Origin of the sequence: Micromonospora sp. NPDC049900 (assembly GCF_044461025.1) — a bacterium.
GTDB lineage: Bacteria > Actinomycetota > Actinomycetes > Mycobacteriales > Micromonosporaceae > Micromonospora.
This window is the reverse complement of the sequence record NZ_JBITKM010000009.1, coordinates 94,247-209,589: the sequence shown is the minus strand read 5'-3', so window position 1 is coordinate 209,589 and position 115,343 is coordinate 94,247. Positions and strand designations below refer to the sequence as shown.

The window sequence follows — 115,343 nt, the reverse complement described above, 5'->3', positions numbered from 1 at the left end:
GTTGAACCCGAGCAGGTACTTCCCGTTCTGCCGGGCCTGCCGCAGGTTGGCGGCGGTGACGCTGTCCGCGCCCCAGATCATCGGCACGAACTCGCCGCCGCGCGGGGTGGTCACGCCCGGGTGCGCGACGCTCCAGGTGTAGTACCAACTCGCCCCGGAGTCGGCGAGCGCCCGGTCGACCCCGTCGAACGTCCAGACACCGACACCCTTCTTCGTCGAGGTGGCGGCGGGCGGCGGCGCGGCCGGGCGTACCGCGGTGGGGGTCGGACGGGACGACGGGCCCGCCGACGGCGACGTGCCGGCGGCCGGGGTGGTCGGTGTCGCCGACGGCGTGGCGGAGGAGTCCGGGGAGGCCGACGGTGAGGTCGCCTCGAACGGCGCTGCCGCCACCGGCGGTGGTGGTGCCGCCGGTGCGGGCGTGGGGCTGGTCCGTTGCGCGACCGCGATGGCCCCGACGGCGAGGACGGCCACCGCGACGGCGGCGGCGGCCGGCCCGACGACCTTCGCCGCGCCGGCCGGCAGGAGACCGGCCAGCCCGCGCGGACGGGCCGCGTGCACACCCCCGGGCGCACCGCCGCCGGTCTGCACGACGGCGGTGCGCCCGAACGCCTCGACCGCCGTGGGATCCGAGGTCGGAGCGTGGGGGTTCACCGCGCCGGCCCGTGGGGTGACCGGCGCGACGTTCGGGGTGAGGGCGGGTGCCAGCGGCAGATGGGCCAGCACGTGCTCGGCGGTGCCGGGCGGGACGGGCAGCAGCGGGAGCCCGGCGAGCAGCCGGTCGACCGGGAACAGCTCGCCGCCGGAGCCACCGCACCGACCGCACTCGCGGACGTGGCGGGCCAGACGCTTGCGCCACAGCGGGTGGGGTCGGCCGTCCCAGCCCCGGGTCAGGTCCTGCATCCCGGGGCATTCGGTGGTCCGCAGCGCGTGCACCACGCTCCGAGCCGACTCCAGGTGCTCCTTCATCCGCTGCACCCGGACCGCCGCGTGGGCCGGAGTGAGACCGAGGGCGGCGGCCAGCTCGGTGCGGTCCAGGTCGCCGGTCGACTCCAACCACCAGAGCGCCAGCAACGTCTGGTCGTCGGGGTCCAGCCAACGGGTCGCCTCGGCGACCTCCCGCCGCTGGTCGGTCAGACCGAGCCGGAGGATCGTCAGCCCGGCGAAGTCCGCCGCCGGGTCCGGGACGCCGTACGCGACGTCGAGGTCCGAGGTGTGCTCCTGCGCGGTCCGGCGGCGTTGTTCGCGATCGCGCACCTGGCGGACCGCGATGGCGATCAGCCACGACCGGTAGGCGGTCGGGTCCCGCAGCTCGGTCAGGTACCGCACGACGCGCAACAGCGTCTCCTGGACCACGTCGTCGACGTCGGCGTGGCCCCGCAACGCCCGGCCGACCACGTTGTAGACCAGCGGCAGGGAGGCCGCGAGCAGGGCGTCGAGCGCCTGTGGTTCGCCCGCACGGGCGGCGATCACCAGACTCGCGTCCGCGCCACCCCGGTCTCCGACCCGCATACCCGCCACTCCTCCACGTGATCGCACCGCCACCGCACTCCGGGCGGACGAGACATCCGGCCGTTGCCTCCCCTCAGGAGACGGCGAGGCCGGGACGAGATAACAGTTTCCGCGAACATCGTCGCCACGGCCACGGCCGGTGAGTCCTACCCGTCGCTGCGCGCCGTCGGTGTCACGTCAGCAGCGGTAGTGCCCGGTGGCGGACGTCGACGTAGCGCTCGTACACCTCGGGGGTGTCGGCGGCGGTGACCTCCTCGGCCTCTACCGGCCACGGCGGCGGCTCGGCGCCGCCGGACAGTGCCCAGGCCGCCTGTCGCGCCGCGCCGAGCGCCACGTACTCGGCAGGGCGCGGCACGCTCACCGGCGCGCCGAACAATCCCGCCGCGACCGCCCGCACCGCGCGGGACTGGGCCGCGCCGCCGATCAGCAAGACCCGGTCGACCGGGACTTGCTGGGCACGGAGCGCGTGGAGGGCGTCGGCGATTCCGCCGAGCATGCCCTCCACCGCGGCCCGCGCCAGGTTCGCCGCCGACGTGTTCGCCCGTGTCAGGCCGGCGAGCAGACCGCGCGCATCGGGCAGGTTGGGGGTACGTTCCCCGTCCAGGTACGGCAGCAGGGTCAATCCGCCCGCGCCAGGTTGCGCCGAGAGCGCCAGCTCGTCCAACTCGGCCAGTGACCGGCCCAGCAGGTCGGCGACCGTGACCAGCACCCGGGCCGCGTTGAGAGTGCACACCAGCGGCAGGAACCGGCCGGTGGCGTCGGCGTACCCGGCCACCAGCCCGCTCGCGTCGGCGGTCGGTACGTCACTGAGCCCGTACACGCACCCCGAGGTGCCCAGCGAGACCACCACGTCACCCGGCCGCAGGCCGACGCCGAGCGCCCCGCCCATCGTGTCACCGGTGCCGGCCGAGAGCAGCGCGCCGGAGGCGGTCTCCCCGACCACCTCGGCCGGCCCGGCGACCCGGGGCAGCGCCACGTCCCGACCGAAGGCGAGCCGCACCAGATCCTGCCGGTACGCGCCCGCGGCCGGCGACCAGTAGCCGGTTCCGGACGCCTCACCCCGGTCGGTCGTCGGCTCCCCGCCGTCCACGCGCAGCCGGTGGGTGAGCCAGTCGTGCGGCAGCAGCACCGTGCTGGTGCGGGCCGCGCGCTCCGGCTCGGCGCGGGAGAACCAGCGCAGCTTGGTGACCGTGAAGCTGGCCACCGGCACCAGCCCGACCGCGTCGGCCCACGCCTTCGGTCCACCGAACTCGCCGGTCAGGTCGACGGCGGCGCGCGCCGAGCGGGTGTCGTTCCAGAGAATGGCGGGCCGCACCACCTCGTCGGCCTCGTCGAGACAGACCATGCCCTGCTGCTGTCCGCCGACGCCGATCGCAGCCACACCGTCCAGCAGACCGGCGCTGGCCTGCTCGTACGCGGTCCACCACAACCGTGGATCGATCTCGGTGCCGTCGGGGTGTGGGGCGCGGCCCGCGCGGAGCACCTCGCCGGTCTCCGCGTCGCAGACCACGACCTTGGTCGACTGGGTTGACGAATCGACGCCGGCGACGAGGGTCCTGGCGCCACTCATGGCGATGCCTCCCGCAGCTCGGTGAGACCCGACTTTACGTCCGACACCCGGATTAGTTCAATGGCCTTACAGAATTCGGCGTCGCGGCGGCGCCTAGCGGATGATCCAGCCGAGGGTGCGGTGCTGTCGGTCCGTGCCGCCGCCCACGCGGCAGCGGCGGGAACCGACAGCACCGCTGGATCGCCGGTGGCGGTCAGCCCGCCAGGGCCGCCTGCACCGGGGTCGACCGGTGGGTGGTGGTGCCGTCGCCGACCTGCCCGAACGAGTTGTCGCCCCAGCACCACAGGCTGTCATCGGTGCGCACCGCGCAGGCGTGGTAGGACACGCCCAGGCTGTCCGCCCAGGTGGTGGCGCTACCGACCCGGGTCGGGGTCGACCGGTGGGTGGTGGTGCCGTCGCCGACCTGCCCGGACGAGTTCTTGCCCCAGCACCACAGGCTGCCGTCGGTGCGCGTCGCGCACGACGAGTCGATGCTCGCCTCGACCCGCACCCAGGTGGTGGTGGTGCCGACCTGGAGTGGGGTGGTCTGGGAGCCGACGCCGCCGCCCACCTGGCCGTACCCGTTCTCGCCCCAACACCACAGCGTCCCGTCGGTGCGGACCGCGCAGGTGTGCACGTACCCGGCCGTCACGCCGGCCCACGTCGTCGCGGTGCCCACCTGCGTGGGCGTCGTCCGATACTCCCGGATGCCGAGACCGAGCTGCCCGTCCGAGCTGCTGCCCCAGCACCACAGGGTCCGGTCGGTGCGCGTGGCGCAGGTGTGCGCGTACCCGGTCGCGACGCTCGCCCAGGTGGTCGCCGTGCCGACCTGCACCGGGGCGGTCGCCAGAAAGGGAGTCGGACCGGTGCCGAGCTGACCGTGGCGGTTCTCGCCCCAGCACCACAGGGTGCCGGTGGTCTGGACGGCGCAGGTGTGATTGGCGGCGGCACTGACTCCGGCCCAGGTGGTCCCGTCGCCGACCCGGACGGGGCTGTTCCGTTTCGTGGTCGTTCCGTCGCCGAGTTGCCCGTTGTGGTTGCTGCCCCAGCACCACAGCGTTCCCTCCGTGCGGACCGCGCAGGTGGTGTTGATGCTGGCGTCGACGCTCACCCAGGTGGTGGCGTCGCCGATACGGACCGGGGTGGTCCGTTCCGTGTTGGTCCCGTCGCCGAGCTGGCCGTAGAAGTTGTTGCCCCAGCACCAGAGCGCTCCTTCGGAGCGGATGGCACAGGTGTGCAGGTCGCCCGCGGCGACCCGGGACACCGTCGCGGCAGCGGCAACTGAGGCGTTCGGTGTGCCCCGGTCGGCGGAGCTGACGCCCGCCGTCGCCGCACCCGCCGTCAACCCGACGGCCAGCACGGTGATCCCGACGGAGGCCGCTGCCGCGACGGCGGCCCCGGCCGCCCGCCGCCAACGCATCCGCAGCCGCCCCTCCCGATGGTCGTTCATGCGCTGTCTCCCTACACATCGTCGGTCTCGTCCGTGGAGGCGGCGCTGCCCCGATGGGTCACCAGCGACCCATCACTTCATATCGACGAAACCCTACATTGACGAGTGTCAGTACCTTGCTCTCGGGTCCACCCCGGCGGGGACCTGTGTCGAAGCCGGTTGCCGCCAACCGTCGAGGGCCGGCACGGTCGAGCGTCACGATCGGCCGACCAATGAGACGGGGAAGGAGAAGCGGCAGCGGTGAAGGGGGCGGCGAACTGCGGCGGGCGACCGAAGGCCGCGCCCCCCGTCCGTCCGTCCGTCCGTCCACACGCCCGTCACCGGACCAGTGGCGACGGCCACTCATCGGCTCTGCGGACCGTACGGCCCATCCCGGGATCGAACGGGGATCAAATGATCAAGGGCTCGTCCACCACTGCTCGGTGAACAAGCCCTTGACCTGCTACTTAAGGGTGGAGCCGAGGGGACTCGAACCCCTGACCCCCACACTGCCAGTAAGGTAACGATCCTGTCACGCCATCCCGGCCAATGTCAGCACATGCGCTGAACAGGCAATATTTAGATCCGCAGATCACGTCTGATGCCATCGAGTATCGGCCGATGATGGCTACTTGATCTTGAGGTGTGAGCATGCGCGTGAGCACAGAAAATGTGGGAGGCCGGATGCCACCCCGTCCGCTCCCGCGTCGCCCACAAGCCAGCCCGCCACAGCCATCGACAACTAGCAGATGAATATCGATCTTGATCACAGGCGTGCTCACAAGGCTTGCCGGCGGGCAGACCGGCGGGCGGGTCAGCCGGTTGCGCGTCCGCCATTCCGGGTCGGTGCCGCGGCCACGGCGTCCGCGCTGGGTGAGGGTGCGGCGTTCGCATGAGCCATCAGCGGGCCTGTCCAAGAAGTCGGGCGAATGGGGTGGCAGGAGTGTTATCCCTGGCCATTACCGCGACGCCGGCTCCTGCAAGGTGGGCAACCGCAGCCGTGACGATGGCAGTCGCCATGCCGTGGTGCATCAGCGGGACGGCCGCAAGCGCGCCCAAGCCCGAAGCGGTGATCTTCAGGCTGGCTCCAGTGGTGAAGATCTGGGTGCGCAGTCGCTGCGGCGCCTCGGCGTGGCGGATGTGAAGCAGCGAAGCCAGCTGCGGGCCGTCACCGGCACCGACAATGACTGCGGCGACCAGTGTCGCAGCGGGGTTGTTGATCAGCAGCATCGCGATCCCGGTTGCGATCGCAGCCGTGCTGGCTGTCAGGACCGCTGCCGGCCGGCCGAGCCCATCCCGGCGGGCGAGGACAGCGTTCGACACCAGAGCGGCACCCGCCAGGACGGACAAGATGAGCGACCCCGCGGCCGGTGACCCGAACCTTGCCGCGCCGATACTCGGGACCATGACCGCGAAGATCCCGAAGCCGAAGAACGCTATGCACGACGACGTGGTCGCCCACCGAAGACGGGGCTGGCGCACGATCGCCAGCATTCCCGACCGCAGGTCACTCAACGGGTGCGGACGACTCGTCCGCGCGTCGACAGCCGCCACCGCGTCGGACGGGGTGGGGCCGGGGTGGGCCCAAGGAGCACACATGCTGCCGATCGCGAGCAGGGCGACGGTGAGGGCCAGCGGTGCAGCCCTGCCGCCAACCGCGTACGCGACACCCGCCAGAGCGGGGCCGACCAGCCCGGCGACGCTGTACGAGCTGGCGTCGAACACGACCAGTCGGCGGGCCTTCTGCGGGTCCGAAGACGTCAGGCTTGCCGACCAACCACCTGCCACGGCGGGCCCGAAGAGTCCGGTCGCTACTGCCAGGACCATCGTCAGGTGGTCCTGGCCCGCGTGCATGCTCGCCCCGATAGCCACCAGGCCGAGGGTGAACGCCACCAGCGACAACGTGAGCGGTGCAGCGGAGCGACCACGGTCGATCCACACCCCCAGCAACGGGCCGCCGACGGCCGCCGCTACGGCGAGCAGGCCGAAGACCGCTGCCCCCTCGCCGCGGGACGATTCCGCGAACGCGAACAACAGAACGGCTGTCCCGGCCATCTCGTTGCCAACCCTGGACGCCAACGCCCCGGTAGAAGGCACCGTCCACACAATGTAACGGTTTGCCACACGTAATACGTTACGATCAACGCATGTCGCGATTCAAGGCAGGTGCCGTGCATGCAGTCCAGCGATGCGCGGACGTGATCAATGCGGCCAGCCGGGACGACGGCGCGCTGACTGAAGCGCTACACGCTTCCGGGGAAGACCTCACGGACCTGACCACCGAACAGGCACGCCACCTTCGCGACTCCGCGACGGCGTTGCGCGCCATCGCCGCGGCCGGTTCCCTCACCGAGGCGTGCGAGTTGCTGAACACCGTGCTCGCGGGATGCCGCGCGCCACGCCTCACCGCACACGAGGACACCACGCCGTGGCACCTACACATCGACAGCGACGACGACGCCGAATGGGGCGAGTGGTTCCTTGCCTCCTCAGCCATGGCCCTCGCCATCACGATCACCGAGACCCAGCAGCCACCACTCGGCATCTGCCAGGGCACCGACTGCGACAACGTCTTCACCACACACAGTCCCGGACGAACGCGACGCTACTGCTCGCCTACCTGCTCCACCCGAGCGCGCGTAGCCGCTCACCGATCCCGTCTCTGACGCGCGCACCCTCAACCAACGTGCCCAGTCAGTACATCTAGACACTCCGATGAGCTGCGAGCTCCCTATATCCGGGCCGCCGTCAGCCGCGAACCCCACTCAACTTCGAAGAGCCGCAAAAGCTCAGCCGATCACCGGTTTAGGGTGGTGCAAATGAGCGGCAGCTACGATCCCGAACCGGCCCAACATAGGGTCCACGAGTTGGCAGCCGTGTCGGATGCCGAGTTAGCCGCCGATATTCGGGCCGCATACGCATCGAGTTCTGTCTCCAGTTCGTGATCACATTGGCGCTCCGGCTGGCCGAGGCGGACTCTCACCTCGCGCCGTCAGCCTGGCTCACGGACCGAAATTGGACACGGCGCGGGCGCGGATGACGAGCCCTTGTCGCTGGAGCGCCGCCGGTTATCCGGTTGTCGTCGGGCGCAGAATGGTTGCATGAGCGTCAAGATCGGGGCGCTGTGGTGGCGGTCAACCGTCCGCCGCAGCATCGGTGTAGAGGAGGCGATGCGGGGATGACCACCGCAGAGCAGAGTCCTCCCTCTCGTTTCCTGCCCGAATCGGCGGCGGCCGTTCGCGACATGGTGAAGAAGGAGCACTACCGCAGCGAGGCCATGCCCGTGACGGTCCCCGACGAACGCGGACGGTTCGCGCCGGCGCTGCTGCCCGAGGTCTTCCCGGTCGTCGTGGATGCGAACGCTCTCCGGGATGACCTGCTGCGAGTCGCTGCCGGTAAGCCCCGCACGTTGATGTTGAACGCCGCCGACGGCGGCGTGCTCCGTCTCTTCTGCGCGCCGCACGTCCTGGACGAGGTCGAACGGCACCTGGTGAAGTGGTCGGCGCAGAGGAGCCTTGATCCCGGTGTCGTCCGAGCGGCGTGGCAGGACAGCATCGCGCCCCTTCTTCGGTGCGTGGAGGTACCTGCCGGGCTGACGACCGTGGCCGAGCAGCAGCGTCTCGACTACCTCAACCAGCCGCCCACCGTCAGCAGGTACTGTGATCCCGACGACGTCCCCACCGCAACCCTGGCGATCCTGTTGAACGCCGCACTGCTGAGTAAGGACCGAGCACCGCTGCGGGCGGTCTACGGGCATCCGTATGACCACGTCGCCCACGCTCAGTGGCAGAGCGAGCTGAGTGCCGTCGGCGATCTCGGCCCGCTCGGACGGTTCGTCCACACACTTGAATCACTTCTCGGCCTGGTCGGCTCCGGCGTCTTCCATGGGATCGCCGCTGCTGCTCGCCGGGTGCCGTGGCCGTGGCTGGTGGTCGGCACGCTGACTACCGCCGGTGCGGTCCTTTACCTCGTCGCCCCCGAGACCAGGACCAAGGTACAGGCCGCGTTAGGTACCGGGCTGTCGTCCGCCGCTGTCACCGTTGCAGAGGTCTTGACGCAACGTGATGCCGCACGGAGGCAGTTCGAGACACTCCAACCAGTTCAGCCCGACAGCGACGAGATCACCAGGCACCGCGGTCCTTCGGCTGCCCTGGCGAGGGCGTGCCTTTACCGTTTGGCACGCAGCCCACACAGTGATCAGAGCGCACGAGGTCTTACCGCACTACTACGGCACACGGACGATGTCACCGCCAGCGAGGCGAAGGTGCGTGCCACGCTGCGTGCCCTCGACGCCTTCGCCGAGCCGTACCGCGGCCGTTTCCAAATCGGGCAGCCGGCTCGGCTGCATCTTGGCTGATGAGGCTCATCAAGGTCGTCGTTCTCAGCATCGGCCAGCTTTTACTCCCCGCCGCCTGGCTCCCGTGCGCCCGTCCGGCGAAGTGGTCCGTGAGCGCCAAGGAAATCGATCATTACCTGCACCGCGTCGCCGGCTTCCCAGTGGCCTGGTGCCGCACCACGATGCGCGGCGTCGTTGCGAAGGTTGTTAAGCCAGCGCAGCCGATCGACCGGGACAGCGAGCTGAAGGCCAGAGTGCTCGGCGATCGAGATGTAGTCGCCGAGAGCTGTCCGCCCGCCGATACGTCCTCGCTGCCTTTCGGGCAGTTCGTCGGCGCGGCTACGGACGAGGCGGCCGAGGGCAATCTCAAGGGCCGTGGCTGCGTCGATGATCGCACGCCGGTTAGCGTGTCGCCTGTGCGCGGCCCGTGAATCACGGCTGAGCACCTCTTCGAGTGGCGGTTCCCTGCCGTCACGGACAAGCCCGAGGATGAAAGCCCACTCCTGCCCGGAAAGGGGACGGACGCGAGGTGTAGTGATCTTGAAGCCTAACGCGTCGTCGTGAGGAGGCTCGATAAAAGTGAGTCCTGTACCAACTAACTCTGCGTCGTAGACACGGTGATTGGGGTCGAGGTCTTGGCCGGTCACGATCTCAGCCCAGGTGCGCAGGTCATCGAACCACGTGTTGATGTATTGGGCGAGCTGATGCTCGGGCGTGAACCACGGCTTGTGGTCGTAGCTTGGGCCTTCGACGTCGGTCACGACCACCCGATGCAAGGCGGTGGCTGGCCGAAGCGACTCGGGTACCTGAGCGGCGTACTCCTGCGTCCACACCACCTGCTCGCCGACCGACTCGGTACGCGACTCGACGCCGAGCACAGGAGGAGGTCCGCCAGAAGGTGGCCGGTCAACGGGCATCACGACGTTGAACCGGAGCTTGTCGTAGCCGGTAGGGTAGGTCGCATCGAGCGCGTCGCACATCACCCAGATGTGCATCGGCAACTCAAAGATCGCTTTTACCTCCATGTTCGCCCCTTCACAACACACCTTCCGTTCGACCTCGTTGGCACGCGATGCCTTACCGTAGATACTCGACTTAGGGTCGGCGAATAGCCGCACATGGGCCCGCCGAGGTATCGGCCGGGCTCCGCAGCCCTCGCCAGGCAACGTCATGGACTTGAATCGTCGCAGGCCAAGTGGCCGGGTTACCGAACGCTGTTCGGACTCGATGCAGTGTTACTTACCTTGCAGCGGACCAGTCACAGTAGATCATGGAATCATCAGGAGGCAGAGCGCTGCGATGGTGCTACCAGCAACGATGTCTCGTTTGGCGATGAGTTGCGGAACGTCAGCTAGGGGCACCCACGCGACCTTCTGACTCTCGTGTTGATCTTTAGGGCAGCCGATGTATTCGGCGTCTTTAGCGGTGTAGATGTGATGTTCGCTGGTCAAGAGGCCGGGCGAGGGTTGCGTGTAGAGCAGTGGGATGATGGGGGCTTGGGCTCGCCAGCCGGTCTCTTCTTCGGCCTCCCGGGCAGCCGCGATGGCCGGGTCTTCGCCGTTGCGGATGCTTCCTTGGGGGATTTCCCAGCCCCAGGTGTCTGTGATGAATCGGTGTCGCCAGATCAGGAGGACTCGGGCGTCAGTGATGATGGCGAGTCCGGCGCCGGGGGCAGCGGTGCGGATGATGCGGTGGTCGAGGTGGCGGCCGTCGGGTAGTTCGACGTCTGCGCTGGCAACGTGGACCCATTGATCGCGGTAGAGGGTTCGTTCGGAGTTGACTTTCCAGCGCATCAGGTTCCTGTCGGGTCGGTGTCGGTATGGTGGTGGGCTCGTTCGAGGAACGCGGCGACGGTGGGTTGGGTTGCGTGGGGTTGGAGTGCGGCGGTGACCTGGCGGATGCGGTCCGCGAGCCGGCCGGATTCCATGCCCGTGAGCCTGTCGAGCATGTGGTGGGCGGTGGTGATGGCATGGTCGAGGTCGCCTCGGGCGGTGAGGATGAGGGCGAGGCCGGCATGGCGGTGCACCTGTCCGCGGAGATGGGTGGTGTCGGCGGTGCGGACGGATTCGGTGGCGTAGGTGTGAGCGGCGGTAAGGTCTCCGAGGCGACGTAGGGCTTCGGCGACCTGGGTTTCGACGAGGCCGGGTTGGACGTAGGACACCTCGGCGGGTCCGGTGCCGGGGTCGAGGCGTGCGGCGAGTGTTTCGGCCTGTCGGAGGTGGGGGTGGCTGCCGGCCTTGTCGCCCATTCGGGCGTATGCCTTGCCGGCGAGTGCGTGGAGGTCGGCGGCCAGGGCGGGGGAGATCACGTGACCGGCGGCGCGCAGGGCTGCTTGGCTGTACTGCACGACGAGGCGGTATTCGTCGAGGTGCAGCATCTGGTTGGCCATGACCGCGATGACGTAGGCGCCGAGTGGACGGTCGCCGGAGGCGTTGGCCAGGCGTAGTGCGGTGAGCAGATGGCGTTGGGCGAGGGGTTGGCGGTTGGCGTCGTAGGCGCAGACTCCAGCGAGAGCGGCCAGCCCTGCGACGGCCTGGAACAGGTCACGGCCCCGACGATTGTCGTATGCGGCGCGCAGCAGTGGGGTGGCGTGGCTGGTCAGGGTGGCCACGATGCGCGCTCTGACGGGGATGCCGCCGACCCGTCGATACATCTCCTGATACTGGACTCGGGAGTGTCTCAGGCGAGCCACATCGGTGGCGTCAACGCGGCGCTGGCTGGGATGATTTTGGTCGTCGTCGAATGGGTGTTCCCAGTCCCACAGCGCCGCTATGGCCTGCGCGCCGGTCAGGACGGTGGTGGGATGCTGGCCTTTCTGATCCCCCCGCCATTGCGCAACGGCACGGTCGATCAGGTGCGGCAGGGTCGAGGTGTACTGGCCAGTTGGTTTACGGGTCATGCCGATGTCGGCCGGTGTAAGGCTCATGCCCAGTCGGTCGCCGAGGATCCGGCAGATCAGCAGCGGCACCGGCTCGCGGGGAATCGCGTGGTCGCGGATCCACCGGGCGACGGACGCGTGGTCGTAGCGCAAGGCACTGTCGAGGCTGGTCAACCGGCGGGCCAGACCGGCGTGAGACAGGCCAGCGCGGTCGAGGAGAGCATCGAGCAGGATGTTCGCCTCTGCCATTCGCTCAGCCTAGAGTCCGGCACCGCCTGAAGCGACGGGGAAGTCGTACTCACACCCTGTGTGAATGTGCCACATCGACGGTCCACAACACACCCTTCCGGGAAATCGACAGCGACCCATACCGTCGATACAACCCGGCGCGGCGGTCGACACGAAGGTTCGCTCGACGGCCGCGCCGGTGCATTCTCCGGAAAGTGAAGAGGCGGTAATGCCGTCGGCATCAGGACCCGCGCCGATGACTCCCCGCGAGAGATCCACGCTGTCCTACAAGCTCCGATTGGAGAGCCATGCCTCAGAGAGAAACAGTGCCGGGGATGGGGGATCTTTCGTTCGTCTGGCTGGAGATCACCGGCAGGTGCCAGTTGAACTGCTGGCATTGCTACGCCGATAGCGGCCCGGCCGGTGGGCACGGCTCGATGACATCCCAGGACTGGCGGCGAGTGATTGACCAGTCGGCAGAGCTGGGTGTCAGAATGGTGCAGTTTATCGGTGGAGAGCCAACGCTGCATCCCCACCTCCCGGATCTACTCGGGCACGCTCTTTCAGTCGGCATGCAAGTGGAAGTGTTCTCCAACCTGGTGCACGTCACGACGGCTTTGTGGGAGCTGTTCGATCAGCCCGGGGTGCGGCTGGCCTGTTCGTATTACTCGGACCAGGTCGGGCAGCATGCTGCGATCACGCGCAGGGCGGGCTCGTACGCCCGCACGAGGGCCAACATCGGTGAGGCGGTACGCCGGTCCATTCCGCTGCGGGTCGGCGTGATCGACATGGGCGGCGGTCAGCGCGCGGACGAGGCGGTGACCGAGTTGCGGGACTTGGGCGTGGCCACGGTAAGTCTGGACCGGCTCCGGCACGTCGGCCGTGGGGTCCGCGGCGGCGCCGAAGGTGTGGAGCAGTTGTGCGGCAACTGCGCCTCGGGGGTGCTGGCGGTCGGAGCCGACGGCGTGGTCTGGCCGTGTGTGTTCTCCCGCTGGCTGCCGGTCGGGAACGTACGTGAGGCTGACCTTGCCGCGATCCTGGCTGGCCGGCGTACGCAGCAGGTGCGGGCCGAGCTGGAGGCGGTTTTCAGCAAGCAGCCGTGCGCGCCGCGTTGTGCGCCAGCGCGGTGTCAGCCAACCTGCGCGCCGTCGTGTAGCCCGTCGTGTAGCCCGTGTGCGCCGTCAAAGCGATGCTGGCCGTACTACCGCTGAGATCCATTCGGATGCGCTGGCTGGTGTGGTGGATTCGCCGTGACCGGTCTGGTGGGGTGATGCTGGCCAGGTGAAGCACACAGGGTGGCTGCCATGCGAGGACCATTGGCCAGACGACGACGCGGATGACCACCGTCTACGGCTCGCGGGAGTGCTGCGCAGGGCCGCCGTCGAGCTGCGGGTTGACCTGATCGGTGAGCCCCGATTCGGGTGGCGTGACCGGTCGGTCGGAACGCGAGTCGATGACGCCGGTCGCGATGGATGGCTACGACTGGTGAGCGAACCCGTTGACGGGGATCTCGGGGTGTTCTGGGACGGCAACGCCACCGCCTCGCAGCAGTTGTCCGGCCTGCGGGTTCCCCGGGTGTGGCGCGACTGGGAAACCGCGGAGCGCGACCTGCGGTTCCGCGCAGAGTTGATGAGTTACCTCAACGAGCCGACGTGCAGTCCGAGCGCAGCGCTGAGCGCCGTACCGACGCTGAGTGAAACGTGGTGGATGCGTCTGGCCGGGGCTCTGTCCTACCTATCCGAGATCAGCACCGACCGGATTGCGGTGGATATCGAGCGGTTCACGTCCCGGATCGAGATCTGGGACGGAGCCATACCCGTGTCGGTGCAGCGGTGGGTGCCTGCGCACGCGGACCTGCACTGGGCACAGGTGACCACCCCTGGCTGTTGGATAATGGACTGGGAGGGGTGGGGTGTGGCCCCGGCTGGATTCGACGCGGCCAGTCTGTACCTTCACAGCCTGGCAGTCCCACCGGTCGCCGAGCTGGTGCGCACCCGTTACGCCCATGAGTTGGGTGCTCATGACGGCATGCTCAGCCAGCTCTACATCGCCAGCCGGATGCTCGACCGTGGGGACCTTGACGACCATCCCGCCGAGATCGCGGTACTCGCGCACGCCGGCACCCTGTTACGAGCTTTGGGTGCCGACCCTGGCTCGTACCAGCATCTAATTCGCCTGGTCAAGCGTGCCAATCGGTGACTGCCAAACCGGTGGCATGGAGGCAGTGGCCGCCCCGCTGCGCACGTGGTCACCGGTCCGCGAGCAGGTGGTGCAGGAAGCGTCCCGGATCGGCTAGGAACGCCCGTGTCAGGGTGACCGGTTCGGCGTGGTCGTAGTCGACCGGTCTGATGGTGCCGTCGCGTTCGATGTGCAGGATCGTCGCGTCGGGGCAGGCGAGCAGGATCGGTGAGTGGGTGGCGATGAGGAACTGACAGCCGTCGGCGACCAGATCGGCGATCCGCAGCAGCAGCGCCAGGCAGCCGTGTACGGACAGGGCCGCCTCCGGCTCGTCGAGCAGGTACAGGCCCTGCGCACCGAACCGGTGGTTGACCAGGTCCAGGAACGACTCGCCGTGCGAGCGGTGGTGTGGGGAGACGCCGCCGTAGGCCCCCAGCAGAGGTGGAGAGTGCGGGTCGGCGTCGAGACGTTCGATCTCGGTGGCGACGTTGTAGTACGACTCGGCGCGCAGGAAGAACCCGGTGCGGGGTGTGCGTCCGGCGACGCGTCGCAGCACCAGATGCTCACCGAGCGGGGACTCGGTGGCGCGGGTGGCGAACCGGAAGGAGGTACTGCCGCCCTCCGGGTTGAATCCGGCGGCGACCGCGACCGCCTCGACCAGAGTCGACTTGCCGGTGCCGTTGTCACCGGTCAGCAGGGTCACCGGGGTGGTGAACTCGACGCCCGGATCGGCAAGCGCGCCCACGGCCGCCATGGTGTACGGCCACCGGCCACGATCCGCCGACGCGAACACCCCGGACGGCACGTAGGCGCCCCGCACGAACACCGCCGCTCCCCTCCCCTGTCGGACCAGCCGTCGGAGCAGCCCACACGCCCGGCACCCTGCGGGAGCAGGTCGCCGGTTTCCACGCGATCAGGCCGTCGCCACGCTACCCGGAACACCGCGGTGATGCCGCCGGCATCACCGGCTGTCTGTGCGGCAGGTCGTCGGGTCGCGGGATGCCGGGTCAGATGATGGAGCTGGGGCGGTCGCGGAGCCGGACGTCTTCTCTGTTCTGTAGGTAACTCTGGTGGGAGACCTCGACGAGGGTCGCGGTCTGGTGGAACTGCGGGAGGGTGGTCGAGCCGCAACTGATCATCGTTGAGGTAATTTTGGTGAGGGTGACGGAGACGTTGTCGTAGAGGCTGCCCGCGTAGGGGACGTATCCGTCGACGCCTTCTTCGAAGACGAGGGCTTTGCCTTGTCCGTAGCGGGCGGCGTTGCGGGCGCGTTGGCTGCCTTCGCCCCAGTACTCCTTGAAGAGTTGGCCGTCGACTTTGACGAGGGGGGCGGGGCTTTCGTCGTATCGGGCGAAGTAGCGTCCGAGCATGAGGAAGTCAGCGCCGAAGGCCAGGGCGATGGCCATGTGGGAGTCGTGGAGGACACCCCCGTCGGAACAGAGGGGGACGTACTGGCCGGTTTCGCGGGCGTAGGCGTCGCGTTCACGGACGACGTCGGCGAGGGCGGATGCCTGTCCGCGGCCGATGCCTTTCTGGTCGCGGGTGATGCAGATCGAGCCGCCGCCGATGCCGACCTTGACGAAGTCGGCGCCGGCCTCGGCGAGGTAGCGGAAGCCGCGCCCGTCGACGACGTTGCCGGCCCCGATGCGGACGGTGTCGCCGTATTGCTCGCGGACGAAGTGGAGCACGTTGCTCTGCCAGGTGGAGTAGCCGTCGCTGGAGTCGAGGCAGAGGATGTCTGCTCCGGCGTCGACCAGGGCGGGGATCCGCTCGCGGTAGTCGTGGGTGTTGACGCCGGTGCCGACCATGAACCGCTTGTTGTTGTCGATGCTTTCCCGGCGGAACTGCTTGTGGAGTTCGTAGTCCCTGCGGAGCACGATCGAGGCGAGGCGTCCGTCCTCGTCGACGATCGGGAGGACGTCTTGGCGGGCGTCCCAGATGAGGGTGTTCGCGTCGGACAGTGAGATGCCGGTGGGTGCGGTGGCGAGTCCTGCCGCCGGACGCATGCGGGATTCGACGGTGTCGTCGAGGTGGTGGCGGTGGACGTTGAAGTCGCTGGTGGAGATCAGACCGAGGAAGACGCCGCTGGGGTTTCCGTCGTCGGTCACGACGGCGACATCTCGTTCTGCGGCAGCGAGGAGGTCACCCACCTCGCCGAGGGTGGCGGAAGGTTTGATGTTGATGTCGCTGTGCCGGAATCCGGCCTTGTGCCTTTTCACTGCGGCCACCATGTCGGCCTGCGCGGCGATCGGCTGGTTCTGGTGGATGAACGCCAGCCCGCCGCACTGGGCCAGGGCGATGGCGAGTCTGGGTGAGGAGACGGCTCCCATGATCGCGCTGACCAGCGGGACGGCGACGCGCAGTGCTGAGGGCTCCCCTACCCGGTGACGCACCAGCGGGGTGGACAGGTCTACCCGGTCCGGGGTGCACCGCTCGTCGGTGAGGTTGGGCAGGAGCAGGTACTCGCCGAAGGTGCGGGAGATCTCGGGCAGGATCCGCACTGTGTTACTCCTTGAAGATCAAATGCTGCGCTGCGTGCGCGATCGGAAAAAGCTATCAGGCCAGAACGGGTGGCTGATAATTCGCATTTCGTGACACGCCTGCGAGCGGGCGGTTGCCGTCACTGGTCACCGGTCGACGGTCTCGTCGTGGGGGTGTTGGTGCAGGAGCGTGGTGATCTGTTCGAGTGCGGGTCCGGTGAGCATGCTTTCGTGGTCGCCTTCGACCGTGGTCACTTGTGTGTCGCGGCTTCGTGCCTGCCAGGTCTGCGTCGCGTTTTCGGTGCCGGCGGTGATGGTGGTCGGGAGGACCAGGCGCAGCCGTGCGGCGTGACCGGCCGGCTGCCAGGCGGACAGGGCGGCGTGGCAGGCGAGTCGGAGGCGCATCTGGTGTAGGAGGGAGTCGTGCTGGCTGCGCCAGGCCGGTGTGTGGGCGGCGTGTGGGGCGAAGATCGCCACGAGGGCGTCGGCCCGGTCCGGGATCGTCAGGGTTTTCGTGGTGTCCAGGGCGTCGGTGATGGCGTGTCGGGGCTGGGGCGGCCAGCCGTGGCTGGTGAGGGCGTACTGCGTGTGGATGACGAGGGCTTCGTCGGCGTCGCGGGGTTGCTCGGCGGGGGGCGGGTCGAGCAGGAGCAGATTCTCGATGCGGTGGTGGTCGCCGTCGTGCTGTGCCTGCTGGGTCATCTCGTAGGCGATGACCGCGCCGAGGCACCATCCGGCCAGGCTGTATGGGCCCTCGGGTGTGACGGCGCGGAGGCGGTCCAGGTAGGTGTGGGCGATGGCGGGCACGGTGTGCGCGTCGGTGGAGCCGTCGTGGGGCAGGCCGTAGCAGTCCCAGCCGGGGCCCAGGGCCGCGGCGATACCCGTGTACCAGTCGATCTTGCCGCCGACGGGGTGGATGAAGAACAGGGTGCGTGCGTCCGGCCGCACGGGGCCGGGGGTGAGGGCGATGAGTCGGGCGGCTGCCTCGATCTCGCTGGTGAAGCGGTCGGCCAGGTTCTCGGCGGCGTCCGGGGTGAGCAGGGTCTGGTCGATGAGGAATCGGCAGGACAGGATGCCGTCCGGGTCGGCGGCCACGGTGAGGTCGATCGGGGTGGGTAGGACGTTGCTCGCGGCGATGGCGGCCCCGGCCGGGCCGAGAGCCGGGCGCAGGATCCGGTCCGCTGCGGCGGGTGGCTGGTGGCCGAGGTAGTTGACGGTGATCTGCGGGGTGGGGATGGCGGCCAGGTGGCGTCCGAGTGGGGACTCGGGGTGCAGGTGGCGGGCGTGGCCGAACCCGGCTCCGCCGTCGGGGACCGCCGCGAGTTGCCGCTGAAAGTCGGCGGCGACCTCGATCAGCCGTCCCGGGCGCGTGTCGGTGGCCGTGAGCAGGGCCGGGTAGAGGGTGGTCAGCCACCCGACGACACCCTCAAAACCGGCGGTTCCGTGGTGGGTGCGGCCGTGGCCTTCGAGCAAGACGTACAGGTCGGGGCTGTCGGTCAAGGGTGCCAGCGCGCGCCGGAGTGCGGCCAGCAGGATGGCCTGAGCGCCGACGCCGTGCAGCCGATGGGCATCGCGGCGCAGGTACCTGCCAGCGTGGCTCGACAGGCGTCGCTGGACCCGGATCCGAGTGCTGATCGGAGTTGGGGGGCCACCCGAGCCGGGACCGGTGAGGACGGGTTTCGCGGCGGCGGCCAACTCCTGCCAGTGGCGGTCCAGTGCCTGGCCGGCAGCGGGCGGGGTCGTGGCGGTGGGCAGGCCGGGTGCGGTGCCCGTGGGCAGGGGGTGGCCGGTACGCAGGAGGCGGTAGGCCCGTTCGATGTCGTCGATGACGATCTGCCAGGACACCGCGTCGATGATCAGGTGGTGGGCGATCAGGTACAGCCACCGTGCGGGGCTGTCGGTGTCCCGCACGATCGTGACCAAAGCCAGGCGCCCGGTGATGCCCAGCCGGTGGTGCAGCCCTTTCAGGGCGGTGTCCAGCCGTGCGGACGTCGGGCGGTCGCCGGCCGGCGGCAGGGTGTGCTCGTGGATGAGGTCGCCGGGTGCGGCGTCGTCCAGGACGGCGCGCCATCCGTTCTCGTCGCGGGTGAAGCGGGTGCGGAAGGCGTCATGCCGGTGCAGGGCCCAGGTCACGGCGGTGTGCAGGGTCGACAGGTCGCAGGTGTCGGTGAGGGTGAACAGTCGTGCCTGGTGGAAGTGGTCTGGGTCATCGAAGTTCTGGGCGAAGAACCACGCCTGGATGGGGGTCAGTGCGAGGGGCGTGCCGCCGGCGCGCCGCGTGGTGGCGGCGGTGTCCTCGTCGGGGGTGGTGAGCGAGCGGTCCAGGGCACGGACGGTCGGCGCGGCCACGAGCTGTGCGACGGTCACCTCGACGCCGAGGTCACGGGCGCGGGCTGCTGCCTGGATCGCCTGCAAGGAGTCGCCGCCGCAGGCGAAGAAGTCGTCGTCGAGGCCGAGTTCGGGTCGTTGGAGCTGCTCACGCCAGACCCGCAGCAGTCGGTGCTGCCGGTCGCTGGCCGCTACGGCGGTCAGCTGCGGCGTCTGGGTCGAGGTCGGGGCGGTGAGTGTGCTCAGGCGTTCCGGCTGGAGTTTCCCGGACGCGGTGCGGGGAAGCGCGTCGACGACGACGTATCCGGCCGGGGTCATGTAGGCGGGCAGGCGCTGCGCGGTCCAGGTGCGCAGCAGGTCCGGCGATGCCGTGTCGGGGTAGTCGGTGGCGACGACGGCGATCAGGTGTCGGGCCTCGTCGCGGCCGTGGATGGTGACGGTGGCGTCGGTGACGGCGGGGTGCTGGCGCAGGCAGGCGGTGATCTCGCCGAGTTCGATGCGGTACCCGCGGATCTTCACCTGGTCGTCGAGGCGTCCGAGGATCTCGTACTGGCCGGCGTGCAGGCGTGCCCGGTCACCGGTGCGGTAGAGCCGCGTCCCGGCCAGCGGGCCTCGGTGCGGGGTCACGAATCTCTGTCCGGTGAGGTCGGGTCGGCGGTGGTAGCCGGCCGCGACACCGGCGCCGCCGATGCACAGCTCGCCGGCGGCCCCCACGGGCAGGACGTCGCCGTCGGCACTGAGCACGAACATGCGGTTGTTGGTCAGCGGCAGGCCCACGCCCACCCGCGTTGCCCCGCCGGGCGAAGGCGGGTGCAGTCGGGCGACGGAGCACCAGACGGTGCCTTCGGTGGGGCCGTATTCGTTGTCCAGGGCGACGTCGGGCAGGAGTCGGGCGTGGTCGCGGACGTCGTCGGGTCCGCATGCCTCCCCGCCGATGGCCACGACCCACAGGGACGGCTGCCACCCGTGGGGCATCGTGGCGCGCAGCGCGCGGTAGAACGACGCGGTGACGTTGACGTGGGTGACCTGGTGCCGGTCGATCAGGGCGCGGATCTGCTCGGGATCCTTCGCCTGCGCGGCGGTTGCCGGCAGGACGATCGTGCCGCCGGTCCACAGCGTCCACATCATCATGTGCGGTGCGACGTCGAAGATCACCGGCAGAGTGATCAGGGTCCGCGCGGGCGCCTCCGGGCCGAGGGCCGCAGCCTCGTGATGACGGGTACGGGCGTGCACGGCGGCGCAGGCGTTGCGGTGGGTGGTCACGACGGCTTTCGGGGTGCCGGTGGACCCCGAGGTGTAGACGAGGTAGGCGCGGTCGTCGGGACCGGCGTGGGTCGCGGCCGGTGTGGTGCTGGCGCTGGTAGGGGTGGGGCCGTGCGGTGGGTCGTCGGCGTAGATCAGGGCCACGCCGGTGGGCGGCCAACCAGGGTCGCCTGCGGCGCGGTGGGTGGTGACGAGCACGCGGGCGTCGGCGTCGGCGAGCATCAGCCTGGTGCGGGCGGCCGGTTGGGTCGGGTCCAGGCAGACGTACGCGGCTCCCCGACGCAGGATGGCCAGGATCGTCGTGATCAGTTCCACGCCCGGCGGGCAGGCCACCGCCACGATGTCACCGGACCGGACTCCGAGGGCGGTGAGGTGGTGCTGGAGCACGTCTGCGCGCCGGTCGAGGTCCCGGTACGTCCAGCGGCTGTCGGCCTGTTCGAGCGCGACGGCGTGCGGGTGGGCGGCGGCGGCCGAGTCGAAGCCCGCGTGCAGCGTGTCGAACGGGACGGCCTCGTGCCGGCCGGTGCCCAGGGCCAGAATTCGGGCGGTCTCCGACTCACCGAGCAGGTCGAGGTCACGGATCGCCCTGTCGGGTGTGCGCGGCAGGGTGTGCAGGATCCGCTGATAGCCGGTCAGGAGTTCCGCGGCGGTGTCCGGGTCGAACAGGTCGGCGTCGAACTCCCACAGGATGCTCATCCCGGGCTGGTGCTCTGCCGTGCCGGGGGTCGGCGGGTCGGGAACGCACACGACGTTGAGGTCTGCCTTCGCGGTTTGGTTGTGCTCGATGACCAGTTCCCCGCGCAGTGGCCCGACCCGGAAGTCTGGTCGGGGGGTGTCGTGGAAGGCGAACATGAGGTGGAACAGGGGGTTTCCGGGGTCGCGGGGCACAGGCAGGTGCGCCAGCAGGTCCAGTAGTGGCAGTTCCTGGTGGTCCTGCGCGCCCAGCAGGGCGGTCATGGTGGTGTGCAGCAGTGCTGCGGTGCTGGTGTCGGGGTCGATGGTCAGGCGCAGTGGCAGCGCGTTGACGAACATGCCCAGCAGGTGCTCGGTGCCGGCCTGCCGCCGGTTGACCAGGGCCGAGCCGATCACCACGTCCTGGGTACGGGTGTGCTGCCACACCTGCACGGCGAACGCGGCCAGGAACACCGCGAACCTGCTCACCCCGTGTGCGGCGGCCAGCACGTCGAGGCGGTGCACAGTCTCGGGTGGGATGTGGGCGACCAGCCGGCCGCCGCGGTAGGTCCGCACGGCCGGACGGGGCCGGTCGGGGGTGAACGTCGCGCCGTCCGGCGGGCACCCGTCGAGCCGGGTGCGCCAGTAGGTGACCTGGTCGGCGTAGTCGGCGCTGCTACGCCATGCCTGGTACCAGGTGGCGTAGTCGCGGTATTGCACGGGCAGCGCGTCGAGTTGCGGGACCTCGCCGTCGAGGATCGCCCGGTAGGCGTCGCGCAGCTCGGTCAGGAACAGTTGCGCGGACCAGCCGTCGTGGGCGAAGTGATGCTCGACCTGGAGCAGTCGCCATGCGTGCGGCCCGAGCCGGAACAGGTGCCAGCGCACCAGCGGCAGCACCGCCACGTCGAACCCGGTGGCGACCGCCGTCTGCATTCGGGCGGCCAGCTCTGCCGCCTGGGCGTCCCCGCCGAGATCGCTGAGGTCGACCAGGTCCACCCGGGCGGCCCACGGCTCGTGTACGACCTGTACCGGCCCGTCGGGACCGTCGTGGAACGTGGTCCGCAGGATCTCGTGGCGGGCGACCACGTGGGACAGGGCTGCCTGGAGGGCATCGAGGTCCACCGGGCCGAACATCCGCAGGGAGAACTGGGTGCTGTACGCCAACGCCTCGGGCGCCATCTGCGTCAGGACCCAGATCTGGCGCTGTTGACCACTGAGCGGCCATCCGCTGCCGTACATCGTCTCGGGCCCACCAGTGTTCGGGCGCAGGGGTGGCCGGCCCGAGGGTGCTCCCTGCCGGATCAGGTCGGCGATCTGGGTAATGGCGGACGCGTCGAACAGGGCGCTGAACGACACGTCCACCCCGTGATCGCGGGTGATCGCGGCGGCCAGCCGGATCAGGGCCAGTGAGCCGGCTCCCAGCGTCGTCAACGGCTGGTCCACCGGCACCGAAGCGACGCCCAGGATGCCGGCCGCCGCCCTGACCAGCGCGTCGTGTAGCGGATCCGTCGGCGCGTCGACCGTGGAGGCAGCGGCGGCGAGGGGCGTGGGGGCGGGCAACCTCGCCTCGTCGATCTTCCCGGCCGCAGTGCGGGGCAGCTCCGGCAGCACCACGTACGCCGACGGGACGAGGTACGCCGGCACCCGATCCCGCAGGTACCGGTCGCAGTCACCCGTCAACTGCTCTTCCCTGTCCGGGCCCGGCACCCCGTCGCGGGGGGACGCCGCGCCGCCGGGCTGCGGTAGCGGCACCAGGTAGGCCACGAGGGTGCTCGACCCACCGTCGGTACCGCGTCGGCCGGTGACGTGGGCCTGCATGATCCGGGGATGGCCCATCAGGACGGTCTCGACGTGGCCCGGCTCGACCCGATGTCCGCCGACCTGGATCTGCCGGTCGGCCCGGCCCAGGAACACGAAGGTCCCGTCAGGGTTGCGTTCGGCGAGGTCTCCGGTCAGGTAGGCCCGCTCCCCCGCCGGCAGGGTAACGAACCGCTGCACGGTCAGTCCGGGATTGTTCAAGTAACCGAGCGCGAGGTTGGCTCCGGTAATGGCCAACTCGCCAGGCCCGGCAGTGGGCTGTCCGTCGGGGTCCAGCAGCAGGTAGGCCGTGTTGCGCCCCGGGAAGCCGATACTCATCGGCGCCGACCGGGCGTCGGGTCCGTCGTAGAGCAGGGCGTAGCTGGAGCAGACGGTGGCCTCGGTGGGGCCGTACTCGTTCACCAGGGACACCGTCGGCAGCACGCGGGCATGCCGGTCGATCAGCACGGGGCTCCAGCGTTCACTGCCGATCCCGACCGCCACCAGGCTGGGCGGCGGCTGGTGGGCGGCGCGGTCCAGGAACACGCCGTACAGCGACGCCGGATAGATCAGGTGCGTGATGTCGTACCGGTGAATCAGGGCCACCGTGGCGGCGACGTCGGCGAGTCCGCGCGAGTCGATGACCAGGGTGCCGCCGGACAGAATCGTCCAGAACAGCACGCCGGTGGTGAGGTCGAACGCCGGAGAGTGCAACAACGGCACCCGTCCCGCCGGCCCGTACCGGTCGACACGAGCGGCCGTGGCGTTCAGCAACGCCTCGTGCGGCACCACCACGCCCTTGGGTCTGCCCGTGGATCCGGAGGTGTAGATCACGTACGCCGGGTCCTGCGCGGCCGGCGCTACGGCAATCGCGGGGTGGACGTCTGACGGGCGATTGGTGATGCCGGCGGCATCACCGTGTGCCGCTGTGGAGGCTTCCAGGGCAGCGAGGGCGGAGCCGGTCAGGTCGGGATAGGTCAGGACCGGGGCCTGAGTCACCCCACGCAGACCGCCGGCACGGTCGCTGCTCGTGACGACCATCGACGGCCCAGACTCGTCGAAGATCTGCCCCAGATAGGTGTCGGGTGCGCCGGGATCGAGCGGCAGATACACCGCACCCGCAGCGACCACACCCAGGACGGTGGCCACGAACTCGGGGGACCGATCGAGCACCACGGCCACGATCGGACGTGCTCCGGCGGTCCGCGTCCCGCTCAAGGAGCGCACCGCCCCGGCGACGGCGTGTGCGTGAGCGGCTACATCGCGGTAGGTCCACGTGCCGGCCGGAGTGATGATCGCCGGGGCGTCCCCGTGGGTCCGGTAAGCCGTCTCCCACGCGGCCGTCAAGGTGGAAGACGTGAGCACTGCCGCAACACGGACGGTCACGACGGGCCTCCTAAGGTCAATGCGCGGACGTCATCGATCCGCGTGCGCAGGCCCGCCAGGGCCTGCGCGTTGAGTCGCGCGCCGACGTGGCGGCCGAACGCCTCCAGACAGGCCAGCCGGTCGGCGGGCGGGGTGTCGGGCTGGTCGAGGAACATCAGGTCGTGAGGGGTGATCGCGCGGACCGCGAACATCGGCACCGGGCACCGCATGACCGGCAGGTCCCGGTTGTGCACGCTGCCGACGGTGCTCGTCGGGTGGAACTCCCCGAGCATCAGCCCGCGCTCGACGCACCACGGCCGCACCATCCGGTGGCCGCCGTCGATGAAACTCGCCGCCTCTCCTGCTGGCAGGTCGGGAAAGAAGCCCAGCAGTGCCGCGGACTGCCGGTGCGCCTCGCCGGCCAGGTCATCGAACAGGTGCGCCAGCAGGCGGGCGGCCTCGACGGCGTGCTCACGCGAGGCGCCGGTGAGGGCGATCGCCACCAGCCACACCGTGTCCCCGCGCATCGCGGGGGCCAACCGGGGACACACCGCGCCAGGTCGCCCCAGGTCGGGATGGGAGCGGATGACGAACTGCTCCAGCCAGTCCAGCCCCTGCCGGTACATCGGGAATCGGTCGACCATCTCGGCGGCACCGGCGGCACTGGTCAGGGAACCAGGCACGACGCGGGCGAAACTACTCGCCATGCTGGGGCGCGGCATCAGCACTGCCCTCACCGGTCGCGGGCCTCAGCAGACTCACCGCTGACCGGCTGGTCCGCGCCCAACGGCGTCCCGGAAACGGCACGCGAGGTGAAACCGTCCGGGCCGACGGGCACGTCACCGATGATCGTCACGCGGTGCAGGACCCGCTCCACGCCGTCGAGGTGGTCGATGTCCGGGGCTGCCAGATGCGCGGTGGACCTGTTGTCCCAGAACGCGACGGATCCCGGCGCCCACCCGAACCGCACCGTGTACTCCGGCCGCGTGACCTGGGCGAACAGCAGGTCCAGCAGCGCGCGACTCTCAGCCGGGGACAACCCGAGAATCCGCGCGGTGCGGGAGGGGTTGACAAACAACGCCCGCTCGCCGGTCTCCGGATGGACTCGGACCACCGGGTGCACCGCGACCGGCGCGTCGGCGCCGATCATGTCCAGGATGCGCCGGTCGATCGGATCCGAGGGGATCATCCGGTAACCGGCGAAGAAGCTGTGCTCGGCCTGAAGGCCGTCGCACAACGTCCGCAGCGGAGCCGACAGTCCCTCGTAGGCCGCCACCAGATTGGTCCACTGGGTATCACCGCCGAACGGTGGAACAGTCTCGGCCCGCAGGATCGACGCCGCGGGCGGGTTCACCACATGCGACATGTCCGTGTGCCAGCCGGTAATACCCGACGCCCACCGCAGGCGATAGTGCGCCTCGTAGTCGACTCCGTGCAACTCCCGGTCGATCTGCGGGGAGATCGTCAGGATCTGCGGATACAAGTCGAGAACACTGCTGCTCTGCGCCCGCGACCGCACGGTCAGCGTCCCGAACCTCTCCCCCAACGCGACGTGCGCGGCATGGTCCAGCTTCTGATCGCGGAAGAACAGCACCTTGTGCGTCAGCAGGGCGTCGCGCAACGCCACGACCAGCGGCTCGTCCAACGCTCCCGCGAGATCGACACCGTCGACCTCCGCGCCGATATGCCCAGCCGTCCGACGCAGGGTCAACAACCCGGCTACGCCCGCCTTCGACATCATCAATTCCCCTGTCCCATAGCTACGCGACGTCCGGATGACAACGCGACGTAGTCCGCGATTGGTGAAGGCGGTCGATGCCGACGGACCTAGTCCGTGCACATCACGCTCGCCCCTCGTCGAGAGCCGGGGCGCCAGGAAGCCACTGTGGTAGCGGCCACGTGTCACAAGCCTCGACCGTCGACGGGCAGCACCGTCGATCCGATAGGTGCTCATCAACTGCTGCGACATCAGCATTGGCCGCCGGCTACCACTGGGGCCAGACATTGAGGTGGGGTGCCAGGTGCGACTGGTGGCGGCACCGAGAAGGTGCCCGACACCTCTTCAGGACAGGACGGCCTGGACAGGACCAGCGCATCTGTGCTACCGAGTCGTCTCTGCCACGATCACTCGACTCGTGGGGCCAGATCGACAAAGCAACCGGACTCTCCGGCGCACGATTCGGCCTCTGACTGTGTCCATTCGGCTCAGCGGGAGAGGCCGTTGCACCGCACCGCCGCGGTCGATGCCTCGGCAACGGGGCCGCTCAGGGTTCATGGGCCGGTAACGGCGATGGCCCTACCTGCTCCCGATCGGGCGTTGTCTCGGGAGGCCACTGATGCTGCGCGGGCACGGAGGTCACGGTCGTGCTGTGACAAACTCCCTGCTGAAATAGCCGTTCCCGAGGAGGCAGCGTGTCATCGTCCCACCAGCCCCCTCAGCCGAGAGTCGACAGCGAACCCTTCGGAGTGCTCAAGCCGCCGATCGCGCTCGACCTCGATGACTGGCCGACCGGTCGCTCGATCAGCGAACGCCTCTATCGCGAAATGCCGGACTTCGGTCAGCTTGTCGATCAGGCACACCTCGCAATGACCGTGGCCAGCCGAAACTTTTACGGCGTTGCGTCAAACAGCGCTTCGCTGGAAGTGTTCAATCAAGCTGTCAACGACTTCAATGACCTGCTCTTTGACCTCTGCGAGGCTCGGGGCCGTCCAGCGACCCGCGCTGCGCGCGCCCTGATCGAACACCTCATAAATCTCAGTGATGTCGTCGCCGACGACAGCCTGGCAGAACGCTATCTCGCGCACGGGGCGCTGACGCCGATGATCGAGGCAGAAGCAGAAGTCGGCATCTGGTTGCTCAAGGGACGGGAGCGCAGGGCTGCGGAGCATCGGCTCAGGTCGCAGGCTCGCCGACACAAGCAGCAGGCCACGGAGGCTGTCGCGAAATACGGCTCCAGCTTTCGCAGATCGTGGGCCGAAAAGAACCTGCGCGACCGGGCACGCCTGCATGGCCATGAAAAGTTCTACCACTACTACCGCCTGTCCTCCCAGATTCTCCACGGAGCATCAGGCGGAGCACGGGAGTCGATGCGGGAGATCGACGGCAGGAACGTGTACCGCTCCGGATTAGCCCTTTCCCTGCTACCGCACGCCTATGTGGAAGGCGTGCGGGCATTCAAACTCATTCTTGAATCCATGGTCGAGGCAACTTTTCCGGTTGAGGCCGAAGAGGCGGTGGAAGCGTGCAACTGCCTGCTCACGGCCTGGCCCCACTACCGGCGGGCAGTTTTAAAGGTTGACAGACAGTTATGGCCCCGAACCGCGCCAGAGGGCCCATTTGCGTTATTGGCGGTCTCTCGATCAGGCAAGCAGCGATGGTACTATCACGATCCGGAACTGAAGATGATTGTCGAGGCCCAGCCACCCGGCTCCGCTGAATTCACAGACGCGCAGCGGAAGGGTGTCGAACGACTGACTGCAAGTATCACCGATGACATGTTTGCGGAAGAAGACCAGTGGATCAGCATCCTCATAGCCGGCGTGACAGTAAATCCACGCCCGGGTGCTCGCCGGATCAAGGAAACAAGCATTCTAATACCCGCCGATTCGGACAGACGCCTTCCCATCCAAATCCCTGTTGACCCGTCTGGACAATTGACGATACTACGTACCTGCGGCGTTCGGTGGCTGCCACCGCAGGCGCCACGCCTTTGACATGCCGCCACGGCTAGCGTACGAGGTTCCAATGGGCTCGCATCAGCCGCCGACAGCTGTGGAGGTAATGCCGAGGCGCATTCGGCCTGGCCGCCCGTGCATGTCCAACCCGCCAGAGGCCGCCTAGCACGGATGCCGGGTGAGCAGCAGTACCGTAGGCCATGACCATGTCCGCCCCGTTGACGGCTTCTCGACCGGACGTGAGGGCGTTCGTAGCAGAGGCCAGCAGCTTTCCCCAGGCCCGAAGCCCTCATCGCAGCGCCGCGCCGGTCGCCACCATTGGTTGTGGGCGAAGCGGTGAACGGACGGATCGACCGGCTTTTGCGCGACTACCCCTTCGGCCCTATCAAGCAGGTCATGACCGACCCCGACTATCCGCCGGAGCAGCCACACTGTGGCCCCGGCGTCTACTTCATGGTGGCGTACCCCGACCGGTTCAGTGACGCGACTCCCGACCGGATCAAGATCGGCAGAGCCACCGACGTTCGTCGCCGCCTCGCTGACCTCCAGGCCGGCAACGCGGGACATCTGCACCTGGCACACGTCATCCACGAACCCGACGCCGACCGACGCCGCGACCTCGAACGTCGCCTGCATGACCGCTTCGCGCACCTACGCGTGAACGGCGAGTGGTTCCACTGGACTGGCGATCTTTACGAGTACGTCAACACCCGTTGCTGCGAGGAGTGCCACCACTAACCAGCCACTCGAACTTCAGGTCAGGTGTACCGCAATAATACCGAAACCATCCTGTCACCGACGCAGCCTCCCACCCTCGCCCTGAGACCAGCTAGGTTCAGATCATCAACGCTCATCGAAGTGAGGGGCACTGCTTGATGCACAGCTTCTTGAGGCGCTTGGGTGTGGTTGCCGCCATGGCGAGCAGCCTGACCGTCGTAATGTCTATCGCCATAGCGCCGCCAGCGTCGGCCATCTACGGCGGCACCACCAGCGGGGTACTCAAGGGACAGGTCAACATCTGGGCCGATTCCGGTGCGCGATACCGATGCACGGGGACCCTGATCGGCCAGCGTTGGATCCTCACCGCCAAGCACTGCCTCGAAGGCGAGGACGTCAACCGGTTTCAGATCTGGACCGGAGATCGCAGACCAAAGCACGGTGAGGGTGTTCCTGTGATCGGCTGGGCGCCGAATGACAAGTATGACGTCGCGGTGATGGAACTGAGGTGGTCCGTCCGTAACGTGCAACTGGTCGCCAGGTACAACGCACGCAGCATCCTGAAGACAGGAGTTAATGTTGCGGTTCGAGGGTGGGGACGCACCCAGCCGACCGACGCCTCGTCAGCGCCCAGTACGTCACTGAAGGTTTGCAGCTTGTCTGTCAAAGCTTCAGCTGTCGATCACATGCAATTGCAGCCCAACGATGGGATTCCGATCAAGGGAGACTCGGGCGCAGGGGTCTGGAGCGGCGATCGCGTTTATGGCATCTATGTGAGCTACGACGGCGACTACTCGCACGGCTACGCCGTTCAGACCTCGGTCGTCGCGAACTGGATCGAGGCAATGACCGACATTCCTGGCCAGAACTGACGCTAACCATCGACGAGCTTCTACCACCTCTTGCGGCCCTGCCTCAGCCACGGTCACCGCACCTGAACGGCCACCGTACGATGTCATGCCCGAGCACGACTGCGGCGGGAGGCCGGTCAGGTGCGGGTCAACTCCGTCGCTTTCATCATCACGTCGCGGGCCTGCGTGTGGCGGCATCGGGTGTCGCGTAGCTGCGTCACGACCTCGTGCAGATACGCCGTTACCCGGGGCGAGTCGACGGTTTTGGTCAGGTCGAGCGCGTGATCCAGTGGCTCGCATGCGGCTACCGGATCTCCCGCGTGGAGCCGGGCGGTCGCCAGGTCGCAGAGAGCGAGTAGTCGGTCCCTCGGGTACGCGCTGGTCGCGGTGGTGGCCCGCTGTGCGAGGTAGGCGGCAGCCTGGTCGGGGTTGCGTAACGCCAACCATGCGCGGCCGGTCGCCCCGTTGACGGCTGCTGGGGTGAGCCACTGCGACCACCACGGCTGATCGCCCAGGCGGGCATTGTCGAGAAGGTCGTGGGCGCGGGCGCTTGCCCGTTGCACGGCATCGACGTCTCCTCGGCGCCCGGCGATGGTGATCTCTCGTTGTGCGATCACCGCCCCCACTCTGCTCGGCAGCGCCCCTGAAGTCCGGGTGGAGGCGATCGCGATCAACGTGGCGGCTTCGGTGTGGTGGCCCAGCCAGGACTCCTGGTAGGCAGTCGAGGCGAGCAGATTCGCCGTGGCGTGCTGCAAGGCCGGATCCGTGCTCGCCTCGCGGGCGACCCGCAGCCCGGTCAGATAGACCCGTTGGGCTCGCGCGTGTTGGGCGGCGTCGAACAGCATCCAGCCGTATGTCTCTGACATCTCGATGTAGAGGCGGTGCAGGTGCCGCCCTTCGGCGTCCCCGTAGGAGCATCGTGTGACGATCTGGCCGAGGAGTCTCCACAGTCCGCCCGCCCACAGCAGCGCCGGCCTGCTGCCCTCGGTGTCGTCCAGCTCGCGGCTGCGCCGCACCGACGCCTCGATGTCGGCCAGCAACGTCGTGGAGACGCGGTCACCGTCGAGCGCCGGCCTGAGGCCGTCCATACCGGGTAGCAGGAGGTCCAGGGCGCACGCCGTCACCGACGATCCGGTCAGCAACACGAACCTGCGGCGTTCCATGTCGTCTCCCTGGCTGGCCAGCAGCAACTCCCCGGCGGACACGGTGTAGGGGTCGTCGAAGGCGTGCGACCGCTGGGCAGGTGTGTCCCAGCCTAGGTCCGCAGGTGTGAGCCGCACACCTCGATGCGCACGCAGAACCGTGACGATGTCGGCAGAGACCGCCGCCGACGGTCGGTGGCCCTGCACCCATTTGTAGGCACTCTTGGGGTGCAAGGCCGCTGTCCCGCGTCGCCGCCGCACCTCGTTGATCCTGGCGATGAGCTGCTCCGGACTCCACCCGAGCGCCGCCAGGTGCACTCGCAGCGGCGATTCCCGCCGTGCGGTCACCACTCTTCCCGACCGCTCGTCCGGCCTGCTCTCGTGCCGTGGCCTACGGCGCTGGCGTCCGCAGAGCCGGCAGCGGAGTGACAGGCCGGGCACGACCGGGCTGCTCCGGTGGGAATGTGGTGGGCCGGGTGGAGCCACATTCGCAGCGCTGCGTTCGCCAGTCGGGCGATAGTGACCACGATCTCGGGCAGGGACCAGCGCACCAGGCCGCAGACAAGAGATGCGTCTATCACGATGACACCGTCCCTGGCCGGCGCGGGGAGATCCGGTGTCACGACACGCAGGGCGATGGCGGTCACCACGTAGGTGACGCCGCCGGAGATCAGCGAGGTCAGCGTGTAGACGAACACGATGACCACGAGCAGAGGCGCTACACGGATCACCCGGACAGCCGCTGATTCCGATCTGGCTGGCTCCGAAACCCCCATCATCGTCAACCGCACTGGCCGGACGGTGCGGTCGGGAATGTCAGGGTGGCGGTGATGAGGCGGTGGTCGGACGGCGGCGGGTCGGTGTGGGGTAGGTGGACGTGGTAGCTGTCGGGGATGACGTGCGGGAGCATGGCGGTGTTGGCGAGGAGCCAGTCGATGAGCAGGCCGCCGCCGACGTGATCCTTGTTGTTGACGGTGGGCAGCAGCTTGGTGTGCGGGTTGGTTTGCCAGGCGAGGTCGGCGAGGGCGTGGAAGCCGCATCCGTCGTCGCGTTGTCGGGTGTGGGGGTTCCAGCGGCCGATGAGGTGGTCGACGGCGTCGGTGTCGGCGGTCCAGGTGCCGTCGGGTAGGCGTCGGCCTTTCTGGGCGCGGGTGCGGTAGTCGGTGGCGGTCCAGTCTCGCTGGGGGAGGTGGTCGCCGCTGGCGGTGGAGTTGAGGTCCCCGCCGATGATGACGGGTCGGCGGGTGGTGCCGTAGCGGTCGAGAAGCGCGGCTTGTTGGCGGCGGCGGATGCCGCAGTGGGGTGTCCAGTGGGTGACGGCCGCGGCGAACTCGACGCGGTCGGTGTCGACGTCGGCGGTGTCGGTGACGGCGAAGACCGCGATGTTGCGTTTGTCGGGGAACAGGTGCGGGTCGCCGGCGGTGGGCCAGCTGCGGAGGGTCAGCACGGTGGGGTCGTAGATGATCGCCGACGGCATGGGGCTGTCGGGGTCGTGTCCGAGCAGACCGACGTAGCGGGTGTGGAACCGGTCGGCGAGCAGCTCGGCCGCCTGGTGCAGGGGTCGGCTGCCGTCCTCGCGCCAGTACTTCGCCTCGTTGAGCAGCAGCAACGCGGGGGCGTGTTCGGCGGTATGGAACGCGTCGACGAGCAGTCGCAGATCTCGCCCCTGACCTTGCCGGCGTAGGCCGCCGGCCTCGAAGTTCAACAGAGCGATCTCCACGCGGGTCATGGCTACTCCGATGACGGAAGTCGGTGCGGTGAGGTGGTACGTGGCCGGTTGAGAGGGGTCGTTCTCATACGGCGGGCGGCCCTAGTGAGGGGGCCGGCTGTCTCCGTGGGGGCGGTGCGGGGTGAGGTTCGGCGGGGTCGCTGTGGTGGGCCGTGTCGCTGTCGCCGTGGGTTCGACCGTTCCGGCTCGCGGTGACCTGCTGTACGCCGGTCCATCCGCTGGGTATCTCCCAGCGCATGCCGATCGCGTCGAGGGCGGCGATCCTGTCCTGCGAGAGTTTGCCGTCGCGTCGCGCGGCGCGTTGGGTGTTGATCCACCGGGAGAGGTCGATGTCGCCTTCGCGGTGGCCTCGGCGTGGGTGCAGGTGCCCTTCGCGCCGGTAGAAGGCGGTGGCGGTGGCCAGGTTGCGTTCCCAGGTGGCGTCTCGGATCGACCACTGCATGCCGAGTGCTTCAAGGCTGCGGATGCGGTCGGTGGTGAGGCGTCCGAGTCGGTAGTCGGTGCGTCGGGCGTCGAGCCAGTCGTAGAGGTTGATGCCGTCGATGAGCTGGCCGTACGGGACTCGGAGATGGCCGTGGGTAGCGTGAAAGTGGTGCAGGGCGGTGAAGCCGTCCCGGTAGGAGGGGCGTTTGACGGTCCAGTCGATCCCGAGGTCGGTGAGGGCGGCGACCCGCTCAGCAGCGAGGGTGCCCTTGCGGTGATAGCCGCGTTGTTGCCCTACCCAGAGGGCGAGGTCGAGTCCATCGACCACGTATCCGGTGGGAACGTCCAGGTGACCGTGTTCGGCGTGGAACGCGGTCGCGGCGGCGATGCCCCTTTCCCAGGCTCGCCGCGCCGGTGTGAAGTCGAAGCCGATCTCGTTCAGGTACTGGACCCGATCTTGTGGAAGCCGGCTTGCCTGGTACTCGACACGCTGCCACGCGACCCAGCGGTCCAGTCGTATGCCGTGGCGTACGTGTCCGGTGGGAACCCTCATGTGTCCGTGGTCCGCGTGGAACGCCGTCAGCGCGGCATAGCCGACGAGCCACTCCGAGGTGGTCTCCTCCAGAACTCGCACGGTGAGTGTCCGCAGCAGATCGTCGGAGGCATAGCCGTCGGGCAGGCGGACGAGCAGACGCGGCGGTAGCTCCGCGGCGACACCGCTCGACATCTTGGTCCGTTGAGTGTCGAGGTCGGTGGCCAGCCCGTTGTCGTGTGCGCGCAGGGCGCGCAGGATCTGAAGGAGGGTGGTCCATCCGGTCAGGTCTGCGGCGAGATCGCGGGCGGCTTCGTCCGGGTCGTCCGGCAGCAGGACCGGCAGGAGGATGGTGGCGATGCCGGATCCGGCCCGGTTACGGCGCAATGCCCGGCCCACGGTTTGGATGACGTCGGGCTCGGACTCCTTCGGGGCGGTGAAGACCACGGCGTCCACGGCGGGCACGTTGACGCCCTCCCCAAGGCACCGGGCGTTGGAGATCACCGTCCAGCCGTCCTCGGGCGGGTCCGCGAGGCTAGCCAGATGCAGCTCCCGCTGGGCCAGCGTCTGGGTGCCATCCACATGCCCGACCGTCAGGCGGCCCTTGGGACGATCCTGTTCCGGCAGGGAGGCCACCGCAGCCGGCAGAGTACGAGAGAACTCTTTGGACTGCGCCACCCGTTGGGTGAACACCAGCACCCGACGAAGGCCGAACTCGGCGGCGGCGCGGACAAGAGCGGTCTGCACCACAGCGGTGCGCAGCGGCGCCGCGCCGGCACGCACGACCGCGCGGGGATCGAGGCGACGCAGGGTCGCCAGCGCCTCTGCGGAGGCGATACCCACCACGACGATGCGGTAGTCGTCGAGCCAGCCGTCAGCGATCGCGTTCGCGAACGGGTAGCTGTAGTGGACCGGCCCGAACACCTTCGCGTCGTCCATCGACAGGACGTCCTCACCGCCGCCGCCCGCGCGACGACGGGTACCGAGGACCCGTGGCGTCGCGGTCATATACAGCCGCCGTGTGGCAGGTAGGTGCTCGTCGCGGTGCACCAGCGCGACATGCTTGCCCGACCATCCGGCAGTGTGGTGCGCCTCATCGATGACCAACAGATCGGCGACGGTGTCGGCTTTGTGAAGTCCTTCGCCCACTACACCGGCAGAGGCATGCGTGACCAGGATCAGCCGCATGCGCGTGCTCGGCGTGCGCCGCACCCAGTCGGCGATCTCCCTCGGCCGGGTGGTGACCGGACACTGAAGGTCCGCCACCCGCACCGCAGCATCGGCGACGGTGTCATCGCTGCACACCGCGAGGACCTGCGCCCCCATACCGGCGGCAGCCCACACCGCCAGGGTCTGCGCCAGCAGCGGCAGCGACGGGCACGCCACCACCACCAGCCCGGCCGGGCACAGCCGCGCAGCGGCGTGCACCGCGACCAGCGATTTTCCGGTGCCGCAGGCGGCCCGGAACTGGCCGCGACCACCGGCGGACTGCCCCCGCACGATCGCCTCGACAGCCTCCCGCTGATAGTCGCGAAGCGCTGGCAGCCGCTCGACCAGCCGTGCGCCCGTCACCTCAGTCCCTTCGTCAGTCGCAGGGCCGCGGTCGCCAGTCGGACGATGATCACCATGATCTCGTGCAGGTACCAGCCCACCAGACCGCAGACGATCAACACCGCAGCCGTGACGACACCGCCGCGTGCCGGCGCGGGAAGATCCGGTGCCACCACATGCAGGGCGGCGGCGGTCCCCACGTAGGTGACCGAGCCTGCGATCAGCGCGATCGGCGTGTGCACGAACACGATGACCACGATCAGATGCGCGACACGAATCACACGGCCAGCCGCCAATTCCGATCTCGCTGGTTCCGGGATCCTCACGGCCGTCACACGCCGTCGCGGGACGGCGCGGTGGACGACGTCAATGTGGCGCCGGCCCGCGTCGTGGTGTCACGGTGCGCGCGGCGGCGCATCGGATACAGGGCCAGGCCGTCGGCGACCGTGATCGCGGTGCCGGGCTCATAACCATTGCGAGCGAGCAGGCGCTGCCCGGCCGCAAGCGTGACGGTCCAGCAGGGCATGGTGACGTGATCGATGCGGCTGTGCACCTCCGCCAGCAGTGCCTGGCCCCGCCCGGTCCCTTGAAACGGTGGGCGGACGGCGAGGTAGGCGAGGTGGTGGTGGGCCTCGTCGGGCGGAGCGGCAGCGAGCAGGTCATGCACCGCCGCGAAGCGGTGGACGTGTGGGCCGGCGGCCTCGGCGAGACGCGCGGCGTAGTCGGCCGGAGGCGGCAGCGGACCGTACCGGCGCAAGCAGACGCTGACGGCGCTCAAGTCGTCCACGAGATGGACCTCGCCGTAGAACATTGCGTGCTCCACCCATATCGCGGCGACGGCGGCCAGGACACGGGCCCGCTGCGCGTCGTCGGGCACCAACCACACGGCGAGCGGGCTGGGACACAGCGCCTCGGCGATCACCTTTGCGGCTTCAGCCCTTTCGGTCCATCTGGCGGCCCGGATCCGGTACCCCACCTCGTTCTCCTTCTCTGTCGTCGGTCCGCCGGGAGACGGCGTGCTGGTGTGGGTGGCCGGCGGCAGCGCAACGGGGGCGGTCCGCTGCCGCCGGCCGGGAGACCAGCCGTCGCCTGCTGCTCGGGTCCAGGTGCGCCGGCTGGCCAGGTCGTCACCCGTCACGTGGCGGTGGGTGGTGTGGCGGTGTCGGTGGTGTGGCCTCGCGTCAGGATGAGCACGTGCGAGAACAGGCCCGGCCGGATGCCGCTGACGCGTTCCTGCGCGGCGAGCAACTCCCCCGTGCCCGGGTCGATGACCAGCACCGTGGTAGACCCCTCGGCGGCGACACGAAACGCCAGACCGGCGCGCCCGGCGAGGTCGGTTGTCGTGCCGCCGTAGGTGATGCCGGGAATCCGTGCGAGCACACGTAGTGCCGTGGCCCGCTGGGCGTGGTCGAGGTGTTGGCTGGTGGCCAGGCCGATGACACCACCGGCGAGCAGTCTCGGGTAGGCGGGCTCGCCGACGAGCTCGGCTGGCACCAACAGCCTGGCCAACCGTGCCGGGTCGGCCGGGACCGGCTCGGAGAGGTACGGGTGCAGACCTCCCGCCCGGTGGCGGTGCGTGGTCGGGGCGGCGTGATCGAACAGGGACCGCTCACCGGGTCGGGGCTGGTGCTCCACACCCGCCAGGTCCGGCGCCCGCCGCATGACCTCACGGCCGGAGCCGTCCGCGTGCCGCCACCGTCGGACGTCGGTGCGGACGATTCTGTTCGTCGCGCGGGCCCACGTATGGAGGTGCAGGTAGGTGTAGGGCAGGCCGATGGTGGCGTCGGCCGGTGTGCCGGCCAGGGTGTCGGCGAGGATCTCCAACCGCTGACCCGCGGTGGGCCCGGCATCGGTCGCGGACCGGGTAGGTGGGCGGTCCAGCGGCGCGGCGGTGGGTGCGGCGATCGTGCCCGGTCGGGGGGCTGCGGTGCTGGGCTGGCACCCGGCCAGGGCGAGGACACCGCCGCCGAGGAGCAGGGGCAGGAGGGCGCGGCGGGTCGGGTGGGGTTGCTGCGTCATGGTGCGCGCGTCCTCAGTCGGCCTTGCGGGCGTGGATGACCCGGGTCGTGTAGGAGGACAGGAGCACGCGCGGATCGGCCATGAGGGCACCGAACCGGTCGAGGTCGTTGTCGCTGAACTCGGTGGCCAGTTCGGGGTGTAGGTGGGTGGCGATGTCGGCGAGGAGCTGGCAACCGGGCCGGGTGCCGGTCCAGGTCTCGGTGCCGATGTGGACGCAGTGCCGCGTCATGCCCCGGTTGACCAGCAGGGACTCGATGTTGCTCGTCCACGTGCCTGCCTCGTCGCTGCCGGCGATGGCGCGCCGGATCCGGTTCATGACGGCGGCGATCAGGTGATCGTCGGCGGCGTCCGGCGCCCGGTACACCTTCGGCGCGGAGGGCAGGACATCGGCGAGGACGAGCGTGCCGCCGGGGCGTAGGCGGGCGATCATCTGCTCCAACACGTCCACCGGGTCGCGTAGCGGCTTGGTGCTCCGGCGGGCGACGATGTGGTGGTATCTGTCGTACGTGTCGGGTAGGACGTCCCGGTCGAGGTCACACTCCTGCACGGTGATGACGTTGGTCGGGGTGAGTCGACTGGTGTCGGTGTCGACGGCGGTGACGATCCCGTACTCGCCGACGAGCTTCGCCAGGTGGGCGGTGATCTCCCCGGGACCGGCGCCGACCTCCAGGACGACATGGTCAGGTTTGATGTCGATCCGGTCCAGGATTCTGCGGATGACCGGGTCAAGCAGTCGGTGCGCCGGGTCAGGGCGCGCCGATAGTGAGGTCGTCGTCATAGGGTCCTCCGGAGGTCGGTCTGGTGATGCCGGCGGCATCGCTCACGCGGCGGTGTTCGTGGCGGTGGCAATCCGGTCGACGAGGTAGGCGGCTTCGTCGATGGCCTCCCGCTGGTGGGGCAGCAGTGGTCCGCTCGCGTAGGGTTCGGCGATCGCGGCGTAGGGGTCGGTGACGGGCGTCGTGATGCCTGCCAGTTCTTCGAGGAACGCCAGGGCGCAGTGCGGCACGTACCAGGGGTTGTATCCGCCTTCGTGGGCGGCGACGAGACGTCCGTGACAGAGCCGGTCGGCCGCGTCGACCAGCAGGCGACCGATCTGCCGGTAGCTGTCGGCGCACAGCATCTGCCGCGCGAGGGGGTCCCAGGCGTTGCCGTCGAACCCGGCGGCGACCAGGATCAGGTCGGGGGTGAAGCGGTCGAGTGCCGGGAGGACGACCTGGTGCATCGCGTGCAGGTAGGCGGCCTGGCCGCTGCCAGGCGGTAGGGGGACGTTGAGGGCGTAGCCGAGGCCGTCGCCCGCGCCGTTCTCCTCGACGCCGCCGGAGTCGGGTGGGAAACATCCGGCCTGGTGCAGGCTGATGGTGAGCACACTCGGATCGGTGTAGAAGATCGCTTGGGTGCCGTTGCCGTGGTGGACGTCGACGTCCACCACCGCGACCCGCGCGAACCCGAGCTCCTCTTGGGCGTGGCGGGCGGCGACGGCGATGTTGTTGATCAGGCAGAAGCCCATGCCGGTGTCGGCGGTGGCGTGGTGGCCGGGCGGGCGGAGCAGGGCGTAGCCGTTGGTGACGTCGCCCTCGGCGACGGCGGTGACGAGGTCGACCAGACCACCGGCAGCGAGACGGGCGATCTCGGCACTGCCTCGGCCCACCGGTGAGAAGCCGTCCCCGGCGTCGCCTCCCCCACGCAGGTCGGACTGCTCCTGGAGGTGCTGCACGTACGCGCCGGTGTGCACCCGCAGGAGTTCGACCATCGTGGCCTGGCGGGGCTCGATCGGCACCAGGTCGCGGAGCAGGCCGCAGGCGTGGACCAGCTCGTGAATCCGGCGTGTCGTGTCCGGACTCTCGATGTGCGCGCCGGGAGCGACGCCTGCGAGCGGGGCCGCCGGGATGAGGCCGGCGCTGGTGCCGGTGTCGTGCCACAGGTAATGCGGGTGATGGACGTAGCCGGTGGGCATAACTGCACCTCCAAAAGACCGGGACCGTGACCGATGTCAGGACGTGGTGATGACCTCAGATGCGTGCGGTGCGCGGGGACCCGGGACCGGTGTCCTGACGGCGGCGGTCAGGTCGGCGGTCAGTGCGTCGATCTGCGCGGTGGTGATGCCGGGCATACAGATGAGATGGCTGACGGGTCCGTCGGTGGCCAGCAGCCACTTGACCCGGACCGTCTCGGGTGGGGTGGGCAGGACGACCGTGAACGCGTGGGGGTACCGCCATGCCTGCCAACCGGTCGTCCGGATCCGGTCGACGGCGTAGGCGGCGACGGTGCGGGCTTCGGCGGCCCGCCATCGGTGTCCTTCGCGGCCGTGGACGGCGATGGCGTGCCAGAGCAGGGCGGCGGCCAGGCCGCAGCGGGATCCGGTGACGGTGGTGTCGGCGGCGGCGGTGTAGGCGATCGGTTGTCGGGTCGGGTTGCGGACGTGGTCGCGGATCAGCACCACCCCGCACGGTGTGGGCACGCCGAGGAACTTGTGGCCGGACACCGCGATCGAGTCGATGCCCGCGGCATCACAGTCGAGTGTGCCGTCGAGAGCGAGCGGAATTCCGGACAGGGCCGCGTCGACGTGCAGATGCCCGACCATGGCGTACTCACTGAGGACGGCGCGGATCCGGGTGACGTCGTCCACGGCCTCGGTCATCGTGGTGCCCGCCGTGGCGACCACGATCGCCGGCCACCGCCGTCGCTTCCGCAGCTTCTCGGCGAGGTCGTCGTAGTCCATCTCCCCGTCCGGATGCGCCCGCACGACCGCCTTGTAGGCACCCAACATCTCAACGATCTTGGGGATGGAGTAGTGGGCGGCGGTGGAGTAGTAGATCCGGGCTGTCGGCCAGCGGCGGTAGGCGGCGGCCAGGGCGGACAGGTTGCCTTCGGTGCCGCCGGTGGTGACGTAGCCCCACCGGTCATCGGCCGGTATCCCGAACAGGTCCGCCATCCAGGCGACCACCGCCTGTTCCAGCACCCGGGTGTGCGCGACCCCGCCGGTGTCGGCGGGGTCGCCGATGTTGTTCCACAGTCGGTGCCCGAGGCGGGCGATGACCGCGCTGTGGTCGAGGTCGACCGCGCCCGGGTACCCGATGGCGGTCGGTGCCGTGGCTGCGGCGTCGGCGACGAGGTGGTCGAGGACCGCGGTGACATCGATGTCATCGCGGCTCAGATCGGCGGCCACCGCCAGATCGGCGATCGAGGTGGACGTCACCGTGGCCACCTCCACGGCAGGTGGGCCGACAGGGTCTCGTGGAGGGTGCCAAGGTGGTGCCACACCTGCCGGGTGTCGGCATCGCCCTGGCTGGTGAGGTCGTGGTGCGGGTTGTGCCACACCGGATTCCAACGGGCTTCGAGGGGTTTGCTGCTGCGCACGCCGGAGCTGCCGACGCGGGCGTGCGGGTCACGGTCGACCTTGATGGCCGTGCCGTCGACCAGCAGCGCGAAGCACTGGCCCTTCAGGTCGAACGCCGAGCGGACGGAGCCGGTCCCGGACGGGCTGCGCAGGGTGCGGGCGAGCTGGTGCCACGACCCGTCGACGGAGTCGAGGGTGCTCACCCCGGCACCGACGTAGACCGCGTCGGTGGGCAGGGTCATGTCACCGCCGTTGACCATCGACCGTTCCGGACCCAGCGGATGCCATGAGCGTCCCAGGGACCTGGCGTGCGCAATGTTGTCCGCGGCGATGGCCGTCAGGTCCGCCAGCAGGGCTACCAGGTTCTCCGACTCGGGAGCAGCCAGGAACATTCGGTAGGCGGTGTGTAGCCGGAACCCGTGCGGCTCCGTCGACGACGGCGCGGCGAAGAACAGCATCACCGCGTGCGGGCCGAGGGCCTCCCGCGTCCCGTATCGCTCGTCGGCGGCGAGCAGATGCCCACCGTTCAGACCCTTGCACCGGTAAACCACCTGGTGACGCAGCTCCACCCACCACCGACGCTCGGCGTCCGACTCACCCTGCGGGTCATCCATCGTCGCAGCCGACGACATCGGCCTCGCAGGCTCAGACGGTTCCGGCGGAGGCTCAGGTAGACGCTCATAGGCGATCGACGGCGGCCCGTACCCGGGTGTGGGCGGGGGCCCGTACCCAGGCCCAGGTGGCGGTCCGTATCCGGATGTGGGTGGTGGTCCGTAGTCGGGCCGGGGTCCGTGGTCGGCGGGCGGTCGGTGCGCGGCGGGCGAGGGCACCTGGTGGTGCTCCGGGCTCCAGCCGGGATGCAGAGGGTCGACCGGGTGGCCGGGACGGCCGGGAGGTCGGTGCGCGTGAGTCATCATCGTCGGCCCGTCAGATCGAGATGTTCAGGGCATCGGGCACCGCGTTCGGCTGCGGAGTACCGTCACCGATCCCGGCGTAGACCTCCGGCCGGGACTGCCGCACGTACTGGGCCCACATCCCGCCCGCGACCGCGGCGGCGATGATGATCGTGGGCAACAGCAGCGGATACGGGGATCCGGGCGCGGCCCCCAGCAGACTCCCGACGTTGAAGACCATCGCGGCGAGCACCACCGTCCCCGCGACAAGGCCCAGCACCGGAGCGATCCGCCACTCCCACACGCCGGCCCGCTCACCCCGCACCTCGGGTGGGGCGAGCAGCGCGGCCAGGGACGCGGCCAGCAGCAGGCTCAGCAGACCCAACGCACCCAACGTCGAGCACCAGGTGAACATCTGACCCACCGGGTCGGCGCCGGCCGCCGCGAACCCCGCCACCACCACCGCGGCGATGACCGTCTGCGTCAGCGAGCCGCCACGCGGCGCGCTGACCCGCGTGCCGCCCTCGGCCCCCGCGAGCCGGGCCGGCAGCACACCCTCCCGCGCCATCGCGAACACATACCGCGCGACCACGGCGTGGAAGGACAGCTTCGCGGTGAGGATCGCCAGGAGCAGCATCACTCCCGCCAGCGCCACCACCCCGCCACCGGCCCGGCTCAGGATCGTGAACGGCAGATCGCCGTCCACCGCAGCCATCTCGCCGACGGAGGTGGGACCGACGGCCACACCCATCGCCCACGCCGCCACCGCATACACCCCACCCAGGACGAGCGCGCCGACGACCGAGGCCCGACCGACCGACCGCCGGTCGACGGCCTCCTCCACGAACGACCCCGGCGCGTCGACGCCCATCAGCGAGGCCACGCAGAACGCCACCGCCCCGCCGATCCCGCCGACCATCAACCCCGCCACGTCGAAGCCCGCCCACACGTCACCGGCCGACGCCTGCCCCACACCGGCCAGCACGAACACGGCGACGAGCAGCAGCGACACCACCAGCACGACCGCCAGCAGCCACGTCGACCGGACGATCGGCGCGCGACCGAACGCCGCGACCGCCACCAGGGCGATGCCCGCCCACACCCACCACGCCCCACCGACCTGAGCCGCGAGAGTCGCACCGAGCAGCCCGTACAGGCTGATCTGGATCCCGTTGTAGGCCACCAGCGCGACCATGCCGCCGGCCACACCCCAACCACGACCCAACCCACGGGCCAGGATCCCGTAATAGGCCGCCGGATGCCCCACCTGACGCGCCATCGCCGTGTAACCCACCGCCAGCACCGCCACCACACCCGCGACCAGCGCATACGTCAGCGGCAGCGCGGTGATGCCTGTGGTCGCGTAGATCGCGGGGATACCACCGACCAGAACAACCAAGGGTGCGGACGCCTGCGCCCCGAACACCCACAACCCGAACGGCGTCACCGTCCGACGCGCCAACGCCACCTGCACTCCCGCCGTCACCGCAGCTCACCCCGCTCGCGGGTGTCCGGGCACAACGAGCCAAAGCAGCCGTCCACCGGATGCCGATCTACATCGGCGGCGTTGACCGGCAACAGGAACACCGCTTCTGGCCGCACCGGGCCGTACAACCAGTACCTCTTGTCGCGGACGAGGCTCCGTTCGGCGACCTCCTTGTCAGGCGTGAACCCGAACAAGTCGTGGCTGCCGTTGCGCCACTCACGCCGGATCGCGAAACCCTGCACGTTCTCGGCCGCCGTCCCAGCCTCCTTGTCAGGAACGACGCCGCCACCACGCGTAAGGTCCAGCGCCGTGGCCAACCACCGCCTAATGCCGCGCCGTATTAGGGCGGATGTGGTCGCGGGATCATCGGCTGTGATCAGCATAAGAACGAGCCCTCCTCCAGAAGCTGGGTATGACTAAATGACCCACTGGCCGACGAAGCACCACCAGCAGGTGAATAAGTGAATTCAGAAGCCGCACCGTTCAGGACCGATGACGCTGCCAGCAGAACAGGGCTGCGGACCAGCCCGACGGCATCGAGTGCTCGCTAGACAGGGCGGCAGACCATCCCCTGACCCATGACCTAGCGACGCGATACACGTTGCCTGTCCGAGCGCGAGCAACGAGCGCCCTCGGAGCCGACGAAAGCGCTTCCAAGGGCGCCTGACCGGCACACCTGATGCACGTTCTCGTACCAAGGTGCGGCCAACAGGGTCGAGCGAGCGGTCGCCCGCCGGGACAAACCACTCAACCCGAACCATCTCTACGCCACCTCCTCTCAGGTCTCTCCGCGCCGCAGCCCACGACTGCTTGTTGGGGTGGTAGTGGGAGCAGCTCCTGCAATTGGCTCGCTGCCGGATCAAGCAAGCACCATCCCGCAGGCACGGCCCCCAGCACCGACAGCAACCGACCAACGCCGGAGCGGAGTAACCCGTTCAGGAAAGCGGAATGACCCGCGCAAATCGATGCCATGCCTGTTGTCTCGCTGTTGTCTCATCGCCAAAACCGAACAGTTTCCGCAGTTGAGAGGCTATTTCGCGGCTGTATCGGGCTAGAGTGATGGCGATGGCCGGGGGGAGGCAGGATGACGCGGCCGACATCAACGCACAGTCAGCTTCTGGTACATCCTCTGAGCTACGTTCGGGAGCAGCGGAACTGGACACAGCAAGACCTTGTGAACGTCGTCGCCCGCCGCCTGAACACTGCCGCGCGGCGGGAGAAGGCGTGCCGGTGGGAACGATGGGGCGTGGTACCGGATGAAGACACGCAGCTCGCGCTGGCCGATGAACTCAGCGTCGACCGGCAGACCGTCAGGGCACTGGGGTGGCCTCATTGGCTCCCGACCGGCCCAGCAATCAGCGTCTCAGCACCATGGACGGCCAGCGGCGCCGTGGGGCTGCTTGATGACACCGCAGGACCAGCGATGCTAGATCGCAGAGGGTTCCTCATCATGCAAGCTGGACTGGCTGCCGCAGTTGCCGAAAGGTGGCTAGAGGCCGAGCCATCCAAGATCACTGCGACGCTTCAAGGAAGGCGGGTCGACCTAGATCTTCTCGACTGTTTCGAACAGCGGCTACCGGCGCTCCGTCGCATGGACGCCAGCCTCGGTGGCGGGAGCGTTCGCTCGCTGGTGGACGCCGAGCTTCGCCTCGTTACAGATCTCCTGCGCCAAAGTACCTACACGGCCGAGGTAGGTAGGCGCCTCCTAGGCATCGCCGCCGAGTTGGGCCGGATCGCCGGCTGGGCTAGCTTCGATGCCGGCTTCCACGCTGCGGCCGAGCGCTACTGGTTCGCCGCTCTCCATGCCGCACACTCCGCCGCCGACCGCGCCGCTGGTGCCAACATTCTGAAGTGCATGAGCTTGCAACTAGTGGACACGGAACGGCCGACCGAGGCACTTCGCCTCGCCGACGCCGCTCGGGCTGGGGCCAAGGATTCACCGGCGCGGGTGCGGGCCATGCTTACGACGCGCTTGGCTCGGACCCATGCGGTCCTCGGTGAGTCGGTGGCGTGCGAGAGGCGGCTTGCCGAAGCCGAGAAAGAGATGTCACGCGCTGATGAAGAGGCCAGCCCGACATGGGCGAGCTACTTCGATCACGCAGAGTACTCAGCGCAGGTCGCGGCCTGCTATCTCTTGCTGCATCGTCACCAGGCCAGTGACCGCTGGCTCCAACAGACGCTTGCGCTGCAACCAGCCGAGCGGAGCAGAGACCGCGCAACCTATCTGATCTGGCGCGCCGACTCTGTTCTGCACCTGGGAGACATCGACCATGCATGCGCCCTTGTGGCTGAGGCCGCCCCTGAGGTCACCGCAACGCGCTCGGTACGGAATCACCGTCGCCTGCTCGACATCCATGGCCGCCTCAGGGCGCACCGACACCCCGCCGTAGAGCTACTAGACCAACGAGTGCGTAGCCTACTCGCATGACTGAGGCACAACGGGTCGCCGTTGTCACTGGCGCTAACCGCGGGCTAGGTAGGGCGATCGCACAGGGCATAGCCAAGACGGGCACTCATGTGGTAGTCACTGCCCGCACCGAGGAGGCCGCCGTGCGCGCTGCTGGCGAACTAGCTGCGGAGGGATTACCCGCATCGGGCCATCAACTGGATATCTCCGATCCAGCTAGCGTCGCCCGCACCATGGCAGATGTCGGCCATCAGTACGGGCGATTGGACATCCTGGTGAACAACGCTGGTATCGCAATCGACCGTGGCCAGGCGGCGGCTAGCGCCGACTTTGAGAAAGTTCGAGCCACTCTGGACACCAATATTCTCGGCACCTGGCGATGCTGCACTGCGGCAATCCCCGAGATGAGGAAGAACAGGTACGGCCGAATCGTCAACGTCACGAGTCATATGGGAACATTTGGCGAGATGGGCATCGGCAGCGTATCCTACCGGGTTTCAAAGGTCGGAGTGAACGCCCTGACCTGCATTCTTGCGGTAGAGCTTAAAGACGACGACATCCTGGTGAATGCCGCCTCGCCTGGAAAGGTTGATACCCGTCTTGCATACGGAAAAGCAACCTTGACGCCCGAGCAAGCTGCGGACACCTTCGTCTGGCTCGCCACGCTGCCGTCGGACGGCCCGACCGGAGGAATCTTCTTTCAGCGAAAGCGCCTCGACTGGTAATGGCAGAGTTTTCGAGGTTTGACCATCCTCAGCTAGGTAGTATCACGAATGCAGTTACTCGCCCCCCCCTCCAACGCAGGCGTACAGGCGTAGCGGGACCCACATGTGCGTGATGCATAACTCGGTCCGTCGCTACACGCTAAATTGAGACAGAACCCGGATCTCGTCGCTCTTGCGGGCCTCGGCTGAGCCCGAGCCTGTCCCGTTGGCAGCCTTCCCGCTGGCCACGGCACTCCAGTAGTGTCAGATCGGGCGGCCAGATCGCGGCCATCCCTCGATGGGTGGCATGAGAGCAGCCCAGCCAGGCTTGGTCGAGGTGACCGGTGTGGCCACTCTCTCGCGGCTGTCCACCGCGGCCTGTCAGGTACCCTTGCTTGTGAGGAGAAGCCACTGGGTCACGGTCGCCTGGCTGGCGACCGTGACATTTCTATTGGCCACTATTTCGGCATGCGGGTATTGGTGGGGCTGGTGGCAGGCCCTTGTCACCGATGCCGCGGACGCGCCCTGGGACTGGATTGAGCGGGCTAGTTGGGTCATCGCCCTCATTAGTCTGCCGGTAGCCATCGGCTCTCATTGGATGCCGATGCGAGAATCCCGGGTACGGGAGAGCAAACCCCGCCGGGCCTGGAGGTTGGTACCGGTCTCGAAATGCCGGCCGCATGAACTCGGGGTCCACAGAGCTGCTCCTCCCCCATACGACTCATCGGCGCCGCCCCTGCCTGCCTACATTCCTCGCGAGCACGACACGGAGCTACGTGATCGCTTGCTCGAAGTTTCGAAGACCGGTGGCATGGTCGTGGTGGTGGGTGGTTCCTCAACCGGAAAGTCCCGCAGCCTCTACGAGGCGGTCCGTGACGTCCTCAGCGACTGGCAGATACTGCTGGCGGACGATGTCAACGCCGTTCGCGATGCAGCCGATGGCCTTCCAAGTCGTACGGTGGTGTGGCTCGACGACACACCATCGACCCGGTATCTGGGGCCGGAGGGACTAAGCAGCAACGACCTGTCGATCCTCATCGACCGACGTGGCGACGCCCGGCTCGTCCTCGTCGTGCACGTGGTGTGGCCGGAGGTCTACCGGACTATCACGGAGGAGCCGCCGCCGGGACGCCGCGATGGCGACCTGTGGCGCCACGCGCGTGAAGCTCTTCAGCATGCCGACGGCAATCTAGTAGACGTACCCGCCTGCTTCAGTCGTGAGGAGGTTGCTCGTGGTGACCGCATCGTCGCGGCCGGAGGCGATCAGCGGCTGGCCGCCGCTCTTGCCGACGAACACTACGGAGTGACCCAGCACCTCGCCGGCGCACCGCAGCTTGTTGACCACTGGCGCTACGGGGCCGACAGGAATCCGTACGGCGCCGCGCTCATCACGGCTGCTATCGACCTGCGACGTCTCGGGATCCGACAACCACTCACGACGGAGTTCCTTGAAGCCACGCTCACTGCCTACCTGGATGGCGAGGACTACGCCGATGCGCCCCGCACGTGGTTCCAAGACGCCCTGGCCTACGCCACCTCTCCGCTGCGCGGAGGCGTCAGGGCCATCTATCCCTTGCCCGGATCCGAAGCTGGCACGACGTCGGGCTACCGACTTGCCGACTACCTCGAACACGTCGGTGTCCTCGACCGCCACTACGCCGTGGTCCCGACACCTGTCTTCGACGCTCTGATCCCTCGTGTGACGGACCCGGACGATGCCACCCGCCTCGCGGTCAGCGCTGACGACCGTGGACTTGTGGAGCACGCGAAACCGCTGCTGCGCCGCGTCTACCGGCACAGTGATCAAGCCGGCTCGCGCCTTGTGTGGATCCTCGTAAACGACGGTGACGAGGAGGAACTCCGTCGCCTGACCGCCGAGGGTGTCCATGACGCGGGACTGGGCTTGGTCCACCTTCTGATAGATCAGCAACGGTACGACGAAATCCCAGACAACTGGCGGTGTACGGAGCCGGCTAGCACCGATTGGTGGGAGATCGGCCGGAGGCTGTACGAGTACAAGCGTGAAGAGGTACTCCGGCGGCTGGACGAGGCGGGAGACGAGGACGGCCGCTTCTTTCTCATCCGATTGCTACAAGACGAGGGGCGGGAGGATGCCCTCGGCAAGCTAGCTGACGCAGGGGATAGAGATGCCCAGATGTGTCGGGCCGAAATGTTCGAGCACCAGGGCCGCATTGAGGAAGCCCTTGAGGCATACGAGGATCTCTTCGACTGCGAGGAAGGCGACTTCGCCGACGAGGCGGTGCGAGCCTGGGGTGGGCTCCTGGCCGCCCACGGACGCGAGGCGGAGTTGCGTGGCTGGGAGGCTGAATCTGAGGATCCCCGCTTCGCCCGCATGTACCTCGCCACCTTGCTCGCCAACCAGGAACGCCTCGATGAGCTTCGCGAGTTGGCCGCAGACAGGCACCCTACCGTCCAGTACCAGTACACCGCCCTCCTGCGCCGTCTCGGCTGCCTGGACGAGCTTCGGGAAGTGGCCGCAACGGATCCGTGGCATGCAGGTAGGGATCTCGTCGCGCTGCTCGAAACCCTGGGTGCCGAAAGCGAGCTCCGGAAGATGACAGCGGCCGGCAACGTCGAGGCCCGCGAACACCTCATCAACCTGCTGGCAACACTCGGCCGCGAAGGGGAGATACGGCAGTTCGCGGCGGCAGGCTACGAGCACGCCCGCAAACGGCTAGTTGAACTCCTCGCCCGGTCGCAACGCAAGAACGAAATCCGCAGGATGGCCGCAGCCGGTGATCCCTATGCCCGTAGCCAGATCCGCACTTGGGCCTACGATGCCGCGGCATCGGCCGTCAGTTCGTAGGTCGAGAAGCACGTTCCCGTCAGCCGATCTTCAGAAGGTTGCCGACCAACCCGTGGATGGCTCGGTATGTATCCGGCGATAGGTCTTCGGGAATTTCCGCTTCACGAGCGCGTACGAGGTCGTCTAGGAGGGCACGGAGTTCGGCGGCACGGCCGTCGGCGTGCGCTACTCGCATGGCGTCGATCCAGGGGTGGTCATCGAGGCGGGCAGGGTCCGCGAGCCAGGCCCGCTCTACGGCCCACCTGGCGCTGGTGGTGTCGCCATCGGCAAGGCAGAGATTTACGAGTTGGTGGGCGGTGTCCACGACAGCGGAGGCGAGATTGTGTGGTTGGACCTCGCTGCCGGGCAGCCAGGTGTAGGGATTGCGGTAGCCGGACGAATAGGGAAGTTCCGCGCCGGCGAGCGGTTCGCCTCGAACGAGTTCGAGTGCTTGGCGCAGGTCTGCGATGCCCGCTGCTCCCCTGGCTTCGCCCCGGGCCCGGAGGCGGCGGAACAGTTGCCAGTCGAGGAGTACGCCGGGTGTGAGGCGGTAGAGCCGGTCTGCCCCGGCGTTAGGGGGCAGCCAGTGGGTGCCCTCAACGGTCTCCCCGAGCCAGCGGCGCACCTTGCTGATGGCGACGCGGCGGCTTCGGGCGTTGACGCCACGTTCTGGCCAGAGGGCGTCGTCGATCTGCTCGCCGGTCGCTCCTGCTCTTCCTCGTTGCGCTAGGTAGACGACCATCTCGGAGTAGAAGCGGATGCGTTCGTCGGGCATCTCTCCGGGCGCTTGGACATCGACGGGGCCAAGAATGGCGATGCGTGGCCGGTCCGGGTCCGGTCGATACCAGGCGTCGAGGTCCTCATCGAGTGTTGGATCATGGGGTTCCCGGGACCGGTTTGAGACTGCGGGTGCGGTGCGGGCGGTCGCTCCGTTGGTGATCGGTGTGAGAGCAGCGATGTCGACTGGTTGCGTCGCGGTGGTGCCGGCTTGGGTGGGTGCCGGGGTGCTGCGGTCGGGTTCGGGCACGGCCGGTCGCCCTTCTTGTGCGTGTTGGTTCGCTGTCGAGTCCGCGCCGGTCGGGCTCTCGTGTACCGCCCGGTGGTCGGGATCGGCCGGTTCGTTGTCCTCGACGTCATCCGGTGCGCTGTCGGCGTCGAGGAGGTGCCCGTGTGCGTCGGTGACCTCGGCCCAGGGGTCCGGATCGGTTGCGGCTGGAACGGGTTCGTCGCCCGGCTGGTCGTCGGTGGGAGCGGCAGCACGGGCGGCGCGCATGACAGGTGCGAGAAGGGCGAGTTGGTCGCGGGGCAGTCGGGTCGCGGTGGTGTTGGTGATGCTGAGCCAGTCGATGGCCAGACTGCCGTCTGCGCTGATGTCGACGTGCCACGTGGTTGGGGTTTCGGTGACGGCGGCGACAGCGACCGCGCATCTGCCGGCCAGGCGGAGTTCGTCCGCGAGCACTGTCAGTTGTTCTTCAGCGTTCGTGGTGTCTGCGATGAGGAGGACGTGCGGCATCCAGGCGTCTGCGACGATGTCTCCGACCCGTCCGGCGAAGGTGGTCGTGATTCCGGTGTCGGTCATTGCCTTGGCGTTGGCGGCGGCACGGCGTCGGGCGCGGTCGATCGCACTGGCGGTTGAAGTGGCTGCGGTGATCCGGTTTCCGCCGATGGCGATGAGGTGGTCGACGTCATCGGAGTCGAAGCCCGCGAGCACCACTTCGGCGTCGTCGCTCCATTGGTTGGTGGCCAATTCGGCTGCGATGTATCGGATCAGGTCCCCGCTGCGTTCGGGCTCGCCGCTGATCGTGAGCAGACCGGTGCGTTCAAGGTCGAGGAGGAGATGGTCGCCGCCGGGTCGGGATGCCACAGTGACGAGGGCCGGCAGCGGTGCCAAGGTGTCTTCCACATTGGGGAGGGCGGCGGCGGCCGGCAGCATCCAGTCCATCGCGGAGCTGTTGGCTTGGAAGGGTAGGGGCGCGGAGGCGTTGGCCTGGGCGAGCATGAGGTGGATCTCGCCTGCGGAAAGCCAGGCCGCAGCGAGGTCAGGCAGGTCGTCAGGGTCGCGATCGCGGAGGCCGCTGGCCAGTGTGCGTAGAGCGTGGTCGAGCCGGTCGACGTCGACCGGCTGAGCCACGTTACGGACACGTCGTTCGACGGTGGGATTGGGCGTAGGGATTCGCCGGCCGGGGCGGCGATGCTGGCGTTGACGTCGACGATGGTGCGTCAGACGGGCAAGCAGAAGCGCGGCAAGCAGGCCGGCGGAGGCGAGTGCCGCGGTGATGGGGAGCGCGACGTCGAAGTCTCTTTCTTCGGCGTTGTCGACTGGCTCGTCATCGACTGCTGGGGTGGGGTCGGGGGTCGGCGCTGACGGCTCGGTGCGCGTCGGTGATAACGGGGCGGATGCCTCGGGTGTCGGCGCGGCGCTGGCCGTCGCCGCCGGGTCCGGCGCTGTCGTTGGTGGCGCCGGGTTGGTGGGTGTGATCTGGGCGGGCTGTTGTGGCGGAGCGCTGCGGGGGGCCTTGTCGGCCGATGGCGGTGTGGGGGGCGTGCGCAGTTGTCCGGTGGCGTGGCGTCGAGGTCCACTGTCGTTGGCATCGGGCGGTAGGTTCAGCACCTGCCCGGCCACGATGTGGTCGGGGAAGCGAGGGTCTGCCTTCTTGAAGGCAGGGTTGAGTGTGGCGATTTCGGTGTAGCGGTTTCCGTCGCCAAGGAATCGTTCGGCGACGTGGTAGAGCCAGTCCCCGCGTTTCACCTCATAGGTCGGCGCCCTCGTCGTGGCGGTCTTCTCGCTGTCAGGAGTGGTCGCCAGCGTCGTGTGTAGGGATGCCAGGGTGGCAGTCGTGGGGGTATGCGTGGCGGTGATGCCTGGGGGCGTGGACGGCATCGTGATCGCGTTGGCGCTGGCCACGGCTGGCGCGGCGCCGATGGAGAGGGCTGCGGCAACGAGCGCGGCTGCGCGACGCTGTTGCCAGGCGAGGCCGAGGAGTTGCGGGGGTCGCCAGCGGAAGATGTGGCAGATGATCTCCACGAGTAGTGGTAGGGCGAAGGATGCCCAGCCAATCCAGCCGGCCCAGGTGATCGCGGTGAGTAGCAGACTGCCGTCGTCGCGGGTGGTGAGCAGTTCGCCGAGTTGGGACCAAGACGGCAGGTGATCGGGCAGAGGATTCCCGGCCAGGGCGTACAGGGCGTAGGGAATTCCTCCGAGCGCGACCAGGATGCCCAGCTGGGCGGTGATGCGGGTGGTGAGGCCGACGGCGCGCGGGCGGCGTGGGCGTGCGCTGTTGCGGCGAGCCGGTTTGGCCATAGTCATCCCACCAGCAGGGTTGCGGTAACGGTTGCGTGTGCGGGGATCGTGGTGACGCCGGGCAGAACGTCGACCAAGAGCGGGTCGTACTGCACCGTGACGGTGACGGTGAGCTGTTGGCCGTCGTCGTCAATGGTGGCCTGCCAGTCGCTGACGCCCGCGGTGGTGAGGTAGTCCGCGACGGCCTCTATGGCTGTGGTCGCGTCGACCGCCTTGGTCTCGCCGTCGATTGCCTCGGGGAGCATGATCGCCTGTCCGCCTGCCCGTGCGGCCTCGGCGGCGATGTTGTTCGCCCGCTGGGTGGTGCGGACGTACCCGGCACCGTCTCCCGCCAGGCCGATCATGGCGATAAGGCCCGGCAGGACGATGGCGTAGAACAGCCCGATCCGGCCGGCATCGCGGCTGGCCAGGGGGTTTGCAGCGTGTCGGTTCATCCGGTTCTGCTTCGGAAGAGATCAAGGGGCGAGCTGTAGACGGCGGTGATCCACCGCGAGGTCGGCATACCCGGCATCGCACCGGCGGCCAGGTCGACGCGGCATTCGACCGTGACGGTCACACTGGCTGGTTCGCCGACGTCGCGGGTGAATTGGCTGGTGTCGACGATGACGAGCAGGTTGAGGCAGTGGATGTCCTGTGCGTCGAGCGTGGTGTGGATCGAGGATTCGGCGCGGCTCTGTGCGGTGGGCGCGTCGCGGGCGAGCGACGCAGCTCGTGCTGCGGAGTAGGTCGCTGCGTCGAGCGCGGCGTTTGCCAGGGAGATGCGGCCGACAAGCATGGCGAAGGCGGCAACCAGGAGCAGGCTGGGTGCCAGGATGGCCAGCTCGATAGTTACTGAGCCACGTTGTCTCTCTGTCTTTTGTCTCACGAATCGTCTTCCGTGGTGAATTGCTCGATCGGGCTGTAGGCGGTCTGGCTGATCTGGAACCGCATGCCGAGCCAACCGAGAGTGGTACCGGTGACAGTGACGCGCACTGCGGTGGGCTCGGGCGATCCCTCGGCGACAGGAGTGACCGTGATCTCCCAGTCGTTGAGCACGTCGCCCATGCGGGTCAGGTACGTGCTTGCCTGCGTCCGGCCGGCTCCGTCGGGTGCGCCGTAGGCCGCCTCTGCGGCGGCCCCCTGCTGGGCGGCGGCCAGCGCCACCGTCCGTCCGTAGAAGATCATCGCGAGTTGCACGCCGAGGAGGATCAGCATCACGAAGACCGGAAACAGGATCGCCATCTCGATGTTGGTGGATCCTCGATCGCCCGTCAGGCGTCTACGCGAGTGCAGCCGCCGGCCGCCGAGGCGCCTGACGCGGGCGCTCGTCATGGTGCGGGTGCGGCCGGGGCGGCGGCATCCGGCCAGAGCCCGACCCACCCGAGTACATAGTCCGATGCGGCGGTCAGCAGTGCGACCGCGATCACTGCGGCGATCGCGTAGATGATTGCCGTCGGCACGACTTCGCCCCGGTCATCGCGGCGCAGCGCGGTGAGTAGCCGCAGGGCATACGCGGCCCAGCCGGGGGGCTTGTTGTCATCCATCTCAAGATCCTCCTGATCGTGGTCAGTTGGCGGCGGGCGCGACGAGCAGCCGGGCCGCGAAGGGATACAGGGCTAGCAGCATCAGTACGACCAGCAGCAGAGCGCCGGGAATCTCCAGTTGCGAAGTGCGCAGCTCGGCGCGGGCCAGTTCGTCGGTTCGTATCTGGGCGCGTAGTGAGGTGGCGCGGGCTCGCAGCGTCCGGTACACCTGGGCGCCGGTGACGCCTGCGGCCTGCATGATGTCGCCGAGGTCGCCCAGTTCCGGTACTCCGAGGTCGGTTCCGAGGTTCTTGAGGCCGTCCCAGGGCGCGGACACCGACAGTTCAGCCCGCAGCAGTGTTTGCCGGATCCGCGCGAACACCCAGCCGTTGCCCTTGCTCGCCGCTCTGGTGAGGGACTCCTCGGTGCCTCGACCTGCCGCACGTTGCAAGGCGACGAGGTCGATGAAGGTGCACACGGCGCGGCGGCACTCGCGCCTTGCGATGACGGCCTTGTGGCGGACGTCGCGGTAGACGATCAGAATGAGCAGCGCGGCGAAGCCGACCACGGCGACGACCGGTATGGGGGTGCCGACGCCACGTCCCGTCAGCGCCAGAAGGCCGACCATGACCGACGGCACGGCGAGACCGAGTAGTCCCGCGACGATGAGGCTGGTGACGAACTCCTCGGGGCTTCGGCCCAGCAGCCGCAGATCGGTGGCGGGAATGATGCGCTGCATGCGGACCGCCAGGTCGCTGATCGCCTTCGACCGGCCAGCCGGGATCGCGGCCACGTCGGTTGGCGGTTGCAGCCGGGCGAGGGCTGGGCCGAGTGCGGGACTGGCTGGGCGGAGTTCGTGGACGGCGAGGAAGATCGCGAAGCCGAAACCCGCACCGAGCACAGCGGAGATGCCGATCCAGGTGGGTGTCACAGCAGGCTCCTGGTGCTTGCGTTCGTGGAGAGGAAACGCTCCTCGGCTGGCGGCAGGCTCAGCGTCCGCGCCCACCACAGGCAGGCGATGAAGCAGCATGCGAGGATGGCGAGCACGACTTGGCCGCGGGTTTCGGTGTACGGGGCGGTGTACTGGCCGCTGGCAAGGCCAAACCCAACCAGCAGTACCGATCCGATGGTGAGAAAACGGATCTGGAACCGTGCCCGCGAGCGTTTGGCGGACGTTTCGCGGCGCATCGCCACCTCATCGGCCGCAGCTTCAGCGATACCGGTCAGCGCGTCGGCGAGCTTGGCGCCCCGGTCGCTGAGGTGCAGCGCGAGAGCCACGACGACCTGGTCACTGATCGGATCCTGGAGGGCCTCGGCGAACTCGTACAGCGCCGCCTCCGCATCCCAACCGGCCTGAATGCGCGCGGCGAGCAACTGCACATCGGCGGCGATGGCAGCGGGGACAGTCTGCGCCGTATCCACAATGGCCTCTTGAAGACCAACGCCAGAGTCCTCCACGTCCCGGAGGCGGCGGGTCCATGCCTCCACCGCCTCCGCCCGATTGATCGTGCGTTGCTCCTCCCGGCCGGCGGATAGCAGCCAGGGCACACCCGGCACGGCTACCGCCACGAGTGGCGCCGCTACCGGTATCCCACTGATGATCCAAGCGAGGATGCCGGCGGCGAGCGAGCCGAGCACCCAGGCTTGGTGGCGGCGCTGCGCGCGGAGAGTGGCGCCCGATCCGAACCAGATCCAGCGTGCCCGTACCGTCCACCGGGACGGCGGGCGGTCCTGCTCGCCGACTGAGAAGATGGCGCTGATCCCGAGCGCGAGGCTGCCGACGAGGCCCGCGCCCAGTAGCGCGGCGATGAGGGTCGGGTTCACGCCCGTACCCCGAGTCGAGGAAGCGGGCGCGGCCAGGCACCTCGCCCGCGGTGCGCGGTGAGGACGACCGGGTCGTAGCCGGCGAGGAGGAAATGCTGCTTGAGCCGGTCCGGCTGGTGCATCGGCACTCCTCGACCGTCCGGCCCCGGTCCGAAGATCTGTGTAGTACGGGGCCGTCCGTCCTCGACCAGGCCGCCGACTTCGATCACGTGGGACACGAAGCGGTGCTTACGGCCGCCGATCGCGCTTTCGTCAACGAGGGTGACGTAGACGACCAGGTCGAGCGCGTTGGCGACCTGGAGGTACGCGCGCCGGTCGGAGCGTTCGTCCCGGTGGCTGAGGGCCAGCTCCACCACACGGTCAAAGACCAGACCGGGCTCACGGGCGTGGATGGTGCACAGGGAGCCGTTGGTGGTGCCCATCGCCTGGAGCATGGCGACAATCTCGCGGGACCGTACTTCACCGACGATGATCCGCCGGGCGTTGAGCTGTAGCCCGATCGGAATCAGGTCTTCGAGGGTGATCTCCCCGGTTGGTCGGCCGTCAGGCCCGCGTTCGCCGTGGCCCTCGCGGGTTTCCATCGAGACCGCCCACGGGTGGCGGCCGGTCTTGTGCAGACCCAGCTCCCGCGCCTCCTCCATGACGATCATCCACTCGTCAGCGGGGATCTCGCTCGCCAATGCCCGTAGGAGTGAGGTCTTGCCGCTGCCCGGAACGCCCGCGACCATGATGTTGAGACCGGCTTTCATCGCCGAGCGGAGGAAGTCCCGCAGCAGCGGATCGATCATGGCACTCTTGTTCGGGTCAACCTGGTCGAAAGTGACCAGTTCGTCGAGGGTCACTTCGAGGATCTGGTGGTTTCGGATGACCGCTACCGGCCGCTGTGTCACCAGGTACGTCGCAGCCAGCCGCTGACCGCCGGGCATCTCCATACTGAGCGTCGGCTTGTCCTTCGTGAGCGCGCGCTCGGTGCCGCCGGCCCGGCGTGCCAGTGCCTGAAGCAACAGCACGAACTCTTCGTCGCTATCCGCGACAGGGGCCTCGATATCGACGCGCCCGTCCGGACGCTCGACCCGCACGCCGTCGCACCCAAGAATGGTGATGGTGTCGAACGGTTCACGAAGAAGCCGATCGAGCCGGCCGAGCCCCAGCAGCGCAGCCAGTACACCATCGAGCAGCCGCCGCTCGTAGTCGCCGCTGAGCGGGGTGCCACTCATCCGTCGCTGGTCGACGTACTGGCTGACACGCCGGGACGCGATCTGTCGTCCCTCTGCCTCCCGCTCCGATGGGCTGACGTACTCACGGCCAGCCAACATGCGCGAAAGCTCGTCGCTCACAGAGTTTTGAAGCGACCGGATGATGGCGTAGTCGGGTTCGACGGCCGGTGGAACAGGTACCGCAGGACGGGGCGACGCAACCAATGCGGCGCCCTGGCCGTTCGGCGCTGGCCCGACGCTGCGATCCCCTGGGGACATGGCCCCATTTAGCGGGTCGCGCCAACGGGGATGCTCAAACGTCGACATGGATTGCCCCCTGGATACCAGGGCCACGAAGGCGATGACGGCGGGCGGTGACGGCTCTCGCGACCTTGCCTTCCGCTGCCGCCGCCGCGCGAAGCATCGGCCGTCGAGTCCGGACCGTACCTCCATGTGCGAGAACGCGGGCGGATCGGTTGTCCTGGGGCAGGTGAGCGATCACCGGAACGCCAAGATGCCGGGACACGGCGCCATCGTCGTAGTCGCCGCCACCGACCACCACCAGCCCGATCTGCCCGTCGTTGCCGGGGCTGTTTCCAGCGAGCAGCGTCTGCACCGCGGCGCGCGCCGGCAAGAGGGACGACAGCGTCGGCTTCACCACCAGCAGAACAAGGTCTGCGCGGCTCAACAGCGGCCACGGGGCATGCGGAGCGACCAACCGGCCGCAATCGACGAGGACGTCGAACCCGGGATCATGGTGTTCCAACGATCTGAAGAAGCCCGCGAGGCCAAACCAGTTGGGATCGAGGCTCGCGGCCTGCGCAGGAGTCGCTATTCCAGGCAGGAGCAGACGCTGCGCACCCGGCGGATCAAGGTCGACCAGTTGAGACCAGAACTGCTCACTGGCTTGCCCCCGCAACTCGGCCACAACGAGCTGCATCAGACCGCGACTACCGTCCAACTCCAGATGCCGCAGATAGCCAGCCGCGATGTCACCACCGGCAGGATCACACTCGGCAAGCACCACTAACCGGGACCACGTCAACGCGAAGGCCAAACTCGCCGTGGTCACGCCAGGTGACCCCTTAGCGCTGGCGAGGCAGATGACAGTCATCGTCAATTCCCCGAGGTTAGGGCCAGCACCAACCGGCCCTGTGCGGCTAGCCGGGCAACAACCGGTCCGTCGTTCTCCCGCACCGCAACCGACACCGTCGCCGTGCCATCGCGTGTCCCTGCGATCACATGCACCACCGTGGCCCGGATCGTCGGTGCCGCAGCGGTGGGCCGCTCCCGAGCAGCCTCGTCGGTGGAGACCAACAACACGCTCGCCCCCGGCCTCAATGGCGCCGACGGCATCTGCCCGGCCTTGAGGGATACCCCGACGACCTGCTCACCCGGGGCGGGAAACGGCTTGTCGACCAGAGCACCTGCGTTGAGCAACGTGCCCGACAGCAACGCCACTGAGGCGTACTTGCCGATGACGGCCTCGGTCCGCCCGCTGGGCACCCCGGCGAGCCCGGGATCCGGGTTGAGATGCACGGTGATCAGGTCGGCAGCGGTGACCTGGGCTCCGACAGGCACATCCCTGGCGACCGCAAGGAATGGCTGGGTCCTACTGACGTAGCCGAACAACGACACCGCGCCAAGTGCACAGACCGCCATGAGGGCGATCGCTACGCCAAGCCGTCCCCGGCGCAAGCTACGCACGCGAACCACCCTCGGCTGCGGAATGGTTGCCGTGGTCAAGTTCGCCACATCGTCCGTCGCCGTCACCCCGTCACCACCTGAAGCTCGTCGATACGAATGGAAGTTGTGGACTCGCGGGTCACGGTTTCGGCTCCCGTCACCCCGCCGCCGGCCACCCACCAGTCGACCTGCCACGTCGTCGTGGCAACGACCGCGTACCGGCCGTCAGGCTGGGCGCGGCTGGAGCGGGAGTAACCGTCGTATCCGCACGTCGGTGATCGAGACGCACCGTGTTTGGCCTTGTCGTACCGGGTGCCGGGGTTGTCGCAGACGATGATCTGTCCATCGCCGAGGTCCCAGGTGATCTTCGTGGCCTGCCCGCGTGCGGTGACGGACAGGCCGGGAACCGAGGCCGTCGCCGTGATCGGACCCCACGTCTGCGGTGTGACCGCAGTCCAGAGCCACACCGGAAGGCCCACCAACCCGGCCCCGGACTCGCTCGGGCTGATGCCGATCTGCGGCCCCTGCATCGGCAGTTCCCTGACAGCTCTCGCCGCCAGTTCTGCCGGGCTGAGGCTTCCCGGCGTGCCCGGCGGCGGGTCTGCCCGCCACACGAGGTCACCGATCGTGCTGCCGAAGCACCGTTGCCGGTACACCGCACCCTCGCCTGGCTCACGTCCTTCCCAAACCGGATCATCGGCAGGTGGCTGCGGCGATTCGAGGATGTAGTAACAGCCGTCGGCTGGGTTCAGGTATCCCCAACCGGCTTGCCAGCATGGCACCACGATCCCGCCGGAGGTGCACTCCTGCGTGCCGGTGCCACCGCCCCCGCCTGGCGGCGCCCCGCCGCCTTCTTCCCCGGGTGTCTCCACAACGACGAAACACGGTCCGACCGGAGGACAGACCCAGTAGTCCGCGCGGGCTGCCGCGACCGGAAGCCCAAGCATCACGATGGTGACGACGACTGACGCTGCACCGTCTCGTAGGATTCGCTTCAGCACGTAGAACTCCGCTGGGCTATTGACTCGTACACAAACCACTTACCGTTGACTCGCTTGACTTTGACGACCACCGGGTACTTCTCCGCCTGCGTGGTCGGCCGCGCCTTCCCGCCGACCACGACCCAGCCCGTCGAGTCGAAGCAGTCCTGGATCACCGCCTCGTTAGCGTCGAGGCGCAACTCGGTCACACTCGGGCTCCACGTCGGACGCCCCTCGTTGCGCACGCCGCTGCGCGACATGCTGTGCAAGCTGTTGAGCAGTTGGCCGAGCAGCGGCTCGCCAACGAATTTCGCCAGCTCTGTCGTCCGGTAGTCAGCCGTTGCAGACGCCTTGACATATGCCTCCAAGTAGCCGTTGTAGGCAGCAAGAACGTCGCGACGGGCCGACACTTCAAGCGGGTTAGTGCTAGGTGACGCCGTCGCACGTGCGTCGGCGGTGGGCGTAATGTCCGGCCCGGCACCCGACCCCGGCACACAACCCGCCAGCAGGCACAGCGTGGCTCCAAGCAAGGCCACGATCGAGTTGGTCACCTTGATTCGCCTCATCATCTGGATGCCTCCCTCGACGCAAGGCCGCACCGAGGCGGCCCAACTGGTGGGGATGATGTCCCCGCTCCAGCTTCGTCGGTGACTGCGAACGGCCACAGGCCCGCAGCCGCATTCGAGTCGTCCGGTAACGCGAGCATGAGCACTGAACGATCGGGCATCCCCTGCCACCTCCCCCGCGGTAGGACGCACTCAAAGGTCTAGCCCATCCGTAATGGATTCCGCTACGCACGGTTAAGGACGCAGTTCGCAGTACGTTCCGTGATGAACGCACCTCTAGGTACGTACCTAGAAGAAGGCTCAGCGAGGAGCCATGCCCACGCCAACAGCGAAGGTGCAGGGCAACCGGTGGCACACCGGAAGACACCCCTGTGCGAACTCTGACCGCACGCGGCCGAACCCTCACTAAAAGTGCATGTCCTGCCCACCCACCCGAGCCCGCGACAGCGAGCAAACTTCCCTCTTGTACCGTCCCCTCGCCACCGTCACACTGTGGCCAGCACGCATCAATGAACGACGGCGACGAATGTGGTCGGCGCGCACGGGGAGTCAGACAGGGATGCCCGAGAACCGCAGCGAACTACAATCCGTGATTGACTTCTTCGGCACCCCGCACGCCGTTGAGGTTCTGTTCGCCATTCGAGACGGCCGCCACCCCCGAGAGTGCCCAGAGCTGCGCCCCTACGGCGATGCAATCGACGATGCGGTCGCCACGTTGGCGACTCTCGGCACAGTGACCGGAGTGACGGCTCCGGCTCCGAGCGGGGAGCCGCCACCACTCACGCTGACTCGGAGAGGTGCCGAGGTCTGCACGCTAGTAGAGCGCATCATCGACCTCAGCGGACCCGAGGGCCCGACCGAGCGCACGCCGGAACGGGCAGCAATCGGATAGGTCATCGATCGGCCTATTTAGGTGGAGTTGCCCTGAAAGCAGCCAACGCCTTCCTTCACATTCACCCTTGACAGCAAGGTCACCACGACAGGCAAACTAGTGCCTTGCGCTGTCGGGTAGACGACACTCGATGGCGAGAGCGACCGCACGTCACGGGGGACGGGGTGGAATTCGGAGACCTGCTGGAAATTCGGGACATTCTGCAATATCAACACGTTATCGGGGCCGTCGCCTGCCTCGGAGAGCGTCCGATGCGATATGGCGAGCTGGGTAGTGCACTCGCCGAGTGGACCGGCAACCGAATCGGCGACGGCGAGCTCACTCGCACGGTGCGCAGGCTGGTGGACAGCGGTCTAGCGCGAGAAACCTTCGCGGATGGGCATCGCTTGCTGTGCCTCACAAGGATGGGACGTGATCGACTGACGACGATCCGGGCGCTGGGTCGGGCACTGCACCGCGACCACTCGGACGAACAAGGCGACGAGGCCCCAGATGATGGCACGACCTCCTGATCCCCATTGCGACGGCGGTCAGCAACGGTCGACACCCGCATGAGCCTGCTGACCGCTCTGCTCGCCGTAGTACTGGCGATCGCTGCCAGTCCGTTCATTCGAGTAGTGGCGTTCCGCTACTCGGTGTCTAGTGGGCCGCCTCGCAGTACGGAGTGTCCGCGTTGCAAGCACCCGATTGCCAGCAGCGGGTCCCCGTGGCGCGGATACACGTGGTTATGGTTTGGCCGATGCCGGATGTGCGAGGCACGGGTCGGACCTCCTTTGGCGACGGTGGAGGCAGGGGCAGTCATCTCCCTCCTGTCCCTTGCAGCCGTGGTCGAGGACCTAGTCCTCTTTCTGGCGTACTGCTGGCTAGCGCTGGTTGGTGTCACGCTGACCATCATCGACAGCGCGGTTCATCGGCTACCGGATCGATTGACCGCGCTGCTCGCTGGTGGAACCCTGGTCTCGCTCGGAACACAGTCGATCATCTCCAACGACGCACAAAGACTCGTCGGATCCGTTGCGGCAGGTGCAGGTGCTGCGGCGTTCTACTTGCTGATGGCGCTGCTAACCGGGGGCGGCATCGGTCTGGGCGACGCCAAGCTTGCGTTCGGGCTCGGACTATCCATCGGCTGGATGGGTTGGCCCGCAGTCGCGGCTGCCCTCTTTCTCGCCTTGCTGCTCACCGGGTTCGCGGCTGTCGCTCTGACGGCACTTGGACGGGCCGGCCGCAAAGACGCGATCCCGCACGGGCCGTTCATGGTGATAGCCGCGATCATGGTGGTTGTAGCACTTCACGGGGGACTGCTCGACGCCGTGTGACAGGCACTACCCGCAGCGTCGATAGCTGCCTGAGCGCCCTGTGCGGAACTTGATGATCGGTCCCGTCCGGCGGATCACGGCGAACTCGGGATGCGTCGAGGTAGGCCGTCTCCTGGCACTTGGGCCGCGACTATTGCCGCTGGCCCGGCCACATCATATTGTTGCCGGATCGCTGGGCAGGGTGACATCCCCCGTGGTCACCCTGCCCAGACGTACCGGAGTGGGCGTTGGGGCGAGTATTCGTCTTCGTTCAACGATTATGAACGCTGCGCGTGCTGTTCGCCGACCCACCAGATTTCATCGCCCCATGGCCCGAATCGGCCGTAGGAGCCGCTCCCCGCAGAGCGTGGCCGGTCTCGGCCAGAGTTGCTGGCCCTGAACCTTCCTGGGTCACAGGGTCCTGCCCACCAGACACCGACCTCCCCGCTGTCGCTTGCACTTCCTCAGCGCTGGCGCCTGCCTTCGATCGCACAATTTCGCGGTAACGATCCCAGGTGCCACCTCGGTCCGGGTTGCCGTCCGGGCAGTGCACTTCAGCGTCGTCGAGTCGGTCCAAAGCGAGATCGAAGTCGCCGCGCCTCATGGCGTCCGTAGCCGCCGCGAAGGCTCTCCGCGCGGCCTTCCGATTGACCTCGTAGATGCTGGCATCGCTGAGGCGTTTGCCTTCCAGCACCTGCGGGTTGGCTTGTGCATAGTCCGCCATCCACTGCCATTCCTGCTCCGTCGCCCGCACCGCTTCGGCGGCATACCGCACGCCGTCGCCGGTGATCCGGTGGTATCCAGGCCCGTACTGTTCAAGCGCGAGCACGAGTTGACGGTGCCGGACCTGGGGTTGCCGGTCCGCAGGTTCGTGGTGAGGCGTCGACTGGGGTTCTTCGTGGTGCTCCGGAGTTTCGGCACCCATGGTGGGTGGTGGAGAGGGATTCTCGCTGACGTCGTGGGTGAGCACGTAGGTGCGGCCCGCTTCCCATTCGTGACGGGAGAGCACTCCGCACGCGCGTGCCTCGTCAAGGCAGTTCAGCGCGCGAGTCAAGTCACCCTCGATGTGGGCAGCCTCGGCCTGTTGGAGTGCCTCCTCGCCGCGCCTCTGCCGGGCCTGGTCCCATTGGTCTGGCGTGCGGTAGGGAAGCTTCAGCACCTCGGGATGATCAGCGATGTAGGTCTTGATCCAGTTCAGCTCCGCCGGGGTCGCGTCGACCATCTCGGCGATGTATCGATGCGCTGATCCGGTGCTCCGGTGGTACCCGGCGGCATGCTCGTCAATTCTCAGGGCTATCTGGCGATGACGGATGTGCTGCTCTCGCTGCTCCAGGTCATCGCCGATCGCTGGATTTGGCTCGGCAGCGCGATTAGGTGTGCTCTCCGACTCTGCCCTGTGGTTGGGTGCGACGTGGGGCTCATCGCCGTCCGGTGATCCAGCCGGCTGGACGGCATCCGCTTCCTCGTCAGCCTGAGCTTCGGTGGCCTGCTCTTCCGCGGCCGATAGGACCGCAGTGTAGACGGCTTCGGTGGCGGCTTCCTGCAACTCAATCTGGTCCTGTTTGTCGCCGAAGTAGGCCCACCGGAGGAGGTCAATGCGTTCATCGAAGAGATCCATCATCGCGTTGGTGAGCATGGTGGCGAATGGGTGCGCGAAGTCGTCCGGGGAGTTGGCGAGCGCCCACATCTGCGTCTGCGGATCGTTGGCCAGTCTGGTCAGCACGTCGGAGAGCCAGGTGATGTCGTCCGCGCTAGCGCGTGCGCCACGGCTGGCGGCCCAGGCGTCGAGATTCACCGGGGTCGTCACTGCGACGGTGGCGACTGGTGGCGTAGCCGCAGGCCCTGTCGCGGGCACGGGTTCGGGCGCGGGCGCGGGCGGAGAGGCTTCGGTCGGCAACCTTATGGTGTGGGTACGCTCCCCCGGCCAGTCTGCGGGCTGGCCGACGGCAGTGACGAGGCACCGGCCGAGTTCGGTCTGCCGGTGGCCGTTCATGGTGTCGTGGCTCTTGATCTTGCCGGTGACGTGGACGTATGTGCCGTCGCGGTAGGCGTTGAGGTTGGGCACTCGCCAGGTCCACAGGTTGCCGGATGCGTCGGCGAGGTAGAGAGTGGTGGCGGTGGACTGGCCGCCTCCGCGCCGGTGGCGGTTGTAGCTGCGGGCGGCGAGGACGCGGGCGTCGAAGCTCACCTTGTCGCCCTTCTGGCCCTGCCAGGTGGACGTTGCCGTGGTGTGGCGGATGGCTTGGTCTTGTAGGTGCCGCTGGTAGCTGGCGGCGGCGGAGACCAGGGTGGCGAATTGGCGTGGGCCGACGCTGTCTTCCGTAGCGGCGAGCCGCAGTTGGTAGGCGTAGTCGCTCACATCATGGTCGTGCAGTGCGATGGCGTGTGCGCGTATCGCTGCGGCGTGGGTGCGGGTGTCGTCGGTGACGGCTGCTTCCAGTTCCTGCCGTAGGCCGGTGGCGTCGTATCCGTCGCCGTTGATGGCGGTGTCGACGATGGCGGCGGTCGGCACAAGCTTGCCGTCGCTGGCGTCGGCGTCGCGGCGGGACACCCAGCCGTAGGTCTGGATGGCGGCGGCGGTGAGGGTGAGGACTTGCATGGTGTCGTTGCCATCCGGGTGTCCGGGACGTCCGGTGCGAATGATGGCCGGGTCGACGCGCCTCAATGGCGACGTGGCTTCAGCCGAGATGGCGGTCGGGGCCGCTGACGGCTCGGACTTGCTCGACTCGGTGATCTGCGCGTTCACCTCGTCCAGTCGTTCGCGGGCGGTGCGCAGTGCATCGGTGTGCTTGAAGGGCGCGTCCAGGCCGCTCGTTATCCTGTCGAGGTCCTGCTCCTTGGCCGCGAGGTCACGTTGCAGTTGTCCGATGATGGCGTCGAGTCCGCGCAGCCGTTTCTCCAGCCGGCCGACCACGTCGGCGTTGTCGACCTCGGTGTGGGAGAGAGCGAATTCGGCCCGGGGCAGGGCGGGCATGTTGACGTACAGCAGGCGTCGGTTCTGGGCTTCGATCCACCGATGCTCCGCGACGACCGGGAATCCACCGATGGTGGCGACCTCCTGCTCGCCCCGCGGCGGTGGAGCGGTGAGAGCCTTGAGCGCGTCACGCAGAAGCGTGTTGCCCTGCTTGCGTTCAGCGGTTGCCTGGCCCAGCACGGTGATGTGGAACTTGTCTCCGGTCGTGTCGACGCGACGCGCTTGGGCTTCGTTGGCCTCTCCGATCTCAGCCCGCAGAATGGTGATGTCCTGCTCGCGTTCGCGCCGTACCCAGGCCATTCGATCGCGTTCCCGGTGGTGCGAACGCTCCATCCGCTCCAGTTTGGTCACTTCAGCTTGCAGCGCCGCCTGGTCGAGCAGCAGAGGATTACCGGTCGCCAGCGCCTTCACTTCGTTGTACGACAGCGCGGCGTCGCCGATGTCCTCGATCTCGCGGACGTCGAGCCGGCCGCGCATGAGCTGCGCGATGAACTCGGCCTTTCTTGCCACCGTCTGCCACATGAAGCCGTCGAACGAGCCTTCGGTGACGTACCGGATGATCTCGACCTCAACGTTTTGGTTGCCCTGTCGGAGGATCCTGCCTTCCCGCTGTTGGAGGTCTGCCGGCCGCCACGGGCAGTCCAGGTGATGCAATGCGACCGCGCGCCGCTGCACGTTCGTGCCGACGCCCATCTTCTCCGTACTGCCGATCAGCACGCTGATCCGTCCGTCGCGGGCGGCGGCGAACAAGGCGGCCTTCTCGGCGTCGTTGCCTGCCTCGTGCATGAACCGGACTTGTGCTCGGGGCACGCCCCGAGCAACGAGTTGATCCCTCAACTCGTCGTAGGCGTTCCAGCCGGCCGCCGGCACTCCGAGGTCGCTGAAGACGATCTGAAGCCCACCCGGACGAGGGTGGGGTTGGCCGTCGCTGTCGCTGAAGATGTCGCCGCGGTGTTCGGCGTAGATGCGGGCGATCGTCTCCGCTGCGGCGGTCAATTTGCTGGGCGCATTCGGGTCTATGCCGCGAATGCCGAGCAGCGCTGACTGGACTTCCCCGTCGAACGGTCCTGACCACAGCAGTTTGGGCGCAGCGACGATCGGAGTTGGCCAGGCGGTAGCCGCTGCTCGTGCGCCATCGTGGCCGACGTCTGGTCCCGGTGGAGGTTGCTCGCTCCACAGTCCGGCGAGTTCAGCGGAGAGCCGTTCGCGGATGGCCGGGTCGGCCAGGCCGTCGTAGGTGTCCATCACTTCGGCGAGCCAATCCGCCGTCAGGGGGCGTTCGGCGTTTGCCCCCTGATAGGCGTAGGCGAGGGCCTGCTTGAGGGTGCGCGGTAGCTCGCCGCTCCAGACCACACGGCCGGCAGCGTCCTGAACGGTGTCGGGCCATACGACGCTCCTGCCGACCTGCGCGTACGGCGGCTCGGCCGCCCAGTGGTCGATCAGGTGCTCGGCCACCCGCTGACGGACGTCGGCGTCGCCGAGCCCGTCGTAGTGGTGGAGGGCGTCGAGGATCTGGCTGTTCTCCAGCGGGCCGGCGTTCCAGTCGTGGGTGTCGGCGAGACGCAGTAGGGCCTGTTCGGTGGCGTGGTCGAACTGCCCCGACCACAGCGTCTCGCCCTCGCCCTGTCGCACGTCGCCAGGCCACGCCGCGATGGAGGGGTCCAAGGGGTTCGGGCGCTGGCGGGTCCATCGGGCGGCAAGGTCGGCTGCCACTGCCTCGATAGCTGGCTCGTCGTCGAGCACCTCGAAGCGGCGCAGCACGTCGGCGATCTCGTCTGTCGTGGGCGGCACCAACCGCAGGTCCATCGCGGCTGAACGGCCGTTGTGCGTGATCTTCAACAGGTTGTCGTCGGTGGGGTCGACGTCGCCGCGCCGGACCTCGTCGGCTCGCTCGACCAGGGCGGTAAGGTAGTCGCTCAGCCCGTCGCTGGCGGGCACGACCACCGTGCGGGGCAGGCGCTGGCCGTCCTCGCGCTCCTTGAGCTTAGGCACGGGCAGGGCGAGATCCTCGGCGGTCTTCACGTCCGCGACCTGGTGCAACAGCCGCAGCAGTTCCGGGACGTTGTAGAACTTGGCGAAACGGCTGTTCATTCGTAGGCCGCCGCCCTCGGGGACGACCTCGATGCCCTCGATTGTTTCGCCGAACGTCGCCGCCCAGGCGTCGAACTCGTCGATGTGCAGGGACCGCATGAGATCCGGAGCGAGGTACATGAGCATGGTGTGGACCTCGCCTAGCGAGTTCGCGACGGGGGTCGCGGTCGCGATCGTGCCCACCCGGTCGTTGGTTTCGCGCAGCCACCGCAGCTTCATGTCCAGGTCGGTGGATCTGTTGGATCCGGGGATGCCCATGCCCGGGATCCGGCTCGGCCGCTCCAGGTTCTTGAACAGGTGGCCCTCGTCGACGAACAGGTAGTCGACGCCCATCATCTCGAAGGTCAGGCCGGGGTCCTTCTTTGTGGTGAGCTTCTTCTTGATCCGTTCCTCGGCTCGGCTGATGGCCCCTTCGAGTTGCTTGACGAGCCGCTTCTGACCGGCGGCGTCCGCTGACGCCAGCCGCAGTTCCAGCTTCTCGATCTTCACCTTCATGTACGTGCGCTGGTACTCCGGCGACATGGCCACCTGCTCGAACGCGCGGTGGGTCATGATGACGGCGTCCCACTCTCCGGTCGTCACCCTGGCCTGGAACAACCTGCGACGGTCCGCGGTCAGGTCCGCGCTGCTGGCCGAGAGCAGCCGCGCCTGGGGGTAGAGCTGGAGGAACTCCCTGCTGAACTGCTCCAGCATGTGATTCGGAACGATGATCATCGGCTTGCGGACCAGGCCGAGGCGACGCAGTTCCATCGCCCCCATGACCATTTCCGCTGTTTTTCCGGCGCCGACTTCGTGCCAGAGCCCGACCGACGGTTCATTGACGATCCGAGCAACCGCGCTGTACTGGTGGGCGTGTGGCTTGAAGGTGAGTGCCAGGCCCGGCAGGGTCAGCTTCGCCCCGTCGTAAGAGCGCAGGACGAGCGAGTTGAATCGGTTGTTGTAGATCGCCAGGTGAACGTTGGCCCGCTTCGGGTCCGCCCACAGCCACTCGCTGAACCGCTCGTTGATCTCGGTCGCTTTGGTTTGCGCCGCGAGTGTGGCGTCGGCGTTCAGCCGGCGCTTTTCCGTGACGGGATCGATGTCGTAGACGCGCACGGGCCGCTGCTTCAGCAGATCCTCGGCGATGTCGACCGCGGATCTCCGCTCGGTGCCCCACGTGCTTGTCGCGAGGGTCGTGGCGCGACGCTTCGAGGTGACCGCCCAGTCCGTGCCGCCGTCGCCGTGTTCAACGGCGAGGGTGGGGTCATCCAGGAGTTCTTGCAGAAACTGCTGCACGGTCTCGCCGCTGACCCAGCTCGCGCCCAGCCGGACGCGAATCTCCTCCGGCGTGAGGTCGACCGGCTTCACGGCGGTCAGTGCCTCGACGTTCGGCGCGTACCACTCGTCCTCCTCGGCAGCGGCGCGGGCCTGGTCGAGCTTGACCCGGACGTTGCCGGATAGGTACTCCGCCGCCGGGACGAGCCGGTCGGTGCCAGGCTCGTCGAAGACCAGGGTGCCCAGTCGCTGGCGGGCGTCGTCCTGGTCTACGCCGAGCAGCCATGCCACCCGCTCCAGCGTGATCTGGCCATACATGTCCTGGCAGATGGCGAGGGCGTCCTCGGGAGTCTCCGCGCCGAGTTTCGGTGCGCGGGGGGCGATCGCCCGGGTGGTGAAGATGTCGGATTTGTAGGCGACCTGCGATGCTTCGTCGAAGCGTTCCAGGGCGTAGACGAGGTTGGAGAACGGGTCGGCGCGGAATCCGCCCTGCGCGGGGGCGGCTCGCCGCAGGATCGGCTCGCCGGTTTCGTCGTCGACCTTGCCCGTCTCGTAGGTGTTGTAGCGGTTGATCGGCCCGAACCGGGAGAGGTAGCCGTTGTAGCGGTGGCCGAGTTGGAAACGAAGGTGGTCGATTTCGTCGGTGTCGTCGAGCGTCGCCGCCTCGGCCTCAAGTAGCCGCATGGCGAGGTTGCGTAGTCGCAGCAGCTCTCGCAGTTCGTCAGCTTGCGTCTTTGGCGGGGCATACGGCTCGGCTTGGCCGTTGATCATCCGGGTGAACGTGCCGTCGTTGCGCAGCGCCAGGTAGCCATCGGGCTGCTGCTCCGAGGCGGCGACGAAGGCGATCGGCTGCGGCTGTGTACCCTGCCGGGCGGGGCGGTAGGTCAACGCTTGGGTTTCCGCCTCAGCCACGATGTCCTGCAACGCGGCGCGCAGGGCCGGGGCGCAGTCGCGGTCACCGACGACGGCGAGTTCGTCCCCACGATGAAGGCCGCCGGTGCCGAGCCGGCCGAGTACGCGTCCTGGGCGGTCGAGAAAGTAGGCGTTGACGCGCACCTCGTCCTCGCCGAGGGTGACCCGCCGGGTGGTTTCCCACGCCTGGTTGGCGGTGACCGAGCGGCTCTCGTCGCGGCGACGCAGGATCAGTACATCGATGACGGCATCGGTGCCGGCGGCTCGCGCCATGGCACCCGAAGGCAGCCGTACGGCACCGACCAGGTCCGCGAGTAAAGCGATCTCTCGGCGGGCCGCGGGGTTCGCGCGGTCCATGCTGAAGTGCGAGGTAAGTACGGCCATGAGCCCGCCTGGCCGCAACAGGTGCAACCCCTTGACCATGAAGTGGTCATGGATGCTGTGGCCGCCCGGGTTATGACGGCGATCCGTAAGCGTGATCTTGCCGAAGGGCACGTTTCCGATGACAAGGTCAAAGGCACCTGAAGGACTGCGGGTGTCGGCGAAGCTCTCGTTGAGGATCCGGGCGTCCGGGTAGAGGGCGGCAGAGATGGCTGCGGTGATCGGGTCCAGCTCGACACCGACCATCCGCGCGCCCTCGGGAGCGAAGGCGATGAAGTTGCCGGAGCCGCTGCCCGGTTCAAGAACGTCACCGCCGGTGAAGCCGAGCTGTTGCACGGTGTCCCACACGACCTTGACGACGGAGGCGTCGGTGTAGTGGGCGTTGAGGGTGGTGCGTCGTGCGGCACGCCACTCGGTCTCGTCGAGCAATTCGGCGAGTTGCTCACGCGCCCAGACGTAGGTGCTGTGGTCGTCGCGGTCCGGGTCGAAGACGGCGGGAACCGCACCCCATCCGGCCCAGCGGGCGAGTACCTGTTGCTCGTCGGCGGTAGCGGGCCGCTGGTCGGCTTGCAGCGTGCGCAGCACGCGCAGCGCGGCGATGTTCGCCTTGATTCTGGCGGCTTCTCCGGATGGGGCCAGATCCGCCTGCTCTGCGGGCCGGAACCTCGGCCCGCTCGGCACTGCTCCTGGGTCGTGCGACTCGGACCCGGAGGTGCGGGCGGAAGGAACGGGATCGTTCTCCGGCTCGGTTGGGGGTACGGGCGGCGCGGGATGTGGCAGGTCCGCCAGTTCGCCAAGCAGGTCGGTGGCCGCGTTCGGGGTGTTCGTCGGCTGCTGGGCGGGTTGGGCGATGTCTGGTGCGGTGGAGTCGGGTGAAGCCGTCGCCACCGGGGGCGGTAGGGCAGCCTCCGGTGGCGGTGCGGCAGGTTCTAGTGGGTCGGGCTCAGGTCGGTTGCCGGGTCGGGCAGCATCTCCCTCAGCACCTGGCCCTCGGCGCTCAGCCGGGCGTTGTTGAGCCGGCCGACCTTGCTCAGGTACGTCTCCTGCTCCGGGTCCGGGCCTGCCAGCGTCCTGCTCAGGTCCTCGATCTGCTGGGCGATCTTCTCCCCCAACTCCGTGAAGAACTCGTCCGGGTCCTCGATCTGCCGATATCGATTCGGCAGGTGGCTCCTCCAGTGACTCTTGGCTTGCGCTGCGTACTGGTTCACTCGTCTCCACCTCCAACTCGTCGAAGTCGTCCGGCTCCGACGCACGCGCCCAGAGGTAGTCGTCGAACGACAGTTGCCCGGCTATCTCCCTGCGCTTGCGTGCCAATGGAATCACATCCCCCGGGGCTTGTGGTCGCACTTGTTCAGGCCGTTGTGGTGGTGGTTTTTTGGCCGCTGATGGGGCCTCGCGCGCCGCAGGGTCACCGCTGGCGGTTGATGGCGTCTCGGTCGGTCCGGCCAGTCGGGCGAGCCGGGCAGGGTGCTGGCCGGGCCGCTCGTCGGCGATTGCCCGAGCCGCCTCGGCGAGATCGTCGAGCCAGTCGACGGCCGGTATCCCGTCGATGGCGTTGGTGGCGGCGAGCTTGCTGTCCCGGGCCGGGATGATGATGCGGTTGGCGGTCCAGTACGCCTGTCCCCATCCGTCCTTGATCGCGTGGTTCCAGGCGACGCTGGCGGCGGCTGCGGCGCGCTGCGCGTTGGTGCGGGCGCGGTTGTCGCTGGCGGCTGCCTCGAATGTCCGCCCTAGCGGACGATTACGTCCCTCTTCCGTACTCGCTCCGTCGTGACACCGGACTTCGTCATGGGCCGAGGCCGTCAACTGGTCCAGGAGTCCGCGCACGACGCGCCCGGGGTCGTTCCCGTCGCTGAGGCGGCTGATCGCCTCGCGGGCGGCTGCGGTGATGTGACTGTCCACGGCCAGGACTCCGGCTCGCTTGCCGGCGGCGAACCCGAACGGGAAGACGGCCTTGACCACAAAGTCAACGCCAACCACCTGTCGGTCTGGGGCGGGTGAGCGCGGCGCCGCGTTCCATCCCTCGTTCCATGCCATGGCCGCTAGTGCGGCCAGGTGAGGTGGTGCCGCCCAGGACGTATCTGTCCAGTAGGAGCGCAGATGCGCCGCGACCACGTCTCGGGTAACGGGTCGGGGGCTCATGGGCACTCCCGCGCCGCGGCGGTAGCGGCGTGGACGCCGGTCGAGGCCGGGGTGGCCTGTTTCGTGACCGTGACTTGCGGAGGATGGCGTCGTCGGTGCGGTGCGGTCATGCTGCGGCGCCTCGTCTATCTGGTGTGCGGCCGGGCGACTGCCCCGTGGATCGGCGCTCCACCGGGCTGGACGATCGGGGAGCCGGCGGCAGCGCCCGGCGCGGCGGTGGGCGGGGCCGCAAAGCTCATCTGGGCAACGCCACTAGGCGAAGCTCCTGGGTTGGCCGTCGCGGCGGTGGCGGCGTTGGCAGCGGCGGTTGGTGCGGCTGACGCCGGTCGTTGATGGGTGGGCGACGTTCGGGAGGTGACTGCTGGGCTACGGGCATAGGCCCGTGCGGCCTCGGTGTGCAGTGGCCCGTTGGTGGCGTCAGCGAGCAGAGTGAGCGTGGTCGGGTTGGTTCGCACCGCCACCCACGGCCGGTCCGCAAGCCCAATACGGTCCGCCATGCCACGCACGATCTCCGACCAGTCGTAGTCGGAGAGTTGGCGCTCACCGGGTTGGGAACGCAGGGCGAGTGCCGTCACGCGGGCGCGGTCGGCAAGCCGTCGTAGGTCGACACGCCATGTGCCCGAATGCCACCCCCCGCCGACGTCGACGACGCGCGTTTCGGCCAGATAGCTTCGATTCGCAGCTCGGTCCACCGCCCCCACCGTGATCGAGCTGGCAATCTGTCGCGAGGACTGAGAGTCGTATGCGCTAACCAACATTGGTGATGCCTCCAGAAGTGGCGGGTTCGCGAGGAACGCCAGCAGGAACAAGTGGCAAGGAAGTCGGAAGTGCTGCACTCCTACCTATCGGCGGATATGCACCCCCATCGAGTCCAACCAGGACAGCGGGTCGACTGCGTTGGCAGCCGTCAGGGGCGGTGCGTGGCGGTGGACCTCGAAGTGCAGGTGCGGACCGGAGGAGCGGCCCGTGCTGCCGACCCAGCCGATGAGCTGCCCGGCCTGGACCTGGTCGCCGGCGGAGACGGCGAGACGCACCGCGTGGCAGTAGCGGGTGGCGATGCCGTTGCCGTGGTTGATATTGACCAGCAGCCCGCAGCCCGACAGGTTCGGGTCTCCGGGCCGGTCGCAGTACGCGCTGTCGCACCGGGCGGCCAAAACGACGCCGGCCGCAGCTGCATAGATCGGAGTCCCAGTTGAAGCGGCGAGGTCGATGCCGTCGTGGCTGGGCCGTGATGGGGGCCGGAACCTGCTGACGAGTTGGTAGCTGTCGGCGGGGAGCGGAAGGCGCCAGGCACCGGCACCTCCTGCCTCCAGGGTGTACTTGCCGATGCGGGAGCGGACCTGCTGGGGATAGTCGTGGGCCTTCCCCGCCGCCGGCACACCGCCTGCGCTGGCGATGCAGCCGCGGCCACAGAAGTAGCCGGCCCAGGCGATGTCGAGCGGGTCACCGTTCAGCACGTTCACCGCGACGTTGCGGGACGCCCACGCGACGAGGTCGCACATCAGGCGACCCATCGCGTAGATGGCGTCTTCGGGGTCGTCCGGCCCGTTGCGCCCGTCGTTGTCGTAGTCGTCGCCCCAACTCGCCCAGGTGCCGTGCTGGAACTGCGCGATGCCGATGGCGGGCCCACCGCGCTCGGGCGGGTTGTCGGCAAGAGCGTCGGCGCGCCAACTGCTTTCCAGGTCGATCTGCGCCGCGATCATCGGCGGCGTGACCTGGGGGCAGATCGATCCCGCGCGGACCACCCAGGGAGCGAGGTAGCGGGCATGGGGCGGTATGGCGTCGATGTTGAGTGCGCCGCTGGCGGGGGCCGCGACCAGCGCCGGGCTCGCCGCGAGCAGGGTGGCGGCACCTGAGGCAACGAAAGCGATCAAACCGGCCGCGATCGCCACCACGCCCGTGAGTAGCAGTACGAGGGCGCGTACCGATGTCGGGCTGGCCTGTCCGGTCGTGTCGGTCATCGCGATCAGCCAATCTCGTATTCGCTGATCCGCCACGCGATCGTGCTCGGCCGCAGGCCGCACATAACGGTGTGGCGCTCGATGGTGCCCCGCCAGCCGTCGCGGCCGATCGGCTGCACCGCGACGAGTGCGCCGACGTGCCGCTGCTCGGCAGTGTCGGGCGGGAGCGCGTCTCCGGCATACGGGCCGACCTGAACGTCGGTGTAGGCCCGGTGGTGAGTCAGCTCCTGCCACTGCGGGGTCAGGCGTACCGAGTCCTGGTCGGGCACCGCCGCAGCCAACCTGGCGTCCAAGTACATCGCGGCCCGCCGGTAGACGTCGGTGGGATCACGGTCGACGGCGGTGTCCACGCGATGTGCGGCAACGGCGAACGCCGCGCACACCGCGTGCGGGTCGTGGTAATCCACCGACGGGTCTACGAGCTGAGGCGACACTGCCACGGACGGTTGCGGACGAGGCTGAGGGGTCGTTGCTGAACAGGCGCCGAGCAGCACGGCGGCGATGGCGACCGCCAGTAGGGCGGGAGTACGACTGAAGCGGATCATGCCGGTCAGGTTCAGGCACGCCCGTAGGCGGCGACGCTGCCGTAGCGCCGTAACGCCGCCGCCTTCGCCCTGATGGGGGGCGACCCGAGGCGTGGGCTCGTCCCGGCATCAAGCGATTCGGCGACGCACGGAGAGCAGCTACGGAACCAGCCTGCTCGCCAGGGTCGCGACCAGCCCTGTCGCGTCGGACACCCGCAGGCAGCAGCGGCGATCAGGGGTTACCCCTAGCGCCCGTAGCGCTCCCGTCAACCTCAGCGGCAACCGTAACGGCTCCGCACGCGAACGAACGTCTCCGACAGCGGCCCTACAACGGGCCGCATTTCGATCGGAGGAGATCGACATGGTTCTCAATCTCGTCGTTGCCGGCCAAGCGGTGCTCGCCGCAGCCGCCCCGAACCCGGCGCCGTCAGCACCTCCCGGAATGGAGGCGGTCGCCACCAGTTTCCTCAGTTGGGGAAAGTGGATCTTGCTAGTCGCGGGTGTCCTCGGGTTCATGATCTGCGCCGGGATGATGATCATCGGACGGCGTAACCGGTCGCAGACCGCTGTGGATGGTGCCGCGGGCGTGCCCTGGGTGCTCGCCGGGCTTGCGCTGACCAGCTTGGCTGCTGGCATCGCGGGGGTGGCGCTCACGTGAACCGCCGCATCTCGCACGCGGCGCCCGGCCGCCGCATCCGCCCCATGGCCGTTATCGCCGTCGGGTTGGCATTGCTTGTGCTGGCTTCGGTTGCGGTCGCCCGCAGTGGCGAAGGCATCCGACATGCCTCGCCTGGGCGCCCAGTCATCGTGGCGATTCCATCGGCGGACGCTCCGGAGTCCGACGTACCTCAGCAGGTGGCCGTCGAGGTTGCTTGGCCCACCGACTTGACCTGGATCACCGTGGCGGGGCTGGATCTGCCGGTCTCCGCCGCCGCGGGTCCCCGCAACTTCGCCGCTGGGCGAGCGCGAGGTTTCGCACAGACACCGTCGGGTGCCGTTCTCGCCGCACTGCACCTGCTGGTGCGGACCAGTCCGCAGGTGGGGCCCCGGGTCTGGGAACCGACGCTGCGTGAGCAGGTCGTCGGGCCGGATGTTGCGGCATACATCGACGCGGTGACCCGGAACTACGCCCTGGCTCAGGAGCAGTTGCAGATTCCCTACGGCGACCCACTGTCTCCCATCTACGCCTCGATCGCCGGGGTCCGCATCGACTCGTACGGCCCGCATGCGGCCAGCATGCGGCTGCTCATCGAAGCGCCTGACGGCAGCAGTGGCGTGGCTCGCGCGGCCACGGTGGTGCAGGTCTCCTGGACGGGCACGGACTGGAGTCTGATCGCTCCGCCCCGCGGTGATTGGTCCACGGTCCGTGCTCTGGTCGGCCCTGCTGTCACCCGTAGCTACACGCCGTTGCCGGGCAGGTAGCCATGTGCGACGCGTGGGATCTCAAATGCCAGTTCAAAGAGGGCGCGACCGAGGTGGCGGGCGCCGTGGCCGAGACGATGATCGGGCAACTGGCGGACCTGATCAGCCAGGCGCAGTCCACGCTGATCACGTCGACCGTGACGTGGTGGCTGTACCTGCCACCGGTCGACGTCGAGAATGCGCCAGCGGCGCAGACGCTCCAGCAGTGGATGCTGCCCTTCGCGCTGATCGTCTCGGTCGGCGGCATCATGTGGCAGTCCCTCTTGCTGATCATCAACCGCAAGGGGGAACCGCTCGTCGCGGTCGTGAAAGGGCTGTTCACGACCGCATTGTTCGGCGCGGTGAGTCTCACCGGTACGCAGATGCTTCTCACGGCGTGTGAGTCCTATACCGAGTGGGTCCTTACCTGGGGTATGGACTGCGCGCCAGGGCTCGGCGTCGACCCGGGCTGCAAGACCAACGCGCTGGCCGCGCGGATGCAGATGCTGCTGCTTCCGGCGGGACCGAGTATCAGCAGCATCTTGGTGGTCGTCGTGGGCATGGTCGTGCTCGTGGCGAGCATCGTGCAGGCGATGCTGCTGCTGTTCCGCAACGGCGCCATCGTCATCCTCGCCGGAATGCTGCAACTCGCTGCCAGTGGCAGCTTCACGGCAGCTACCAGTAATTGGTTGAAGCGGGTGCTCGGCTGGTTGCTCGCGATGGTCTTCTATGAGCCGTTCGCCGCTACCAGCTACGCGGTCGCGTTCATGCTCATCGGCGATCCGCAGAACCGGGACATCTCGACGTGGTTCACCGGCGCCGGGATGCTCGGGATGACGCTCGTGGCGTTGCCGGCCATGATGCGGTTCTTCAACTGGACAGTCGGCGCGGTCCAGACCACCGGGAACTCCGCCGGCATGCTGGCTGCGGCGGGCGCCGCAGGGCTGCACGCGGTCGCGTCGAGACGCGGCTCATCCGGCATGTCCGCGACGGACTATGCCCGGGATATGGACCGCCGCTACCCGCCGCAGCCCAGCGGCGGCGACAGCGGATCGGGCACGCCTCGACCGACCCCACCGGTATTCACCGGTCCCTCCCCCACCGCTGGTGTCGCCCCCTCGGCGAGTACCGCGACGACCACCACCGCGAGCGCCTCGGCCGGTAGCGCTACGACGGCTGCGGGCGGTAGCGCCGCAGCGGGTGCGGGCGCTGGTGCCGCAGGCGCCGGTGCGGTCGGGGCGTCCGCCGCCGCTGGCCCTGCCGCGCCTGTCGTCGCCGGTGTCGTTGTCGGCGCGCGGGTTGCGGGGACAGCGGTCAAGTCTGCGGCGAGCACCGCGTCCCGATCGACCGAGAGCGGGTGATCGGGATGTCTACGAAGGCTCAGGTCGAGGAGACACGAACCTACGGCGGGTGGCGTCGCGCTCGGCCGCTGGGCATGTTCGGGCTCGGCTTCGGTCAGACGATGGTGGTGCTCGCGGCGATGACCGTCGCGCTGATCACGGTGTCGGTGAGTCTGACCGCTCTCGCGGTGGTCGGCCCCATTTGCCTGGTCCTCATCGTCGGCAACGTCGCTCAGTGGGACGGTGTGTCGCTGGCGCAGGCGCTCGTCCAGCGTTTCCGCTGGGTCGCCGGTTCCGGCCGTGGCCGCACGAGCTTCCGCGGTGGCGTGATGTCGGCGCAGGAGCACGCCTGGCAACTGCCGGGCGTGCTCGCCCCGACCGTCCTGCTGTCGGTCGAGGACGGCCAGGGCGGCAGGTATGGCGTGGTGTGGCATCGCCGGCTCGGAACCATGACCGTCACGCTGCGGTGCGCCGCGCAGTCGACCTGGCTGGCCGACCCGGAAGCAGCTTCCGCATGGGTGTCGAACTGGGGCGGCTGGCTGGCCGGTCTCGGTCACGTGCCGATCGTGCGGTGGGTCTCCGTCACGGTGGACACCGCGCCGGATTCCGGCACCCGGCTGGCTGACTACATCACCGGCCGGCTGGCACCGGACGGGCCAGCGGCGGCGGTGCGGGTGATCCAGCAGCTCATCGCCGCCGCACCACAGGCCGCCGCTGACGTGCAAACGACCGTGTCGATCACCTTCGAGCCGGCGGCGTCGCCGGCCCGGCCCAGGACGGTGCCGGACTGTCTCGCGGAGGTCGATCGCGCCTTGCCCGGCTTGCAGGACGCGCTGGCCGGGTGCGGGCTGACGGTGCTGGGTCGGGCGACAGCGGCGCAGATCGCCGGAATCGTACGGCACGCCTTCGATCCGACCAGTCGAGGCGAGGTGACCCGGCTACTCAGCGCCGCACCGGACGCGGCAGCCGAGCTGCTGGACTGGAGCAACGCCGGCCCGGTCGCCGCCGAGGAACACACCGATCGCTACGAGCACGACGGTGCCACCAGCGTGACCTGGGCGTGGCACGAGGCACCACGTCAGCCGGTCACCCACCACGTCCTCGCCCGGCTACTCGCCCCCGGCGAGCAGCCGAAACGGGTCACGCTGCTGTACCGCCCGATGACCGCCGGGCAAGCCGCCGGCGAGGTCGAGCGGCAGGTCAACGCGGCCCAGTTCCGGTCCGCCTACCGGCGAGCCCGCAAGCTCGATCCGACCGCCCGGGACATCGCCGACCACGAGCAGGCCACTCAGGCAGCTCGCGAAGAGGCGCTCGGCGCAGGTGTCGGCCTGGTCAGCCTCTGGGTGACCACCACCGTGCTCGATCCGGCCGACCTCGGTCGAGCCGTCGCGGATGTGGAAAGCCGCGCGGAGACGTGCAAGGTGCGGCTTCGCCGCCTGTGGCGTTCCCAGGCGGCCGGGTTCGCCGTCACCCTCCCGGCCGGGATCTGCCCGCCGGTGCTGGCCCAGCAGTGGCTGAACTGACCTTCCTCTCTCCAGGAGCATTCCCATGGCATTCGCAGACATCGGCGGATCCGCGCTCGGCCCCATCCCCCCGGCCTGGGGATGGCGTCGACCAGGCGCCGGCCGCGCCGTGCATGTAACGGCCGGTACCGAGTACCAGGCCACGACCGTGCAGGCCGCGGGCCTGTACCCGTTCACGGCAGGCAGCGGCGCTCCCCTGTTGGGTGTGCCGATCGGCCGCCACCAGCTCTGGGGTGAGTCCGTGCTGCTCGACCCGTTCGAGTGGCTCAACGCCGGACTGATCACCAACACCGGGATCTTCGTGCTCGGCCAGCCAGGCGCAGGCAAGTCCGCACTGGCCAAGCGGCTAGTTGTGGGAATGGCCGCCACCGGCGCCCAGATCTTGATTCTCGGTGACACGAAGCCGGACTACAGCCGGGTCGTGCAGCACCTCGATGGTCAGGTCATTCGGGTCGGCAGGGGTCTGGACCGGATCAACCCGCTCGACGCCGGTCCGCTCGGCACCGTGCTGTCGCGGATGAGCGGACCCGACGCCGACCAGCTTCGCCTGGAGGTACGCGGGCGGCGGCTGACCCTGCTCATCGCCCTGTGCACGCTCGTGCGCGACGGCGGGCAGGTCAGCAACACCGAGGAGGTCGTCCTCGGCAGGGTCGTCGACCTCCTTGCCGAACGGCGCACCGGAGATCCGGTGATCCCCGACGTGCTCGCGGTGCTTGATCAGGGACCGGACACCATTCGCGCCGCGGCGCGGGCTACCTCGGCGGCCGACTACCGCCGCCGGATCGACGACCTGGTCGCGACCCTGCGACTGTTGTGCGAGGGCACGCTCGCCGGTGTCTTCGACTCCGCCACCTCCACCCCGGTCGATCTGTCCGCCAAGGCGGTCAGCATCGACATCTCCCGGGTGGCCGCCGCCGGCGACAAGCTGGTCGCCGCGGCGATGCTGTCCACCTGGAGTTACGGGTACGCCGTCATCGACGCTGCTGCCGTGCTCGCCGACCAGGGCCTTGCTCCCCGACGGCGACACCTCGCCGTCATGGACGAGCTGTGGAGGGCGCTTCGGGGAGCGCCCGGGTTGGTCGAGCCGGCCGACGCGCTCACCCGGCTGTCGCGCAACCTCGGCGTCGCACAGATCATGCTCACCCACTCGCTCGACGACCTGGACGCGCTGGCCAGCGACGAGGACCGCGCCAAGGGACGCGGCATGGCCGAACGGTGCGCCATCAAGGTCCTGGCCGCGTTGCCCGGCCGGGAACTGGACCGGATCAGCCAGATGGTCCGGCTGTCCGGACCCGAGCGGGACATGGTCGCGTCCTGGGCAGCGCCTGAGGCACTGGTACCCGGCGCCACGCATCCGGGTCGGGGAAAGTACCTCGTGAAGACGGGCGAGCGGGCGGGAATGCCTGTCGCGCTGCACCTGGTGGGCGAGGAACTGGCGCTCTACGACACCGACGCGGCTGTCCGGGCGGGTGCCCGATGAGCGGCATCCGCAACCAACAGCCGATCTACCCACGCGGCAGCGCGGGCGGATACCCCCTAGCACCGTGGTTGATCCTGGGAGCCTGCGCTGCCGCCGCAGCCTTGACCTGGCTGGCGTGGCTCGCTGGCCGCCTCGCGGCCGTGTGGTCCGGTCACCCGTGGGACACCGGCCCGCCCTTCGGCTGGGACTTCACCAAGAGCCTGCTTGACCAGGACTGGCAGCAGTTGTGGTCCGGCGTGCCCCCGCTACTGGTAGCGCTGATCTACGCGCTCCTGCTCACCATCACGGTCGTGCCCGGCTGTTGGGCGTGGGCGTGGTGGCACGCCCGCCGACCGCAGGCCGGCGACCCACTGCCGTCCCTCGCCCGCGCCCACGACGTCGACGAACTCATCGGCGCGACCGCGCTGGCACGGGCACAGCGACTGCGGCCGAGCCTCGCCGGTCGGGCTCCTAAGCAGGTGCCAACTACTGCGGTCGGGATCGCGCTCGGACGACTGGTCACCACGGAGCGCCGACGCGGACCGGTCCTACGGTCCAGTTGGGAGGACGTGCTCCTCGCCGTGATGGCACCCCGAGCGGGGAAGACCACCAGCCTCGCCGTACCTCCGATTCTGGACGCCCCGGGACCGGTGCTCGCCACCAGCAACCGCTCCGACCTGTGGGCCGCCACCGCCCGCGCCCGCGCCCGAGTCGGCCGGGTCTGGACGTTCGACCCGCAGCGGGTGACCCGCCAACCTCAAACGCTCTGGTGGGACCCCCTGGCCACCATCACCGGTGTGGAGGATGCCGCACGGCTCGCCGACCACTTCATTCAGGAGATCCGGGGCGTCGGCTCCTCCGACCCGTTCTGGCCGCTGGCCGCCGGGGACCTGCTCATGTGTCTCTTCCTCGCCGCCGCCAACTCCGGCGGCACGCTCACCGACGTGCAAGCCTGGCTGTCCGACGTCACCAGCCGCGAACCGGTCACGCTGCTGCGGGCCGCCGGATACCCGCAGGCCGCCCGGGCGCTCGCCGGCCGTCAAGGCGGTGCTCCAGAAACCAGGGACGGCGTCTACGAAACCGCGCGTACGGCCGCCCGATGCCTGTCCGATCCGGAAATCATGGCCTGGGTAACACCGCCGACCAGCGCCCTGGACCGGCTCGACGTGACCACGTTCCCCGGCTCCCGCGACGCCCTCTACCTGCTCAGCAAGGAAGGTGCGGGGGCCGCCGCTCCCCTGGTCGCCGCGCTCACCGACGCCGTGTTCCGCACCAGTGTCGTCCACGCCGAAGCCGCCGGTGGCCGCATCGACCCGCCCGTCCTGGCGGTACTCGACGAGGCAGCCAACATCTGCAAGATCGCCGACCTACCGCAGCTCTACAGCCATCTTGGCGGTAGAGGGGTCATCCCGATCACCATCATCCAGAACATCGCCCAAGGCCAGGGCGTGTGGGGTGAACGTGGCATGACGGCCCTCTGGTCCGCCGCCACCGTCAAACTCATCGGCGCGGGGCTCGACGACGCCCGCCACGCCGAGGACATCTCCCGCCTGATCGGTGACCACGACGTCGCGACGACCTCGATCAACCGCGACGGCAACGGTCACACCAGCTACTCCACCAGCGCTCAACGGCGCCGGATCCTCGAACCGGGTGACCTTCGCGCCCTCAAGCGGGGGCGGGCGATCCTGCTCGCCACCGGCGCCCGAGCCGCGATGATCGATCTGATGCCGTGGTACCGCGGCGAGCACGCCGACATCATCGGCGCCGACACCACCGCCAACGTCGAGGCCATCACCCGGACTGCCCGCGCCGACCTCGCCGCCGACCACCCGGGTCCGGCGAGTCCGGACGCGGCAGCTCCGATCGACCGGGGGGACCTGTGGTGAGCGGCCATTCCTCCCGGCTGTCGGCCGACCTGCGCTGGGTCGAGACGATGCTTGCTGACCTGCAACGGCAGATCGACGAGCTTACCGACGAACTGCGGGCGCTCTCGCACCTCGTGCACGTGCACACCCTCGCATCGCTACGTGCACCAGGTGCCGACAGCACTGACCCGCCTGCCGCGTCGCAGGAGGGCGACGATGCCCAGTGAACGGCTGACCCCACCGCCGGAGCGCCTCTACGCGGTCAATGCCGCCGCCGCGCAGTTCTACGTCAGCCGGTTGCCCGTCTCGCGCAAGGCGGCCCGCTACCTGCACAGCCACGGCATCAGCGCCACAGCGGATCCCACCAGCCCTTGGCAGGTCGGCTATGCACCGGGACGGTGGACGGAACTGGCCACCCAGCTCCGGGCAGCGGGTTTCACCGACGAGGAGGTGACCGGTGCCGGACTCGGTTTCATCCACAACAGGAGCGGACACCTGCTGGACCGATTCCGTGACCGGCTCATGTTTCCCATCACCGACGCGCACAACCGCGTCGTCGGATTCACCGCCCGCGACCTGAGCGGACGCGCCGACGCCAAGTGGCTGAACACACCGGAGACGGCCATCTACCGCAAACGCCTGCTGCTGTACGGTCTCGGCCAGCAACTCGCCCACCGGCCTGCCGGTATCGGCGACCCGATCGTGTTCGTCGTCGAGGGTGCCGCCGATGTCCTCGCGATGCACCGCATGGCTGCCGCGCACGCTGCCATCCCCGAGACACAGCCGCTGTACGCGGTCGCGCCGTGTGGCACCAACCTCACCCGAGAACAGCTCGACCTGATCCAACAAACCCTGCCAGGCGCCCACCTGATCTTGGCATTCGACGGCGACGAAGCCGGACGTCGAGCCACCGACCGGGTGTACCCGATCGCCTCTCGATGGCCCGGCCAGGTCTCCGGAGTACGCCTGCCGAAGGGACAGGACCCCGCCGACATGCTCGGCGACATGGATCCCGTCTGGGCGATCAGCGAGATCATCGGTGCCGTCCAGCCTCTCGCTCAGGTCCAGATGGCCAACACGATCGACCGACTGTTCGCCACCAAGCGGATCACCGATCCGGTCCGGTTCGTCGAAGATCGGATCACCGCCTACCGGGCTATCGCCGAGTTGTTCGTCGACGCGCCGCACGCCACTCGTGACATGGCCGAAGCCGCCGCGGAGCAACTCGGCCTGGCCGCGACCGACGTCGCGCGGGGGGTCATCGAGGCATGGAGTGCCCGCACCGACACCCCCGGCGGGACCGACCCTCCTCCCGACACAGCCGCCCCGCCCTTCACTGCTGAACCGTCGGAAGGCCCACCGGCCGAAGTGTCGACGCCCTCCAGCCCTCCTCATGGCGTAGCCGAGTCGGACATCACCGTTTCGGCCACAGCTCACAGCACGGGGGGCCGCGCCGGCGCCACTGCCGCGATCACACGTCATGACGCTGGCAGTGGGACCACCGTCTGGGCACTTGCCGATGGCATCGGCCGCCACGCGCAGGCCGCGACCGCCGCGCAGATGGCGGCCGATATCGCGGCGACGGTCAGCATGCGCTCCACGCCAGCGGCCGGGCTGCACGCTGCACGGGCTGCGATCAATGCCTTCTACGGCGGGGTCCACGCCAGTCAGGCGGGCGACGCCTCCCTGCTCGTCGTCGCAGCATATCCGTCCTCGATACACCGTCACGGCGTACGGTTCGAGCTCGCCTGGGCCGGCGACTGCCGCGCCTACACCATCCGCGCCGGCCAACTTGCCCAGGTCACCGCCGATCACACGGCCGCCCGGCAACGCCACGATCAGGGAGAACGCGTAACACCTGGAGGTATTGCCGAACTGCTGCTCACTTCCAGCATCCGTGTCGGCGATATCAGCGTGTCCCCATTGGACGAAGGGCCCCTGCTGCTGTGCACCAATGGTGTACACCGCGCGATCCCCGAACACCAGCTCGCCGCGGAGCTGGCCGGTATGAGTGACGCGGATGGCACCGCCAGCCGGCTCGCCCGCATGGTCGGACAGCACAGCGCCCGAGACTCGACCGTCTTACTCATCCATCCCCGATCCGCACCACCGTCCCGAGTCACCACGACCAAGACCGCCAGCGCGGCCGTGACAGCGTCAGGACCCCCTGGTGCCCTGGCCAAGATCTCGTTCGTGGGCGCAGGCGCCGGCCCGGCAGCGGTCACGACGCCGGAGTCCGAAACGGCGCGACGGCATGGCCGATCGTCCGCTGGCCGCCGCCGATGAGCGGCTGCGGTGTGTGCCCAGCCTGACCAGCAATAGCGGGCCAAAGAGACGGATCGGAAACGTCATCGGCCCCCGGGGCATTTCGCCCCGGGGGCCGATGGAAGCCCGGCTTCCGGCGTAGTAGCCCCTTCACGAGGAGACGGGCCAGATGGGCGATCCATCGGTTGTGCAAGCGCGGACCATCGCCGCAGGGTGATCTACCGGTGCGGGCGGCCTTGGCGTCTCGCTGGTGGCGGGACCTGTGAAGCCCGATCTGCCGGTAATCTCGCCTGTTGGTTCGACTCGGCGCTGGTCGTCGCCGTGAAGGCGAGTTTGGCCAGACGCACGGCGCTGCGGCGTAGCGGTGGCGGCGCCGATGCGAGTGCAGAGGTGCCGACGGCGGCGAGCGCGGACCTCACTCGATGGATCTGTTCGTCGTCTGGCTGCGCAACGCACCATCGTGCGACCGCGTGATACACCAGTGACTTGGGCACGCGATCCAGTTCGCGCTGGCCGAGGACGAAGAAGTGACCGCTTCGAGCGGCCTGCTGGGTCGCCGCGCGCAGAACCTCCGCCAGTGACGGGAGCACCGCAGCTAGCTTGTCGATCGCTTCGCGTCGGGAACTGCGGCTGGTGAGCTGGCCTGGTCGCGGCGGCCTTGGGCGGACCCATCGTGTGACCAGGTCGAGTTCCCGGGCCACCTGCGCGGCTGCCGGGCTGTGTGGGGGCGTGCCGTGCAACCGTCCGATTGAATGGGCCGCCGCGCTCCATGATCGCCAATCCGCGCCGACAGCGGCAGGTGACGCGAGCGTGCTGACCGCGAGCGCTGCTTGGGCTGCCTTGGCGAGGTGCACTGCGCGCACCTCGCCAGGGTTGCGGTGCATCCAGTTCCGCACCGTGACCAATGAACGTAGCGCCGAGGCTCCATCGCTGATCGTTCCGCGACCTGCCAGGACCGGTGGCGGTTCCAGCAGGTGCAGCAGTGATGGCGCGTCACCGGCGTCCGACATCACCTGGTGCACGATGTCGTTCAGGTAGCCGCCGCTGGTCCAGCGTGCCTCGTCCGCTACCGCCTCGAACACCTCATAGGCGAGTCGATGGCTGCCTGACAACCATTCAGGTAGCCCTGCGTCGACGCCCAACATGTCCTTGCTCAGCATGGCGATGTCAGCCAAGCCGGCCTTGCGTCCGGCACCGGCGCGTATCGCCACTCCCTCTGGAGTCAGCGGCTCCTGGGTCGGCGGCGCATGACCGGTCAGGATCTCCCCAGCCACCGCGACGGCCTCCGCCGCCGTCTCCAGATGACGCCCCACCCGGCAGATCGGCGCCTTGGCGGGATTGGCCCGCCGATCGGTGCGAGCCGCAGCGGTCAGTCCGAGGTAGAGCTTTGTCGTCGGGTCTCCTGACCTCATCCGTAAGGCGATGTCGACGGTTCCGCGGTCGATGTCGGCGCGAGCGGGTTGTTCGCCGACGACCAACTCCACGAGTTTGGCCAGCCGGTCATAGACCCGGTGTCGGGCGGCGACGGTCGTTCCCACGTCATCAAGGGTGACTGCCGGATCCGACGGTAGGCGTGCATGCGCGTGGGTCAGCTCGTCGTGCGCCCGCGCCAGCCAGTATCCGTATGTCACACCAGACCTCGGATCGCGGCGTTCAGCCGCTCTGCTGTAGCGGCGTAGGCAAACCGGCGTTGGGCCGGCACCTGTGGCTGTCGACTCGCCTGGTCGTACCCGTCCCCGAGCATCGACACGAGGCGAACCAATGCCCGTTGCGTCGCGATAGAGGTGATCGGAAAACGCACTGTGGTCACCGTGACGGCGATCGGTGCCGGTTCGGGGTACAGCTCCGCGAGCGCGGTGAGCAACTCGAATCCCAGCAGTGCCCACCGCTGGGACGGCATGTCCGGACAGTCAAGGCCCATAGCCGCCAGGCGCAGGCCGGCCTGCGCCTCGGCCTCGTCGACGACTCCCCGTTCCTCTAGCCGGACGATGGCCTGCTGCAACGCGGTGATGTAGTCCATGCCCGGATCCTTCCGACGGGGCAGATGCGCGTCCACAACGCGGCGAAGCTCTGTGGATAACCGGCCAAGCGCTACCTCGGGTGTCTACCGCGAGAGGCTGCCGGTGCCGATCAGGTGAAGCAAGAGCTGTTGTCGCACAGCCCCTCACCGGGTTCGACATCGAGTCCCGGCAGGGTCTGCTGGGCTTCCGCGATCGCATCGGCAAGAGGACGGTTGTACCGCGACAGCCAGACCGGATCCCTGTCGAGGGTCTTTCGCCGCCCGTTCAGGAGGTCTTCCAGGTCGCACGCCGAACGGAAGAGCCCCGGCCGGTCGCGGCGCATTTCGCTCCAGCGTTGGGGCGTCTTGAGAGGACAGAACCAGCAGGCGGACTTGGGCGGAACCGGAAGTTTTGCCGCAGCGATGATGCGCGCGCAGTCGTGGCGGCGTAGTGGAGGATCGTGGTCGAGCAGGGGGTACACCGGGATCTCGTATGGCATGGCCCGGCGTCTGTTGACCCGTTCGATCTCGTCCAGGCTGATGCCGATGCCCACCGTCGCCGGCCTGTTACGGCTCGCGCCGTGCTGCTTCAGCCACTTCCCGATGACCTTGATCTTGAAGTCTGCGGTACATGATCTTGTGTTGGGCGCACCGTTCGACATGCGGACCGGGATGGGCAGGCTTCGGGATCCTTCGCGGGTGAGTCGGCCCCATAGTGTCTCGACGGTGCCGTCGCGGCGTGTGCGGTGCAGTTCGTGAAGCTCGATGCCGTGCGCCGCCGCGTACGGCTTGGCGTACCGCTGGAGGTACTCCAGCGTTGCCGGGTCCTCGGAGTCGCCACCGGTGTTGGCGAACAGAAACACCGGAAAGTTGATCTTTCCGGTGGCGGCGAGGACCATCAGCGCCGTCGACTGGACGCCGCCTCCGTACGCGACCGCTCGGATCGGGGCGGTCATCAGTCCCACCACCCGTCGGGCGCGGGGTCGGCGGTCGCCGATGGCAGTTCGGTGTGACGGGCGGCGCGATCGTCGTCGGCGGCCCGGCACTGTTTGAAAGGTCCGTCGTCCCCGAGTAGTTCGTGGATGTGCCGGTCGACCTCGACCGACCAGCCGGACATGCCGGTTGCCGCGAGGCGGCTGACTTCCCAGGAGCGCCAGAGCAGTTCGAGGCGCCAAATGGCCTCTGCGTGGCGCCACCACTGCGGGCACCAGTGCCAGCGTTGCCCGTCGACGCGCCAGGCGAACATCGGGAGGAACAAGCCGGCGGTCCAGGCTTCGACGGTCGGGAACCTCAGAGTGGCTGGCGTCTCGGTGGTGCCGGGCGCCTGGTCGTCGAGTCGCTGAGTGAGTTCCGCGACCTGGGTCTGCAAGGCGGCGACCATTCCGGCCAGGTCCTCGTCACGGCGGCGGCTCACCGGGTCCTCCTCTGGGCGGGATGCGCGGTCGAGGTACGGGCTGGCATGGCGCTGGGGTGGGCGGTGAGTGCCCGCTGAGCGGACAGGGCGAAGGACTCGGCGGCCAGCCGTGCCGCCGCTAACGCGGTCGCGTCGTGGGCGTTGGCATCGGCGGTGAGGTCACCGGCGCGGCCGGTTGCCGCTGCGGCGGCGGCGCGAGCGGTCTGGTGTTCGTTGACCGCGGTGGCGGGGTCGTCAGGGGTGGCTGCGGTGGTGGCCGCGGTGCGCTGCTCGGCCTCGGCCCGGTCGAGGAGGGTCTCGATGTGGGCGAGTGATTGCGCGGACCAGCCGGCGTCTTCGAGGTTGCGCAATAGTCGTGCCCGGCTGACCGGGTCCAGCGTGCCGGCGAGTCGGGTGATCTCGTGGTCGAGGTCGTCACCGATCTGGGTAAGCGCGCCAGCGGTGGGAGGCCGGCCGTTGTGTGGCCGGGCAGGACCCGACCCGGACCAGACGTAGCGGACTGCGTCCGCCATCGCGTCCTGGCGTGACAGGCCGGCGTCGCCGCCCCGGTGGTAGAAGTCGATCAGGCTCGGAGCGCGGCGGCGCAGTTCCTCTTCAGCGGCGGTCAGCACGGTGGCATCGGTGGGATTGCGGTCGGCGGCCTGGGCCGCCTGTCCCCAGTGGCGGGCCACCTCCACGACGGGCAGGTCCGCGAGGTAGCCGCGTAGCCGGTCCTCGTCCCGGGCGAGACGGGCCCATTCCCGCTTGCGCCGGGAGGCGTCCGCTGCGGCGAGCCTCTCGGCCTTCCGGTACGCCTTCTGCTCGTCGCGCTCGCGGCGTGTCTGGTCGTGTCGGTCCTGTTCGGCTCGGTTGGCGTTGGCGCGGGCGTTCTCAGCGGCGAGCCGCGACCCGGCCTCGACGAGTACGCCGAAGGCCATGAGCCGTTCCATCGCGCGCTGGGTGCCCTCGCTCCAGGGATCGTGATGCTCGGGTTCCATGCCGGCGATGGTGCGCGGCGTGTGTTTCCGGCGGCGCTACCGAAAGCGGCTACAGGTTGATGTCTGAGCCCGCGGTGCCGCTACGGGTAGCGGCTGGTCGGTTGCCAGCGCTGCGGAGCGGCCGGAGCAGTGGGGCCGGTCGCTCCCGATCTGCCCGAGTCAATCGGAGCGGTTGGCCACGATCTGGCTGGGCCAGATGGCTGACGGCGTAGCCGTTTGGCTCTGGGGTCGCTGCGGCTTTGCGCTCCTAACCACTGTGTCAACGGGCCAGGACCTCAGCCTTGCCCTTACGAGAGGTCCTCAGCCTCCAACTGCTCCTGAATAGCCCGCAGTACCGACGCAACCATCATGACCGCGACGGCGGCGTTGCCCGGCGTGTAGTGCGCAACGTGGGCCTGGTGGACGGTGACATGCCGGCTCAGCTCCTTCGGGGCCGGCATACCGCTGTCGGCATACCACGGGACGAAGAAGGGACCGATCGGTGCCATGGCAGCGCGGAACCGCATGCTGCCAACCGTCAGTTCCTTCACGTCGTCAACCTTCAACGCTGCGGCGATTCGCTGGTACTTGCTCTTTCGCTCGCCCGGCAGTTGCTCCTTCGGTTCGACCAGCCGGGTCACGACCGTCTCGACGACCACGACGGCCAGGGCTTGCGCCGCCTCGTAATGCCTTGCAGCGAACGCTTCGATTGCCTTGACGCCGAGCGGTACCTGCTCAGCCAGCTCTGGATGCGTCACCTCGGCCAAGGCAGCCCGGCAGTCATCTGCCACCGCGATGTCGCGCGCTACGAGGATCTTGAGGCGGGCATCTCGGTCCGGTGCGTTGAGCAGCTCCGTCAGGATCTCCGCGCGTGGAACCCACACCAGCGGAATGCCTTCCTCCTGCAACACCGGCCACGCGACCCTGGTGCTGATGCCGGTGCCACGCCAGTTGGGCGGAAGCTTCTCGGCCAGTAGCTGCATATGCTCGCGCAAGCCATGGAGGGTCGGAAGCTCGAACGATAGCTGCGCCATCAGCGATTTCACGTCCGGCATCGCGGCCTTCACGACCTGAGCGATGTACTCGTCGAAGTTGGGCAAGGCTGCCCGCGGAATCGCCATCGGCGGCAGTTGCACCCGAATCTGCCGGGCCAACGCGTCAACTTGCGGCTGGAGCGCCCGGTTGACGGCAGCCCTAAACGGGGCGAGCGCCTCCGGGGAGATGATCAGGTCATCGCACTCTTCGTCGTTGTCAGTCTGGTCCGCCGCTTGACCTTCAGCGGGTTCGTTGTTCGGGTGCTCGTCAGCGGGATCCTCATGCTCGGGCCGATCGCTAATGTCTATCACGCTTCCTTCAGTCCGCCCGAACACGTGTTCGGTGCAGCGTGATCGTACCGGCACTCCGCGCCTGCCAAGGCCAGTCCCAAGTGGCGATCAACTAGGGTGCCTGGTCGGTCAGCTTGCGAGCGGGGTACGCGCGGGCGTCCACGAGCGTGCACTCCGATGATCATCGAGTGATCCGGGTCACGGCTAGTCGACGCCGAGGAGCTTGAGCAGGGCCGGGACGCTGACGAGGTAGCGGCGACCGATCCGCAGGATCTTTACCGGGAACTCGTCGGCCTTGGCCAGTTCGTACGCCTTCGTTCGGCCGATGCCGAGGATCTCCCCGGCGGTCTCGACGTCAGTGGTCATGCCGAGGGCGCGCACGGCCTGTTCGGTCCAGACCTGGGGCTGCGGTGTGGTCGCGGTGCTGGTCGTCATCGGTAGGTCCTCCCGCTGCTGTCTGGTGCCGACTTGTGGGTCTGCGACAACAGCGACGGTGCCGATGGCAGGGTGGCGCCAGGGCTACCCCAGCATGTCCTGCGCTAGGCGTAGCGCGGCCGGGCCAGGACATCAGCGACGACCGCCAGCCGTATTACGGGTAGCGCGGGCTCACTCTCCGGCGTCTGGTTGCGCATCCTGCTTCGGTCGACCGGTGCTCGACGCCGAACCAGTGCGGTTGTTAATCCAGCTTTCGGCCCGGTGACGCTTCCAGGAGCGGATGATCCCGCGACGGCCAGGTTCCTCCAGGTCTGGCTTGATCAGGTAGCCGTCCCGGCCCTGCTCCCAGTGCGGGGCGCTCTTCTCCACGTACTTGGACCAGGCTCCGTGGGTGACGCGGATCAGGGTGCGGAATTCCTTGGCGGTGATCAGCTCGTCCGGGTCGCCCTCCAGGCTGACCTGGTGCACCCTCGCCATGCGAGCGGTCCGCTTGACTTGGAAGTAGGAGGCGTTGAACACGTCGAGATCCTCAAGCGCGTACCACTCCTGGCCGTCCACCACGTCGACCGGCTCGCGCCAACCGGTGGTAGGACGGTGCTTCGGTGAGGCGACCCGGTTGATGGTCTCCAGGCTCCGGTCGAGGTACTCCGCAGCCCCGCGACGGTTCGTGCAGAGGCGGTCGTTGACCACCCGTAGCTCCACGCAACCCCCTGCGTTCCGTTCCTGATGTGCCCTGGCGTCGCCGGCCAGGCCGCCGCTTCCGCTTCCGCTCGCCGCAGCCGGGCGGTTCCGGTCGCGGGTGAGGGTCACTGTACCGGCAGCAACGTCACCGGCTGCTTCCGCTGTTTTCGGAAGCAGCACGTCAATTCGCATCATGAACCGTCCTTTACGAACGCGGCAGGTGCAATAGGCATCCGCAGTTGCCCGGCTAAGGCCGGCCTCGACGTCAGCCGGGCGGCTAATCGAGTGGGTCCAACGGGCTGTGCGGGCAGGAGATGGCATCCGCGCTCGGTGTGAGTACGGGCAACGCCTCCCGGGAAGCCCGGGAGGCGTTGCCGAATCGCGGAAGCTTGCAGGTCAGGTGCTGACGGTGGCGAGTTCCTTCCGCGATGCCGCAGAAAGCACGCTCCGGACCGTCCGGTCGGTGACGCCCGTCAAGGTCGCCAACTCCTGCTGTTTCGCGTCCGGGTGATCCCGGTGTGCTTCGAGCACTGCCAGGACGGTGGCCGGGCTGACCCGGTCGACCTGTGGCACCGGCTGCCCGTCGAACATCAGTGGCTCGCCTGCTGGCGGGTTCGACGTCGTCCGGCGGCGGCGTGGCGACATCCGCTCCATGAGCCCGCGAAGCTGCTCCTCCGCAGCCTCGCGGCGCTGCTGCTCGTCGGCGAGGGCACGCTCGGTGGTCGCCGCCCGCACCTCTAGGTCCTTCTGTGCCCGCGCCTGTTCCCGGCCCGTGAGCCGGACGTTGGCGGCCTCCGTTTCCGCCAGCTCGCCGCGCTGGCGCCACTGCTGAGCTTCCGCTTCCGCCTGCCCCCGCCTCCGGGCCGCCTGCTCTGCTTCCGCTCGGGCAGTCGCTGCTGCTTCCTCAGCCACCGCCCGCAAGGCCGCTTCGTGCTCTGCCCGCCGCGCCGCTCGGTGCGCCTCCTCGGCTGCTTCCGCTCGCCGCACTGCTTCCGCTTCCGCCGACTGCCGAGCCGCCCGGGTTTCCGCTTCCGCCTGAGCGCGCCGCGTCGCTTCCGCCGCCAGTCGCGCCTCCGCTTCCGCCAGCACCGCGCGGGCCAGACGGGCAGCCTCCTGAGCCGCTTCCATCTCCTTGCGCGCCGGCCCGGGTAGCGCCAGCGACGGTACCGAGGTGCCGGTCTGGGCGAGGTGCAGCAGCAGCGTGAGCGCCTTGCCGGTCTCCCCGGCACGAGCAGCCTTGCGGGCGGCGGCACGCGCCTGCTTCCGCACGTCGGCTGCAAGCGCCTCCCGCCGTTCCCGGTCATGCTCGGCGGCGGCGAGCCGACGGCGCTCACGGCGGGCGGCATCAGCACGAGCGACCAGGGCAGACGCGCCGGGGCTCAGCCGGTCCAGCACGTCCAGCCGCCAGGCGGTGAAGGTCGAGCGAGGTGCCACCAGCCACCGCCGCCATCCGAACCGCTCCGGCGGTGGCGGCAGCATGCCCCGGTCCCGCAGCGTCGGCCGGTGCTTGGCTCCGCTGCGGACCTCGTAGACGATGATGCCGAGCGCCGAGAGGAACGACAGCCCGACCGCCTTGACCGGATCGGCGTGGTGGCCGATGGCGTTGATCGCGACCGCCGCCGCCGTGCAGATCCAGATCAGCGCCCGCGCCGCGAGCGCCCGCTCCCCGGCGAGTCGCTGCTGCTGCGCGGTCAGGGCCATCGCCAAGCCCGTGCCCTCGATGGCGACCGCCGCCACGACGCCGATCGGCGTGGGCAGACCGTTGATCCTGGCAGCGTCGACCTGCCCATACACGGCGCCCGCTACGGCGAGGCCGTAGATCACGCCGGAGTAGACCGCAGCGGCGTTGGCCCGTACGTACTCGACGCGACGCGCGTACCACGCCGCCGCGTCCTGCCGGCGTGCCTGCCGCCGTTTCCGTCTCGCCTCGCGCTTGTCCTCGCGTTCCTTGCGGCGACGCTCGGCGCGGTCAGCCTTCTGCCGATCACGCTGATCGTCCAGGCGCAGCCGCCCTTCCTGCTCGCGCAGGCGTCGCTGCACCGCCGCATCCTCGTCCGCGATCCGCTGCGCGCCGACCAGCCGCTCCCGCTCAGCGGTCGCCAGCTCACGGGCGACCCGCCGGTCGGCCCTGGCCAGGTCGGTCAAGTCGGTGCTCATCGCGCCACCGGGCCTTCCAGCACCCCGCGCACCGGCACCGACCCTGGCGGCACCCGGCGAGCCGGGGGTCGAGGGAACGGCGGTGTCAAAGCCGTAAGGTCTGTCATCAGTCGGACCTCCGTTGTCCGATCAAGGTCCCGGCCGGTGGGTTGCCTCCACCGACCGGGGCCGCCTGCGTTTGCGGACCGGATAGGGCACCAGCGGTGGGTGATCATCCGGCTCATCGTGAGAGCTACGGGTTATCGGCAGCGCTACGGGTAACGCGCCCGGTGTACGGTGCTCGGCTTTCCCTCCCGACGGGTCGCCCGGAGCACACGCGCCGGCTGACGCCGCTCAGCGCGCGGGCGGCTGGCCGGGCGGGGCGTAGATCGGCGCGGTGAACGCCTTGACGCAGTAGCCGGAGCAGTGTTCCCTCCAGGTGGTGTCGTCGGCGTCATCGGCGTAGAGCAGGTGACCGGCGGCCCGGCGGGTGCCGAGCCGGTACCCGGCGGTGCGAAGCCGGGTTGCGGCGTCGGCGCGGCTGATGACGCACCACCCCTCCGCGTGCAACACGGCCTCCACTTCGGCCGTCGTCCGCTCGGCGAGGGGATACCCGGCCGGTAGCGGCACCGGCGTGGTCGCCTCCAGCAATCTGAACCCGCGGGCCGGGACCGGGCCGTTGTCGTGGTGGGGACGGATCCCGATCAGGCCGGCGGACCCGGTCGGCAGGTGCAGCCACACCTCACCGAGTTCGGCGGCAGCGAGCGGGTCACCTGGCCAACCGCCGAGGCGACCCGCACCGTTGAGGTGGCTTGTCACGCGCGTTGTCATGAGGTCCCCCAAGGACTTGACGCCGGGCACCGACAGAACCACCCGACAAGACTTGTAATGATACCGCACTTATTGGGTGTTGCCGCCCGGATCATCGAAAAGCGTGAGCTGGTCGGGGTGCGGAGCCCGAGGCCGGGAGCGTCGTGGCGATGTTCTACGCCGGCCGCTTAGCGACGTTAGGGGCAGGACTGACGGCAGTTCAACCAGCGGTGTGGACGGCGTGGGCGTAGCACGTGCGGCGTACCGAAGGGCGTCCATCACCTCCTCCCGGTAGGCCAGGGCGTAGCGGAAGCAGTTACGGCAGTCGGTGAGTACGCGGCAGCCGGTCAGCGGCTCCGGACGGCTCAGGTGCGTGCAGCCTGACAGGCGGATGCGTTCTCTTCGGGCGGTGGCTGACCAGGCTTGGCTGTCGGAGCTGGCCAACAGCGGGCCGACGAGCCGTAGCGCGTTGATGCTCACGCCGAATCCGTGCATCCGCATGCCGAGCGGCGCGAGGGTGCCCAGGACGCGGGCAACCTCGCGCTGAGAGCCGCGCCGGCACAGGCTGCCGACGCCGACACGCATGCCGGCCAGGTCCACCCCCGCGTCCTGGTACATGCGGTGGTGCTCGACGTACTCCCACGGATGCCATCCCTGCAACGTCGGCAGCCACGGGACGTGGGGGAACTGTTCGGCTAGGTAGAGGTAGTTGGTCAGGGTCGCTTCCTGATGCTCCCGCACGGTCGCTCCGGTGCGGCGCAGGCACTGCGGTTCGCAGGGCCAGTCCTGAATGCCGACGACATCGGGCGGTCCCACGTCCTCCTGGAAGCGGGTCCACATGGCCGCGTACTCGTTCGGGTGCGCGAACCAGGGATGTCCCTCCGGGTCGGCGCGCAGGATCAGCGCTGCGTAGGCGCCGGAGTCGCCGGCCCACGGTGTCCCGTTCATCCGCACCGGGAAGTCGTCGCCGCGCCGCCGGTAGCGGGACAGGGTTGTCGCCGAGAGGAACAGCGGCACGGGTGATTCGTTCAGCCTATGGGGATGCCCCACCCCGAGGTAGAAGATGGTCCGGCGCGCAGGGTCTGAGTGGAACTCGCTGATGGTCCAGGGAGTGACCTGCCCCCAGGGCGTGTCCACGCGTTCGGGGCCGAGGCCGAACCGGGCCACGTGCGCGTCCCAGCGGGCGCGACGCTCCTGCGCCGTTGGTGGCGGTGGGGGCCACTGCGGCAGGTTCTGCTTTCGCAGGAACGCCAGCAGTTTCGCCGCCCGTCGCGGGGAGACGCCGGAGGCTGGGACGGTGACGCGGCGGGCCGTGTCGACGGTCATGCCGGCGCTCCGGCCGGCGCCCCGAAGAGCGTGAGCTGCTCGGTCTCGGGCCGGATGACGGGTACGACCTCGGCGAGGATGCGTCCCATGGTGAAGCGCAAGCTCTCCGCGTTCAGGTCCCCGCCGTAGAAGCGTCGCCCGTCCTGAAGGGCGGCGATGGCGGTGGTGCCTGAGCCGAGGAACGGGTCCGCGACCAGATGGTCAAGGTCGGTGGTGGCCCGGATCACCCTGGACACCAGCGCCGGATGTAGCGCGTTGTCGTAGCGCAGGAGGTTCCGGCGGCGCTGCTCGGGGATGTCGGTCCACAGGTCCGTGGCGTAGATCTGCCCGGTACGGCCTCGGGGCATCTCCGGCGGTAGGTGGAACACCCGGGCGGCGGCGGTGAGCGATCCCTTGCACAGCAGCGTGACCCGGTGGTGTTGGTGGACGAAGCGGCGCCGGGTGTAGAGACCGAATCGGCGCGCGACGGCGATCGAGTTGACGTAGGTGAGCCCGGCGTCTTCGGCCGTCACCTGCACCCGCGCTGCCTGCTGTGCGCCGGTGACCACGGCGAGGTAGCCGCCGGGGCGAAGCGTCGCGCTGGCCGCCCCGATCCACTCCGAGGTGAACGCGGCGTACTCGGCCGGGTCGACGTCCACGTATCCCGGCATTACCTGGTCATGGTTCCGGCCGTACGTGCGCCGGTAGGCAGAGCGGTGGTCGGCTCGTCCGAGCGCCCACGGCGGGTCGGCGACGATGAGGTCGATCGGCTCGGCCGCCTCGCGCAGCACGGTGGCTGCCGCGCCGAGCACCAGCTCGACGTGCGACGGGTCGGCGGGCAGCCAGATCAGCAGCGCCCGGCGTGGCCGGGTGGTCGATCCCTCGATCAGCCAGGCGGCTTTCCCGGTACCCGCTGGCCGGGCGCGACCCTGGCGTTTGAAGGCGTGCAGCGCCGAGCGCAGCCGCCGTTTGTACTGAGCCTGACCGTCCTGGATGATCCGGCGGCCGTCCGCCCGGTCGGCCAGGCCCGCCTGCTCGGCCAGCCGATACAGCTCGGGCAGGGTGTAGCAGCCACGCTCTAGGGTGCGCAGCAGGTCAGCCGCGGTGCGCAGCGGGTTCACAGGGTCACCGCCGGGTCCATGGCGAGCGGGTAGGGCAGTTCGACCAGGCCGATCGGGCAGCGCCTGCGCCAGCCCCTATCCCCCACCGGCCAGGCGAAGCGGTGGCAGCCGCGATGACGGACCCTTCGAGCGCCGATCTGGGCGAGCGCGAGTTCCAGCCACTCGCCGGGGGTCAGGTCCGCCCCGGCCCGCGCGTACTCGGCCACCATCTCCGGCAGAGGCCGGGCGCCCAGCGCCACGAGCCGAGCCCAGACGCCCGCCGCCCCGCGTTCTCCGGCGCGCACCTTCTGCGCCGCTCGGTCAGTCAGTACCGTGCCGTTCGGCAGGATCGTGATGGTCCTAGCGGTCCCCCGGCCCAGGTACTTTCCGCGAGTTGCGCGGTACACGTGCCCGACGTGGCCGGGCATGAGGACTTCCCCGCCCAGGATCCGGGGCATCGGGTCGGAGAAGGCGACGAGCCCGCGAATGCCCTGCTCGGCGGCAAGCCGGAACAGTTGGCCGAGGACCCAGCTCTCCTGGCGGAGTGTACGGATTCGTAGGTGACGAATTCGTCCGAGCAAGCGCGAGACCGCGCGGGGACGATCCACGTCGGTTGAGCCAGCCCGTTGGCAGCTGTGGCAAAATAGGGTGGATTGACCATTTCGGACTAGAGATAGTCTGATGGAAAGGGTGGGTAGTGGCGTTCGAGCCGCCCTCGCTCGGTCGTGACGGCTCAGGCTGGCGGTGCGCCCGGCACGCCACGCCTCGAACGTCTGTTCGGTCCGACTAGGCGATCCGGTAGGCTACCTCGCGCTGACGCGGTGAGGGGGCTCAACGTTGCGCCTAGTGGCGAACAGGTATCTCGTCAACACCGACGCTGAGCGTATCGGCGGTCAAGGCAAGGTTGTCGAGGCAGTCGACGGCGAAGACAGGGCCCGGGTTGCCCTGAAGCTGATTTCCCGGAGCGACGCGGATGCGACACAGCGTGCCTTCTTCCGACGCGAGGTCGATGCCCTCTACCTGCTGGATCACCCGAACATCGTGTCGTTGCGTGACTTCGGTGAGGATGAGCAGCAGGACGCCTTCTACCTGGTGATGCCGTGGTTCGACAAGAACCTGCCGCAGGCTCTGGCGGTCGAGGAGGACTTGGGCTGGGACGACTTCGCCGACCGGTATGGGCTTCCCTTGGTGGAGGCACTGGCTCACGCACATGAGCGTGACGTCGTGCACCGCGACGTCAAGCCCGCGAACATTTTGATCGCCGAGGACGGCAGCCCGAAGCTCGCCGACTTCGGCATCAGCAAGATCCGCAGCCAGATGGTCACCGAGTTGACGCTTGTCGAGCATTTCTCCCGTCCGTACGCGCCGCCGGATCGGCAGGGCATGGCCAGCGCGAGCCGCGACGTGTGGGGCTTCGCGGCGACGGCGTTGCGGTGCCTGACCAGCGGCCCGTTCGACGACTACCCGGACATTCAGACCGCTCTTGCGGATATCGATGTGCACCCGGCTGTGCATGAGTTGCTCACCCAGTGCCTCAGCTACGACCCGCAGACTCGGCCGCAGAACGCGATCGTGCTACGCAGCCTTCTGCGGGAGATCCAGATTCCCCGACGGCGAGGGTTCTCGGATTATGTCCGGCGGGCGCAGGTGCAGGTCAGCGAAGACGCGGCCCGACGGCTTGCCGCGCCCCCAATGGACCGCGACCCCGAGGCGATCGAACAGGCCCTCACGAATGAGTTGGCCCAGGGCGCGCACTTGGTGCGCTACGTCGATGGCGCCGGCATCGTCTCGGCCGACACTTTGGAGCTGATCGGCCGGGACCGCCGACTGCGGCTCGCGGTGGTATCCGGCCGGCCCGAGTTCGTCCTGTCCAAGATCAACGAGGCCCCCGAATCGGTCCTCGAAGGTCTGCGCCGACGGGGCTGGCCCGTGAGCGATCAGATCGTCTGGACGTCGCGTCCGCAGCCGCCCGAAAAGGCGATGCAGGCCAAGGAGTTGATCCTCGCCGGTGTCGATGACCATTACATCCGGCTCAACGACGAGGAGCATCGTCAGCTTGAAAACCGCATGTTCGACACGTGGGTCAACCTGCTCGACGCGAAGGAGACTCTGGAGATCGAGCGGGAGCCGCCGCTGACATACACGTCGATCGACGTGGACGGCCGGCGCGTCAAGTTCTTTCTCACGGAGGCCAGCGGCTCGGACATCCTGGGAAAGGATCGGATCTGCCGCGGACCCGCCGGCCGGCTCGTCGGCGGCCCTGGAGTCGTGATCGAGCAGGACGACACGACGATCACGCTCGCCTACCCGAGAAAGATCAAGAACCTGCCGGGAACCGGCGAGCTCGTGCGAAACATCGGCCCGACTGCGGAGGCGCTGCGCCGGCAGCGTGAAGCCGTCGTCAACGTCCGGGCCGGGATCTCGGTCCGCCCGCAGCTACGCAGGCTGCTGCTCGACCCGACCCGGATCGCCGTTCCGGTCGCTCGCGCGATCGAGTCGTGGTCGGACCGGGAACTGGATGAGGACAAGAAGGCCGCTGTCGCCGCAGCGATGGGAAGTCCCGACTTTTACCTGCTGGAGGGTCCGCCGGGAACCGGTAAGACCAGGTTCATCACTGAACTGGTGCAGCAGGCGCTGAAGCGCAAGCCCGACGCGCGGGTCCTGCTGGTCAGCCAGACCCACGTGGCGGTCGACAATGCGCTGGTCCGGCTCGCCGAGGCCGGTGTGGCAGACCTCGTCCGGCTCGGCAAGGAGGACAACCCTCGCATCGCCGCCGAGGCCCGTGAGCATCTGCTGGACCGGAAGATGCCCGGTATCGTCCGTCAGGTCCGGCAGCGGGCCGAAGCGGAACTGAAACGTCGCGCCACGGCCGTCGGCGTCGACCCCGGGCATGTGGCGGGCGCTGCGGCGATCCTTGAGCTGATCGAGGCACTTCGTCAGCTTGGTGTCGCCCAGGCCCGGCTCGCTGGCGTCGACACGGCACCCGGCAGTACGGGCGGGCAGCTGCCCGACTTCGGCGAGCAGGACACCGAGGCGAAGACCGCCGCGCTCAACGACCGCATTCAGGTGCTCGCCGAGCGGGCCGATGAGCTGCGCCAGCGTGCGAACCTGGCCTTGGGTGGCGATCTGGAGCTGCCGCAGGACCTGACACTGCAGGGCGCACGGGACGCGTTCGACGCTGTCGTCGGGGACGACGGACAGCTGCGCAAGCTCGTTGACCTGCTGACCCTGCAAGCAGAGTGGTTCCAGCGGATCGAATCGGGCCGCGAGCTGGAGGGCGTGGTGCTGCGCGGCTCCCGGGTGGTCGCGGGCACCTGTCTCGGGTTCCTATCACACCCCGCCGTGCGTGACCTCGAGTTCGACCTGTGCATCCTGGACGAAGCGTCGAAGGCGACCGCGACCGAGACGTTGGTGCCGCTGTCGAGGTCCAAACGATGGGTGCTGGTCGGCGACCCGCACCAGCTTCCGCCGATGCAGGAGGAAGTCCTCGACCAGCCCGACCTGATGCGGCGCCACAACCTGGAAGCCGCCGAAATCGAGCAAAGCCTCTTCCAGAGGCTGCTGGACCACGCGCCGGCAGGCGCCCGGCATCGGTTGACCAATCAGTACCGGATGGTCCCAGGCATCGGCGACCTCGTGTCGGCTTGCTTCTACGACGGCCAGCTGGTGTCGATGTCGACCCATGCCCTGCCCGGCTGGGAGGCGCTGTACAAGCCGGTCACCTGGCTGGACACGGGTTCCATGGCCGACCGGCGCGAACGGGCCGACGGCACGAGCATGGTCAACCACTGCGAGGAACGTATAATCCGGCGCACGATCGCCTCTCTCCGCGGTGCCCTGGACAAGGGCGTGATCAAGGCTCCGGACGGCAAACCGCTGCGGGTGCTGGTGCTGACCGCCTACAGCAAGCAGATGGAGCAGCTGCGCCGCGCAGTGGCCGGACCACGGTCGCCGAACCTGGAGATCGAGGTCAACACCGTCGACGCCGTCCAGGGTCGCGAAGCCGACATCACGTTCTACTCAGTCGTCCGCAGCAACACGCAACGCCGGCTGGGGTTCCTCGGACCGTTGCACTGGCGGCGCATCAACGTCGCGCTGTCCCGGTCGCGGTATGGCCTGGTCATCGTCGGTGACGCCCCGTTCTGCGAGTCGATGTCCGGCCCGTTGAGCACCGTGCTGACCCACATCCGGGGCAACGGCGACACCTGTCGGATCGGAGACGCGCGCAATGGCTGACACCACCGTCATCGCGGCCCGTCGCTACAGCGACCAGCATCCCGGCTACCAGCTTGCCTACGCCGGCGAAGCAGCCATCCCGGTATCGCTGCTCACCCTCAATGTGCTGGCGCAGGAACGCAAGAGGCTTCCCCTGGTGGACGAGTTCGTGCTGCGACTCGCAGACCACGGCATCCACAAGGTTGACAACATGGCAGCCGTTCTCGGCATCGACGCGGCGACCATCTCCGCTGCCGTCACCTCTCAAATGTCGGCCGAAACTGTCGAATACCGGCCGGACAGCCTGGGTGGCTACAAGGTGCTGCTGACCCAAGGCGGCCGGCGAGCGGTCGAGGAACTCTCGACCGTCACCCCGCAACGCACCGAGTATCCGCAAGCCTTCGACCGGATGCTGTGGCAACCGATCTCACACGGCCGAGCGGACCTGGTGACCCGCGTCGACGCCGAAGCGCAGGGCATGCGAATCCTGCCGTCCTTGCGCACTGCTGACGTCGACACCAGCGATGTATCCCCCCGACGGCTCAACGTCCTGCTGGACCAAGCTCAGCAGGACAGCGGTCGCGCGGCGATCGAAGTGCTCAGCGTCGAGGCGATCACCCGCCAGCCCCGGCTCTACTTGCCCGCCGTGCTGCTGGTCTTCGCCTCCGACGCAGCCGACGACCTGCGCTTCAACATCGTCGTCGACGACATGCTCAGCGAGCACCACGACAACGCGCTGCACCAGGTGGGCGGCGTCGAACGAACCAAGATCCACGTAGCGCCCGCCGTCGGTGAACCGGATCTCCCACCACCGCTACAGCAGCAGCGCACACCATACGACGCAGTCCGAGACCTGCAACGCCGGGCCGACAACCCACCGCCGCCCGACGACAGCACACCCGGCGCGGCATCGACCGGCACCAAGGAGCACGAAAGTGTCACCGCCCGCAGCGCGCTGGAAGCCCTGACCGTCCGCTCCGTACCGCTGTTTGAGCACCGGGAACTGCTGACAACCGCGCTCAACACCGCCCGCAGCAGGTTCTTGCTGGCCGCACCGTTCGTCCGCGACGCCGTCGTCAATGGCGACTTCCTAGCCAAACTAGACATCATGCTGCGCAGGTCCGGCCTGACCGCTCACATCGGCTACGGACTCGGCCAAGACCCCGCGCACAGCGACGACAACGCCCTCAGCCGGCTGCGCGCACTCGCCCGTCGATACCCCCTGCTCAAGCTGGCCCACGTACCCGACCCCCATCCGAATATCCTGATCTTCGACGACACGTGGGTGAACAGCGGCTTCGAATGGCTGTCGTTCCGCGACCAGCCCACACACACCTACCGCCCCGTGGAAGGCACGCTCGTACGCGACGAGACACATGTGGACGAGCGACACAACTACTACGCCGAGCTGATCAGTAGGGCCGACGCTGCCACCAGAAACTGAGACGGCGCAGCGCACCGCTCAGTGGCCGGGGTACGCATCGACATCAATCCCCACCCCAGACCGCGCCGCCTCACGCTGCTGTATGGGCTGATGGTGTCTTCGTGGGGATCATGCGGGGCACGATTCGGACGTAGGCGACCATTCCGATGACTTCCACGAGCGTTTGTGTCACGACGATGGCGGCTGCTACGGCCAGGTGGTCCGGGAGCGCGAGGGCCAGCGGCAGGACGACGAGGGAGTTGCGGGTGGCGCCGGAGAACACCACGGCTCGGGACGCGGGGGTGTCCAGCCGGAAGACACGCGCGACCACCAGGCCGGTGACGGCCATGACGATCAGGAACAGTACGTAGTACGGCACGACGGCGATCACGTCGGTGATGTCGTCGCGGACCTTGGGTACCTGGGACGCTACGACGACGAACAGGGTCGCGGCCATCAGGGGCACCATCGCCGTGCCGACCGCGCCCGCAACGACCGTTCCGCTGCGGTGTCGTGCAGCCCACCACTGAGTGGCCCAGGCCAGTGCCAGTGGGATCACGATGAGGGTGATGAACGCGTGGATGAACGGGCCGGCTTCGACGGTGTCCGCGAGGGTGGGGCCGAGGAACAGCAGAAGGAACACGGGCAGCAGCAGCATCTGGGCGATCAGGAGCAGCGGAGTCGCCGCCAGCAGCCGTTGACTGCTGCCGCCGGCCAGTTTGCTGAACACGATGACGTAGTCGATGCAGGGTGTGAGTAACACCAGCAGCACCCCGATCTGGACCGCCTGGCTGGCCGGGAGGAAGACGAACATTCCGCCCACGACGAGCGGTACGACCGCGAAGTTGACGGTCATCGTCGCGGTCAGGAACCGCCAGTCACGCAGCGACCGCGCCAACTGACCGACGGGCACCTGCATGAACGTCGCGTACAGCAGTGCGGCGAGGACGGGGTTGATCACATATTCGAGCCCGGGACCAGCTCCGGGTGCGGCCCAGCCCAGCAGCACGCCGGTTGCGATCGCCGCGAGGTACACGGCCACCTGGTGCCGTTCCAGGACCACTGCGGCCTTGTCCCATCGTCGTGTCACTGAATGTTCCGTTCGTCGTGCTGCCGTCGACTGGCCCGGCCATTCTGCCGGCACGGTTCGGTCCGTCGGGGTGCGCGTGTGATCGGCGTCGCGTAGATGGCGACCAGGTGTGGTGCGGCGGTGACGCTGACGGTGGTGGTCACCGTGGGGTTGCGCCGCCGCACCCCGTGCCGCCGCATCCACATCCGGCTCCCGCCGCTGCTGCGCGGCGTCGGTGGAGCCACCAGATGGTGACCGCCAGCGTGGCGAGGCCGGCCGCGCCGGCGAGGAGGGACTTTTCGAGGATCGCCGCGCCCGCGCCGGTGATGATGCCGGCGGCGATGAGCAGCGGTATGGCGCAGCACGCGGCGCACGCGAGGACGGCGAGTCCTCCGGTGACCTTGCTGCCGGTCGGTGCCGTGTTCCCTGCCGCCGGCAGGTGCTGGCTGTGGTGGGCGGAAGGCGTGGGGGTGGGGGCGGTCATGCAGTGTCTCCGTCCGGGCGGTGGCCGATGGTCAGGTATGGGATCGGGCAGTCGGTGCAGGTGCAGTGGGTGAGGCTGTCGCAGCGGGCGTCGACGACTTGGGTCAGGGTGGTGCGGATGGCGGTGAGGTCGGCGATGCGCGCGTCGATTTCGGTGATTTTGTCGATCGCCCGCTGGCGTAGGTCGGGCGTGGGGTGCCGACGCCGGCCGGTGTCGAGGAGTTCGGCCACCTCGTCGAGGGTGAACCCGAGTCGCTGCGCGGCCTTGATGACCTGTAGCAGCGCGACGGTGTCCGGTGGATACAGACGGTGTCCGCCGGTGGATCGGGTGGGTTCGGCGAGCAGGCCGCGGCGTTCGTAGTAGCGCAGCGTTTGCACGTTCACGCCGGCTTGGTCGGCGACCTCGCTGGTGCGCAGGCTTGCCCGCTCGCCGGTCACGGTGTCTGCCGGGTCATGACGGTGGCGGCCTGCGTGGTGAGGGAGTGCAGTACGTCGGCGTACTGGGCGGGTACCCGTACGTCGAGGACCACCGTCTGACCGGTGTCGGTCGGTTCGGTGGTCACGGTGAAGGTGAAGAAGGAACAGCACTCGGTCTCGCGGTCGGCCAGGTCACGCACCTTGTCGGCGAAGGTGGTGGGTCCGGTCAGCCGCAGTCGGGCGTGGGTCGGGCTGATGGCCTCGACGTCGCGGACCGCTGTGGTGAACAGGTTGTCGAACTCGGCCGACCGCAGCGGGCGTTCGGCCGTGGGTAGCGTGCAGGCGTCAGGGATGACGAGTGACACACCAGCCTCCTCGATCCAGGTCGGGTTCGGCGCCGCGTCGGCGCCGTCCACCTGACGGTAAGCCTGTACCCGGGTACCGGATGCAAGTCCTAGATCGTGGCCGTCAGGTCCGACTGTTGCGCGACCCCGCTTGCTGACCTGTCGGGAGGTGTGATGGCGGTCAGGGGTGGGCGTCGTGGTGGTAAGAGGTGGATCCGGCCTTTCCTGGTTGGGGTGCGTGGGCGGTGTCAGGCGGCGGTGTGTAGTTCGGCGAGCAGTGTCTCGACTCGGGTGCGGATGTCGTCGCGGATGGGGCGGACGGCGTCGATGCCTTTGCCGGCGGGGTCGTCGAGTTTCCAGTCCTCGTAGCGTTTGCCCGGAAAGACGGGGCAGGCGTCGCCGCAGCCCATGGTGATGATGACGTCGGAGGATTCAGCCGCCTCGTATTCGAGGAGTTTCGGGGTTTGGTCGGTGATGTCGATGCCGACCTCGGCCATGGCTTCGATGGCGGCGGGGTTGATGGTGTCGGCGGGGGCTGAGCCGGCGGAGCGGACCTCGACGCTGTCGCCGGCGAGGTGGCGGAGCCAGCCGGCGGCCATCTGGGAGCGGCCGGCGTTGTGGACGCAGACGAACAGGACTGTGGGCTTGTCGGTCATGGTTTGCCTTTCGTGGGGTGCGGGTCGTGGGGCCGGTTGACCGGCGTGCCGCCGTCGTTGCGGGTCGGGATGTGGCCCGCCGTGTCGTTGCGGTCGATCCGCTGGTAGCGGCCGGGGTCGTGTCGACGGTTGATGAGCCCACGAGCAGCGGTGCCGTGCTCCGGCGACGCTGGTGTCATGGGCGGCGGGCGGGGGCCGCCTGCCCGTCCGCGGGGACGACGACCTGGTCGGCGGTGGCGCCGGCATCGGGGTAGAGGGCAGCGAGCAGGCCGACGCCAACAGCGAGGCCGACGACCTGGGCCAGGACGAAGCCGGGCACGGATGCGGGGGCGATGCCGGCGAAGGTGTCGGTGAACGCCCGGCCGATGGTGACGGCGGGGTTGGCGAACGAGGTGGATGAGGTGAACCAGTAGGCGGCGCCGATGTAGGCGCCGACGGCGGCTGGTGCCACCGGGGCGCGGCCGGAGCGGGCGAGGGCGAAGATCAGCAGGATCAGTCCGGTGGTGGCGACGATCTCGCCGAGCCACAGGTTGGCCCCGGTGCGGTCCTTGTGGGAGAGGCTGACGGCGGCGAGGTTGAACATCAGGTTCGCCAGGATCGATCCGGCGACCGCGCCGAGTACCTGCGCTACGACGTAGGCGGCCAGTTGGTGGGCGGTGAGGCCGGTGCGGGTGCGGCGGCCGAGGAGCCAGTCGGCGGCGGAGACTGCCGGGTTGAAGTGCGCTCCGGAGACCGGACCGAACATCAGGATCAGCACGGCGAGGGCGAACGCGGTGGCGATCGAGTTCTGGAGCAGTTGCAGGCCGACGTCGTCGGGTGAGAGGGCAGTGGCCATGATTCCGGAGCCGACCACGGCGGTGACCAGCAGGGCGGTGCCGGTGAACTCGGCCAGCAGGCGCCGCCACAGGGTGATGGTCATCGGTCTGTTCTTCTCCTCGGTGGTCGATCCTCGTTCGGCCGGGGCCGGGTTTATCGGGTGGGGATGTTCAGGTCGGCGAGAAGGCGGCGTACGCGGCGTTCGATGTCGTCGCGGATGGGGCGGACGCCGGTGATGTCGAGGCCGGCGGGGTCGTCGAGGTCCCAATTCTCGTAGCGGGTGCCGGGAAACACGGGGCAGGCGTCGCCGCAGCCCATGGTGACCACGACGTCGGCGGCGCGGACGACTTCGTCGGTCCAGGGTTTGGGGAACTCGTCGGAGATGTCGATGCCGCGTTCGGCCATCGCGGCGACGGCGGCGGGGTTGACCTCGATGCCGGGTTCGCTGCCGCCGGACCAGCCGACGGCCCGTTCGCCGGCGAGGTGGGCGAGGAATCCGAGGGCCATCTGGGAGCGGCCGGCGTTGTGGGTGCACAGGAACAGCACGACCGGTCGACCGTCGCGGTGGTGTCCTTCCACCCGCGCCAGGGCGTGCAGCCGTTGGCGGGCGAAACGTTCGGCGAGCAGGGGCAGGTAGTGGAGGATCCGGCCGTCGGTGGCGAGTTGGTCGTAGCTGCTGTGCAGGAACCGTTCGATCGTCTCGGTGCCGTAGGTGCCGTCGAACTCGGCGGCGAGGCGGGCAGCGGCGGTGCGTAGGGCGACCTGTTGGTTGATTGAGAGGTCGGGGCGCAGGTAGGGGCTGGTGTCGGTCATCGGTGGCCTCCGGGAAGGACGGCGGGCGCGAGCCGGTCGACGCGGTCGGCGAGGTCGGCGTAGGCGGCTTCGAACGCCTCGTCGGTGTCCACGCGGACGGGGTCGGGGATCGACCAGTGCAGGCGAGGGCGGATCGGCCCGGTGAGGTCTTCGTGGGCGTTGTCGCACACGGCGATCACGAGGTCGTTGTCGCGGACGACGTCGGTGACGTGGGCGGTGCCGGTGGGGTCGAGGTCCAGGTCGTGACGGTGGGCCACGGCGAGCGCGCGGGGATGGACCCGGACGGCCGGTTTCGTGCCGGCGGAGGCGGCGGCCCGGCGGGTGCGCTTGACCCACAGTGCGGCGGCGAGCTGTGAGCGGGCCGAGTTGTGGGTGCAGACGAACACCACCCGCCCGACTCCGGTCAGGTGCGGGGTGGCCAGCGCGGCGAGTGTGTCGGGGCGCAGCCGCAGGTAGGTGCGGCGGCGGTCGCCCTCGGAACGGCCCTTGACCACCAGCCCCGCCACGGAGAGGACCTTGACGTGGTGAGCGACCAGGTTCGTCGGCATGGCGAGACGATGGGCGATCTCCCCAGGAGAGGCGTCGCCCAGGGTGAGGGCGTCCACGATCGCCAAGCGCGCCGGGTCACCGAGCGCGGCATGGATCCGGGCCCGCACATCCAACGAATAAGACTCAGCGTCCATTGACTCAATACTTGCTGACCTAGATGGCTTCGTCAAGCCCGGAGTGCCGAATGCCACGGCCCGCAGACGTCCGGGTCCGAGCCGGATCGAGGGCCCCTCACGTGGGCGCCGTCGGAGCGGCAGCCATGCGGCCTCCTGCGGACCCGCGAACTCCCTTCAGCGTGGCCTAGCGAGAGACCCGGCCGGCCAGGTTGCCGGCGGCGGGTTCGTGGATGCCGGGTGGCGGGCGCGTTGCCGGCGACGCCGAGGGCGCCCATGCAGGTTGGGCTGGGCTTTATCGGCGGTGGCGGGGACTCTGGCGGCCGTGTCGCGAAGACTGCCAGGCCGCAGCGCCTTTGAATGGTCAGCATCTACTGTATGGTTCAGCACATGCTGACCAGTGCTTCGCGTGTTGACGTGATGGCCAGGTTGGGTCGGGCGATGGCCGATCCGACCCGGTCCCGGATTCTGTTGAGCCTCCTCGATGGTCCCGGCTACCCGGCGGAGTTGGCCCGGAGTCTGGATCTGACGCGGAGCAACGTGTCGAATCACCTGTCGTGCCTGCGGGGGTGCGGGATCGTGGTCGCCGTGCCGCAGGGGCGGCAGACCCGGTACGAGATCGCGGATCCGCACCTGACGCGGGCGCTGACCCTGCTGCTCGACGTGGTCCTAGCCGTGGATGACGGCATCCCGTGCGTCGACGCGGCGTGCGAGGTGCCGTTGTGCTGCGGCGACCGTAGCGCGGTCGGGGGTGTTGTTGTGCGATGAGCCGGGAGTGCTGCGGTCCTGACGAGGTGTCCAGCGTGTCGGCAGAGGTCGACGACTGCTGCGCCCCGGGTGAGCGTCACGATCACGAGGAGATGCCGGTGTGGTGGCGGGATCGGGTCCTGCTGCTGCCCGCGGTGTCCGGTGTGTTACTGCTCGCCGGGTATCTGACGGAGTGGGTTGGCGGCCCGCATGCCGTGTCGATGGTGCTGTTCGCTGGTGGTGTGCTCGCCGGGGCGCGGACGTTCGTGCCCGGCGCGGTGCGGCGTCTGCTGCGTGGGAGGGTCGGCGTCGGTCTGCTGATGACGATCGCCGCGGTGGGTGCGGTCGCGTTGGGCCACGTCGGGGAGGCTGCGGCCTTGGCGTTCCTGTTCTCGATCGCCGAGGCGTTGGAGGAACGGGCGATGGACCGGGCCCGTCACGGGTTGCGGGCGTTGCTGTCGTTGATCCCCGAGACCGCCCGGCTGTCCCGGTTGAGCGGTGACGTGACCGTGCCCGCGGTCGAGGTGCGTGCCTTCGACATCCTGGTCGTCGGCGCCGGTGAACGGATCGCCACCGACGGCGTCGTGGTGCGTGGCCGGTCGAGCGTCGACACCTCGGCGGTCACCGGGGAGTCCATACCGGTGGAGGTCGGTCCGGGCGAGGCCGTGCTTGCCGGGTCGGTGAACGGGTCCGGCAGCCTGCATATCGAGGCGACCGCGGATGGGCGGGACAACTCGCTGACCACGATCGTGCGGTTGGTCGAGGAGGCGCACGCCAAGAAGGGCGAGCGTGCGCGGCTGGCGGACCGGATCGCCCGGCCCCTGGTGCCGGTCGTGCTGGTCGCCGCGGCGTCGGTCGCCCTGCTGGGCGCGCTCTTCGGCGATCCCGGCCTGTGGTTGGAGCGGGCCCTCGTCGTGCTGGTCGCGGCGTCCCCGTGCGCGTTGGCGATCGCGGTACCGGTCACGGTCATCTCGGCGATCGGGTCGGCGAGCAAGCTCGGCATCGTGATCAAGTCGGGTGAGGCGTTCGAACACCTCGGCACTATCCGTCGGGTCGCCATCGACAAGACCGGGACGCTGACCCGCAACCGCCCGGAGGTGGTCGCGGTGGAGACGGCGGCCGATGCGGACCGGGCGAGGGTGCTGGCCGTCGCGGCGGGGCTTGAGGCGACCAGCACCCATCCGCTCGCGGCGGCGATCACCGCGGCCGTGGACGCGCCCGTCGAGGTGACCCAGATCGAGGAGCATGCGGGTCAAGGAGTTGCCGGACGTGTCGACGGCCGACCGGTGCGGGCCGGCAGCCCACGGTGGATCCCGGCCGGCGTACTCACCGTGACCGTTGACCGCATGGCACAGCAGGGCATGAGCGTGATCCTCGTCGAGATCGACGGGACTCCGGCGGGGGCGATCGGCATCCGCGACGAGCTGCGGCCGGAGGCCGCCGACGCCGTGCAGGCACTGCGGCAGCAGGGCGTGAGCGTCATCATGCTCACCGGCGACAACGCCCGCACGGCACGCGCGCTCGCCGACCAGGTCGGGATCACCGACGTACGGGCCGAGCAGTTGCCGCAGGAAAAGGCTGCGGTCGTTCAGGAGTCGACCGCCACCGCGCCGACCGCGATGATCGGTGACGGCATCAACGACGCACCCGCGCTCGCCGCCGCCACCGTCGGCATCGCCATGGGCGCCACCGGTTCGGCCGCCGCTGTCGAATCCGCTGCCGTCGCCTTCACCGGCAACGACCTACGGCTCATCCCCGAAGCCCTCGCCCACGCGCGACGGGGTCGGCGCATCATGACCGGCAACATCGCCCTCGCCCTCGCCATCATCATCGTGCTGTTCCCGCTCGCCCTGTTCGGCGTCCTCGGCCTGGCCGGCGTCGTCCTGGTGCACGAGGTCGCGGAGGTCGTGGTCATCCTCAACGGTGTGCGCGCCGCCCGCGGTCGTCGGCGACGACGGAACACCGATGTCGGTGCCGGTACCGAACGGCTCGTCGCGGCGGCCCGCGCATGACGCCCCACCGGCAATCGACGCCGTCACGCCGGAGTTCTGCGGCGAGCCTGGGTGCACGGTCAGGGCCTAACCGCGTCCCGCCGGCCGGCATTCCGCATGCCTTTCCATGCCGGAGCCGGACACCGAGGCTTCACGACGCGGCGGATGCCTACCTGGCCTACCTCGGTCTGGGTCAGATGCAGCGTTGATACTGGTGGGGTGATGATCGAGCTGCGTTCCGTGCCGGACTGTCCGAACCTTGGCCCGGCCCGGCAGGCCCTGCACGCGGCGCTGGCCGACCTCGCCCTGCCTCCGGTCGTCACCGAACTGGTCGGGGACTACCCGTCCCCGTCAGTGCTGATCAACGGGGTGGACGTAATGGGCGGCATCGGCGACGGCGCGGCCTCATGCCGGCTGGATCTGCCCACCGATCAGCGCATCCGCGCCGCCCTGCAACACGCGCTCGCCGCCGAATCCGCCCCGATCGGCGAGCCGGGGCGTCAACGATCTCTCTGACCTCCCGCAGGCGGCCGGCAGCTGTTCCCGCTTGCGGCCACCGCAGTTCTCCCCCAGCCAGGCCCGCGGCCTACGAGCGCGACGCTGGTGCCGGCTCAACCGACAACAGCGCGGCCAGCTGCCGCAGCAGCTGCGGCCGGGCCCGGTAGTACACCCACGTGCCACGCCGTTCGGCGTCCACCAGACCCGCCTCGCGCAACGTCTTGAGGTGGTGCGAGATCGTCGGCCCGGTCAGGTCGAAGGCCGGCGTCAGATCACACACGCACACCTCGCCGCCCTCGGCGGAAGCGATCATCGACAGCAGCTGAAGCCGCACCGGGTCACCGAGAGCCTTGAACGCGGGCGCCAACAGCGCAGCCGTCTCGCCCGCGACCCGCTGTTGCGCCAGCGGAGGGCAGCACGCCGTGTCGGCCGTGAGATCAAGAAGGGAAAGCGGCCCCGCCTGCTTCGACATTCCTCTAGGTTGACAGCTGTCTAACCAGCGTGCAACTCTCTGTTTCGAGAAGCATCGAGACAGAATCGCCGGGCACCCATCACCTTCCCCTCACCCAGAGCAGGGGGATCCACCTGCCCGGCTGATGCGATAGACGCCAACATAAGGAGTTGTGTGATGAGTGCCGTGGACCACCTGCCCATCGCCGTCATCGGCGCCGGCCCCGTCGGCCTCGCCGCCGCCGCCCACCTGCACGAACGCGGCCTGTCCTTCACTCTCCTCGAAGCCGGCGACACCCCCGGCACCGCCGTACAGCAGTGGGCACACGTCCGCGTCTTCTCGCCCTGGCGCTACAACATCGACCCCGCCGCCCGCCGCCTCCTCGACGACGCCGGCTGGATCACACCCGACCCCGACGCCCTGCCCACCGGCGCCGACCTCGCCGACCGGTACCTGCAACCCCTCGCGGACCTGCCACACCTCAAGCCGCACCTGCGCTACGCCGCCCGGGTCGAGGCGATCAGCCGCCTCGGCTACGACCGGCTCCGCACCGCCGGACGCGAGCACGCCCCCTTCCTGATCCGCCTCGCCGACGGACAGGAGATCCTCGCCCGCGCCGTCATCGACGCCTCCGGCACCTGGCACACCCCCAACGTCCTCGGCGCCTCCGGCCTCCCCGCCCGCGGCGAAGCCACCGCCGCTGCGTACCTGGAGCACGCCCTGCCGGACGTTCTCGGCGCGGACCGTGCCCGGTTCGCCGGTCGGCACACCCTCGTCGTCGGCGCCGGCCACTCCGCCGCCAACACGCTGCTCTCCCTCGCCGAGTTGGCCGCCGCAGCGCCGGGCACCGAGGTGACGTGGGCCATCCGGTCCGCCTCACCCGCCCGCACCTACGGCGGCGGAGACGCCGATGCCCTCCCGGCCCGGGGCGCGCTCGGCTCCCGCCTACGCGCACACGTCGACGCCGGCCGGATCCGCCTGCTGACCGGATTCTCCGTCCACGCCATCACCCCGACCGACGGCCGCGTCGCCGTGATCGTCCGTCACGCCGACGGCACCGAAGAGGCCATCACCGTCGACCGGATCGTGGCCGCCACCGGCTTCCGCCCCGACCACTCCATCACCACCGAACTGCGCCTGGACCTCGACCCGATCATGGGCGCCACCCGGACCCTCGCCCCCCTCATCGACCCCAACGAGCACTCCTGCGGCACCGTCCCCCCACACGGCGTCGACGAACTCGCCCACCCCGAGCCCGGCTACTACGCCGTCGGCATGAAAAGCTACGGCCGCGCACCCACCTTCCTCATGGCCACCGGCTACGAACAGGTCCGCTCCATCGTCGCCGCCCTCGCCGGCGACTGGCAGGCAGCCCGCGATGTCCAACTCGACCTGCCCGAAACCGGCGTCTGCAGCAGCAACCCCGCCGACGCGACCGGCACCGACAGCTGCTGCGGCCCCACCCCGGAGCCTGTCGGCAAAGGGCTCAGCACCGGCCTTTCCGGCGGCCTGCTGTCCACACCGCTGACCCTGGAGGCCGTAGGCGGCGACACCGGGGGTCCGACCGGCGGCTGCTGTAGCTGACGACCGGGCGGGTCTTCGCCCAACGGCAGGCGGCAGGCGCCCGTACACATGCGGTTCGCCGTTCGTCTCGTGCACCAACCTTGCCGTGGGCCGCCGTGGTCGTGCGACGTCATCGACCGGATCGGAGGGCGGCGTAGTCGCTGCGGGCGGCTCCTGCGGCCTTCGACCAGGCCGCGGCGGCTGACAACGACAGGCCGAGGTGCTCGGCCAGCAGCGCTGGCGGTACCTGGGCGGCGAGGGCACCGACCGCCGCGTTCCGTGCTTCCAACACTCGGGTCAACCCCAGGTAAGCGAGGCGGCCACGGAGGCGGTCGGCGGACAGCGGTCGGTTGCCCTGGCTGCTGGGGAACATCCATGCCGAGCCGGATGCTCGCGCGCTGTCGGCCACCTGCACGGCAAGGCCGGCGAGGGGTTCGCGTAATCGCACCGGCGTGTCGGCGAGCGTAATGGTGACCCGACCGTCGTCGTCGAGGGTGAGCGCGGTGTGTTCCAGCGTGGCCAGTCGGGTCACGCGCTGGCCGAACAGCAGGACCAACACGGCGGCGAGCCGGGCCGGCGGATCCTCGGTGCGCTCCCGCAGCAGATGCCGCGCGAGATCCAGCCGGGCGGTGTCGTCCATCGCGGTACGTCTCTCGCGGCTGCTCGCCGCCGGCACGTCCAGCCCCAGGTGCATGTAGCCGTGGGCGGTGGCCCAGCGCACGAAGGCACGTAGCGGCGCGCGGTGGCTGGGTAGCTCGGTGAGCCAGGCGTCAAGGTGCGACTGGCCGATCCCGTCCAGGCCACCGCTGTGGGTGCAGGCTGCGGTGGTGAACTCGGTGGCGACCCTGGCGCGCAGCAGGGGCCACCGCACGAGGCTGGCGGTGATGGTCGCACCGTCGTCGACCTGGCGCTGCAACGGTCGAGTCAGCGCCCACCGGACGTAGCGGCGTACCACGAGCCGGGCGGATTCCGGTACGGACGCGACGAGTTCGTCGACCCGCTCCTGGTAGCGGTCGAGGCTGGGCTCGGATGGCAGGATGCCCGCCACGGCCAGCGCGGTGCGTAGCTCTGCGAGCAGCTCCCCGTCGTGGTGCTCACCGTTGCCACAGGGCGGTTGGCCCGTGCCTTGCTGGTGCCGCAGTCGGGCCGGCCCGCCGTAGATCCGGGCCTGCGGTCGCCGGCCGGTGCTGAGGATGCCGCGCAGCAGTGCCGCGGTCTCCGGGGCGCCGAGGATGCGCAGGCCCCGGCCGGGATTAACCAGTAGGGCCTCCTCCACGAACTCGGTCAGCTCGTCGGACACGCCCTCGGGTACGGCTGCCCGGATCGCGGCGGTCAGCCGGCAGGCCGGGCAGTTGCCGCGACGTAGCGGGCGGGTGAACCGGCCGCAGCCTGCGCACTGGTAGTCGAACCGCAGGTCGGCGCAGTCCGGGCACCGCGCCGGCTCACCGTCGCCGGCCACGTTCGGCCGAAGCAACCCACAGCCAGCGCAGGTATGTGGATTGGCCAGGGTGTCATCCACGCAGCCGGCGCAGACCGGGCCGGCTGGCCACCGCAACGCGACCAGTGTCACCTCCCCGCAACGGACGCAGGGCAACGGCTTGTTCCGCCAGCACGAGGCACACTGTGGGCGGCCCAGCCCGTCGCGGGTCGGATGGACTCCCTCGCGGCCACACCCCGGGCAGGCAACTGGCCCGCCGCGCAGCGGGTTGCAGGTGCCGCACAGTGGCTGTCCGGATGCGGTGCGCGTGACGATTTTGCGGTCCTGGCCGCACCCGACGCACGGCGCCCGGTGGGTCACCGCCCAACAGCGGTGGCAGCGAGCCGATCCGTCCTCCGCCCGCACCACTACCGTCCGTTCCCTGCCGCAGCTCCCGCAGACCTCCGGCGCGCGCCGCTTGCCCGCGCACACCGAGCACAGGTACCCGTTCCCGGACCGGGAGTGCGGGCGTCGCTGCTGGCCGCAGCCCACACAGGAGACCAGGGCGCGACGATGGTGGGCGCAGCGCCGGCAGATCCGCCTACCATGCTCATCGACACCACCAGGCCGACGCAGCGCCCCGCAGGTAGCGCACGCCACGGCGGGGCGGGCCGCTGTCCAGCACGCGCTGCACAACGGCGGGTCGCTCGCCCGGTTGACGCGCGGCCGGAGGTTCCCGCAGCGTGAACAAGGCAACTGGTTGCGCAGGCCCCAACACCGCGCGCATACCGCGCCGATGTCGAGCTTCTTGTGTTGACGGCGTTCGTTGCCGCAGTCGAGGCAGACGATCGGCGGTTTGGTCTGGTCGTAGCAGCGCGAGCACATGCCCCGGGCGGCAATGCGCTTCGCGGTCCCACCGCACCGGGTACATGCCGCCGCCATCGCTACTCCCTCTCGAAGAACGAGGTCGGCACCACCGACGGCGGCAGCGGCACCTCACCCACAGCCTTCTTCCGGCTCTTCCTCCCGGCGGCCTTCGCTGCTGCCTGCCCAGCCGCGACCGGGGCCGCAAGATCAGTCAGCTGGCAACTCAGGATGTCGCACAGGGCCAGCAGCAGCGGGATTGTCACCCGCTCCGGGGTTTCGGCCACCAGCCGATAGACCTGCGAGCGGGACAACGCGATCCCCCGCTCCGCGAGCGGGGCGATCAGATCGGAGGTGCTGAACATCTGCCGCATCGCCATTAACTCGCGTAGCTTCCACTCGAACGCCGGCCCGCTCACCGCACCACCCCCGCATCGTCGTCCCAGTCCATGCCCAAACTCTGGTAGAGCACCCGGTCCTTGAAGTCGTCCGACAACGCGGTGTACACGGCCGTCGTCGCCACGTGCGTGTGCCCGAGCTGTTCCTGCACCAACGCCATCGGCCACCCCATCTCGATCAACGTCGTGGCGTAGGTATGGCGCAGACAGTGCGGGTTCAGATAGTCCGGCAGCCCCGCCTCATCGCGGATCGAGGCAAAGCGCAGGTTGATCTGCCGAGGCGTGATCCGCCCCTGCCGTTCCGTCGGCAGCAACACCTTGCCGTCCACCCCCGGGTAGCACGCCGACCGGCCGGCCTCCACCCAGTGACGCGCCGCCTCCGCCGCCCACGGGAACACCGTCAACACGCTGCGCCGCCGCGGCGGACCACCAGGAAAGCTCTTCGCGTTGCGGACCACCAGCACGCCGAACCGGCCGAACTGCGGCGTCTTCGCGTTGCGCCGGAAGTCATCGACGTCCACTCCCGCCGTCTCCGTACGCCGCGTCCCCCACCCCAACATCGTCAGGAACATCACCGCGTCTCGATGCGCCGTCGCCGCGCCCTTGCGATGCAACGACGACGCCGACCGGGCACGGTCATCGACTACCCGGAAAAACCGATCCTGCTCCGCCCGCGTCAACGGCCGGTTCGCCTCCGGCCGCCCCTCGTAATCACCCTTGTGCCGCACCAAATT

The 115,343-nt window shown here is 68.7% G+C and carries 94 protein-coding genes and 1 pseudogene (2 of these 95 running past the window's edge); 28 read left to right on the top strand and 67 right to left on the bottom strand.

The features are described 5' to 3' along the window. From ACIBMZ_RS20985 to ACIBMZ_RS20970, 4 genes are all read right to left on the bottom strand, one after another. Window positions 1-1,509, bottom strand: partial view of a sigma-70 family RNA polymerase sigma factor gene (locus ACIBMZ_RS20985; protein WP_396696215.1) — the 5' portion only. 513 nt of this gene lie to the left of the window's left edge; only the first 1,509 of its 2,022 coding nucleotides appear in the window; it begins with the start codon at window positions 1,507-1,509; its stop codon lies beyond the left edge, outside the window. A 172-nt stretch (window positions 1,510-1,681) separates the two neighbouring features. Next, window positions 1,682-3,079 carry a xylulokinase gene (gene xylB, locus ACIBMZ_RS20980; RefSeq protein ID WP_396696213.1) on the bottom strand — a complete coding sequence of 466 codons (1,398 nt, stop codon included), beginning with the start codon at window positions 3,077-3,079 and terminating at the stop codon, window positions 1,682-1,684. A 193-nt stretch (window positions 3,080-3,272) separates the two neighbouring features. Next, window positions 3,273-4,508, bottom strand: coding sequence for an RCC1 domain-containing protein (locus ACIBMZ_RS20975; RefSeq protein ID WP_396696211.1), 1,236 nt, complete (start codon window positions 4,506-4,508; stop codon window positions 3,273-3,275). A gap of 879 nt (window positions 4,509-5,387) precedes the next feature. Beyond that, window positions 5,388-6,584, bottom strand: a complete 1,197-nt coding sequence (locus ACIBMZ_RS20970) for an MFS transporter (RefSeq protein ID WP_396696266.1) — start codon at window positions 6,582-6,584, stop codon at window positions 5,388-5,390. Window positions 6,585-6,634: 50 nt separating this feature from the next. On the opposite strand from ACIBMZ_RS20970, the gene ACIBMZ_RS20965 reads away from it, so the two are divergent. Continuing rightward, window positions 6,635-7,153, top strand: a complete 519-nt coding sequence (locus ACIBMZ_RS20965) for a CGNR zinc finger domain-containing protein (protein WP_396696209.1) — start codon at window positions 6,635-6,637, stop codon at window positions 7,151-7,153. A gap of 512 nt (window positions 7,154-7,665) precedes the next feature. After that, complete coding sequence (locus tag ACIBMZ_RS20960) at window positions 7,666-8,844, top strand: PIN domain-containing protein (RefSeq protein ID WP_396696207.1); 1,179 nt, start codon at window positions 7,666-7,668, stop codon at window positions 8,842-8,844. Between the two features lie 41 nt (window positions 8,845-8,885). On the opposite strand, the gene ACIBMZ_RS20955 is transcribed toward ACIBMZ_RS20960, so the two are convergent. The 3 genes from ACIBMZ_RS20955 to ACIBMZ_RS20945 form a co-directional block, all read right to left on the bottom strand. Further along, entirely contained in the window at window positions 8,886-9,848 is a 963-nt protein-coding gene (locus ACIBMZ_RS20955; protein WP_396696205.1) for a hypothetical protein, read from the bottom strand. A 243-nt stretch (window positions 9,849-10,091) separates the two neighbouring features. Next, entirely contained in the window at window positions 10,092-10,616 is a 525-nt protein-coding gene (locus tag ACIBMZ_RS20950; RefSeq protein ID WP_396696203.1) for an NUDIX hydrolase, read from the bottom strand. Beyond that, a complete protein-coding gene (locus ACIBMZ_RS20945; RefSeq protein ID WP_396696201.1) occupies window positions 10,616-11,950 on the bottom strand; it encodes a hypothetical protein in 1,335 nt (444 codons plus the stop codon). Before ACIBMZ_RS20945 ends, ACIBMZ_RS20950 begins: the two co-directional genes overlap by 1 nt. A gap of 314 nt (window positions 11,951-12,264) precedes the next feature. Between ACIBMZ_RS20945 and ACIBMZ_RS20940 the strand changes: the two genes are divergently transcribed. Together ACIBMZ_RS20940 and ACIBMZ_RS20935 are read left to right on the top strand one after the other, a co-directional pair. Beyond that, window positions 12,265-13,140, top strand: a complete 876-nt coding sequence (locus ACIBMZ_RS20940) for a radical SAM protein (RefSeq protein ID WP_396696199.1) — start codon at window positions 12,265-12,267, stop codon at window positions 13,138-13,140. Window positions 13,141-13,414: 274 nt separating this feature from the next. Beyond that, entirely contained in the window at window positions 13,415-14,128 is a 714-nt protein-coding gene (locus ACIBMZ_RS20935) for a hypothetical protein (RefSeq protein ID WP_396696197.1), read from the top strand. Window positions 14,129-14,177: 49 nt separating this feature from the next. Here the strand turns inward: ACIBMZ_RS20935 and ACIBMZ_RS20930 are convergent, their stop codons facing one another. The 5 genes from ACIBMZ_RS20930 to ACIBMZ_RS20910 all read right to left on the bottom strand — a co-directional run bounded on the left by ACIBMZ_RS20930 (window position 14,178) and on the right by ACIBMZ_RS20910 (window position 25,987). Continuing rightward, window positions 14,178-14,933: an AAA family ATPase gene (locus ACIBMZ_RS20930; RefSeq protein WP_396696195.1), complete on the bottom strand. Its 756-nt coding sequence runs from the start codon at window positions 14,931-14,933 to the stop codon at window positions 14,178-14,180. A 181-nt stretch (window positions 14,934-15,114) separates the two neighbouring features. Further along, window positions 15,115-16,608 carry an IMP dehydrogenase gene (locus ACIBMZ_RS20925; RefSeq protein ID WP_396696193.1) on the bottom strand — a complete coding sequence of 498 codons (1,494 nt, stop codon included), beginning with the start codon at window positions 16,606-16,608 and terminating at the stop codon, window positions 15,115-15,117. A gap of 126 nt (window positions 16,609-16,734) precedes the next feature. After that, window positions 16,735-24,012: an amino acid adenylation domain-containing protein gene (locus tag ACIBMZ_RS20920; RefSeq protein WP_396696264.1), complete on the bottom strand. Its 7,278-nt coding sequence runs from the start codon at window positions 24,010-24,012 to the stop codon at window positions 16,735-16,737. Between the two features lie 17 nt (window positions 24,013-24,029). Next, window positions 24,030-24,695, bottom strand: coding sequence for a DUF6875 domain-containing protein (locus tag ACIBMZ_RS20915; RefSeq protein WP_396696191.1), 666 nt, complete (start codon window positions 24,693-24,695; stop codon window positions 24,030-24,032). Window positions 24,696-24,745: 50 nt separating this feature from the next. Beyond that, window positions 24,746-25,987, bottom strand: coding sequence for a TauD/TfdA dioxygenase family protein (locus ACIBMZ_RS20910; protein ID WP_396696189.1), 1,242 nt, complete (start codon window positions 25,985-25,987; stop codon window positions 24,746-24,748). Window positions 25,988-26,424: 437 nt separating this feature from the next. Between ACIBMZ_RS20910 and ACIBMZ_RS20905 the strand changes: the two genes are divergently transcribed. From ACIBMZ_RS20905 to ACIBMZ_RS20895, 3 genes are all read left to right on the top strand, one after another. Then, the gene (locus tag ACIBMZ_RS20905) at window positions 26,425-27,726 is read left to right on the top strand and encodes a DUF5677 domain-containing protein (RefSeq protein WP_396696187.1); all 1,302 of its coding nucleotides are present in this window, start codon (window positions 26,425-26,427) and stop codon (window positions 27,724-27,726) included. A gap of 285 nt (window positions 27,727-28,011) precedes the next feature. After that, window positions 28,012-28,425, top strand: a complete 414-nt coding sequence (locus ACIBMZ_RS20900; RefSeq protein WP_396696185.1) for a GIY-YIG nuclease family protein — start codon at window positions 28,012-28,014, stop codon at window positions 28,423-28,425. 176 nt (window positions 28,426-28,601) lie between these two features. Continuing rightward, window positions 28,602-29,276 carry a trypsin-like serine protease gene (locus ACIBMZ_RS20895; RefSeq protein WP_396696183.1) on the top strand — a complete coding sequence of 225 codons (675 nt, stop codon included), beginning with the start codon at window positions 28,602-28,604 and terminating at the stop codon, window positions 29,274-29,276. A 116-nt stretch (window positions 29,277-29,392) separates the two neighbouring features. Here the strand turns inward: ACIBMZ_RS20895 and ACIBMZ_RS20890 are convergent, their stop codons facing one another. The 13 genes from ACIBMZ_RS20890 to ACIBMZ_RS20830 form a co-directional block, all read right to left on the bottom strand. Then, on the bottom strand, window positions 29,393-30,715 hold the full coding sequence (locus ACIBMZ_RS20890; RefSeq protein ID WP_396696181.1) for a hypothetical protein: 1,323 nt from the start codon (window positions 30,713-30,715) through the stop codon (window positions 29,393-29,395). Window positions 30,716-30,741: 26 nt separating this feature from the next. Then, window positions 30,742-31,104 (bottom strand): hypothetical protein, encoded by a 363-nt coding sequence (locus tag ACIBMZ_RS20885; protein WP_396696179.1) that lies wholly within the window; start codon window positions 31,102-31,104, stop codon window positions 30,742-30,744. A gap of 74 nt (window positions 31,105-31,178) precedes the next feature. Next, on the bottom strand, window positions 31,179-32,126 hold the full coding sequence (locus ACIBMZ_RS20880; protein WP_396696177.1) for an endonuclease/exonuclease/phosphatase family protein: 948 nt from the start codon (window positions 32,124-32,126) through the stop codon (window positions 31,179-31,181). Window positions 32,127-32,190: 64 nt separating this feature from the next. Then, window positions 32,191-34,653: a Helicase associated domain protein gene (locus ACIBMZ_RS20875; RefSeq protein ID WP_396696175.1), complete on the bottom strand. Its 2,463-nt coding sequence runs from the start codon at window positions 34,651-34,653 to the stop codon at window positions 32,191-32,193. After that, a complete protein-coding gene (locus tag ACIBMZ_RS20870) occupies window positions 34,650-34,958 on the bottom strand; it encodes a hypothetical protein (RefSeq protein WP_396696173.1) in 309 nt (102 codons plus the stop codon). The genes ACIBMZ_RS20875 and ACIBMZ_RS20870 overlap by 4 nt, the downstream gene beginning before the upstream one ends. A gap of 5 nt (window positions 34,959-34,963) precedes the next feature. Continuing rightward, entirely contained in the window at window positions 34,964-35,554 is a 591-nt protein-coding gene (locus ACIBMZ_RS20865; RefSeq protein ID WP_396696171.1) for a GNAT family N-acetyltransferase, read from the bottom strand. A 212-nt stretch (window positions 35,555-35,766) separates the two neighbouring features. Further along, entirely contained in the window at window positions 35,767-36,651 is an 885-nt protein-coding gene (locus ACIBMZ_RS20860) for a hypothetical protein (protein ID WP_396696169.1), read from the bottom strand. Between the two features lie 13 nt (window positions 36,652-36,664). Continuing rightward, the gene (locus ACIBMZ_RS20855) at window positions 36,665-37,429 is read right to left on the bottom strand and encodes a class I SAM-dependent methyltransferase (protein ID WP_396696167.1); all 765 of its coding nucleotides are present in this window, start codon (window positions 37,427-37,429) and stop codon (window positions 36,665-36,667) included. Between the two features lie 42 nt (window positions 37,430-37,471). Then, window positions 37,472-38,605, bottom strand: coding sequence for a class II histone deacetylase (locus ACIBMZ_RS20850; RefSeq protein ID WP_396696165.1), 1,134 nt, complete (start codon window positions 38,603-38,605; stop codon window positions 37,472-37,474). Between the two features lie 36 nt (window positions 38,606-38,641). Then, window positions 38,642-39,847: a histidine decarboxylase gene (locus tag ACIBMZ_RS20845; protein WP_396696163.1), complete on the bottom strand. Its 1,206-nt coding sequence runs from the start codon at window positions 39,845-39,847 to the stop codon at window positions 38,642-38,644. Beyond that, a complete protein-coding gene (locus tag ACIBMZ_RS20840; protein WP_396696161.1) occupies window positions 39,844-40,602 on the bottom strand; it encodes a hypothetical protein in 759 nt (252 codons plus the stop codon). The genes ACIBMZ_RS20845 and ACIBMZ_RS20840 overlap by 4 nt, the downstream gene beginning before the upstream one ends. Before the next feature lie 313 nt (window positions 40,603-40,915). Beyond that, window positions 40,916-42,367: an APC family permease gene (locus tag ACIBMZ_RS20835; RefSeq protein WP_396696159.1), complete on the bottom strand. Its 1,452-nt coding sequence runs from the start codon at window positions 42,365-42,367 to the stop codon at window positions 40,916-40,918. Further along, the gene (locus tag ACIBMZ_RS20830) at window positions 42,364-42,750 is read right to left on the bottom strand and encodes a hypothetical protein (protein ID WP_396696158.1); all 387 of its coding nucleotides are present in this window, start codon (window positions 42,748-42,750) and stop codon (window positions 42,364-42,366) included. Before ACIBMZ_RS20830 ends, ACIBMZ_RS20835 begins: the two co-directional genes overlap by 4 nt. Before the next feature lie 701 nt (window positions 42,751-43,451). Here ACIBMZ_RS20830 and ACIBMZ_RS20825 point away from each other — a divergent pair. The 3 genes from ACIBMZ_RS20825 (at window position 43,452) to ACIBMZ_RS20815 (ending at window position 48,305) form a co-directional block, all read left to right on the top strand. Continuing rightward, window positions 43,452-44,795, top strand: coding sequence for a transcriptional regulator (locus ACIBMZ_RS20825; RefSeq protein ID WP_396696157.1), 1,344 nt, complete (start codon window positions 43,452-43,454; stop codon window positions 44,793-44,795). Further along, a complete protein-coding gene (locus ACIBMZ_RS20820) occupies window positions 44,792-45,499 on the top strand; it encodes an SDR family oxidoreductase (RefSeq protein ID WP_396696155.1) in 708 nt (235 codons plus the stop codon). Before ACIBMZ_RS20825 ends, ACIBMZ_RS20820 begins: the two co-directional genes overlap by 4 nt. A gap of 286 nt (window positions 45,500-45,785) precedes the next feature. Then, entirely contained in the window at window positions 45,786-48,305 is a 2,520-nt protein-coding gene (locus ACIBMZ_RS20815; protein WP_396696153.1) for a hypothetical protein, read from the top strand. 19 nt (window positions 48,306-48,324) lie between these two features. Here the strand turns inward: ACIBMZ_RS20815 and ACIBMZ_RS20810 are convergent, their stop codons facing one another. Genes ACIBMZ_RS20810 through ACIBMZ_RS20755 form a run of 12 tightly spaced genes read right to left on the bottom strand, consistent with a single transcriptional unit; the run spans window position 48,325 to window position 59,324 of the window. Next, window positions 48,325-51,585, bottom strand: coding sequence for a peptidoglycan-binding protein (locus ACIBMZ_RS20810; protein ID WP_396696151.1), 3,261 nt, complete (start codon window positions 51,583-51,585; stop codon window positions 48,325-48,327). A gap of 2 nt (window positions 51,586-51,587) precedes the next feature. Continuing rightward, window positions 51,588-52,019 (bottom strand): pilus assembly protein TadG-related protein, encoded by a 432-nt coding sequence (locus tag ACIBMZ_RS20805; protein ID WP_396696149.1) that lies wholly within the window; start codon window positions 52,017-52,019, stop codon window positions 51,588-51,590. Next, the gene (locus tag ACIBMZ_RS20800) at window positions 52,016-52,450 is read right to left on the bottom strand and encodes a TadE/TadG family type IV pilus assembly protein (protein WP_396696147.1); all 435 of its coding nucleotides are present in this window, start codon (window positions 52,448-52,450) and stop codon (window positions 52,016-52,018) included. Before ACIBMZ_RS20800 ends, ACIBMZ_RS20805 begins: the two co-directional genes overlap by 4 nt. Beyond that, a complete protein-coding gene (locus ACIBMZ_RS20795) occupies window positions 52,447-52,896 on the bottom strand; it encodes a TadE/TadG family type IV pilus assembly protein (RefSeq protein ID WP_396696145.1) in 450 nt (149 codons plus the stop codon). Before ACIBMZ_RS20795 ends, ACIBMZ_RS20800 begins: the two co-directional genes overlap by 4 nt. Further along, complete coding sequence (locus ACIBMZ_RS20790) at window positions 52,893-53,108, bottom strand: hypothetical protein (RefSeq protein ID WP_396696143.1); 216 nt, start codon at window positions 53,106-53,108, stop codon at window positions 52,893-52,895. The genes ACIBMZ_RS20795 and ACIBMZ_RS20790 overlap by 4 nt, the downstream gene beginning before the upstream one ends. Before the next feature lie 22 nt (window positions 53,109-53,130). After that, a complete protein-coding gene (locus ACIBMZ_RS20785) occupies window positions 53,131-54,117 on the bottom strand; it encodes a type II secretion system F family protein (RefSeq protein WP_396696141.1) in 987 nt (328 codons plus the stop codon). Beyond that, window positions 54,015-54,911 carry a type II secretion system F family protein gene (locus ACIBMZ_RS20780; RefSeq protein WP_396696139.1) on the bottom strand — a complete coding sequence of 299 codons (897 nt, stop codon included), beginning with the start codon at window positions 54,909-54,911 and terminating at the stop codon, window positions 54,015-54,017. Before ACIBMZ_RS20780 ends, ACIBMZ_RS20785 begins: the two co-directional genes overlap by 103 nt. Next, window positions 54,908-56,434, bottom strand: coding sequence for an ATPase, T2SS/T4P/T4SS family (locus ACIBMZ_RS20775; RefSeq protein ID WP_396696137.1), 1,527 nt, complete (start codon window positions 56,432-56,434; stop codon window positions 54,908-54,910). The genes ACIBMZ_RS20780 and ACIBMZ_RS20775 overlap by 4 nt, the downstream gene beginning before the upstream one ends. Next, the gene (locus ACIBMZ_RS20770) at window positions 56,421-57,221 is read right to left on the bottom strand and encodes a ParA family protein (RefSeq protein WP_396696262.1); all 801 of its coding nucleotides are present in this window, start codon (window positions 57,219-57,221) and stop codon (window positions 56,421-56,423) included. Before ACIBMZ_RS20770 ends, ACIBMZ_RS20775 begins: the two co-directional genes overlap by 14 nt. Before the next feature lie 2 nt (window positions 57,222-57,223). Beyond that, the gene (locus tag ACIBMZ_RS20765; RefSeq protein ID WP_396696135.1) at window positions 57,224-57,880 is read right to left on the bottom strand and encodes a flagellar biosynthesis protein FlgA; all 657 of its coding nucleotides are present in this window, start codon (window positions 57,878-57,880) and stop codon (window positions 57,224-57,226) included. After that, window positions 57,877-58,794 (bottom strand): hypothetical protein, encoded by a 918-nt coding sequence (locus tag ACIBMZ_RS20760; protein ID WP_396696133.1) that lies wholly within the window; start codon window positions 58,792-58,794, stop codon window positions 57,877-57,879. Before ACIBMZ_RS20760 ends, ACIBMZ_RS20765 begins: the two co-directional genes overlap by 4 nt. Beyond that, window positions 58,788-59,324 carry a hypothetical protein gene (locus tag ACIBMZ_RS20755; RefSeq protein ID WP_396696131.1) on the bottom strand — a complete coding sequence of 179 codons (537 nt, stop codon included), beginning with the start codon at window positions 59,322-59,324 and terminating at the stop codon, window positions 58,788-58,790. Before ACIBMZ_RS20755 ends, ACIBMZ_RS20760 begins: the two co-directional genes overlap by 7 nt. A 1,071-nt stretch (window positions 59,325-60,395) precedes the next feature. On the opposite strand from ACIBMZ_RS20755, the gene ACIBMZ_RS20750 reads away from it, so the two are divergent. From ACIBMZ_RS20750 to ACIBMZ_RS20740, 3 genes and pseudogenes are all read left to right on the top strand, one after another. After that, window positions 60,396-60,743, top strand: a complete 348-nt coding sequence (locus ACIBMZ_RS20750; protein ID WP_396696129.1) for a hypothetical protein — start codon at window positions 60,396-60,398, stop codon at window positions 60,741-60,743. A gap of 39 nt (window positions 60,744-60,782) precedes the next feature. Further along, window positions 60,783-61,037: pseudogene (locus ACIBMZ_RS20745) on the top strand (prepilin peptidase); the annotation flags it as partial. A gap of 18 nt (window positions 61,038-61,055) precedes the next feature. Beyond that, window positions 61,056-61,547 carry a prepilin peptidase gene (locus ACIBMZ_RS20740; protein WP_396696260.1) on the top strand — a complete coding sequence of 164 codons (492 nt, stop codon included), beginning with the start codon at window positions 61,056-61,058 and terminating at the stop codon, window positions 61,545-61,547. Between the two features lie 250 nt (window positions 61,548-61,797). On the opposite strand, the gene ACIBMZ_RS20735 is transcribed toward ACIBMZ_RS20740, so the two are convergent. Then, the gene (locus ACIBMZ_RS20735) at window positions 61,798-70,026 is read right to left on the bottom strand and encodes a hypothetical protein (protein WP_396696127.1); all 8,229 of its coding nucleotides are present in this window, start codon (window positions 70,024-70,026) and stop codon (window positions 61,798-61,800) included. A gap of 41 nt (window positions 70,027-70,067) precedes the next feature. After that, window positions 70,068-70,346 carry a hypothetical protein gene (locus ACIBMZ_RS20730; RefSeq protein WP_396696125.1) on the bottom strand — a complete coding sequence of 93 codons (279 nt, stop codon included), beginning with the start codon at window positions 70,344-70,346 and terminating at the stop codon, window positions 70,068-70,070. Between the two features lie 562 nt (window positions 70,347-70,908). On the opposite strand from ACIBMZ_RS20730, the gene ACIBMZ_RS20725 reads away from it, so the two are divergent. After that, on the top strand, window positions 70,909-71,139 hold the full coding sequence (locus tag ACIBMZ_RS20725; protein ID WP_396696123.1) for a hypothetical protein: 231 nt from the start codon (window positions 70,909-70,911) through the stop codon (window positions 71,137-71,139). A gap of 983 nt (window positions 71,140-72,122) precedes the next feature. Here ACIBMZ_RS20725 and ACIBMZ_RS20720 read toward each other — a convergent pair. Continuing rightward, window positions 72,123-73,241, bottom strand: a complete 1,119-nt coding sequence (locus ACIBMZ_RS20720) for a M23 family metallopeptidase (protein ID WP_396696121.1) — start codon at window positions 73,239-73,241, stop codon at window positions 72,123-72,125. Between the two features lie 5 nt (window positions 73,242-73,246). Beyond that, a complete protein-coding gene (locus ACIBMZ_RS20715) occupies window positions 73,247-73,786 on the bottom strand; it encodes a hypothetical protein (protein ID WP_396696119.1) in 540 nt (179 codons plus the stop codon). Between the two features lie 340 nt (window positions 73,787-74,126). Between ACIBMZ_RS20715 and ACIBMZ_RS20710 the strand changes: the two genes are divergently transcribed. The 8 genes from ACIBMZ_RS20710 to ACIBMZ_RS20675 all read left to right on the top strand — a co-directional run bounded on the left by ACIBMZ_RS20710 (window position 74,127) and on the right by ACIBMZ_RS20675 (window position 83,642). Then, on the top strand, window positions 74,127-74,423 hold the full coding sequence (locus ACIBMZ_RS20710; RefSeq protein ID WP_396696117.1) for a hypothetical protein: 297 nt from the start codon (window positions 74,127-74,129) through the stop codon (window positions 74,421-74,423). After that, the gene (locus ACIBMZ_RS20705; protein WP_396696115.1) at window positions 74,420-75,187 is read left to right on the top strand and encodes a hypothetical protein; all 768 of its coding nucleotides are present in this window, start codon (window positions 74,420-74,422) and stop codon (window positions 75,185-75,187) included. Before ACIBMZ_RS20710 ends, ACIBMZ_RS20705 begins: the two co-directional genes overlap by 4 nt. Window positions 75,188-75,189: 2 nt before the next feature. Further along, window positions 75,190-76,527 carry a hypothetical protein gene (locus tag ACIBMZ_RS20700; RefSeq protein WP_396696113.1) on the top strand — a complete coding sequence of 446 codons (1,338 nt, stop codon included), beginning with the start codon at window positions 75,190-75,192 and terminating at the stop codon, window positions 76,525-76,527. A 5-nt stretch (window positions 76,528-76,532) separates the two neighbouring features. Further along, on the top strand, window positions 76,533-78,029 hold the full coding sequence (locus ACIBMZ_RS20695; RefSeq protein ID WP_396696111.1) for an SCO6880 family protein: 1,497 nt from the start codon (window positions 76,533-76,535) through the stop codon (window positions 78,027-78,029). 25 nt (window positions 78,030-78,054) lie between these two features. Continuing rightward, window positions 78,055-79,509: a hypothetical protein gene (locus ACIBMZ_RS20690; protein ID WP_396696109.1), complete on the top strand. Its 1,455-nt coding sequence runs from the start codon at window positions 78,055-78,057 to the stop codon at window positions 79,507-79,509. Window positions 79,510-79,649: 140 nt separating this feature from the next. Then, window positions 79,650-81,377 carry a type IV secretory system conjugative DNA transfer family protein gene (locus ACIBMZ_RS20685; RefSeq protein WP_396696107.1) on the top strand — a complete coding sequence of 576 codons (1,728 nt, stop codon included), beginning with the start codon at window positions 79,650-79,652 and terminating at the stop codon, window positions 81,375-81,377. Further along, a complete protein-coding gene (locus ACIBMZ_RS20680; protein WP_396696105.1) occupies window positions 81,374-81,583 on the top strand; it encodes a hypothetical protein in 210 nt (69 codons plus the stop codon). The genes ACIBMZ_RS20685 and ACIBMZ_RS20680 overlap by 4 nt, the downstream gene beginning before the upstream one ends. Further along, window positions 81,573-83,642 (top strand): toprim domain-containing protein, encoded by a 2,070-nt coding sequence (locus ACIBMZ_RS20675; RefSeq protein WP_396696103.1) that lies wholly within the window; start codon window positions 81,573-81,575, stop codon window positions 83,640-83,642. The genes ACIBMZ_RS20680 and ACIBMZ_RS20675 overlap by 11 nt, the downstream gene beginning before the upstream one ends. A 197-nt stretch (window positions 83,643-83,839) precedes the next feature. Here ACIBMZ_RS20675 and ACIBMZ_RS20670 read toward each other — a convergent pair whose 3' ends face one another. The 13 genes from ACIBMZ_RS20670 to ACIBMZ_RS20610 all read right to left on the bottom strand — a co-directional run bounded on the left by ACIBMZ_RS20670 (window position 83,840) and on the right by ACIBMZ_RS20610 (window position 96,390). After that, the gene (locus ACIBMZ_RS20670) at window positions 83,840-85,159 is read right to left on the bottom strand and encodes a hypothetical protein (protein ID WP_396696101.1); all 1,320 of its coding nucleotides are present in this window, start codon (window positions 85,157-85,159) and stop codon (window positions 83,840-83,842) included. A gap of 89 nt (window positions 85,160-85,248) precedes the next feature. Next, window positions 85,249-85,641 (bottom strand): hypothetical protein, encoded by a 393-nt coding sequence (locus ACIBMZ_RS20665; protein WP_396696099.1) that lies wholly within the window; start codon window positions 85,639-85,641, stop codon window positions 85,249-85,251. A gap of 110 nt (window positions 85,642-85,751) precedes the next feature. Continuing rightward, window positions 85,752-86,576 carry a phosphoadenosine phosphosulfate reductase gene (locus tag ACIBMZ_RS20660; protein WP_396696097.1) on the bottom strand — a complete coding sequence of 275 codons (825 nt, stop codon included), beginning with the start codon at window positions 86,574-86,576 and terminating at the stop codon, window positions 85,752-85,754. Beyond that, window positions 86,576-87,034: a DUF4913 domain-containing protein gene (locus ACIBMZ_RS20655; protein ID WP_396696095.1), complete on the bottom strand. Its 459-nt coding sequence runs from the start codon at window positions 87,032-87,034 to the stop codon at window positions 86,576-86,578. The genes ACIBMZ_RS20660 and ACIBMZ_RS20655 overlap by 1 nt, the downstream gene beginning before the upstream one ends. Then, window positions 87,031-88,011, bottom strand: coding sequence for a hypothetical protein (locus ACIBMZ_RS20650; RefSeq protein WP_396696093.1), 981 nt, complete (start codon window positions 88,009-88,011; stop codon window positions 87,031-87,033). Before ACIBMZ_RS20650 ends, ACIBMZ_RS20655 begins: the two co-directional genes overlap by 4 nt. Before the next feature lie 287 nt (window positions 88,012-88,298). Further along, a complete protein-coding gene (locus ACIBMZ_RS20645) occupies window positions 88,299-89,336 on the bottom strand; it encodes a hypothetical protein (protein ID WP_396696091.1) in 1,038 nt (345 codons plus the stop codon). A 183-nt stretch (window positions 89,337-89,519) separates the two neighbouring features. Continuing rightward, complete coding sequence (locus ACIBMZ_RS20640; RefSeq protein ID WP_396696089.1) at window positions 89,520-89,750, bottom strand: helix-turn-helix domain-containing protein; 231 nt, start codon at window positions 89,748-89,750, stop codon at window positions 89,520-89,522. Between the two features lie 171 nt (window positions 89,751-89,921). Further along, window positions 89,922-90,623: a hypothetical protein gene (locus ACIBMZ_RS20635; protein WP_396696087.1), complete on the bottom strand. Its 702-nt coding sequence runs from the start codon at window positions 90,621-90,623 to the stop codon at window positions 89,922-89,924. A 204-nt stretch (window positions 90,624-90,827) separates the two neighbouring features. Further along, window positions 90,828-92,588 (bottom strand): DUF2637 domain-containing protein, encoded by a 1,761-nt coding sequence (locus ACIBMZ_RS20630; protein WP_396696085.1) that lies wholly within the window; start codon window positions 92,586-92,588, stop codon window positions 90,828-90,830. Between the two features lie 333 nt (window positions 92,589-92,921). Beyond that, window positions 92,922-93,386: a hypothetical protein gene (locus ACIBMZ_RS20625; protein ID WP_396696083.1), complete on the bottom strand. Its 465-nt coding sequence runs from the start codon at window positions 93,384-93,386 to the stop codon at window positions 92,922-92,924. Window positions 93,387-93,467: 81 nt separating this feature from the next. Continuing rightward, a complete protein-coding gene (locus ACIBMZ_RS20620; protein WP_396696081.1) occupies window positions 93,468-94,703 on the bottom strand; it encodes a hypothetical protein in 1,236 nt (411 codons plus the stop codon). Next, window positions 94,700-95,803, bottom strand: coding sequence for a DNA-methyltransferase (locus ACIBMZ_RS20615; RefSeq protein ID WP_396696079.1), 1,104 nt, complete (start codon window positions 95,801-95,803; stop codon window positions 94,700-94,702). Before ACIBMZ_RS20615 ends, ACIBMZ_RS20620 begins: the two co-directional genes overlap by 4 nt. Next, the gene (locus tag ACIBMZ_RS20610; protein WP_396696077.1) at window positions 95,800-96,390 is read right to left on the bottom strand and encodes a hypothetical protein; all 591 of its coding nucleotides are present in this window, start codon (window positions 96,388-96,390) and stop codon (window positions 95,800-95,802) included. The genes ACIBMZ_RS20615 and ACIBMZ_RS20610 overlap by 4 nt, the downstream gene beginning before the upstream one ends. A 238-nt stretch (window positions 96,391-96,628) precedes the next feature. Here ACIBMZ_RS20610 and ACIBMZ_RS20605 point away from each other — a divergent pair, with 238 nt between their 5' ends. Both ACIBMZ_RS20605 and ACIBMZ_RS20600 read left to right on the top strand, forming a co-directional pair. Further along, the gene (locus ACIBMZ_RS20605) at window positions 96,629-100,018 is read left to right on the top strand and encodes an AAA domain-containing protein (protein ID WP_396696075.1); all 3,390 of its coding nucleotides are present in this window, start codon (window positions 96,629-96,631) and stop codon (window positions 100,016-100,018) included. Beyond that, the gene (locus ACIBMZ_RS20600; RefSeq protein WP_396696073.1) at window positions 100,011-101,441 is read left to right on the top strand and encodes a hypothetical protein; all 1,431 of its coding nucleotides are present in this window, start codon (window positions 100,011-100,013) and stop codon (window positions 101,439-101,441) included. The genes ACIBMZ_RS20605 and ACIBMZ_RS20600 overlap by 8 nt, the downstream gene beginning before the upstream one ends. A 70-nt stretch (window positions 101,442-101,511) precedes the next feature. On the opposite strand, the gene ACIBMZ_RS20595 is transcribed toward ACIBMZ_RS20600, so the two are convergent. The 9 genes from ACIBMZ_RS20595 to ACIBMZ_RS20555 form a co-directional block, all read right to left on the bottom strand. Further along, a complete protein-coding gene (locus tag ACIBMZ_RS20595; protein WP_396696071.1) occupies window positions 101,512-102,456 on the bottom strand; it encodes an arsenic resistance protein in 945 nt (314 codons plus the stop codon). 193 nt (window positions 102,457-102,649) lie between these two features. Next, window positions 102,650-102,973: a hypothetical protein gene (locus tag ACIBMZ_RS20590; protein ID WP_396696069.1), complete on the bottom strand. Its 324-nt coding sequence runs from the start codon at window positions 102,971-102,973 to the stop codon at window positions 102,650-102,652. Further along, window positions 102,970-103,410, bottom strand: a complete 441-nt coding sequence (locus ACIBMZ_RS20585; protein WP_396696067.1) for a MerR family transcriptional regulator — start codon at window positions 103,408-103,410, stop codon at window positions 102,970-102,972. The genes ACIBMZ_RS20590 and ACIBMZ_RS20585 overlap by 4 nt, the downstream gene beginning before the upstream one ends. Next, window positions 103,407-103,754 (bottom strand): hypothetical protein, encoded by a 348-nt coding sequence (locus tag ACIBMZ_RS20580; RefSeq protein WP_396696065.1) that lies wholly within the window; start codon window positions 103,752-103,754, stop codon window positions 103,407-103,409. Before ACIBMZ_RS20580 ends, ACIBMZ_RS20585 begins: the two co-directional genes overlap by 4 nt. 227 nt (window positions 103,755-103,981) lie before the next feature. Next, window positions 103,982-104,389, bottom strand: a complete 408-nt coding sequence (locus ACIBMZ_RS20575; RefSeq protein ID WP_396696063.1) for an arsenate reductase ArsC — start codon at window positions 104,387-104,389, stop codon at window positions 103,982-103,984. Continuing rightward, on the bottom strand, window positions 104,386-104,568 hold the full coding sequence (locus tag ACIBMZ_RS20570; protein WP_396696062.1) for a hypothetical protein: 183 nt from the start codon (window positions 104,566-104,568) through the stop codon (window positions 104,386-104,388). The genes ACIBMZ_RS20575 and ACIBMZ_RS20570 overlap by 4 nt, the downstream gene beginning before the upstream one ends. Next, a complete protein-coding gene (locus tag ACIBMZ_RS20565) occupies window positions 104,565-105,308 on the bottom strand; it encodes an aquaporin (RefSeq protein ID WP_396696060.1) in 744 nt (247 codons plus the stop codon). Before ACIBMZ_RS20565 ends, ACIBMZ_RS20570 begins: the two co-directional genes overlap by 4 nt. 50 nt (window positions 105,309-105,358) lie before the next feature. Further along, window positions 105,359-106,018, bottom strand: coding sequence for an arsenate reductase ArsC (locus ACIBMZ_RS20560; protein WP_396696058.1), 660 nt, complete (start codon window positions 106,016-106,018; stop codon window positions 105,359-105,361). Continuing rightward, complete coding sequence (locus tag ACIBMZ_RS20555; RefSeq protein WP_396696056.1) at window positions 106,015-106,701, bottom strand: helix-turn-helix domain-containing protein; 687 nt, start codon at window positions 106,699-106,701, stop codon at window positions 106,015-106,017. Before ACIBMZ_RS20555 ends, ACIBMZ_RS20560 begins: the two co-directional genes overlap by 4 nt. 369 nt (window positions 106,702-107,070) lie before the next feature. On the opposite strand from ACIBMZ_RS20555, the gene ACIBMZ_RS20550 reads away from it, so the two are divergent. From ACIBMZ_RS20550 to ACIBMZ_RS20540, 3 genes are all read left to right on the top strand, one after another. Beyond that, complete coding sequence (locus ACIBMZ_RS20550; protein ID WP_396696258.1) at window positions 107,071-107,448, top strand: ArsR/SmtB family transcription factor; 378 nt, start codon at window positions 107,071-107,073, stop codon at window positions 107,446-107,448. Between the two features lie 35 nt (window positions 107,449-107,483). Further along, window positions 107,484-109,439, top strand: coding sequence for a heavy metal translocating P-type ATPase (locus ACIBMZ_RS20545; RefSeq protein ID WP_396696054.1), 1,956 nt, complete (start codon window positions 107,484-107,486; stop codon window positions 109,437-109,439). Window positions 109,440-109,640: 201 nt separating this feature from the next. After that, on the top strand, window positions 109,641-109,934 hold the full coding sequence (locus ACIBMZ_RS20540; protein ID WP_396696052.1) for an alkylmercury lyase: 294 nt from the start codon (window positions 109,641-109,643) through the stop codon (window positions 109,932-109,934). A 70-nt stretch (window positions 109,935-110,004) separates the two neighbouring features. Here the strand turns inward: ACIBMZ_RS20540 and ACIBMZ_RS20535 are convergent, their stop codons facing one another. Further along, a complete protein-coding gene (locus ACIBMZ_RS20535) occupies window positions 110,005-110,388 on the bottom strand; it encodes an ArsR/SmtB family transcription factor (protein ID WP_396696050.1) in 384 nt (127 codons plus the stop codon). Between the two features lie 156 nt (window positions 110,389-110,544). Here ACIBMZ_RS20535 and ACIBMZ_RS20530 point away from each other — a divergent pair, with 156 nt between their 5' ends. After that, window positions 110,545-111,951, top strand: coding sequence for an FAD-dependent oxidoreductase (locus ACIBMZ_RS20530; protein ID WP_396696048.1), 1,407 nt, complete (start codon window positions 110,545-110,547; stop codon window positions 111,949-111,951). A gap of 109 nt (window positions 111,952-112,060) precedes the next feature. Here ACIBMZ_RS20530 and ACIBMZ_RS20525 read toward each other — a convergent pair whose 3' ends face one another. The 3 genes from ACIBMZ_RS20525 to ACIBMZ_RS20515 form a co-directional block, all read right to left on the bottom strand. Beyond that, the gene (locus ACIBMZ_RS20525) at window positions 112,061-113,404 is read right to left on the bottom strand and encodes a hypothetical protein (protein WP_396696046.1); all 1,344 of its coding nucleotides are present in this window, start codon (window positions 113,402-113,404) and stop codon (window positions 112,061-112,063) included. A gap of 887 nt (window positions 113,405-114,291) precedes the next feature. After that, a complete protein-coding gene (locus ACIBMZ_RS20520; protein WP_396696044.1) occupies window positions 114,292-114,630 on the bottom strand; it encodes a helix-turn-helix domain-containing protein in 339 nt (112 codons plus the stop codon). Continuing rightward, window positions 114,627-115,343: the 3' portion of a tyrosine-type recombinase/integrase gene (locus tag ACIBMZ_RS20515; RefSeq protein ID WP_396696042.1), read on the bottom strand. Its footprint extends 435 nt past the window's final position; 717 of the gene's 1,152 nt are visible here — the last part of the coding sequence; its start codon lies off the right edge, out of view; it ends in the stop codon at window positions 114,627-114,629. Before ACIBMZ_RS20515 ends, ACIBMZ_RS20520 begins: the two co-directional genes overlap by 4 nt.

Bases quoted from the DNA above. Each gene is read 5' to 3' on its own strand.
- xylB (WP_396696213.1), bottom strand. From the start codon at position 3,079: ATGAGTGGCGCCAGGACCCTCGTCGCCGGCGTCGATTCGTCAACCCAG.
- ACIBMZ_RS20975 (WP_396696211.1), bottom strand. From the start codon at position 4,508: ATGAACGACCATCGGGAGGGGCGGCTGCGGATGCGTTGGCGGCGGGCG.
- ACIBMZ_RS20965 (WP_396696209.1), top strand. From the start codon at position 6,635: ATGTCGCGATTCAAGGCAGGTGCCGTGCATGCAGTCCAGCGATGCGCG.
- ACIBMZ_RS20960 (WP_396696207.1), top strand. From the start codon at position 7,666: ATGACCACCGCAGAGCAGAGTCCTCCCTCTCGTTTCCTGCCCGAATCG.
- ACIBMZ_RS20955 (WP_396696205.1), bottom strand. From the start codon at position 9,848: ATGGAGGTAAAAGCGATCTTTGAGTTGCCGATGCACATCTGGGTGATG.
- ACIBMZ_RS20950 (WP_396696203.1), bottom strand. From the start codon at position 10,616: ATGCGCTGGAAAGTCAACTCCGAACGAACCCTCTACCGCGATCAATGG.
- ACIBMZ_RS20945 (WP_396696201.1), bottom strand. From the start codon at position 11,950: ATGGCAGAGGCGAACATCCTGCTCGATGCTCTCCTCGACCGCGCTGGC.
- ACIBMZ_RS20940 (WP_396696199.1), top strand. From the start codon at position 12,265: ATGGGGGATCTTTCGTTCGTCTGGCTGGAGATCACCGGCAGGTGCCAG.
- ACIBMZ_RS20910 (WP_396696189.1), bottom strand. From the start codon at position 25,987: ATGCTGATGTCGCAGCAGTTGATGAGCACCTATCGGATCGACGGTGCT.
- ACIBMZ_RS20895 (WP_396696183.1), top strand. From the start codon at position 28,602: ATGGCGAGCAGCCTGACCGTCGTAATGTCTATCGCCATAGCGCCGCCA.
- ACIBMZ_RS20880 (WP_396696177.1), bottom strand. From the start codon at position 32,126: ATGACCCGCGTGGAGATCGCTCTGTTGAACTTCGAGGCCGGCGGCCTA.
- ACIBMZ_RS20860 (WP_396696169.1), bottom strand. From the start codon at position 36,651: ATGACGCAGCAACCCCACCCGACCCGCCGCGCCCTCCTGCCCCTGCTC.
- ACIBMZ_RS20855 (WP_396696167.1), bottom strand. From the start codon at position 37,429: ATGACGACGACCTCACTATCGGCGCGCCCTGACCCGGCGCACCGACTG.
- ACIBMZ_RS20850 (WP_396696165.1), bottom strand. From the start codon at position 38,605: ATGCCCACCGGCTACGTCCATCACCCGCATTACCTGTGGCACGACACC.
- ACIBMZ_RS20840 (WP_396696161.1), bottom strand. From the start codon at position 40,602: ATGGATGACCCGCAGGGTGAGTCGGACGCCGAGCGTCGGTGGTGGGTG.
- ACIBMZ_RS20830 (WP_396696158.1), bottom strand. From the start codon at position 42,750: ATGCTGATCACAGCCGATGATCCCGCGACCACATCCGCCCTAATACGG.
- ACIBMZ_RS20825 (WP_396696157.1), top strand. From the start codon at position 43,452: ATGACGCGGCCGACATCAACGCACAGTCAGCTTCTGGTACATCCTCTG.
- ACIBMZ_RS20820 (WP_396696155.1), top strand. From the start codon at position 44,792: ATGACTGAGGCACAACGGGTCGCCGTTGTCACTGGCGCTAACCGCGGG.
- ACIBMZ_RS20815 (WP_396696153.1), top strand. From the start codon at position 45,786: ATGAGAGCAGCCCAGCCAGGCTTGGTCGAGGTGACCGGTGTGGCCACT.
- ACIBMZ_RS20810 (WP_396696151.1), bottom strand. From the start codon at position 51,585: ATGGCCAAACCGGCTCGCCGCAACAGCGCACGCCCACGCCGCCCGCGC.
- ACIBMZ_RS20805 (WP_396696149.1), bottom strand. From the start codon at position 52,019: ATGAACCGACACGCTGCAAACCCCCTGGCCAGCCGCGATGCCGGCCGG.
- ACIBMZ_RS20795 (WP_396696145.1), bottom strand. From the start codon at position 52,896: ATGACGAGCGCCCGCGTCAGGCGCCTCGGCGGCCGGCGGCTGCACTCG.
- ACIBMZ_RS20790 (WP_396696143.1), bottom strand. From the start codon at position 53,108: ATGGATGACAACAAGCCCCCCGGCTGGGCCGCGTATGCCCTGCGGCTA.
- ACIBMZ_RS20785 (WP_396696141.1), bottom strand. From the start codon at position 54,117: ATGCTGCTTCATCGCCTGCCTGTGGTGGGCGCGGACGCTGAGCCTGCC.
- ACIBMZ_RS20775 (WP_396696137.1), bottom strand. From the start codon at position 56,434: ATGTCGACGTTTGAGCATCCCCGTTGGCGCGACCCGCTAAATGGGGCC.
- ACIBMZ_RS20770 (WP_396696262.1), bottom strand. From the start codon at position 57,221: ATGACTGTCATCTGCCTCGCCAGCGCTAAGGGGTCACCTGGCGTGACC.
- ACIBMZ_RS20720 (WP_396696121.1), bottom strand. From the start codon at position 73,241: ATGACCGACACGACCGGACAGGCCAGCCCGACATCGGTACGCGCCCTC.
- ACIBMZ_RS20715 (WP_396696119.1), bottom strand. From the start codon at position 73,786: ATGATCCGCTTCAGTCGTACTCCCGCCCTACTGGCGGTCGCCATCGCC.
- ACIBMZ_RS20710 (WP_396696117.1), top strand. From the start codon at position 74,127: ATGGTTCTCAATCTCGTCGTTGCCGGCCAAGCGGTGCTCGCCGCAGCC.
- ACIBMZ_RS20700 (WP_396696113.1), top strand. From the start codon at position 75,190: ATGTGCGACGCGTGGGATCTCAAATGCCAGTTCAAAGAGGGCGCGACC.
- ACIBMZ_RS20695 (WP_396696111.1), top strand. From the start codon at position 76,533: ATGTCTACGAAGGCTCAGGTCGAGGAGACACGAACCTACGGCGGGTGG.
- ACIBMZ_RS20690 (WP_396696109.1), top strand. From the start codon at position 78,055: ATGGCATTCGCAGACATCGGCGGATCCGCGCTCGGCCCCATCCCCCCG.
- ACIBMZ_RS20675 (WP_396696103.1), top strand. From the start codon at position 81,573: ATGCCCAGTGAACGGCTGACCCCACCGCCGGAGCGCCTCTACGCGGTC.
- ACIBMZ_RS20665 (WP_396696099.1), bottom strand. From the start codon at position 85,641: ATGGACTACATCACCGCGTTGCAGCAGGCCATCGTCCGGCTAGAGGAA.
- ACIBMZ_RS20660 (WP_396696097.1), bottom strand. From the start codon at position 86,576: ATGACCGCCCCGATCCGAGCGGTCGCGTACGGAGGCGGCGTCCAGTCG.
- ACIBMZ_RS20650 (WP_396696093.1), bottom strand. From the start codon at position 88,011: ATGGAACCCGAGCATCACGATCCCTGGAGCGAGGGCACCCAGCGCGCG.
- ACIBMZ_RS20640 (WP_396696089.1), bottom strand. From the start codon at position 89,750: ATGACGACCAGCACCGCGACCACACCGCAGCCCCAGGTCTGGACCGAA.
- ACIBMZ_RS20635 (WP_396696087.1), bottom strand. From the start codon at position 90,623: ATGCGAATTGACGTGCTGCTTCCGAAAACAGCGGAAGCAGCCGGTGAC.
- ACIBMZ_RS20630 (WP_396696085.1), bottom strand. From the start codon at position 92,588: ATGAGCACCGACTTGACCGACCTGGCCAGGGCCGACCGGCGGGTCGCC.
- ACIBMZ_RS20620 (WP_396696081.1), bottom strand. From the start codon at position 94,703: ATGACCGTCGACACGGCCCGCCGCGTCACCGTCCCAGCCTCCGGCGTC.
- ACIBMZ_RS20600 (WP_396696073.1), top strand. From the start codon at position 100,011: ATGGCTGACACCACCGTCATCGCGGCCCGTCGCTACAGCGACCAGCAT.
- ACIBMZ_RS20590 (WP_396696069.1), bottom strand. From the start codon at position 102,973: ATGACCGCCCCCACCCCCACGCCTTCCGCCCACCACAGCCAGCACCTG.
- ACIBMZ_RS20575 (WP_396696063.1), bottom strand. From the start codon at position 104,389: ATGACCGACAAGCCCACAGTCCTGTTCGTCTGCGTCCACAACGCCGGC.
- ACIBMZ_RS20570 (WP_396696062.1), bottom strand. From the start codon at position 104,568: ATGACACCAGCGTCGCCGGAGCACGGCACCGCTGCTCGTGGGCTCATC.
- ACIBMZ_RS20565 (WP_396696060.1), bottom strand. From the start codon at position 105,308: ATGACCATCACCCTGTGGCGGCGCCTGCTGGCCGAGTTCACCGGCACC.
- ACIBMZ_RS20560 (WP_396696058.1), bottom strand. From the start codon at position 106,018: ATGACCGACACCAGCCCCTACCTGCGCCCCGACCTCTCAATCAACCAA.
- ACIBMZ_RS20555 (WP_396696056.1), bottom strand. From the start codon at position 106,701: ATGGACGCTGAGTCTTATTCGTTGGATGTGCGGGCCCGGATCCATGCC.
- ACIBMZ_RS20550 (WP_396696258.1), top strand. From the start codon at position 107,071: ATGCTGACCAGTGCTTCGCGTGTTGACGTGATGGCCAGGTTGGGTCGG.
- ACIBMZ_RS20540 (WP_396696052.1), top strand. From the start codon at position 109,641: ATGATCGAGCTGCGTTCCGTGCCGGACTGTCCGAACCTTGGCCCGGCC.
- ACIBMZ_RS20535 (WP_396696050.1), bottom strand. From the start codon at position 110,388: ATGTCGAAGCAGGCGGGGCCGCTTTCCCTTCTTGATCTCACGGCCGAC.
- ACIBMZ_RS20530 (WP_396696048.1), top strand. From the start codon at position 110,545: ATGAGTGCCGTGGACCACCTGCCCATCGCCGTCATCGGCGCCGGCCCC.